We start from the raw sequence: 103,961 nt of genomic DNA, 5'->3' as shown, positions 1-103,961 counted from the left end.
TCACCTCTTACCATTCCGAACAGAGAAGTTAAGCCCATTTGCGCCGATGGTACTGCATTTGTGGGAGAGTAGGTCGTCGCCTTTTTTGAAACCCTTATCATATATTTTTATGATAAGGGTTTTTTTTGTTTATAAGAGGATATTTATAATCCTTTTTTTATCTTCATCTGTTAGAGGTATGTATTAGTTTATGGAGTTAAATAAAGAAATAGAATTAGCTTGGGATTTTGTGAATAACACTGATCGTAATGTGTTTTTGACAGGAAAAGCAGGAACAGGTAAGACAACTTTTCTCCATAAATTGAAAATGAATTCCTTAAAGCGAATGGTAGTAGTTGCTCCTACAGGAGTTGCTGCTATTAATGCGAAAGGTGTTACAATACATTCTTTTTTTCAATTGCCTTTTGGTCCTATTCTTCCAAATGACAACCTACAATCATCTTCTGGTTTTTCTAGAAAATTCAGTAAAACAAAGATAAATATTATAAAATCTATAGACTTATTAGTCATTGATGAGATTAGCATGGTTAGAGCCGATTTGTTAGACGGAATAGATAAAACTCTAAGACGTTTTAGAAATAAAAATCTTGTTTTTGGAGGCTTACAGTTATTAATGATAGGTGATTTACAACAGCTATCCCCAGTTATTAAAAATAATGAATGGCAATTATTAAATCCGTTTTATAAAAATGCATTTTTTTTTAGCAGTCTTGCTTATCAAAAGTGCCAAGCTGTTACAGTTGAATTAAAACATATTTATAGACAAGATAACCCTAAGTTTATCAGTATTCTCAATGAAATAAGGACCAATACTTTATCTCAATCTTCAGCTGACGAATTGAATAAAAGATATCAACCTGATTTTGCACCTCTTGATAATGAAGGCTACATTTATTTAACAACTCATAATAGTAAAGCAGAACAAGTAAACAGTTCCGAACTTGAAAAATTAACAAGTAGCATACAAACTTATTCAGCTGTAATTGAAGGTAAGTTTCCCGAATTTTCATATCCAAATAAAGAAGAACTTGCTCTAAAAGTCGGTGCTCAAGTGATGTTTATAAAAAATGATAGCTCAATAGAAAAGAGATATTTCAACGGTAAAATAGGTAAGGTTATTTTTTTAGATGATGACGAAGTTATTGTGAAATGTCCTGACGACGATTTTAATATTATTGTGACTCCAGAAATATGGGAACACATAAATTATAATATCAATGCTGAAACAAAAGAAATTACTGAAAACAAAATAGGTTCGTATACACAAATGCCTCTTCGGTTGGCTTGGTCTATAACAATTCATAAGAGTCAAGGCTTAACTTTTGAAAAAGCTGTTATTGATGCGCAAGGTGCCTTTGCTCACGGTCAAACTTATGTCGCTTTAAGTAGATGTAAAAATTTGGATGGTTTAGTCCTTAAAAGCAAAATTGATTCTAGTCAGATTATTAGCGATTCAAATGTCAATAATTTTAATAAAGAAGCTGAAGAAAATCAGCCTGACGAATCTGTTTTACTAGAATCTAAGGTTACATTTCAATTGAATTTAATCTCAGAAGTCTTTGATTTCTTCACATTCTTAAATCCTATAAACCGTATTTTAGATATTTTTTACAAGAATAGAGGGAGTATTGAAGGACTTGTAGAAGTACCTTTAATTTCGATTAAAAATACTATTACAGGTTTACTTAAAATAGCTAATGGTTTTAATACTCAGCTTAAAGAACTTTCAAGTAATCAACTATTGCCTGAACAAAATCATTTATTGCAAAAACGTTTTAAAAAAGCTATAGCATATTTTACTGATATTACTAAGACAAATATTCAAGAGCCATATAAAACATTAAGTTTTACCACAGACAACAATGCTATAGAAAAAGATATTGTGAAGCAACTAGATGTGTTAGATGAATTACTAGCGACTAAACAACTGTATTTTGACGGTTTAGCAGAAAGTTTTAATCCGACGAAATTCTTAGAACTAAGAAGTAAATCTGTTTTTCTAGTAAAAGATAAGCCTAAAAAGGCTAGAAAATCTGTTATTGACGGAACAACAAATGTTGAACTTTTTGAATTGCTTCGTGAGTTGCGTAATACTATTGCTTTGCGTGAAGACCTTATTCATTATCAAATTTTTACTCAAAAAGCATTATATGCTATGTGTGAACTACTTCCTATAAGTAAAGCCGAATTAAAGCAAATACACGGAATGGGTAAAACAAGAATTGAAAAGTATGGCTCCGAAATTTTAGAAACCATTCGAGGCTATTGTGAAGACAATGATATAGAAACTTCATTAAACGATGACATTTTTAAGACTCAAAAACCTAAGCGTAAAAAAGGAGATACAAAAAAAGTATCTTTAGCACTATTTCAATCTGGAAAATCTATTGAAGATATTGCTAGTGAACGTGAACTTAATATGAATACCATTGTTGGACATTTAGCAAGTTTTATAACATCTGGAGAAGTGAAAATTACCGATTTAATTTCTGAAGATCACTATAATGAATTGAAAGAACTCATTCCAAAGTGTACTTTTGATAACTTATCTGATTTAAAACATCAACTTGATGAAAAATATAGCTATAGTGATATCCGTTTGGTACTTAATTCAATGACGTAATAAGTCAGCAAACCTTGATGTATGACATGAAAGCTTACTGACTTTTAATTACTTTTAATTATTTTTTGACAATTAATCGTTTAGTAATTTCATCAGATTCTGAAAAGATATTTACAAGGTAAACCCCGTCAGCTAAATTAGAAACATCTAAAGAATTTTCAGATGATAACTTTATGCCTATTTTTTTTCCTGATATATCATAAACATCTACAGAAGTAATTAGGATACCATCATTTGGTTTAATTGTTACTATTTGGCTTGCTGGATTTGGATAGAGTAATACGTCCATCTTAATCAAATATTCAGCAACATCTAAGCTTAGATTAGTTGTGTAGCTATTGGTTGCAAATCCATCTCCGCTTCCTCCCTGATAAAGTAATAGCATAACTCCGGAAAGAAAATTATCATTACTGAGTCGACTCGCAAATCCGTCACCGCTTCCTCCTCTGAAAATAATATCAATGACCCCATTAAGTAATTGTCCAAAAGCAAAATCTTTGTCGGCACCATCACCAGAACTTCCAGTATATATCATAGTTAAGTCAGATCCGTTAAGTATAGTTTGATACTTGTTTTGAGAATGGCCATCACCAGAATTCCCAAAATACAAACGACTTAAATCACTACCGGAAATCGTATAAACAGTACTCATTTTTGAAAAGCCATCACCAGAACTACCGTTGTATATTTCAAAGGTATTCTGAGATAGTAATACTTGATTTTTAGCTGCATCATGTCCATCTCCCGAGCTACCTTGATACAGTACTGAAAATGATGCAATGTTTCCATTTAATCGACTTCCATTAAGTACAGATTGATCGCTTCCATCATCAGATCCACCAAAATACTGAGCATTTAAAGTGTTAACCGTTAGGAATGTAAATAATATGTATAGTTTATAACTCATAGTGGGTGGTTTTAATCTGATGAACGCACACCACGAAACCCTAATCTAGTGTTCCCATTAACTATTATATTAGCTGCATCTGTTCGGTCTGATACAAGAATAAATGGCGCTGTATTTGCGTGTGACCCGCCACGATACCCAATTCCTGTAGCACCATCAGGCCAGTTTGGTACATTTGCTTCACCAGCAACCGATAGTATACCATCACCATGATCACCCTGAAAAATTCTACCTTCTGGTATACCAACAGTGATTACACGTTCATATAAATTTCCGCTAAGTTCCATAATCCCATAATAGCTTCCTCCAGTCTCTTCACGATTTTTTGTAATAGCACTGGCAGCAAGAATACCAACTCTCTTAGGTCCAGAAGGGGTACCATTTGTAATAGAAAAAATAATGTTACCAACACCTTCTTCTGGATTAGTAACCTGTTCATTTGGCTCACCTAAATTAATGTACGTGTAAGCGGTTGAAGGCAAATTAGCATTTCCCCAAGCTAACTCATTTGGTTTCGGAGCAATAGGGCCACGACATGACTTTTCATATTCCAGTTCTGTCATATGTCGTAATCCAGCCCAATCTAGATAATTGCTTGTCATTTCAGCTGATACATAATTAAGTGCTACATCTGGAAGTGTTGTTGTCGCATTACTTGCACCTTCAGTCCATGAAATTGCATTACGTGCAAACTCATCATCAGTGTTTTTACCTGTAACACCAGTCACATCATTTGCTTCCCTTTGAGCTTCAGTTAAGGTGTTAAAAAAGTCAACCCATTGTGCTTGACTTACCTCATACTTCATAATATAATAGGCACTAAAGCCTTTAGGAAATGCTGAAGGAATTGGTCCCATTTGATCACCGACATCAATTTCTGAAAACCCTTCGGTATTATCATAATAAAGGTTTCCTGCTGTAGGAGATACGTTTATTGTATTCTCAGAGGTAACCTCATAAGGAATATTAGTGCTGCCTGAGAAGAAATCGCCATTTTCATCACCATTTGTGCCTCCTAAAAAATAAGATCCTTCTGGTACATATACCATTTCAATAGCAAATACCTGAATATCAATAATGTCATTTGGATCTATGGAGCCATAGTCCCATCTCAAACGCATGTTTTGTAAATTGATATCTCCACTTCCATCACTATCTCTGTAAACGAAAGCACCAATACCATCTGCAGAGACGTCAATAGTACTGCCAGTTGCTGCTTGGAAATTAGAAGAATTTATTTGCGCATGTGCCCAATCACCACTGTTTACTCGATATTTGATAAATACCCATGCTGCATCCCAATTAGATGGTCCTGCACTTAATCGCCAGGAATTTTCCCAGCTTAAATCAAATTCTACCTGAACCCAGTCAGGTTCATTTAAGTTCTCTAACGAAATATTACTTACTGTAATATTATTTGCATTCATAACTAAGCAAAGTAAAGTTGCCAATAGCGTAATTTTTGTTTTCATGTTTATGGTTTTTAAATAATTTTCATCAAATGTATTTATAGATTGTGGGGCTTGATATCTAACATGTAACAAAGTATGAAACATATGTTTCAAAGCAATTACAATGAACTAAATTATTGATATACAATAATTTAATTGAGTACAAGTTAGTTGTATTTGAGTTTTATTTTATAAGAATATGTATGAATGGTAAGGAATTTGTCATTTTTAGTAAGTATAAGAGAAGAAATGGTAAAAAAAAGACCCAACTAAAGTTGAGTCTTGTGTAATGTGTTGAATTTTAATATTTTAATCTGTTATAATCATTTAAAATAAAAACGTTTTTAATTTCTTAATACGCCTCTGGAAATTACAATTTTTTGAATTTCAGAAGTCCCTTCATAAATCTGAGTAATTTTAGCATCACGCATTAAGCGTTCCACATGATACTCTTTTACAAATCCGTTTCCACCATGAATTTGAACAGCTTCAACAGTATGCGTCATTGCAACTTGGCTGGCATATAATTTTGCCATAGCACTAGACATGTCATAATTGTTTCCTTGATCTTTATCCCATGCAGCTTTCATGACCAACATACGAGCAGCTTCAATTTCAGTATGCATATCTGCCAATTTGAATGCAATTGCCTGGTGATTTGATATTTCAGTACCAAAAGCTTTACGTTCTTTAGAATATTTTAAAGCTAATTCATAGGCTCCTGAGGCAATTCCTAAAGCTTGAGCAGCAATACCAATTCGACCTCCTGATAATGTTTTCATGGCAAACTTAAAACCAAATCCGTCTTCACCAATTCTATTTTCCTTAGGAACCTTAACATCATTAAACTGTAAGGTGTGAGTGTCACTTCCTCTAATTCCTAATTTATCTTCTTTAGGACCAATATCAAATCCTTCCATGCCTTTTTCAACAATAAAAGCATTAATACCTCGATGTCCTTTTTCCTTATCAGTTTGAGCAATTACCAAATAAACTTCAGCCCTACCACCATTAGTTATCCAATTTTTTGTTCCATTGATGACATAATGATCGCCTTTGTCAATTGCAGTTGTAGCTTGAGATGTAGCATCACTACCAGCTTCAGGTTCACTCAAACAAAAAGCGCCTATTGCTTTTCCTGTAGCTAATCTGGTTAAGTATTTTTGTTTTTGATCTTCGCTACCATAAGCTTCGAGTCCATAACAAACTAATGAGTTGTTTACTGAAACCATTACAGAAGCAGAAGCGTCAATTTTTGATAGCTCTTCCATAATCAATACATAGGATATTGCATCCATACCACTTCCACCGTATTTAGGATCGACCATAATACCCATAAAGCCTAAGTCTCCCATTTTGCGAACTATCTCGTCAGGGAACGTTTGAGCATTATCACGTTCTATTACGCCAGGCAGTAATTCTGTTTGAGCAAAATCGCGAGCCGCATCGCGAATCATAATATGTTCTTCAGTTAAGCTAAAATCCATTGTATATTTAAATTATTGAATTGATAAAAAATGATGTCAAAGATAACTTTTTAATAGCATATTTTCAATGAGTATTGTTATTTTTACTGAATATGATAAAATCTAGCTATAATATTGTCGGTGTAATGTCAGGAACATCTTTAGATGGTATTGATTTAGCACATATTAGTTTTGATTTTGATAGTAAATGGACGTTTAAAATTCATAGCGCTGAAACCATTCCTTATACTGACTTATGGCAACAAACCTTGTCAAATCTTGTCAGTTTAGATAAAAAAGCTATCACAAAAATTGATGACGATTATACTACATATTTAGCACAAACTATTCATAGTTTCATTCTAAAACATCAGCTTAAAAATTTGGATGCCATTTGCTCTCATGGGCATACAGCTTTGCATCAACCTGAAGAACATCTCACATATCAAATAGGAAATCAACCTAAGCTTGCTAAACTAACCAACACTAAAATTGTTTGCGACTTTAGGACTCAAGATGTGTTATTAGGTGGACAAGGAGCTCCTTTAGTGCCTATTGGTGATCAGTTATTGTTTTCAGAATATGACTATTGTATCAATCTTGGTGGATTTGCTAATGTGTCTTCCGAAAAAAACAATCAAAGGATTGCTTATGATATTTGTCCGGTTAATATTATAATGAATCATTATACAAGGCAATTAGGTTTTGATTATGATGAAGGTGGGCAGATAGCAAAATCAGGACGTCTAAACAACGACTTGCTAACCGTTTTGAATGCTATAGACTTTTATGCGGCATCACCTCCAAAATCTTTAGGTGTCGAATGGGTTGAAAAACAAATTTCACCATTGCTGGAAACTTCAAAATTATCAGTAAAAGACATATTAAGAACTTGTGTTGAACATATTGCTATTCAGATTACTAATAATATTAAGTCGAATTCAAAAGTACTGTTTACAGGAGGTGGAACTTACAATACATTTTTGTTAGAGCGTATAAAAGCTCATAAAAACTTCGAATTGATAGTGCCTTCCAAATCCATCATTGAATTTAAGGAAGCTTTAATTTTTGGCTTACTAGGTGTACTCAAATTACGAGGAGAAATCAATTGTCTGTCGAGTGTAACTGGTGCCAGAAATGACCATTCTTCGGGAGAAATATATTATCCTTAAAATTATTGAAAAATTAATATACAGCGATTTTTAGTTTTTTATATTTGTTAAATAAACTAATAAACTTTTTACCAAATGAATCAACTTTAGCTGCTCTTCAATAGTATTATGAGATTTTAAATAAGTTATAAAAGATTCAATATATATAAATGAAAGAGTTACTACAAACATACGAAGACAAGGAGCCAGAAATCATCTTTAATTGGAAAGACCCTGAAACAGAGGCTGAAGGGTGGACTGTCATCAATTCACTTCGTGGAGGAGCTGCGGGAGGCGGAACAAGGATGAGAAAAGGTCTTGATATGAACGAGGTATTATCACTTGCTAAAACAATGGAAGTGAAGTTTACCGTATCGGGTCCAGCCATTGGTGGCGCCAAGTCCGGAATTAATTTTGACCCTAAAGACCCAAGAAAAAAAGGGGTTTTAGAGCGTTGGTACAACGCAGTTTCCCCTTTGCTAAAAAGTTATTATGGTACTGGTGGAGATCTTAATGTCGATGAGATTCACGAAGTTATCCCAATTACTGAAGAGAGCGGTGTGTGGCATCCTCAAGAGGGTGTCTTTGAAGGTCATTTTAAACCCACTCAAGCTGATAAAATTAACCGTATCGGACAACTTAGACATGGTGTTATAAAAGTGATTGAAAATCCAAAATATTCACCAAGCGTTAATAGAAAGTATACCGTAGCAGATATGATTACTGGTTTTGGAGTTGCCGAAGCTGCTAAACATTTTTATGATGTTCATGGAGATTCAATAATTGGAAAACGAGCTATAGTGCAAGGTTTTGGAAACGTTGGTGCTGCTGCTGCATTTTATTTAGCTCAAATGGGAGCAAAAGTTGTTGGTATCATCGATATTGTTGGTGGTTTAATAAAAGAAGACGGATTTTCGTTTGAAGAGATTACAGATCTCTATTTGAACAAATCAGGAAATACTTTAGTGAGTGATCATCTCATTCCATTTTCTGAAATGAATGAAAAAATATGGTCGTTAGAAACCGAAATTTTTGCACCATGTGCAGCTTCAAGACTTATTACTCAAAATCAAATTGATCAAATGATTGATACTGGTTTGGAGGTTATTTCTTGCGGAGCTAATGTGCCATTTGCTGATAAGGAAATTTTCTTTGGAAGTATTATGGAACATACCGATAATAAAGTCAGCTTAATTCCAGATTTTATCTCTAATTGTGGTATGGCCAGAGTTTTTGCCTACTTTATGGAGCGTAAAGTGCAAATGACAGATGAAGCTATTTTTAATGATACTTCTGAAATTATAAGAAAGGCAATTAAAAAAGTTTACGAAAAAAATAACACAAAAACGGGCATAAGTGCTACTGCATTTGAAATTGCCTTAACCCAATTAATATAACCCTAATTACTATGGAAAGTATAATTATAATAGTATTTGTTTTAGGCTACTTAGCCATCACTGTAGAGCACAGTATAAAAATTGATAAGCTCATTCCGGCTTTAGTTATGATGGCTATCAGTTGGGCATTAATTTCTTTGGGTATTGACTCATTTCCCCAGTGGTTTGATTCTTCAAGTCACGGATTAGTTGAAGGCTTTGAAAGTCTAGGTCATGAGAGCAAAATGCATTGGATGGAAGAAACGCTGTTGCACCATTTAGGTAAGACTGCCGAAATTCTAGTGTTTCTGTTAGGCGCAATGACTATAGTCGAAATTATTGATTATTTCGATGGTTTCTCTACGATTAAAAGTTTTATTAAAACGAAAAGTAAAAAGAAAATTCTTTGGATTTTTGGGTTTTTAGCGTTTTTCCTTTCTGCAATTATAGATAACCTAACAGCAACAATCGTATTAATCTCAATTTTACAAAAATTAGTGTCAGATAGAAGTGTACGTATCTGGTATGCAGGATTAATTATTATAGCTGCCAATGCTGGAGGAGCCTGGTCACCAATTGGTGATGTTACTACAACCATGTTATGGATTGGTAAAAAAGTAACTACAGGACACTTATTTGTTTATTTGTTTTTACCATCACTTATCTGTATGCTTATCCCTTTCCTTATAGCATCATTTATGAAGCCTTTCCAGGGAAATTTAGAGCAAAATATTGATGATGTTGAAAAGCCTAAAAGCAGATTTAGTTCTACAATGCTTTACTTAGGTTTAGGAGGAATAGTTTCGGTTCCAATTTTTAAAACTGTGACGCATTTACCACCATATGTAGGTATGATGCTCGCATTGGGAGTTGTTGCTATTTTTGCTGAAATTTATAGTAATTCTAAGTTTAGTATTTCTAGTCATGATTCTGCTGAAAGTGATGCACATGCACATCATAGTCCTGTTCACCACTCTTTATCTAAAATTGAGTTACCAAGTATTCTATTTTTCCTCGGAATTTTAATGGCTGTTGCAGCATTAGAGTCTCTGGGAATATTATTTGGCTTTGCAGGAACCTTACAAGACACGATGCCTATGTTAGGAACCGAGTTACACCATGAAGGTGTGTCAGATCTAGTTGTATTATTACTAGGCGTTGGCTCTGCTGTGATTGATAATGTACCTTTGGTAGCTGCGAGTTTAGGAATGTTTTCTGAACCAATAGATAATGAACTTTGGCATTTTATTGCTTACTCTGCTGGAACAGGTGGTAGTATGTTAATTATTGGTTCTGCTGCAGGAGTAGTTGCAATGGGAATGGAAAAAATAGACTTTTTCTGGTATCTTAAAAAAATCTCATGGCTGGCTTTAATTGGTTTCCTTGCTGGAGCTGTAGCATTCATGTTTACCAGAACTATATTCTAATATATACTTTAGTAAGAAAACATTCGTTATTACAATAGTTAAATTTAATTTCAATACCTATAATATGATATTACAAAGTGATATTCAAGATGGAGCTGAGTTGGTAACAGATGCAGATTCCACCGAAAAAACACTATCCATTATAGAACTTATAAGTAGTGGTGGTACTGCAGGTCAAATTATCATAGCAATGCTGTTTGTACTGTTAATTGTTGCTATTTATATATATTTTGAGCGCCTTTTTGCAATTAAAGCAGCATCTCAAATAGATTCTAATTTTATGAACCAAATTAAGGATCATGTGAGTAATGGTAAAATCGATTCAGCACAGATGCTTTGTGCTCAGGTGAACTCTCCAGTATCACGGTTAATTAATAAAGGAATCACCCGAATAGGCAAACCTTTAGAAGATATCAATACTGCAATTGAAAATGCTGGTCGTTTAGAAATTTACAGCCTCGAAAAAAATGTAAGTGTATTAGCTACAATTTCAGGAGTTGCGCCTATGATTGGGTTTCTAGGAACTGTAATCGGAATGATTTTATCAATTTTTGAAATTGCTAATTCTGGCGGACAAATAGATATTAAACAATTATCTGATGGTTTATATACAGCGATGACAACAACTGTTGCCGGACTTATTGTTGGTATTGTAGCCTACATGGCTTACAATCATTTAGTGGTGAAAACAGATAAGGTTGTCTACCAAATGGAAGCTAATTCATTAGAATTTTTAGATCACTTAAACGAGCCTATTTAATGAATTTAAGAGGAAGAAATAAAGTAACACCAGAATTCAATATGTCTTCTATGACAGATATTGTATTCTTGTTATTAATCTTTTTTATGCTTGCTTCTACTTTAGTGACCACTAATGCCATAGACATTTTATTGCCTAAAGCTAGTGGTAAAACTGAAAACAAAAAATCTGTGGCTGTAAGTATAAAGAAAGATCTGACCTATTATATTGATCAAAAACGCGTTGGCGAAAGTGTTTTGGAAACTGAATTAATTTCAGCTTTATCAAATCAGGATCAACCAACAGTTGTTTTACGTGCTGAAAAATCTGTACCTGTTGAACATGTTGTAAAAGTGATGGATATCGCCAATAGAAACAAATTTAAGGTCATTTTAGCGGTTAAGCCTAACAATTAGATAACCCTTTCTTTTTTTTTGGAACAACTTTTGCCTTAATTGATATATGAAATACCTAGAAACCAAACACGAACGAAATTCAGCTAAGATAACCGCACTCATTGTGGCTATCTTATTACTGTTATTGTTTGTGGTTGGACCTCCATATATTGATCCTCCTGAAGAATATGGCGTTGCTATAAATTTTGGAGATTCCCCTGTTGGATCTGGTACAGTTCAACCTACTGAGCCTATAAAATCACGGCCTAATGAAGAGGTTGTCAATGAAAATACTCAAGCTGATGAAGCTCAACCTGAAGAAACATCAGAGCCTAGTAGCCCATCTGAAAATGTTCTAACAAATGAATCAGCCGAAGCATTAGCGATTAAAAAGGCAAAAGAAGCAGAAGCTAAAGCAAAGGCTGAAGCAGAACGGTTAGAAAAAATCAAAAAAGCCGAAGCAGAGCGTAAAGCTAAAGAAGAACAGGATAAAAAAGACAAGCTTAAAGCACTTATTGATGGTGTGAAAAATTCTGAAGGACCTGTTAAAGAAGGCGAAGGTCCAGGTGATGGTCCTGGAGATAGTGGTGATTTAGATGGAAGCCCATATGCACCTTATAAAGGAACACCTGGTTCAGGAAATGGAGGCGTCGGTTACGGTTTAAATGGTAGAGGTAAGCCTAGTTTTACAATGCAAGATGGTTGTGAAAATGAATACGGTTTAATTGTTGTCGATATTGTTGTCGATCGCAGTGGTCGCGTAATAGAAGCGACACCAGGTGTAAGAGGAAGTAATAATGCAACTTCTTGTCTTAAAACCCAAGCCAAAAAAATAGCCTTGTCTTACAAATGGCCAGCCGATTCGAAAGCGCCAGCAAGACAATATGGTAAAGTAAGTGTGAACTTTACACCCACTAATTAATGAATTATATTGATACCGTAAACTGGATGTTTAAGCAGTTACCGATGTATCAAAATCAAGGTAAGGTTGCTTTTAAAAAAGACCTTTCAAATACGATTCTTTTAGCTCAACACTTAAACAATCCTCAACTCAAATTTAAAAGTGTTCATGTCGCAGGTACTAATGGCAAAGGTTCTACGAGTCATATGCTGGCTTCAGTTCTTCAAGAAGCAGGATATAAGGTTGGATTGTATACATCGCCACATTTAAAAGATTTTAGAGAACGTATAAAAATCAATGGTAAGCTTGTGAGCAAACAGTTCGTTATGGGATTCATAAAGCGAAATAAACCATTTTTCAACACCCATAAATTGTCTTTTTTTGAAATGACAGTTGGTATGGCTTTCGATTATTTTGCAAAGCAAAATGTTGATATAGCTGTTATTGAAGTTGGTCTTGGAGGTCGTTTGGATTCAACAAATATTATTACACCCGAAGTTGCAGTAATTACCAACATTGGTTTTGATCATGTTCAATTTTTAGGAAATACTTATGAAGCTATAGCTAAGGAAAAAGCAGGAATTATTAAACCGAAAATTCCTGTCGTTATAGGCGAAACACAAAAAGAAACAACGGATACATTTACTACTGTAGCACAGGTGAATTTGTCAGAAATTTATTTTGCAGATCAGCTTGTAAAAACATCATACAAAACCGATCTCAAGGGAAGTTATCAAAAACACAATACCAAAACAGCTGTTCAGGCATTGAAAATTCTTAGTGCTAAAACCTATCCTGTTTCCGAAGCTCACATTATAGAAGGATTACAAAATGTCGTGAAAAACACAGATCTCAAAGGACGTTGGCAACTATTGCAAGAGCATCCAAAAGTGGTTTGTGATACGGCTCATAATAAAGAAGGGTTGACGTATATTGTTGAGCAATTAAAAAATGAGTCCTTTCAAAAACTCCATATGGTTTTTGGCGTTGTTAATGACAAAGATGTCGATGCTATTATGACCTTATTACCTAAAGAAGCAACGTATTACTTTTGTAAACCTAATGTGCCTAGAGGGCTCGATGCTACGGTATTACAAACTCATTTTATCTCTAATGGATTTCAGGGAGAAGTATATTCATCGGTCAATAATGCTTTAGCCAATGCAAAAGCAAATGCATCAATTGACGATTTAATTTATGTTGGTGGCAGCACTTTTGTTGTAGCTGAAATCGTATAGCTTATAAATATTTGTATATTTAATCTTCAATTTAATTTTATATAATGACAGAGATAATTAATCAGGTGTTTGCATTGGATTTAAAAATGAAAAAGGATAATAACGATAGTTTGAATCGCTATGTAGATCGCATTTATCACGAGTTTGAAGCTATGGGTTTTCAAATTGTCAACCCGATTGGTCAGGCCTATCGCAATGAAATGACAGATGTGGAAGCAAATATTATTGGTGATTTAAGCAGGAAATCGAAAATTACCAAGGTCCTAAAGCCAGTCATTTATCAAGTTGAAAATAATGAAACCAGACTCCTTCAAAAAGGAATTGTAATTGTAGAATAGCCTCAGATGAAAACCATAAACTTTGCTATAGATTTAGGAACGACTAATAGTCTTATTGCTAAATATGACGACGGAACTATTAAAATTTATAATAATCCGATTGGACTGAAACAAACCCTGCCTTCTTGTATCGCTTTTCGCGGAAATAGAACGGTTATCGGAGATAAAGCACTTGACTATTTGGAGAAAGATGCTGAAAATATCTGCATGTTATTCAAGCGTAAAATGGGAACTCAGGACACCTATTATGTGCCGTCAATTGATAAAGAAATGTCACCTATTGAGCTGTCTTCATTAATTCTAAAAGAACTTAAAAACTTTGTCAATGATGAAGAAGTCTTAAACTCAGTCGTAATTACAATTCCTGCTTCTTTTGATACCATACAATCAAATGCAACTAAAAAAGCTGGTTATATGGCTGGTTTTAAAGAGGTTGTTTTGCTACAGGAACCTATTGCTGCATGTTTGGCATTTGCCAATACGTCCAATACCGAAGTCAACGAAAAGCAAAATTGGATTGTTTATGATTTTGGAGGAGGAACTTTTGATGTAGCACTAGTCGAAGTCAATGATAGAGAATTAAAAGTTACTGATAATTTAGGTGATAATTATTTGGGTGGAGCTGACTTTGACAATCTTATTGTAGAAAAATTAATTGTTCCGTTTATAGAAGAAAAGTTATCACTTACCAATCTTTGGAAAGACCTAAAATCTAAGACTACTAACTTTAATGGTCTCTATTTTGAACTCCTTAAAATTGCCGAAGAAGCAAAAAAGGAATTATCACATTATGAGGACACAGAAGTCGAATTGGATATCGATATCAATACTGAAAATTTTTATGAATCCTTTACCATAAAACGCGAAGCATTTGAAGAATTAATTCGTCCTAAAGTAGAGCAGACAATTACTTTTATTCAAGATGTTATAAAAAACAATCAGTTACTTAAAACTCAAATTGAGCGTGTAATTTTGATTGGAGGAAGCACCTATGTGCCATTAATAAAAAAACGTATTTCTGAAGCTATAGGTGTTGAGGTCAATTCGAGTATTGATCCAACTTCGGCAGTGGCTCTTGGAGCAGCTTATTATGCAGGTTCAAAACCGGCTACTGTTTCAGATGATGAAATTACTAAGGAGAAAGTTGTAGAGGATTCTGTCGATTTTAAATTGTTCTACGAACAAAATACCAGAGATTTAGAAGAACTCATTACAGCAAAAGTCAACTCTAAAGAGGTTGGTAGTTATAGGATAATGAGACGAGATGGTGGTTATGATTCTGGAGTGAAAATTCTGGATGATGGTAGTTTTTCAGAATTTGTGCCTTTACTTGAAGGTCGTTTAAACCAGTTTAAAATTCAGTTATTAAACTCAGAGTTAGATGTTTTAAAAACTATTGAAACCGTAGCAATAAATCAAGGAAGTTACAATGTTCAGGGGCAACCTTTACCAAATGACATTTGTATGGAAATTGATGATTTAGATGCTTCAACTACACGATTGGAAAAAGTGTTCGCTAAAGGAAGTATTTTACCATTAAAAAAGAAGATTTATAAAACGGCTTCTAAAACAATTTTGCAACAATCGCAATCTAATCTGATTATTAATATTATCGAAGGAAATTCGAGAGGCTTACCGAGTTCTGGATTAAGTATTGGTTATATCGAAATATTTGGAAAAGACCTTGAAGAAGATTTAATCAAAGGTACAGATATTGAAATCGAGCTCGAAGTCACTGAATCTAGAGATTTAAAGATTAACGTCTTTTTACAAGCTTGTGATCAGGAATTTAAAAATGTATTTAGTGAATCTGAACGCGCTATAAGTGTCAATAAGATAAATATGGAAATCAATACGGTTTTGGGTGATGTTGAAGCCTTAATCCGAGAGCATAATTCTGAAGAAAATTTTGAGTATTCTCAGCAATTGGAAACCATAAGAGTAGGATTAATTGAAACACAAATAGCTGCATCTTTAATAACCGATGATGATGTCTCTGATGCTAAATTTCAGCTGGATGATAAAAAGCGAAAACTCATACAAGATTTTGATGACTTAACGAGAAACAAAGTTATTGCTAAAGAAATTGAAGAGTATAACGAATCGAAGGAGAGTTTAGAATACCAATTGAGCTATGAAAAGAATGAGCACTTTAGAGATAAATACTCCCGAATTATTAAAAATGAGCGTGAAGTTATTAACTCAGGAAACAAATATCTAATTCGTGCAAAGATTAAAGAACTAGACGAATTGTACTATGCTATAATCAAGTCTAGCGATGAAAACTTCATTTCTTATTTTCTCAATCTTAAGTTTTGTACCGATTTTTCTAATCAGCGTAGAGCCGATAAGCTGTTCAAGGAAGGAGAGAAAGCACTAGATAAACAAGATTACAAATCATTACGACACATTGTTTATGGTTTAACAGCCTTGTTACCAGACCATGAAAAAGAAAAACAGAAAAACTTTAAAGATGATAGTAGAACAGGACTAAGCTAACGTCTGTATTTTCTATTGTAATAATCGGTGTATAATTTGTTAATGCTTAATGGTTTTAGGTTGAGGTTTTTTGCTTTAATCTGTTCAACTCTGGTGGTATCAATCAAAATCTTATTTGATGAACTACTGTTTATTTTAGAGATTTTGTCTTTAAACGGGTATATGGAAATTTCAGAGTTGGGTATGTCATTTTCCTTGTTTACAACGAGCATATTTGATAGGTCAGTATCTTCAATAAAATGAGAGAATTTTGTAGAAACAAAATGGCGGCCTGTATAAAACACAAGTGAATCCTGATCAGAGATTTTAGCGAATGTTGATTGATTTTTAGGAATATATAAGGACTGATCAATTCCGTTTGTTAACCTAAATACAATAAGATCCTCTTTAGTTCGATTCGTTATTTTAACCAAAGAATTGTCGATGTCTTCAGTTTTGTGAGGAATAACTGTAAATGTTTTAGGATAAGGGTTAGAAAAGGGGTCTAGATGCTTAATGTAACCATCTTTATCTACATTTTTACGTTCAACTTTCCGTTTCAAGGTATAGATGAACTTTGTGTGATCGGCAAGTTTAAACCTATCATAATTAGGTTCTGTTTCAGTACTTTCAGTCGATTCTATGACAGTTTCTTCTACATTTAAAATATCATCAACTGAATGCAATGTTCTTAAGCTATCAAGTTTTCTTTGAAAGGCGTCATTATAAATTGGTTGAGAACTATAATTACTACCGTTGATGTAATCGTAATTACTTTTCTTAGAGTCTTTACTTACCCAGAAAATAATTCTGATAACTATCATTATAATCACAAAAGCACTCCAGCCTCCAAATCCCGAGCCTGTCTTTCTACTTGAGCGGGATGGATACGTATATTCTCTGGCAATATTTGCATTGGATTTTAAAGTTTCAGCAAGAAAGAAATTAGAAGTTTCTAAAACCGAGAATGCCACCATGGCTTTTGCAGCAAATCGAAATTGCTGATTGTCTACATTTCTGCGTTTAGAATTATAAATGTCAATCACTTCTGAGTTAAGTTCTTGTATCTCTTGATTGAAATTGTCGGGATATTGATTTAAACAATTGATAAAAACTTTATTCGTAATAAACGCTACAGGATGTTCTTTATCATTTAATCGTTTCTCTCTCAAGTATACTGCTGCATAATTGAGACGTGCTTTTAAAAAATTAATGACGAGTTGATTGTTTTCTTCTGAAAAAAGATAGTTATGGTCGAGTACTTTTAGTAATAGGACGTATTTTCCTTTGTTTAAAGTATCCGAAAGAAATACTTTTAAATTGTCTTTTAAGAAAGGAGCTAAGAAGTATTTTAAATCTTCTTCATTTGTGATTAAAGATGTATCGACTTCAATTTCTGCCTGTTTAATGGCCTTATGATTTCCGGATATCAACTGTTTAAGCCAGTCGTGTTTTTCAATAAAAACATAAGACTGTCTGGTGGTATCATCTTTTAACTTTTCAATTAGGTGTGCGACTTCTCCCAAATTATTAGCATCACCAAGCATAGCTTTAGCTTTGAGTTGTTTTTGGAGCTTTATAATGCCGTTAGAATCAATGTTAGAAAGTGATTCTATATCTAAGCCTAATTGGTCAATAAATGAGATGTATTTCAATGCGCGATTTTATAAAACTTAAAAATATCAAAATAAATTAGAACGCTAAAATTGAGCTTGTTTTTTTGAAGTTTTCTGAGATGTAAAATTTATTTTATTTTTTTTCAAAAAAGCTTTTGGTAATTAAAAATCTAGACTATATTTGCAGTCCAATATTTAGGGCGCGTAGCTCAGTTGGTTCAGAGCACTTGGTTTACACCCAAGGGGTCAGGGGTTCGAATCCCTTCGCGCCCACTAAAGTTCACAGAAATGTGGACTTTTTTGGTTTTTATGAGTAAGGGTCATTAACTCAGTTGGTTTAGAGTGTTACCTTGACAGGGTAGAAGTCACTGGTTCGAATCCAGTATGACCCACATCAAGCACTATCCTGATTTGTTTTGCAAGTCAGGGTTTTTATTTTCAATAAACCGAGTTGCAAACTCAAGGTTTTTTGAAAATAAAAATACAGAAGATGCGATAGCATCCAGGATTGTATTTGCAGGAGTTGATTTAACTGGATCAACGGAGTTAATCTGAAGAGGAATATCAATATATTGCCTACAGCAATTCCATAATACGCTCCAATGCCATACCTCTTGATCCTTTTATCAATATCATTTGGTCTTTAAACGAAAAGGTATCGAATTTACTTTTTAAATCTTCAAAGGACTTGAAGTAAGAGATTCTATCATGCTTAGTGGTGGTATTAAAATTTTCACCTACCAAAATAACCTGTTCAATTTGTAATTCATTTGCAAAATTAGCTATGGCTTGATGCTCAGATTTAGCTTCATTACCCAACTCGAACATGTCACCCAAAATAGCCACTTTGTTAGTATTGTTTAATTGTTCAAAATTTGATAGCGCAGCATGCATACTCGTCGGATTGGCATTATAGGCGTCTAAAATTATGTGATGCCCATTTTTTTTAACAATTTGAGAACGATTATTATTTGGGATATAGCTTTCAATAGCTTCTATAATGGCTTTAGTAGAGACATTAAAATGTTCTCCAATAGCTATTGCAACAGAAACATTATTGTAATTGTAAGTACCTGTAAGGTGTGTTGTTATGATTTCATTTTTGTATGCTATTGAAATATATGGCTGAGCTTTTAAAAGCTGGGTCTGTGACCCAAATACTACAGTATTTTTATAATTACCAACTTGCTTAACTTGAAGAGCATCATTTTCATTAATGAAAATAGTTTTATGATGAGCTTTTAAAAAGTCATACATTTCAGACTTTCCTTTGATGACACCTTCTATACTTCCAAAACCTTCCAGATGCGCTTTTCCAAAATTGGTAATTAAACCAAAATCGGGTAAGGCAATATGAGTCAAAAATTCAATTTCTTTTTGATGATTAGCTCCCATTTCAACAATGCCAATTTCAGTAGCCTTTGTCATACTTAAAAGTGTTAATGGTACACCAATATGGTTGTTTAAATTGCCAATTGTGGCTGTTGTTATATAAGATTTTGACAAAACAGCGTTAATAAGCTCTTTCGTTGTGGTTTTTCCATTACTACCTGTGAGAGCAATAATTGGAATATTTAAAGATTTACGATGTATAGTGGCTAGGGCTTGTAATGTTTTTAGAACATCATCAACCAAAATATATTGTTCACTTTTTTGATATTGTTTTTCATCTATTATAACAAATGAAGCGCCTTTGTCTAAAGCAGCTTCAGCAAAAGTATTGCCATTAAAGTTATCTCCTTTTAAGGCAAAGAACATGCAGTTTTTAGTGATTTTTCTAGTGTCAGTGCACACAGCACTACAAGTTAAAAAGGTATTGTAGATGATTTCTATTGTCATAAAATAAATGTAATAAAAAAGTCCTAATCAAACGACTAGGACTTTAAAATATAAGTATAAACTATATTAGTTTCTTTTCTTGCTTCCTTGTGATTTAGAACCAACTCTAGACATTGCACATCTGAATCCGATATAATCGGTAGCCATATCTTGTGGGAAGTATCTACGTTGAGCTGGATCAATCCAGTAGGCTCTATCTCTCCATGAACCACCTTTGTAAACTCTAACTTCATCGTTAATCAATGAGGTTCTGTCATTAGATGTGTCATACTCTTTTAATAAAGCACCTGTAGAATCTCTCTCTACATTATGTTTTGGAGAGTTATACATTTTACGAGTGTTGTTGTCATCCATAAGTGATTCATCTTCATCAAAACTATCAGCATATTGGCGCGACGATCTTACGTCACCATCTCTAAAGTTTCTGTTATCACTCTTATCGAAATTCGTTCTCAAGTAGGTTTCATTTTCATCTACACCAACTTGTAAAATTTCACCAGGTAAATTTCTTGCAACAATTTGTCCGTTACTTAATGTATCATATACAATTTCATCAGGCGTTACAATTTTTACAGTACCATCTTCGTTAATGGCATTTTTTGTATAAACGTTTCCTCTGTAGTAGTTGAAATCATTAAATTCATCATCAACAATAGGTCTGTAAACATCGGCAACCCATTCAGCTACATTTCCTGCCATATCATATAAACCGTAATCGTTAGGCTCATAAGACATCACTTGAGCAGTAATATCAGCACCATCGTCAGACCATCCAGCGATTCCACCGTAATCACCTTTACCTTGCTTAAAGTTGGCTAACTGATCACCTCTGGTTTTACGTTTTCCTGAACGAGTATATTGTCCATCCCATGGATATTTTTTACGACCTCTATATACATTAAAACTTCTTAATTCACTTAAACCTAAAGCAGCATATTCCCACTCAGCTTCCGTTGGAAGTCTGTAATCTGGAGAAATGATACCAGATTCTCTTCTAGCGTATTTATTAATGGTATCTCCAGCAGCTGTAACCTGAACTCTACGTCTTGATTTTTCAGGATTTATGATAGAATCATTACCGCCATAAGTTTGAGTTGGAGCATTGATATATGTGTCTACGTTAAAGTTACTTTCGGCACTAGAGCTATATTGAGAGTCTCTGGCAAGATATCCAGCTTCTTGTAAATCCATTTCAGCAACTCTATCTGTTCTCCAGTTCGCAAACTCAACTGCTTGAATCCAGCTAACACCAACAACAGGGTATTCTCCATAACCTGGATGACGTAAATAGTTTTCTGTCATCATTTCAGCATAACCTAAACGGTTTCTCCATACTAATGTATCAGGAAGAGCACCTTCATAAATTAATCTATAATTTTCTTCTTCTGGCGGATAAGTTCTTTTAATCCAATCCAGATATTCAGTGTACATTTTATTGGTAACTTCACTTTCATCCATGTAAAATGATTGAATGTGCTGTTGGTTAGGTGAATTATTCCAATCATGCATCACATCATCCTGAACTTTTCCCATCGTAAAAGTACCACCTTCTATGAATACTAAACCTGGGCCTGTTTCTTGTTCTTGGAATTTGTCATTGTATTGAAAACCACCATTTTTATCATTGATTTTCCATCCTGTAGCTCTAGATGTATTTTTATCTGTAGAATTTCTACTACAACTAACAATTGTTAAAGACACTACTAGGGCTAATAGAATCCTTAGATTTAAGACGTTTTTCATATCCATACTTTTTAAGTAAGCTAGTTTAATTTTAGAGACGCAATATAGTAATTAAAGGTAAACTAACAACATTTTTTGCTAAAATCATGCAAAAAAAGTTGCATTTCATCCTCTTTTTTGTACACAATAACGGATTTTTAATCAGTTTATCGATGTATTTTGTCTTTAATAACGATTGAATAAATCAATTATTGTTGTAATTTTGAATAAAAAATTGTGACTCTATAATATCATGAGTATATAGACGTTAATTTACTATGAAAAAACATTTACTATTTTCTTTACTATTAATTTCATTTTTTAGCTTTTCGCAACAAAAACAATTTAATATTGTTTGGGAAGGCATTAAAGTTTTAGAAACTGAAACGTCTAAAATTGAAATCCCTAGTTTTAGTACAAAGCATTTTAGTTTTTTGAGAAGTCAGGGACTTAAGTTTTATGCAGAATGGGAAGAATCTTCATATCTTAATGAAAATTCTATTCAGTTAAGTCAGGTTGCATATCAAAATATAAGTGTTTCCGATTTAAAGGATCTACCACTATCAACCATACCTAACACACCTAAAGTAACTCTTAGAAATGCCATTGATAGAGATAAAATAAATGCCTATTTAGAAATCACACCAATAATCAACGATAGAGGTATTTATAAAAAGATAACTGCATTTACGATTGATTATCAATATGGAGGCGCACTCAACAGAACATCACTTAATAATAATGAAATTACTAATTCAGTTTTAAACACTGGTAACTGGTATAAGTTTTATGTAGATAAGTCTGGGGTTTTTAGATTAAGTAAAAGTTTTTTAAATGCTTTGGGTGTTAATACCAATGTTGACCCAAGAACAATTAAAGTATTCGGTAATGGAGGAGCTATGCTGCCTTTAGCTAACAGTGAATTTTATCCTTCTGATTTAACTGAAAATGCCATTCGATTTGTTGGAGAAGAAGATGGCGTGTTTGATGATCAAGATTATATCTTGTTTTATGCAGAAGGACCAAAAGAATATAATAGTGAAAGTGATACTAATATTAACTTATTTACTGATAAATCCTACTATTTTATAAATACTGATGGTGGTTTTGGGAAACGAGTTACCACTCTAAATCAACCTGAAGGAGACATATCTATTGAAGTCAATACCTTTCAGGATTATCAGTTTCATGAAGTTGATGAAAATAATTTGGCAAAAATCGGGAGACGATGGCTGGGTGAACGTTTTGATATTGAAAACGAAAGAAATTATACATTTAGCTTTCCTAATTTAGTTTCCGAAGTACCTGCAAAAATTAGAGTTCTTGCTGGAGCAGTAAGCGAAAGTCCTTCAACTAATATGCAAGTGGTTTTAAATGGGACTTTAGTTAATACTATGGGCTTTACTGGAATAAATGACCCAATATTAGCCTCTGGAAACTCTTATCAGGATGATGTAAATTTATCTTCACCTGAAGTGTCAGTTAATTTAATCTATAATAATAATGGAAACCCTTCGTCTTCGGCTTACTTAGATTTTATATCCATTGAAGCGACTCGAAGTTTGATTTTTGAAGGTACTCAATTCAAGTTTAAAAATAATGATGTTGCTCTAAATCCGGGTGTTGCTCAGTATACTATTGGAAATACGTCTAATGTTCAAGAAATTTGGGATATTTCTGATAAGTATAATGTTAAAACTATAGTGAATTCAGATCAAAGCGCTAGTATGCAATTTCTTGATGTTGCTGGTGAAAGTAAGACATACATCACAGTGTCAAGTTTAGATTATTTTGACCCGTCAAGAGATGCTAATACTACTGTTGCCAATCAAAATATAAAAGGTACAATTTTTCTCAATAGTCAGGGAGAATTTCAGGATGTAGATTATATCATCGTTGCACGTAATTCTTACACTTCTCAAGCTGAAAGGTTAGCTCAAATTAATAGGGATAAATATAACCTAAATGTAAAAGTTGTAACTCTTAATGAGATTTATAATGAATTTAGTTCGGGGAATCAAGATATTGCAGCTATCCGAAACATGGTAAGGTATGTTTATAATAATGCAAGTAGTCCATCACGCAGACTCAAGTATGTATGTCTTTTTGGGGATGCATCTTACGATTATAAAGACCGAGTTTCTAACAATACCAATATCGTCCCTATATGGAACTCTAAAGAGAGCTTTAGTTTAACATCGTCTTTTATTTCCGATGATTTCTACGGCATGATGGATGACAACGAAGGTTTGATGAATGCAGGTGATCGCTTAGATATAGCTGTAGGGCGAATTCTGGCTGATACACCTCAAAGAGCAGTAGAATTGGTAGATAAAATTGAAGGCTATTATGCTGAGGAAGCATTTGGTAGCTGGAGAAATAATATCATTGCTATTTCCGATGATGTTAATGAGTCATGGGAAGAGATTTTACAAGGAACAACTGATGAAATTTCTAATGAAATCTCCACTGAAAAACCATTTATAAATGCCGTTAAGATTCATTCCGATGCTTTTCAACAAGAATCCAGTGCCAGTGGCGAACGATATCCACAAGTCAATAAAGCTATTAAAGATGCCATAGAAGTTGGAGCTTTGGTTGTCAATTATTTTGGACATGGTGGAGAGGACGGATTGGCAGCAGAGCGTGTATTTACCAAGTTTGATGCTCAGGAAATTCGAAATGTCTGTAAGTTTAATCTATTTATTACCATAACTTGTGAGTACACCAAGTTTGATAATCCACAACGTCAAACCGCAGGTGAATTTACCTATTGGAATAAAGATGGAGGTTCTATTGCTTTAATCACTACTACAAGACAAATCTTTGTAACTGCAGGAATCTCATATAATGTGGTTTTAGAGCAGTTTCTCTTTAGTTACGGCTCAAACGAGTATCCTAGTGTTGCTGAAGCATTGAGATTAACCAAAAATGACCCGGCGATTTCTGGAAACCCACAACGCTCCCTCGTATTTTATATTGGAGATCCAGCAATGAAGCTGGCATTTCCAAGACCTGAAATTAGATTAACAGCCGTAAATGATGTGCCAATTGGTGAACAAACTGAAGTTCTTAAAGCATTAGATCGGGTTAAAATGTCTGGTGAAGTTTATGACACTGCAGGGAATTTCTTGTCAAACTATAATGGTATTTTAACTGCTACAGTTTTTGATAAAGAGATTGACAGACAAACTTTAGGAAATGATGGTACTACGGGTAGTAATGGTCTGATTATACTTGATTTTAAAACACTTGGCGAAACCATGTTTAAAGGCCAAGCTACAGTAACCAATGGGAAATTTGATTTCGAATTTGTGGTACCTAGAGATATCGGAATCCCAGTCGGACCAGGGAAAGTGAGTTTTTATGCGAAACAAGATAATATACTAGACGATAAATCTGGATTTAATTTTGATATTCAAGTTGGAGGTATAAACGAAAATGCTGAAGAAGATAATGTCGGACCAGTGATTAGTCTTTTTATGAATGACGAAAATTTTGTTTCAGGAGGTATAACCAACGAGCAGCCAACATTGCTTGCTAAACTTCAAGATGAAAATGGCATCAACACTGCAAGTGGTATCGGTCACGATATTGTAGCCATATTAGATGGTGATGAAACGAATCCTTTTGTTCTTAATGACTACTACGAAGCAAATGTAGACGATTACCAAAGTGGAAAACTGAGTTACCTTTTTAGAGATTTAGAAACAGGATTACACACTCTAACACTTAAAGCTTGGGACGTATATAATAATTCTTCAACAGCTGAAATAGAATTTTTGGTGAGAGATAAAGACGAAGAACTGGTTATTGATAATGTTCTAAACTACCCAAATCCTTTCATTGATTATACCGAATTTTGGTTCAATCACAATAGTTCTGATGTTTTAGACGTTTCAGTACAGATCTTTACAGTGTCTGGAAAATTAGTCAGAACTTTAAATGGTCAAACTTCTGGAGGAAGTAAAGTGACGAGTTCACTTTCAAAAGATATCGTTTGGGATGGTAGAGATGATTTTGGTGATAAAATCGGTAAAGGTGTCTATATTTACAAACTAAAAGTCCGATCTAGTCGTTTAAATAAACAAGTCGAAAAAATTGAAAAACTTGTGATACTCTAATAAAGATTTATATTTGCTTAATCTATATGGTGTAGTAATACATTGATATAAACATGAATTTACATATGAAAAGATACATTTTAGCCCTTATTGCACTCAGCCTATTTAATTTTTCGAATGCTCAAGAGACCGTGACATTTCCTAATCAATCTACTGTAATTACTACAGGTGTGCCATTTATGCTTATTGCTCCAGATGCACGTTCTGCAGGTATGGGAGATATGGGAGTTGCGACTTCAGTTGATGCTTATTCACAACAATGGAATGCAGCCAAATATACGTTCTCTGAAGCAAAATCTGGTATTGCCGTAAGTTATACACCTTATTTAAGTAAATTAGTTAATGATATTTCTATCGCATATTTAACATACTTCAATAGAATTGATGAAAGAAGTTCTTTCGGATTTAGCTTCAAATATTTTGGTTTAGGTGAAATTGAAATTCGCCCAGATGAATTTTCAGAGCCATTAATTGAAAAGCCAAATGAATTTACTGTTGATGCGTCTTACTCATTGCGTTTAGCAGACCAATTTGCAATGTCTGTAGCCTTAAGATATTTACGTTCAGATTTAAGAATTCAAGCTGTCGATGCTAATGCAAGCGCAGCAGGTTCTTTTGGAGTCGATATTTCTGGTTTTTATCAAAGTGAGGAGGAAGCTTATAATAGTTTTAATGGAAGAACGCGTTTTGGATTTGCTATTCAAAACTTAGGTCCAAAAATTAAGTATGATGATGGCGGAAGAGAGAATTTCTTACCAACCAACTTAAGACTTGGAGGTGGTTTTGATTTTATATTTGATGAGTATAACAAATTAGCCGTAACCGCAGAGGTTACTAAACTATTAGTGCCAACACCACCTTTATTTGGATTTGTTGATACCAATGGTGATGGAGAACAAACTTCAGACGATCCTGCAACCGCAGATGTTGATGAGAGCGAACCAACAATCATTACGAGCGGTCAATCCAATGATGTAAGTTTCTTATCAGGCGTATTTCAATCTTTTGGAGATGCACCAGGAGGGTTTAGTGAAGAGTTAAAAGAATTTACTTGGGCTTTAGGTGCCGAGTATCTTTATCAGGAATCATTTGCATTTAGAGCAGGTTATTTTAATGAAAGTGATGAAAAAGGAGCAAGAAAATTTTTCGCTCTAGGAGCAGGATTTAAATACACAACAATTAATATCGACTTATCGTATCTGTTTTCAGCATCAAAAGTTCAAAGTCCGTTAGAGAATACTTTACGCTTCTCTCTGACGTTTAATTTTGGAGATGGAGAATATGACGAATATTAGTCGTTCACATAATTCAAACTTAAAACTATTGTTTCTCTAAGCAATAGTTTTTTTGTCTAAAACAGTTTCTAATGAAGGAAGTTAAAATAGAATCTAAGTTAAGCGTTTTTGATGATTTCAACGAATTACCTCCAGATGTTGCTAAACTAATGGAGAACGCCATAGAAGCACGACGCAACGCTTATGCGCCATATTCAAAGTTTTTAGTCGGCGCTGCAATTTTATTAGATAATGGTGAAGTTGTGACGGGTAATAATCAGGAAAATGCATCGTATCCATCTGGATTATGTGCCGAGCGTACAGCCATCTATTATGCAGGCGCTAAATTTCCAAATGCTAAAATTTTAAAAATGGCTTTAACAGCTGGTTCGCAAATACAAACAACTAAGACGCCAATTCCGCCATGTGGTGCTTGCAGACAAGCTATCGCAGAGTATGAGTTTAAGCAGGATGATCCAATTGAAATCTACTTCATGGGAGAAACAGGTAAGGTCGTAAAATCTGATTCTTTAGCCAATTTATTACCTCTGGGCTTCGATAAAAGTTTTCTATAACGATTTCGTAACAAATTTTACGTTTATCGGTTTTTTCATTACTAACTAAAGTGTTACTTTTGTTATTCGTTTAAATAATTAACGTCACTAATGCAAAAAATCACAAAAGAAGTTTACCTAAAATGGTATGAGGACATGTTGTTCTGGAGAAAGTTTGAAGACAAGCTTGCTGCAGTTTATATTCAACAAAAAGTAAGAGGATTTCTTCATTTATATAACGGTCAAGAAGCGGTGTTGGCAGGAGCGCTACACGCTATGGATTTGACAAAAGACAAAATGATTACTGCGTACAGAAACCACGTTCAACCCATTGGAATGGGAGTAGATCCTAAGCGTGTTATGGCAGAATTATATGGAAAAGCCACAGGAACCTCTCAAGGTCTTGGAGGTTCGATGCATATTTTTTCAAAAGAACATCGTTTTTATGGTGGTCATGGTATTGTTGGTGGTCAAATTCCATTAGGTGCAGGAATTGCTTTTGGAGATAAATATCATGGAAGTGATGCCGTAACACTTTGTTGTTTTGGTGATGGTGCCGCTCGTCAAGGGTCGCTTCATGAAACTTTTAACTTAGCCATGCTATGGAAATTACCTGTGGTATTTGTATGTGAAAATAACGGATATGCCATGGGAACTTCAGTAGAACGTACTGCCAACCATACTGATATCTGGAAATTAGGTCTCGGTTATGAAATGCCTTCTGGGCCAGTTGATGGGATGAACCCAATTAAAGTGGCTGAAGCATTTGATGAGGCAATTGCACGTGCTAGGCGAGGTGACGGACCAACATTTTTAGAATTAAAAACTTACCGTTACAGAGGACATTCAATGTCTGATGCGCAACACTATAGAACTAAAGATGAGGTTGAAGAATACAAAAAAATAGACCCAATAACTCAGGTTAAAGAGGTTATTTTAGATAAGAAATATGCTACTGAAGATGAAATCGCAGTTATAGATAAGCGTGTTAAAGCATTGGTATCTGAATGTGAGAAGTTTGCAGAAGAATCACCATATCCAGATAAGAATGTCATGTATGACGCTGTTTATGAGCAAGAAGATTATCCATTTATACAACACAAAATATAAGCTATGGCTGAAGTAATTAACATGCCTCGTTTGAGCGATACTATGGAAGAAGGTACTGTCGCTGCCTGGTTAAAAAAGGTAGGCGATAAGGTTGAAGAAGGTGATATTTTAGCTGAAATCGAAACCGATAAGGCCACGATGGAGTTTGAATCTTTTAACGAAGGAACCTTGCTTCATATAGGAATACAGGAAGGTGAAACAGCAAAAGTTGACACACTTTTAGCTATTATCGGTGATGAAGGTGAGGATATTTCAGACTTGTTAAATGGAGGAGCGTCTGAATCTGAAACTGAAGATGCTAAGCCAGAAGCCTCAGAAACTAAGGCTGAAGAGCAAGCAACAGACAGCAGTGATGATTCTGCATCTCAATCTTCAGGTGACCAGGAATTACCAGAAGGTGTTATTGTCGTAACGATGCCACGCCTTAGTGATACTATGGAAGAAGGTACTGTGGCGTCATGGTTAAAACAAGTTGGAGATGAAGTAGAAGAAGGTGATATTTTAGCTGAAATAGAAACTGATAAGGCGACGATGGAATTTGAATCATTTCAATCAGGAACCTTATTACATATAGGATTAAATGAAGGTGAATCTGCAAAAGTAGATGCGTTACTAGCGATTATTGGTCCTGCAGGAACAGATGTTTCTGATGTGGCTAAAAACTTTAAAATTGAAGGTGCTTCTTCTTCGGCTAAAACTGAAGCCCCTAAACAAGCAGAACAAAAAACGGAAGCTCCTAAGCAAGAAGTTAAAAAAGAAACTTCGGTTAAAACAACCACAACAACTAATACGACTAGTAACGGACGAGTTTTTGTGTCACCTGTAGCTAAGAAAATGGCAGAAGAGAAAGGTATAAATCTATCTCAGGTTAACGGTTCTGGTGAAAATGGAAGAATCGTCAAACGTGATATTGAAAACTTTACTCCTGCAAGTCAAGCTGCTTCAGTAGGTAAATTTGTGCCAACTGGTCAGGAAGATTTTGATGAGGTTGCAAATTCTAACATGCGTAAAGCGATTGCGAAGAATTTAGCCAAATCTAAATTTTCAGCGCCACACTACTACTTAAATGTAGAGTTTGATATGGAAAACGCGATGGCTTTTAGAGCACAATACAACTCGCTTCCAGACACAAAAATCTCATACAACGACATGATTGTCAAGGCGTGTGCTTTAGCTTTAAAAGCACATCCTCAAGTAAATTCACAGTGGTTTGATGATAAAATGAGACTAAATAACCACGTACATATTGGTGTAGCTGTAGCTGTGCCTGATGGTTTGGTTGTTCCTGTTGTGCGTTTTGCAAATGAACAAAGCTTAACACAAATTGGTGCTGCAGTTAAAGAATATGCTGGAAAAGCCAGAAATAAAAAACTATCCTTAGATGAAATGGAAGGCAGTACTTTTACAATTTCCAACTTAGGAATGTTTGGTATAGAAAGTTTTACATCTATTATCAATCAGCCAAATTCGGCTATTTTATCTGTAGGTGCTATTATATCTAAACCTGTGGTTAAAAACGGACAAGTGGTTCCTGGACATACCATGAAGTTAACAATGGCTTGTGACCATAGAACAGTAGATGGTGCAACTGGTGCTCAATTCCTTCAAACTCTTAAAGGTTATATTGAAAACCCTGTAACAATGTTAGTTTAATTACATGCCACATCTTAGACACTATTTTGGTATTGTTTTACTTCTTATGTTGACCATCTCATGTTCAAGTGATGATGATGCGAATACAGATGAAGGAGAAAACCAAAATGCGAAACTCATTTTTGGTTGGTTTGCAGATGATAATTGTAATGGTGATTGTGCTACAATTTATAAAATTGACAGCAGCAGTGTTTATCGAGATATAGATTCTAATTCTCCTGAGGGAGATGTGTTTCTAGGCAACTTTCAGGAAATACCTAATATCAACTATCAAGATTTCGTTGTATTGTTGGACGAATTGCCTTCGGAAATATTTAATGAACCCAACGGTTATTTAGATTGTGTCGATTGTACTGATGCTCTAGGAGGTATTTATTTGGAATATCAGGACGATGAAGTCAGTCATACTTGGCGTATTAGAAATGCTCAGTATCCCGAATATTTTGCAAACTACAGAAGCTTACTTTTAGAGAAGTTAGCGACACTGAATAGTTTATAAAAGCCAAATCAAAAAGATATTTAAGCCTGTTTCAATTTTATTGCAACAGGTTTTTTTTATCTTTAAACTCAAATAAAAAAAACATGAAACAGATATTCTCTTTTATTGCCTTATTGCTTATTGTAAGTTGTAAATCTGAACCCAAATTAGAAACCATCACAATAACGAGTGATGAAGTTAAAACCGCTGTGACGTATTTAGCGTCTGATGAGTTAAACGGAAGACGAGCAGGAAGTGAAGGTATTGAAAAAGCGGCCAGTTATATAGAAAGTGAGTTTAAATCTTATGGTGTAAAACCGTATTATGAAACCTATAGAGATCATTTTAAAATTGATAGTTTAGATGCTTTTAATGTGATTGGATTTATTGAAGGAACAGATGCAAAGCTAAAGGATGAGGTTATCATTTTAGGAGCTCATTATGATCATATAGGAAAAGGTAAAACAGTAGATGGTGATTCTTTAGCAAATGGCGCTAATGATAATGCAGCTGGTACAGTAGGAGTAATGGCTATGGCCAGGTATTTTGCTAAGAGAAAAAATAATAAGCGTAGTATCATGTTTGCTTTGTTTTCAGCAGAAGAAATGGGATTGTTAGGGTCTAAGCATTTAGCTAAACGTTTAAAATCGGAAAACCTTAATCTATACACAATGCTAAACTTTGAAATGATAGGTGTGCCTTTTAAAGATCGTGATTATGAGGCTTTTGTAACAGGATATGATCTGTCAAATATGGCAGATAAAATCAATGAATATGTGGGGAGTAATCTTATTGGGGCTTCAGATGTTGCAAAAAAATACCAGTTATTTAAGCGCTCAGATAACTATCCGTTTTATGAAGAGTTTGGTTTGCCATGTCAGACAATTTCCTCTTGCGATTTGTCGAACTTTGATTATTACCATCATGTTGATGATGAAATAAGCCAACTGGATTTTGATTTTATGGCGAGTTTGATTAATAAAACAATTCCTGCAATTGAGGAAATGAGCAATACCGAAACTAAAGACATTAAAATGTATGCCACCGAAGCACAGTAAGAATATAATTATTACTGGTACCAGTCGTGGTATTGGTTTTGAACTTGTTCATTTATTTGCCAGTCAAGGTCATAATGTGTTAGCTTTATCTAGAAATGCCCAGCCAGTTAATAACCTTCACTTTAATAATATCTCGTCTTTTGCATTCGATTTATGTGAAGAAGATGATTATAAAAAAGTAACTCAGTTTATTGATAATGAGTTTAAGCATGTTGATATTTTAATCAATAATGCCGGAATGTTAATCAATAAACCGTTTTCTGAAACAACCTTTAAAGACTTTACAAAAGTTTATGAAACGAATGTGTTTGGTGTTTCTGAACTAACGCGAATCGTGTTGCCATATATGAAGAGCAATGGTCATGTTGTAACGATTAGTTCAATGGGAGGGATTCAAGGCAGTATGAAATTTCCAGGATTGGCAGCTTACAGCTCAAGTAAAGGCGCTGTGATTACATTAACAGAATTATTGGCTGAAGAATACAAAGCAACAGGTCCGCAATTTAATGTGTTGGCATTAGGAGCTGTGCAAACTGAAATGCTTAAAGAAGCCTTTCCTGAGTATCAAGCACCAACAACAGCTAAAGCAATGGCTGCTTATATTCAGGATTTTGCACTTAATGGCAATACATATTACAACGGAAAGGTGCTTCAGGTGTCAAATTCGACGCCGTAAGTTTAAAGGTAAATTGTTCTAGAACTCATCTTTATACACATTAAAATTAATGCCAACCCCATAATTATTGAGGTTTGTTTTTAATAAACTCGATTCTATACCATTTCCTTTTTTAAATTGTACCCAATCATTACCGCTAATAAATACACGCTTAATAAAGGTGTTGTGAGTTTCTATTTCATCAGTAAACGGAAGTAAAGGCCTGAAGTTAGTTGGTATTTTAACGGTTCCATTTCTGCCTTTAATTTCTTTGTATTTTTTGTTAGGTAATAGCTTTCCGTTTTGATTAGTATAGCCTAACACTTGAATCGACACAAAAAAGCCATCGTCTGGAATAAATAAATCGTGCTCAGAAACATCAAGTTCAAATTCATCACCATTTTGTTCTGTGACTCTAAATACTATATTAGTATAAGTCATAGGATCGCCTGGAGAGCCATCATCATTTTTATAAAATTTGACTTTAAAAAGCGTTGAAAACTTTCGTTTATCAGCATTAGCACGCTTTCGTTTTTTCCAATCTCTAGACTCTAAAGTAATAGGAAATACAACAGACGTCAATTTCTTAAGCTTCTCATTTCCGTTGGGAAAAAAAACAGCAATTTCACTCTCTATAGTTGGTAACCAACATTTGTAATAATCATCATCCAGATAAGGTTTAATAGATTCTTTTTTAAATTTTCTGTCTATTCTGGCAGTGATTAAAATTTCATCTAACTTATTCGCTTCAGTTTGCATTTCTATACGCTTCGGAAGCTCTATCGTAGATATTGCTAAATCTTTATAACCTAAAGCTGTAATATATAGTGAATCAACATCTGGATACAGCTTTTTTGTAAATATAAACATGCCATCATCATCGGCAAATAAACCTTGTCCGTCACCAAATGATATGGTGGCATAAGACACTGGATATTGGGTGTCTTTATCTAATATTTTGGTTTGAGCAGGTAAAAAACCAACAAAAAAGATGCTAAAGAAGATTACTATGTATAAATAATGTTTCATTTTAGGGCTGTAATTATAGCTTTAAATATACACATTAACTGGTTGTAAATAAAAAAACCACTGTTGATTAACAGTGGTTTTATGATTAGTTGGTTGGGAGTTATTTATTCTTTATCTAAATTTTTAGTCATATTAAATCCAATAAAGAGCCCAACACCAGCCATGAAAAATATGGTTGCTGGATATACTGCGTCTTCATCTAAAGTGGTGTAATTGTCTAAAATAGAAGCGATAAATGTGCCTATTCCTATACCCATTAATAACAGAGCGAGGTTAAGGATAATGACCTTCCAAATAGGAGCTGTATGCGATTTGCCTCTCATAAATATACTGGCATCTGCACCTTTTTCGATAAGTGCTAATCGTTCTTTATTTCTAGTTGAAAGGTATAGATATACCATTCCGAAGATGGCTAGAAAAAAACTTAATGGTATTAATAATTCTTCCATAATGTTTCGTTTTTAATTGATTAATTTTAAGTGTTCAGAGCTTATGACGATACGTTTTGAATTATGGTTACAAGTTTTATTGATTTTTTTCTATTCTGTTTATTTTCTTGTTGATATTTTAAATAAACACGATTTACCTGTAACCATTGTATGAGTTGTGTCGTCTTAATATAAAATGACCACCAACAACGATCAAATACTCATCAATCAAATCATCGATGGCAATACGAATGCCTTTTCGATATTGGTTGATATGTATAAGGATTTGGTGTTTACGTTAGCTTTGAGAATGTTGAAAAACAGAGAAGAAGCAGAAGAGGTTGCTCAGGATACGTTTGTTAAAACCTATAAATCACTCGATAAATTTAAAGGTGATTCTAAATTTTCGACATGGATTTATAGAGTAACATATAACACGTGTTTAGACCGAATAAAAAAAAATAAAAAGTTTTTGAATGATGTAGAAATTAATGAATATACTGCACATCAAATTAAATCTATTGATAATGCTCTTGATCACATAGAGGCTCAAGAAAAAAAAGAAGCGATACAACGTTGTATTGAAAAGTTACCAAGTGAAGATAGTTTTTTGTTGACGTTGTATTATTTTGACGACTTATCTTTAGATGAAATTTCAAAGATTGTTGGTATTACTGCTAATTCAATAAAAGTAAAACTTTTTAGATGTCGAAAAAAACTGGCCAGTATATTAAAGGCGCAGTTAGAACCAGAAGTAATAGAATATTATGAACGAGAATGCAGATAAATATTTAGACGGTTTGTCACGAAAAGTGATTGGAAAACCTTCAGTTGAGAGTCCTTCGTTTGATTTTACACAACGTGTAATGTCAAAAATCGAAAGTCTTAATACTTCAGTTACTACCTATAGACCATTAATTTCAAAGCCGGTTTGGGCAGTAATCTTGCTAGGTGTAATTGCAGTTTTTGGATATGTTATTTTCGGAAAATTGACATTAAATTATGAATGGATTCAAGATTTAAGTTTAGACAAAGTGTCATTTAACCCTTTGTCAGACTTCAGTTTGTCTCAAACCATGACTTATGCAATATTATTATTTGCTGTAATGCTGTGTGTTCAAGTTCCGCTGTTAAAGCGTTATTTTGATAAACGCCTTGATGCCTAATTCTTGAAATACCAAAATGGAATCTTTCTGATGTGTTGTTGTATGGTATCTCCTTTTTTGATGCGTTTTCGCATCACTTTTAAAAGGTGTTTGCCTTCCTGTAGATTGCTGATTTTAATATAGGTTTCGAAACCAAGATGTTTTTGTTTGCTTTCGGATAAGACAAATTCAGAATCAAAATCTAAAGAGTCAATTCTAACCGAATACATTTCATTTACAGTTTTAATGTAATCTTTTCTAATCTGATTAATATGTTTCCAATTGGTATCATTGACGATGATATCGCTTCTCAATCCTCTTTTTTCTTTTTCAGGCTTTAAGTCTGGGTTGTAATTAAATACATTATTTTCAAGATTATCAGTAAAGAGGATAAACACATTTACATAAGGCTCCGAAATTACTTTAGAAGAAATGGCAACACCATCAATAAAACTGTTGTTTTCTTCAATCAAATCAAGATAGTTTTCGCTGCTGGCAATCTGTTCTGATGAATAATCTGGCCCATCAAAATAGTTTGAAAATTTGTAATTAAATGAAGTTAAAATTAAAATAAGGAGATAGACCGGAAGTAATATGAAACTTAGACGTTTTCCGAACTTATTATCTAAGAAATTATAAATTAAGGGTCTGTATAAAAACGATAGTGTGATAAAGCTAAACACCCAATAAATTGGAAAATAGATTTTAGAGGTCCATTTTTTCTTTTTAAGCCACCCTTGAGTAATAAAATCTATAAATGTAAATATCATTCCGAAAACGATAAACAGAATTAAAATAACACCCAGAATGGTCCTTAAAGTCTCTGGTATATTGTCGTTGTCAAGAATTTGAGTGGCAATAAGAGCGATAGATAGAATGGTAAATGTTAGTGCTAATACATAAAAGATTAGTAAAAACGATACCGCAAATATGATGCTGCAATAATTCTCTAAAGTGGCAACGTATTTATCAAAAGATCCTACTTTCTTTTTAAGGTATTTAGTGAACTTTTCACTGTAATTTAAGGAGTCATAATCAATATCTCCCGATACATAACGAAGTCCTAAGGCACCTATCCAAAGTCCTCTGAGTACGACATGAAGTAATAAATTAAAAATTAAAATCGAACATGAGATTAAAGCTATAATAAGTATGATAGCCCAAACTAATTGTTGCTTATCCTTTGCAGTTTGGGCAGCTTCAGAAATCGGTCCGAAAGCAGTAAACAAACCAAAGATGGCAAAACCAGATATGATTAATTCTAATTGCCAGCTTTCTTCTTGGAGTCGTTGTAATAACTTTTTAAATGCTGGATTGTTATAATCGGAACTCATTTGGTTGGGTTTTAAGTTTAAAGATAATTAGTTTTATGGAAACTCAAAACACTAATAATCAGTACCAACGCTTTTTTTTCTTTTTTGAACCTTCCCCTTTACGACCTTTTTTATACTTGCTACCTTTTTTCTTATGAACTATAGGTTTAGCTTTTGGGTCTAATGGATAAGGATGATTATGATCAATAGGGATTTGAACATTAATCAACTGCTGAATATTTTTTATATACGTTTTTTCGTCGGCAGAACAAAAAGAATATGAGTGACCAAATTCTCCAGCACGACCTGTTCTACCAATACGATGCACATAGGTTTCGGGAATATTTGGTAAATCAAAATTTATCACTGCATCTAGCTCGTTAATGTCGATACCACGTGCAGCAACATCTGTTGCAATAAGAATGTTTACTTTTCCACGTTTGAAATCGGCCAACGCATTCTGACGTTCATTTTGCGTACGGTCACCATGTATACGTTCGACTTTATAACCGTTTTTGGATAAGGTTTGTTCAAGTTTATCGACACCAAATTTTGTACGTCTAAAAATGAGAATACTGCCTTTTATGGTATTCCGCAGTAAGTGTAAACAGAGTTCAATTTTATTTCGTTTTGGTACGTAATACAATATCTGACTCACATTTTTAGCTGCAGACGATGTTGGAGTAACTTCAATACGTTCAGGGTCTTTTAATATAGAATTGGCCAGTTGTTCAACCTTGAAAGGCATTGTTGCTGAAAACAAGAGTGTTTGTTTGGTTTCTGGACATAAACGTTCAATTTTTTTAACATCATCAATAAACCCCATGTCTAGCATTAAATCGGCTTCATCTAAAACAAAAGTTTCTACATAATCTAAATTGACAGCATCTTGTTTGTGAAGGTCTAATAAACGGCCAGGCGTGGCGACCAAAATATCGACCCCTTTGTTAAGGATGTCTTTTTGAGGCTCAATAGAGGTGCCTCCATAAATAACCGCAGTTCTTAAGTTGGTATAAGTAGCGTATGTTGTAAAGTTTTTTGAAATCTGAATGGCTAATTCTCGTGTCGGACTTACAATTAGTGCTCTGACTTTTTTTCCTTTTTTTGGTGCATCTTGCTTGTCAAATAAGAGTTGTAAAATAGGTAATGCAAAAGCAGCAGTTTTACCAGTTCCGGTTTGAGCTGAGGTGATACTGTCTTTACCTTCAAGCACTACAGGAATGGTTTTCTCTTGAACTAATGTTGGATTATCGTAACCTGCTTCTGCAATAGCGCGTAAAATAGGTCTGTTAAGTTTTAAGTCTTTAAATGACATGCATTATGTTTTAAGGCAAAGGTAGGCTATTTTACTGACACATTTTTTCTGAAATACCTAATTCGTTTGCCAGTTTTCGACGTCTAAGTGTTACTCTTTCTGGGTTGTTTCTTAGGAATTTAACGGGAAGTTCATATCCAACAGGAATCTGCTCATAAGTCGTTTTTTGCTCAAAAAAGCATTCGCTTTCATAAGACTTGTTTTTATAGTTAAATTCAAATTCAATCACATAGAGATATTCTTCATGCTGTATAGCTTTTCCACCTTCAAAAGAAGATGAGGTATGCGAATAATCATCAATACGTTTATGAACAACTCTTGCTGTGGTGTAGCTGCCATATTTTTTTGTGAGTTCTTGCTCGTAATAATGCATGTAACTCGATGGCATTGTGTATATTAAAAAGAAGCCACTAAAACTTATAAATGTTATTCCGAAGCCCGTTAAAAAGTTGTTTTCAGCTATAAAATAGCCAATGTATGCAAGAACAAGTCCTAGTATGATAAAAATTAGACCAATAAGTAATGGTCCAGCATTTTTCTTTAGTGATACTCTGGTGAAATGGATCTTATCTCTTAAAGGTATATTCATTGAATTTTTCCAGTAATAAAAGCAGTAGTTATCCAGTCGCCGTCTGCTATATGATGAATAACTTTTGAAATGATATAGATTGAACTAAACGTCTTTCCAAAGCCTTCAAGCTGGAGCGTGTCATTAACGTTGGTGTTTGCGAATCCGACAAAAGAGACAAAACCTTCAATCTGATTAGAATTATCTTCGTGGATTAGTAATTCATAATTCATTACATCCTTTCCAAAGGAGAGCTTAAGAACAGGAGCTTTATTCCAATCTTGTTCAATTGGTTTTTTTAGGACATTGGTTGATGTACGTGTGTTGCAAATGACATTAAGATGTAAGTTTCCTGTGGTGTCACCAGAAATAAAACGACTTGTAATAAGACCTTTAAATACACGCGTTACTTTGCTATCATAGCCTAACTTAATTTCAATTAGGTTATCAAGTTTAAAGGTTTTAGAATCTGTTACCTCAAATTTATCATGGTTTTGATGGCCATCATTTACTGTAATGAAAGCTTTATGCTGAGCGTTTGTGTTTTGCTCAATTTCAATTGCAGAAATTTCAATGGTATTTTGTATTTCTACGCCATTTGAAATAATGTAGAAAGATACTATTGAAGACTCCGTTAAAGGTGATACTGCCATGGTTAAGTATTTAAGTAAGATTTTAGTTTGTCCCTTTTTTGCTTGGGTAGAGCAGTATTGTTTTCAATTAATCTAATGTGGTCTTTGTTTTTATTTTCAGTAAATAATAACTGAAAAAAATCCCATATAGAAATACTATTCGCTGCTTTTTTATGAAGTATAAATTGATCACCGTTTTTAACAGTTCCTTCTTCTAAAACACGAACATAAGTTCCTGGATATCCATGTTCTATAAACTGTTTTAAAACATCTGGAGATTTAAACTTAGCTGCAAACTTAAAGCATGGTTCTCTTGGTTGAGTGATTTGTATTAAAGCATTTCCAATGTTATAGATATCGCCGATAATGAGTTTTTTTTCATTTAAACCTTCAACAGTAAGATTTTCACCTAGCATGCCGTAAGTCCATTCTAACTCAGGATATAGGTTTTTCCAATACGGATAATGGTCTGCTGAAAACAAATAACAAGCTTTAAACTCACCACCATGAACTTTTCTATCAGAAATTTCATCACCTTTTACCTCTTCTTTTCCAAGATGTATTGCTTCAGTAACAGGCATTTTAAAAATTCCAGTTGTTACATTTTTACCATTCCAGGAGAAGGTTGTTGGTTTTCCGATGTTGGTAGAAATGATTCGCATGTTATAAAATTACAAAAACCATCTCAATAGCTTCAGAAACTTTTATAGCTTTTTAAATGAAGATTATTATCTCAGCCATTTTTTCATTTTTGGAAATGTTTCAGTGTCACAAAACTCCATCCATACTAAGAGCGGTAATCCCATATAAACCTCACTTGTAAATTGTTCTATAAACCAGTTGGAAGCATCCTTATATCCATTTGGATGAAATACGACATCTGGATTTAGGTTTAAATGATGAAGCGCAGCATAGGACCAGAGTATGGCAGCGATTTCATCTCCCATACAAGGCCAACTCTTTTCCATTTCGGAAGTGCCAATTTTTGATCTTTCCTGTGCTACTGTTACTGCAATATGACCAGCTTCATGTAATAAATCTCCAGGGTATTTCAACTTTGATTTGTCGATTAAAATGGCCTGTCCTTTTAAGTGAAGTCCAGGTAAAAAGGTGTCGTCATTTAAACGTGTTGGAATAACATCAATTTGAATACTTTTGATAAAGTTGACAATACGGTTTAGGATGGCTTCATCGTAAGTCGTTTGCATCATGCTTTAGAGTAAATAAATGGATGTTTAAGAAGTAGCTTCAACAATATCTAGCAGATAATTTCCATCCTCATCATTAGGATCAACAGCAAATTGAATGGACCTCGCACTCCAGCTATCCCAATCGCTTGTGTCGATTGGCCAACCACCAACTTGATGCATGTTTTTGTCAAAAACCATGAATAGCGGGTAATTAAAGTCTTGTGATTTTGCTCCAACTGCTACTCCTCCAAAAACGGTAACGCCATCCGAAAATTTTGCACAGGAAGCCACAATATAATTGTCTTCATTGATGCCTTGCGGAAGGGTTTTTGGTGGATTTTGCATAATGTCATTCCATTCTTCCATGCCGTTTTTTGGAATGGTCATCGTTGCTTTAAATTTTGGTGCACTCATAATATGAAAGTTTATTGATTTATAGCTTTAGTTGTAGTTTCAAATTTAGTGGTTTGCTGCTCTGTATTTATAGGTGGTTTTACCTAATTTTTAAATCAAAATAAGATGTAGATTGCTATTGTCTTAGTACAATTCAGTAAAATCAAATACTTGTAAAATTATGATTATCAATTATTTGTAATTTATTTTTCAATCTCCCACAAGTTTTGAAAAGTTTTAGCAACTAAATAGTTAAGGAGGTTATTATAGCATCTCAAAAGCACTAAAACGAATTAATATATGATTGAATTTTACACTTTTCAACTTTTTGTGGCGTACGAGTAAAAAGCGAAAAGGCATGTGCTTTAAAATAAAGTTGCATGAGTTTATGTCTAACTTAAAATTCGATATTATGAAAAACCCAACTTTAAAATGGATGTTATTAGCTGTATTAGTCTTTTCTCTTTTAGAATCCTGCGCAAACGATGATGATATAAATCTAATTACTGATACCGAACAGGTGTTAGAAACATCAGATTCTACGACTCAACTTATAATCGACTGGAATGATTTATGGCTTGAAATTGATAGATATGCCTTTGGAATGCGGCCAACGTCTACTTCTAGAGCTTTAGCGTATATTCATTTGGCTGCCTATGAAACTGCTGTAGATGATATGGCAAGTTTTACATCTAATAATGGACGATTACAAGGATTTAATATAGATGAAAATCAGCGACCAGATGAGATGGATATGAGAATTGCATTAAATAGATGCTATACCAGAGTGATGGACCATTTTATGTACAATGTATCGAATGGTCTTGAAGCTTCTATTGGTGAACTTGAAGATGAAAAAGAGGATGAATTATCTGAAGGATTATCCGATCAATTGGTTCAAAACTCTCGTCAATGGGGAAATTACGTAGCACAGCGTGTCATAGCTTATAGTCAAACCGATACTGAAGCTGAACAGCAAATATTAGATCCACAACCTTTATCTTATGAGCCTCCGGTTGGAGATGGGTTTTGGACCTATAGTGCTCCTGAAGAACGTGCCTGGTTTCCATACTGGGAATCTGTGAGGACTTTTGCGATTTCTTCTTCGGAAACGTCCAGCATTCCTCCTCCTATAAATTATAGTGAAACAGTAAATAGTGCTTACTATAATCAAATGAATGAAGTTTATGTTGCTAATGATACAGCTAAAGAAGACGATAATGAAGAGTTATGGATTGCTGAGTTTTGGTCAGATGATGTAGAAGGTTTAATGTTAAGTCCACCTGGTCGCCAGTTTTCAATAGCAGGGCAATTAGTAAATCAGTTTGATTTAGATTATGAATCGACTTTGACCTTATTTCTAAAGTTAGGATTTTCACTTAACGATGCAGCAGTATCAAGCTGGGCTGATAAGTATGAGTATATGGTTATGCGACCTAATGTATATATCAACGAATTTATTGATCCAGATTTTCAAACTAATTTATACCGCTTGGTGTTTTGGCCAAATCCGTCATTTCCGGGATATCCATCTGGACATTCAACATTTGCTTCTGCAGCAGCAGGAATCTTTATAGATACTTTTGGTGATAGTGTTGATTTTACTGATAGGACACATGAAGGGCGAACAGAATTTAGAGGTGCTCCGCGACAGTTTAGCTCGTTTAGTGATATGGCTGAAGAAAATGCTTTTTCTAGAATTCCGTTAGGTGTCCATATTCGAATGGATTGTACCGAAGGTTATCGCTTAGGTTACGAGGTTGCTGATGCTGTTAATGGGTTAAATCTCGCTTCAAATTAAAATTTGTTAACCCAAAACCACTTCACTATACTTTTAAAGTAGGGTGGAGTGGTTATTTTTCGTCGTAAGGACAAGTTTGAAAATAGTCTTGAAGGTTGAATTTTCGATCTTCAAAAGTTTCGTTTAGTATTTTAAAATTCTGAACGCGATCAATTCTAAAAGCGCGATAATCGTTACGCAGATAGCACCAAGCGATTAAAATCCATTTATGTTGTGTTGAGTAAAAGGCGTAAGGTTCTATTTTTCTGAATGTTACCTGTTCGTCATTAGCTTTTTTGTAGCTTATTTCTACATAGTTGAAATTGGTAATAGCTATTTGAATTTCCGACAGGGCATTACTGGAAATATTCTCATAATTAGAATTAAAAACAAAAATTTTGCTGCTTAGCAATTCGCTTTTTTCCTGTACAGAAGTTCTAAACACCGATTTAATTTTTGTCATTGCCTCTTTAAAATCGGTCGCAAATGATGCATCATTAGTTTGGTTAACAAGGTGCTGTGCCGTAATTAAGGCATTGGCTTGCTTTTCGGTAAACTGAACAGGAGCAACAGTGTAACCTTCCATCAATGAGTAACCTTTACCTTCAATTGTTGTTACAGGTATTCCTGCGTCTTCTAATTTTCTGATGTCTCTATAAATGGTTCGTACACTTACATCAAATTTTCGGGATAGTTCACCAGCTGTTAGTAAGCGTTTAGAACGCAATAGGGTTAGTATGGATATGAGTCTGGAAAGTTGAGACATGATAGCAAAGATAGTGAACCGCACTGCAATTCACTATCTCTAATGTGTATTACATTATTGAATGTAAAGCAACAAGATTACCTTCGGTGTCTATAAACTGAGCAATAAAACCAAATGTCCCAATGTCGGTTTTAGGCATCATAATTTTTCCGCCATTAACTTCAACTTTTTCTAAAGCATCATTTAAGTTATCACCACCATTTAAATAAATCGTAGCACCATCGGTTGTTGGATTTTGACCTTCCCCTTCAATTATAGCACCTCCCACACAATTATTATCTTCATCATACTCAAATATGCCATATTTAATGTTTTGCTCTGGCATTGGATGATCTGTAATTTTAGAGCCCATAACTGTACTGTAAAATTGTTTGGCTCTGTTGTAATCTTTTACTGGAATTTCAAACCAGTTTACTGCATTTCTCATTTTTAATTGATTTAATTGTTAAACGTAATGCAAAGATATTTGAGCTTGTGACAGATTATGTCAAGGGTGTTTACACATTTTTTCGATGTGTCAAAATTTAAAAAGGTTAGTGAATTTGGCGCTTCAAAAATCTAATCTATGAGGTTTTCAATTTTAAGCCCTAATTTGTTTAGTAAAGGGAAATCTTTAAAGTCTTCCAGCAGAAATTGTTTCATGCTTAAATATTCGGCAGACTTAGATAATTTTGCGTTGAAGCGATCTTTTTGGAATTTAAATCTTTCTTTTTCTTCAGTGGTGTCTTCGCCAGCTTGTTTTTTTCTTGTGAATGCATCAATACTATCAAGTACAGCCATAAATATAGATTTAAAATCTAAGGCAGCTTCTTTACGAGCAATAACCAATTCTGTTCGGTTTAAACCGTAGATAGGAATTGAAGCCACAGCTTTTTTACTGGGTTTTCCATTAGATTTGATAAGTGCTTTTACAATGCCTAAATCTTCGTCATTTTTTACAGGATAACTAAAATGTTTCATGGGATCATCAACACAAGGATCCATTATGAGTAATAGTCTTTTTTCAGTTTTAACATCTTTATCATGGCTTCGAATACGTCTGGGTTCTTGAGAAAGCGGAAATCTGTTTTTTTTCCCTAAAGGGTTTACACCAGGAACATTGGGTTGATCTAAGTTATTTTTACGATTGCAAAACACACATGACCAGAGAAGGTTGTTCCAATCTGCTGCAAGCCAGTAGTAGCCAGGAACAAGAAGCTTTTCATCTACGTTATCCTTAAACGGGTTGAAGGCTGCTTTTGGTCTGAAATGCTCAATATCTGCTGTGCTTGTTGACAAGAAGCGGCTATCGCAATACGCACATTTTTTATTGAATAATGTTTTTAGAAACTCCTTTAATTCTGAGTCTTTATACACTTTGAAAGTAGGCGCTTTCTTTTTTGTTAGCTTTTCATCATTTGCGAAATGAGCCGGATTGCCATAATATGCAATAGCTTGTAAAGTTTCTTTTTCTGCTTTAGTGAATTTTTCATTTGCGTCTTTCAACCTTGGAATAAAAGACGAAAAATGAATAGAGTTGGTATCGATTAATGCCAGGACTTCATCTCGAAAAGCTTTGGTTAGCTTTTGGTTTTTAAGATTATAAATGGCTATATCTGGCTGTTTTGTGCGTTTTATTTTTATCATCTTTTACTATGTATCAGTTAATAAAATAGTACTATAGGTCTGAGTTCCATAGTTCTTGAGCAGCAGATATAGTCTCTTTACTCAATTTATCCAGGTCAGATAGATTGGTGTCGTTTTTATAGTCTTTGTATTTCTCTTTTATAACGTTATAAACCTGAGTATCTAATACAGTTTCTCCGAGGAGTAAATCTGGATTAAGTTCATTGCGCAGTGTTATCATTTCTTGCTCTTCTTCTTCGGTACGTTTATTCATAGCACGCAAATCGTAATAGCGATTAAATTCGGCTTCTAGTTCAGGATCCATTGTTGAACTTAAACCAAAAACTGATGTCAAAATTTGACTAATACGCAGTTCTTTTGGGTTTGGTAAATCGGTAATGACTTCAACATTATTTTCTGCATCTCTTCTCATGAGAATAACTTCATTTTTGTCTAATCCACGCAAACAAAGCGGTTGGTGACTCGATACGATAAATTGCATGTTTGGTAAGGCTGTTCTTAAGCTTGATACAATTCGCATTTTCCATCGCGGATGCAAATGAGCTCCAATTTCATCAACTAAAACAATACCTCTTGCTTCATCTGGGTTTTTCCAGCGGTCCATTACGAGTTGTAAAATATCAGCAGTTAAAGCGATTACAGATTGATATCCATCACTGAGTTCCTGAAACGATTCAACACTATTATTGACAATAATTTTAATAACGCCGCCTCTTCTGGTAATTTTTTCATCGTCTTTCATATTGAGCAGGTCTTTTAAAACAATAGCTGCACGTCTAAACAAAATGCTATCAAGACCAAGTAGCCAGTTTTCAGCATCTACTAAAGGAACAAAAGGATTAAATAAATTATCTAACCTACTAAACTGACTATTGATATGTTTTGCTTCGTGTTTAGAGCCACGAGGAAGTAACCTGGTAGCGCCATAAGCTAGTAGGTAAGTTGGAGATTGCCATGCGCTTGTGTTAATTTTATTTGGTTGTAAAGGAAGTTTAAGCTCAACGCTTTCACCATCTGTATTAGTGAATTTAACCAGATTTTTGGTGAATTCTAATACGCGAGGCTGCGTTTTACTTGTCATCCAGACTTTAATAATGCCTTTTTTGGTTTTATAACGAATAAACTTAGCCGGATTTAAGAATCCTTCATTAACCATATTTTGAAAATAGGCACCATCGCATAAATTCATGCATAATGATTTAAGTACTGTACTCTTACCAGTGCCATTTTCACCTAATAGCATCAGCCAAGATGCCATCGCACCTTCAGATGCTGTAAAATCAAAGCACTGTTTTTTAAATGTTTTAATATTTGTGAGTTCTATTTTTTCTACAAAATGCTCGAGTAACAAATAGTTCATATTCTGTTCTACATTGGCATTCACAGAAAGACTCTCTACATTTTTAGAAAAATCTTCGTAGATGTGTTTGGTTTCTTGTTTGAATTGATTTGTAACAAACAGAGTTGACTCTAAACTTTTTGCATCAACAATTTTAAAGTTGAATTCTTCTAAGGCAGCTTTGATGTATTGCCGTTTTAGTCCGGCAAATTCTTGATGTTCTTTAGTCTGTTCATTTAAATAATCAAGCACTCTTTGTTGACTGGCTTTGTTGTCTCGTTTTGATTTTGTTAATCGAAATAAGCGATTGATATGATTATTTATTTGGACAATAGTTTTCTTCCTGGCTTCAACCAGTTCGGGTCTGTTAAGTCCTAAAACCATTATTGATGTCTGCCCTTGCTTTGTGCGAGAAGACACTTTACCATCGTCGGTATAAGTGAGGTGATTTTCTGGTTCGTCAACACAAGGATTTAAAATTAGTGGAGTTTCTTTAGATATAGGGTTTTTTGGAGAAAAGGCTCTTTTAGATTCATCGAGAAGAGGAAACCGATTTGCTTTTCCTCTTTTTCCGCTTTTAGAATAATAGCTTCTATTGCATACATTACAAGCTACTAATAAATTATCCCAGTCGTGAGCAAGCCACCAATATCCAGGATGATCCTGAGACTCTAGTACAGAACTTTTAGGACGATAATGTTCTAAATCTAAATGGTTATTATTTTGAATTTTAGTTTCACAGTAGGCACATTTTCCATGAAATAAATCGATTAGTGAGTTTTTTATGGTTCGGCTTGAGGTGATGGCTTTAAAGCGAAACCGTCTTTGCCCTCGAGTTTGCTCGGCACTTTTAAAAAACTGTTCTGCCTCGAGCATCTCTTTTTCTAATCTCGAATTTTTATTTGGATTTAAATCAGAAGGTTTTTCGATGCGATTACGGTCAATATGTATCATTGTAACAGCTAATTATGTACACAAGTGATTATAAAATCAGTTGTATAAAATGATTAAGGCTTCAATAAGCTTTAAATAAGATGGTATGTTACGAATATCGCCTATTTTTTATGGTAAGTCAATACGTAGTCCTACGTATATTTATAAAAAAAAAGCGCAAGTTTTAGACTTGCGCTTTGTTAGCTATTAATCATTAGGGATTTTTTTATAGGTCATACTTATGTCAAGTTCCTAATGCTGCAAATGTATATGGTTTAATCGTTAAAAAAATTGATGTATGTTAATAAATTTATTGGCTTGACAAATCTTTTCTAATTCTGCTTAAACTTTCTGTTGTAATGCCAAGATAAGACGCAATGTGATAGTTTTTTACACTACGTTCTATATTAGGGTATTTTTGAATGAAGTTCATATATTGCTCAGTAGCTGTTTGTGATAAATTTGATAAAATACGCTTTTGAAATGCAGCAAATGCACGTTCTAGTTTTCTTCTGAAAAAGGATTCAATTTGAGGTATTTGAGCATATAAGTACTCTTTATCTTTTTTTGATAATCGGTATAGAATTGCGTCACTAAGTACTTCAATATTCATTATAGACTTTGACGAAGAAAAAAAGGCAGTATAATCACTAATCCACCAATCATTGACTCCAAATTGTACTGTGTGCTCTTTTCCGTGTGTGTCAATGTGATAAGACCTTAAACAGCCATCATAAATATAATATTGATTATTAACGATGTCACCAGCTTTTAAAAGTACCGTTCCTTTTTTATAGGTGGCTTTATGAAAAACGGATTCTATAAGTTCAATTTCTTTTTTAGAAAATTTAAGATCTTTAAAAATCACACTGATTTTTGAATTATCGCTTCGCATTAGAGTTTGATTGCTTCTATTAAAGTAGTAAATAGACTTCAATAAAACAGATAATGGTCGGTATTCTCTTTATAAATTAGTTAATCTGCTATTATTAGCAAGAAAAATCTTTTTAGCGACAAATTGATGAGTTGTTTTTAGAGACTTTAATGTGATAAATGACATTCGTTATGTATTATAACCAAGTATATTTTTTAGGATTAGGTATTATTACTTATTTGAAAAAGAGGTGATTACGCTCTTAAAATTTTTAGAAATGTTTCAGAAATTTGAATTGTATTATTTGATAATTAGTTCATCTGATATTGGTGAAAACCGAAAAACCAATATAAATAGAGTAGGTAGCATAAAACTAATATTATGGGATTTTATATGAAACAACCTGTTGATGCAGGAAAAACAACAGCAACATATTTATGGACTGGTTTGCGAACACCGGGCATATTTATTATTGAAGTAGAAGGTGACGCTCCTAATTTTTCTTATGGGTTTAACCTCACAAGAGATCCACATTTTGTGGGTGGACTTAAAATAGACGCAATGGGATGGACGGGTCCGCGAGGAGAAGGGACTACTCCATATAAAGTAAAAGGTTCATTTCCAGGGCAATTTACTCCTAAAATCGTTGTCTCTGGATCTAATGGTGATTTTGTGATCGATGTTAAGGAAGTACCGTCAGACAAAGTAGACGATTATGTTAAATCGAAAGTTGGTTAATAGCAGTTGGAGTATTTTGCAAGAAAAAAGCCAAAACATATGTTTTGGCTTTTTTTAGTATATATGCTACGATTATTTAATCATATCATAGCTTCGCTTGATAAAGTTTGTAAGTTCTTCACCCTTAAGTAAGCCTTGAGACAAACGTGCCAGGTCTAGACTTTGATTTATTAAACGCTCTTGCTTTTTCTTCGTTTTTGTGTTTAGAATTTCACCAACCAATTCAGAGTTTGTGTTGACGATAAGATTGTACATTTCAGGCATATGTCCCATGCCAAACATTCCGCCTCCGCCGCCAGTCTGTTGCATCTCTTTCATACGACGCATAAATTCTGGTTGCGTAATAATAAAAGGAGAAGCATCACTGTCCATAGCTTCAAGTTGTACCATGAATTTCTCAGAAGGAATAGTTTCCTTTAACAAGGTGTCTAACGTTGTTTTTTCTTCTTCGGAAAGTTTAGAAATCGTCGTGTCGTCTTTTTTAATTAAGTTATCGATATGATCACCATCTACACGAGCAAAAGAGATATTTTCTTTAGTCGTTTCTAATTTCTGAATGAGGTGCGAAACAATTGGAGAATCAAGCAACAGAACTTCATATCCTTTAGATTTTGCAGTTTCAATATAAGCGTGTTGCGCATCTTTATCTGAAGCATATAAAATGACTAGCTTGTCATCTTTGTCTGTTTGTTTTGCTTTAATTTTATTGAATAATTCTTCATAAGTGTAAAATTCACCATCTACTGTTGGGTATAAAGCAAACGCATCAGCTTTTTCAAAGAATTTTTCTTCAGAAAGCATACCATACTCAATCACGATTTTAATATCGTCCCATTTCTTCTCAAAGTCTTCACGATTAGAATTGAATAACGATTTCAATTTATCAGCTACTTTACGTGTAATGTATGATGAAATTTTCTTTACTGCACCATCGGCTTGCAAATAGCTACGAGATACATTTAGAGGAATGTCTGGTGAATCAATAACACCTCTTAACATGGTTAAGAATTCTGGGACAATACCTTCGACATTGTCTGTTACGAATACTTGATTTTGATACAGTTGAATTTTATCCTTTTGAATGTTTAAATCATTTGTCATCTTAGGGAAATATAAAATTCCAGTAAGATTAAATGGATAGTCTACATTTAAATGAATATTGAAAAGAGGCTCCTCAAACTGCATTGGATACAGTTCTCTGTAGAAGTTTTTATAGTCATCATCCTCTAATTCGGTTGGCTGTTTTGTCCAGGCCGGATTAGGATTATTTATGATGTTGTCAACTGTAATCTGCTTATGAGGCTCGGTCGTTTCTTTTCCATCTTTATCCGTTGTCGTTTCAGGCGTAAAGTTTGGGTCGTTGATCTCTTTAGTTCCAAATTTAATTGGAACAGGCATAAACTTGTTGTACTTGAGAAGTAGTTCTCTGATTCTTGCTTCTTCTAAAAACTCAGTAGAATCTTCAGCGATATGAAGAATAATTTCTGTTCCTCTATCAGTTTTATCTGATGATTCTAATGTAAATTCTGGAGAACCATCACAAGTCCAATGTGCCGCAGGTGCATCTGTATGTGATTTTGTAATGATTTCTACCTTTTCAGCAACCATAAATGCTGAGTAGAATCCTAAACCGAAATGACCAATGATACCTGAATCTTTTGCTGAATCTTTGTATTTGTCTAAAAACTCTTCAGCTCCTGAAAACGCTACTTGATTGATGTACTTTTCTACTTCTTCAGCAGTCATTCCTAATCCTTGATCGATAATGTGAAGTTTTTTGCCTTCTTTATCGATTTTAACTTCAATTATCGGATTTCCGTACTCACTTTTAGATTCACCAATACTTGTTAAGTGTTTAAGTTTTAGTGTAGCATCTGTTGCATTACTAATTAACTCACGTAAAAAGATTTCGTGATCGCTGTACAAGAATTTTTTAATGAGCGGAAAAATATTTTCTACCGATACATTAATATTTCCTTTTGTCATGTTATAATTTATTTGTCATTCCCGCAGAGGCAGGAATCATGTTAATGATTATTTTATGTATTCAACATAACTAGACAAAAAAAGTACCAAGACCTATAAGGTGACAAACTGACATTTATTTGGATGTTATGCATGCATAACGATTAGGTTTCAGTTTAAAAAAAACTTAGGCGTAAATACTTAAATTGCACCACTTATATAATAATAAACGACTATGTACAATTCCAAAATAATAGGTTTAGGGCATTATGTTCCTGATAATGTAGTGACAAATGATGATTTGTCTAAAATGATGGATACAAATGACGAATGGATACAAGAACGCACCGGAATTAAAGAGCGACGCTGGGTTGTTAAAGGTACTGGCGATACTACTGCTACAATGGGAGTGAAAGCTGCTAAAATAGCAATTGAACGTGCAGGTATAGATAAAGATGATATAGATTTTATCATCTTCGCGACTTTGAGTCCGGATATGTATTTTCCTGGTCCTGGAGTTCAGGTTCAGCACGCTTTAGATATTAAAACGGTTGGTGCATTGGATGTTCGAAATCAATGCTCTGGGTTTGTGTATGCCATTTCTGTTGCTGATAATTTTATTAAAACAGGAATGTATAAAAATGTCTTAGTTATTGGAAGTGAATTGCATTCTCATGGATTAGATAAAACTACACGAGGACGAGGCGTATCTGTAATATTTGGTGATGGAGCAGGAGCTGCAGTGTTAACCAGAGAAGAAGATACTAGTAAAGGAATTTTGTCAACGCACCTGCATTCACAAGGTGAACATGCTGAAGAATTGGTATTAATCGCTCCTGGAATGGGAAAACGTTGGGTGAATGATATTCTGGCAGAAAACGATCCTAATGATGAAAGCTATTTTCCTTATATGAATGGTCAGTTTGTGTTTAAAAATGCTGTGGTTCGTTTTAGTGAAGTCATTATGGAAGGGTTGATGAAAAATAATCTACAGGTTGATGATATCGATATGCTCATTCCGCATCAAGCTAATTTGCGTATAGCTCAGTTTATTCAGCGTAAGTTTAAATTAGAAGATGATCAGGTATTTAATAACATTCAAAAATATGGTAATACGACTGCTGCGTCGATTCCTATTGCTTTAACCGAAGCCTGGGAAGAAGGTAAAATTAAAGAAGGTGATACTGTTGTACTGGCTGCTTTTGGTAGTGGATTTACTTGGGGAAGTGTGATTATGAAGTGGTAAATCGTTCTTAGTATTTATTAATAGAAACAAAAAATCCCAAAGTATATACTTTGGGATTTTTCTGCTATTAACCAATTTTACTAAAAACACTAAAACTATAAAAGAGTGATTTTTTTAAATTGATTAGCTTTAAAAAACTTATCACAATCATAAGACGCTTAAAAGTCTGTTTTATTTCATCTCTTAACATTTTTAACTATCAATTAACAGATGAGTTAATCTTATAAAAAAATCCGAAGCTAAAAGACTTCGGATTTTTTCTTACTATTAATCTAGTAATACTAACTTTTAAAACTAATTCAAATATATAGTCGTAAAAATAAGTGTAGTCTTACATTTCAGATAAGATTTTTAAAACAAAAACCCAAAACTAAACGTTTTGGGTTTTCTTATTTAATAACCAAACATTAACACTAACCATCAACTATTATATGTAGGCTATTAAATATATTATATGAATCCTCCGCTTCCAGATTTTTCATTGTTATCACGTTGTTTACGTTGTAGCGCTCTATATTTTCCACCACCGAAACGGTATGAAAATCCGATGTTCCATGTATTACTTTCCCAGTTAAATTCGCCAACTTGCGGATAAGGTCTGTCACCTTCAAACTCAAATTTCATCGTGTTAAAAATATCACTGTAGTTAAAGCTGAAAGAACCTCTACCATCTTCAAGAAATGTATAGCGTAAACCAGTATTAACTAAAAACATTGGTTTTCTGGTAAATTGCAATCCTTTTTCTTCACCTCGATACATTGAGAATAAAGATAGATTTAGCTTTTTAGTCACTTTAAAATTATTAAACAATCTAAAGTTGTATACAATATTATCTACAGATATTGTTGAACGCATTATGTCATCAGCTGTTGCAACATCGGTTGGAGCCGTTAAAATTTCTGCAATACCTTTTTGCTGTCTTGCAAATAAATCGAAACTACCATTTAAACTCCACCATGTCGTCGGTCTGTAGTTACTGCTTATTTCAATACCATAGGCTGTGGTGTTTTCAAAATTATCGTATGTGAGGATATTTTTATTAATATCTAATCGGTCAATAAAAACAGCTCTGTTAATTTCGTCTTCTACTAATCTGAAAAATACTCCACCAGTAATGCTTCCTTTTTCTAATTTTCTCGTGTAATTTAGTTCTGCGGAATTTGTAAACTGCGGTTGCAAGTTGGTGTTTCCAAAGGAAGATACTAAAGGAGTACTCCATTCTCTGATAGGATTTACCTGTTGTAATCCAGGTCGATCTACACGACGACTAAAACTCATTTGATAAGAATTCTTTTCACTCGGACTATACGTAAAGAATGCCGAAGGATAGACTTGAATGTAATCATTTTCAAAAGGAATGGTTTCAGAACTTGTTTCTAACTGACGTATGGCTGAAGCTTCTTCTTTAACGCTTTCGGCTCTGGCACCAAATTGATAACTCCACTTTTCAAATGTTTTTCCGTAAGTAACGTATACCGAATAAATATCTCTTTTGTATGTGAAATCTGTTTGTGGTGTTGGAATAAATTCATCACCATTATTTGGGATGTCATCCTGGTTTTCATTTACTGATAAACCCGTTGATTTGTAGTCTATATTAGTCTCGAATAATCTGGCTTCGGCACCAACTTCAAGTTTTGCTTTTTCAGATAACGGATTGGTGTAATCTAAATTTACAACAGTTTGGTCTCTGTCTGTATCAACAAAATCGGAGTAGTTTGGAGGAAATGGAATATTTTCAAATCTGAAGTTCGCAACTTCATCCTGTCCGAAAACACTATAGTCAACTTCTAAGTCCAGCTTTTCGCCTTCTTTTTTAAACTTGTGATTAAAAACACCGTTATACTGAGATACGTTGTTTTGAATATCGTTATTGAAGGTTTGTGATTGAAACGGCTCGTCAATGTATTGAATGCCAGTTATACCTTCACCTAAACCATCATATATGTTTTGATTGGTGAAGAATGAAATCGTATTATTATCATTCATATAAAAGTCTAATCCTAGCTTATATAGATGTGATTTGTTGTTATTTCCAAAGTCAAATAATTGAACAGAGCCATCGTCAATACGATTGATAAATCCGTAATTAGCGCTATTACCAATGTTGTTTCCGTAGTTTCCGTAGAAATTGAACTTTCCGTTACGATAATTCATATCTATTGAACTGTTAAAACGTGCATTAATTTCTTTGGTAAGTCCTAAGTTGATATTTCCATTAAAACCAATCGTGGTATTTTTATGTAAAATAATATTGATGATACCACTCATACCTTCAGGATTATATTTTGCCGAAGGATTTGTGATGAGTTCAATTTGCTTGATAGATGTTGAAGGTATTTGTCTTAATAATTGAGCAATTGGCACATTAGAAAGCTTCCCATCTACCATGACACGTACATTTTCATTACCACGTAAGCTAATGTTTCCTGTTTGTTGATCGACATTTACTGACGGAAGGTTATTCATAATATCACTTGCCGTTGGTCCAGATGTTGTCAAATCTTTACCTACATTAATTACTTTTCTGTCTACTTTTTGTTGAATAGTTGTGATTTCGGCAACTACTGTAACTTCATCTAAACTTGCTATGTCTTCCTCAAGTCGTATATCTCCTAAGTCAATTTTGTAGCTCTCTTCACCTAAATTAATTGGTTTAGAAATAGTCTTATATCCAATATATTGAATTGAGACAATGATTTGTCCTTCTGGGATTTTGTTGATTTCAAATGTACCATCATCATTAGTTATTCCTCCAGTAATGGTTTTATTAGAAGTATCTGTGATAACTACGTTTACATACGGTAAGGGTTCATTGAGCTTAGCATCGATCACACGACCTGATACTGATCCATCTCTAAAGTCTGATTTTGATGGCTGTGCAACGACTATTATAGTAAATAGAAAAATGCACAATTGTGTAATTGTTTTCATTGATTTTTTGATTGATTAGTTTATTTAAAACAAATTGATTGTTATAGCATAGACGACCACTTTCAAGTAGTGTTACTTTTTTTAACACTACTTAACATGTTTTTAACATAAATAGCCTGTATTGGCACATGAACCTTATCTTTACATAAAAAAGAATATGAGTAAAAAGACACTAGTATTTGGAGCATCGCTTAAACCAGAACGTTATTCTAATATGGCTATAAAAGAATTAGTAAGACATCAACATGAAGTGGTTGCTTTTGGTTTGAGAAGTGGAGATGTGTCAGGTGTAACTATCGATACGAATTTAATGCCTTATAAAAATATAGATACTGTAACTTTGTATCTGAATAAAGAACGACAAAAATCGTTTTATGATTATATTGTGTCTTTAAAGCCAAAACGTGTGATTTTTAATCCAGGAACTGAAAACTCTGAATTTCAAAATATACTTCAGCAAAACAAAATCTACTTTGAGGAGTCTTGTACACTGGTTTTATTATCAACTAACCAATATGAGTAGTTTGCTTTTTTGAAATTAAAAACAACCCAAACATTGTAACTAAACCATTTATAGGTAATACTTCCCAGTGAAATTGGTATTGGCCAATTATACTTTCAGGAAGTGATGTAATACCATAGGTTATTAGGATGGCAGATAGACCTACAATCCAGGCATAATCATCTTTGATGGCTCTTTTTGTTAAAACTCCAAATGCGAATAGACCTAATAGTGGTCCGTAAGTAAAAGTTGCGAACTTAAACAAATTGCTTACAACACTGCCATCTAAACTATTAAAAACAATAACAACTATTATAAGTAGTAAAGAAACTCCTATATGGACTTTTTTACGCAATGGTTTTTGTTGAGATACTTCTTTTTTCTCAATATTTAAAAAGTCGACAGAAAACGATGTTGTCAATGATGTTAGAGCAGAATCGGCACTCGAATATGCAGCAGCAATCAATCCAATGATAAAGGTAACTGCTAAGCCTGTTCCTAAACCTTGGTTCATTGCTATTTCTGGGAATAAAAGATCGTTTCTGGTTTTACCATCAACAACAGGAATAGACACATTAAATTGTTCAGCATAAATAAAGAGTAGAGCTCCTAAACTTAAAAATATAAAGTTGACAATTACCAATAAAACAGACATTGAAAACATATTCTTTTGAGCATCTTCTTTGTTTTTACACGTTAAATTTTTCTGCATCATATCTTGGTCCAAGCCCGTCATCGCAATTGTTATAAAGATGCCTCCTATAAAATATTTCCAGAAATAGGTCTTAGAATTAACATCATCAAAAAACAATAGTTGACTTTTGGATTTGAAAATGTCTTTATCGAAAATCTCAGTTACTGACCATTCTAGTTTATTAGCAATTAAAAATATGGCAACACCAACACATGTTAACATCGCTAGCGTTTGTAAAGTATCGGTCCATACAATAGTTTTTATGCCTCCTTTATTGGTATAAAGCCAAATGAGCAAAATTGAAATAACCACAGTAATCCAAAAGGGAACACCTAATTGTTTAAAAACAATGTATTGCATAGCTAGTGCAACTAAATAAAGTCTGAATGATGCACCTGTAACCCGAGACAGTAAAAAGAAAAAAGCTCCTGTTTTATAGCTTACCTTTCCAAAACGGTGTTCTAAGTATTGGTATATTGAAGTGACATTTAACTTATAATACAAAGGGAGTAATACAAAAAGCACTATTAAATACCCGACAAAAAAACCAAATACACCTTGCATGTAAGCAAACTGTTGACCGTCTACCAAACCTGGTACAGAAATAAAAGTAACTCCTGATAAGGAGGCGCCAATCATACCAAAAGCAACGACATACCAAGGGGATTGTTTTTTAGCTTTGAAGAAAACTTCATTAGAGTCTTCTTTTCCTGTTACATAAGAGATTAAGATAAGGATACCAAAATAAGCTAATATGAGTGAAATAATGGCAGTTGTCGACATAATACGTGTTTTAACACAATTTAATTTGAAAAAGATTATTTTCGTTAAAAAATTGAAAACAATATTAAGTAATTTATAATTAAAAATTGTGTTTTTATACACAGTTGATGTATAAGTTATTATTACTAACCCTAATGAATTAAAATGAAAAATTACTATCTATTACTCACATTTCTTATGTCTGTTTGTGCTGCTTTGGCTCAAGATTACAGACAAATGATTGCCCAAGGGACTTACACAGTTGCCGAAATTCAAGCTGTCGCTGAAGCGCATTTTGCTCAGGTAGGAACAGAACGTGGAAAAGGTTATAAACCATACAAGCGATGGGAATATCAGGCACTACGTAATGTAGATGAAAACGGAATGCTTAGATCACCAGAGTTTTATTATAATGCTCTTGAAGAGTGGAACGATTATGTAAATGAAAACTTTCCACTAGCAAGAACTACAGTTGGAGCATGGGAAGACATGGGACCTACATCATGGAATGCAACTAGTGGTTGGAATCCTGGAGTTGGTCGAATTACTTCAATTGCAGTTGAAGAAGCTAACCCAATGCATATTGTTGTTGGAGGAGAGTCTGGAGGCGTGTGGAGATCTACTGATGGTGGTTTAACCTGGACTGTTTTAACCGATGACCTTTCAAATTTATATGTGTACGCATTAACAATAGATCCGGTTATTAATACAACTTACTTTTGGGGATCTACAAGTGGTATCATTTTTAAATCTACCGATAGTGGATCAACTTGGAATGTATTAGCCGATGTTGGATCAGGAGCGGTAAATAAAATTCTCATAGATCCTAACAATACCAATAATATGTATTGTTCTGTTCAAGGTGGTGGTATTTTTAAATCTACCGATGCTGGAGTTACATGGGATAGAATTTTACCATCAGTATTTAATGGGTATGATGTGGAGTTTAAACCAGATGGTCTTTATAGTACCATATACGCATCTGGAAATGAGGTGTATATGTCTACAGATTCTGGAGCTAACTTTACAACACTTTCTGGTTTCTCTGGTGGCCCAAAAATGATTGGTGTGTCTCCTCAGGATGCATCTGTAGTTTATGTTTTAGAGGCTTCAAATGGTTCGTTTGGTAATTTATATAAATCTTTAGATTCGGGAGCAACGTTTACAACAATAGATCACGCAGGAAAGAACTATTTTGGATATAGTTCTAATCCTGAAGATCCTAATGATGCAGGTGTAGGTCAAGCTCCAAGAGATATGGATATAGCTATCAGCCCAACAGATATTAATGATGTGCATATCGCAGGTGTGAATACTTGGAGATCAACTGATGGCGGACTTACATTTTCAATCACATCGCAATGGACTCCAGGAAATGCAAATGCACAAAATATTGGGTACTGCCACGCAGATGTTGATTTAATGATGTTTGTTAATGATGAATTGTATGTAGGAACCGATGGCGGTATTTTTGTAGCAGAAACTCCAACAGTGGTCTCTTCTGGATATTATAAAGACTTAACAAGTGGTTTAGGAATAAGACAATTCTACAAAATAGGAATTAGCCAAACCAATCCAGTCATTGTAACTGGAGGATCACAGGATAACGGAAGCTCTATTATGGGAAGTGATGGAAGCTGGACAGACTGGCTTGGTGCTGATGGTATGGAAGGTTTTATTGATAATAATAATACTAGTACAGTATACGGAACATCTCAATTTGGTACCTTGTATAAATCTTTTAATGGTGGTGCATCTCAGGCATTCATAGCTACACCAGGCTCTGGAAATTGGATTACGCCTTTTGAACAAGATCCTTTAAACGCAAATACAATCTATGTAGGATATAGCCGTGTTCATAAATCTACTAATGGTGGAAGTTCTTGGGCAACGGTTTCACAAAATTTTGGCGGACCTTTAAATCACTTGAAAGTGGCTCAAACTAATGGTAACATTCAATATGCAGCAAGAGGATCTAGTTTATATAAAAATAATTTAGTGGGTATTGTTACAGACTGGAATCAATTATCAGGTTTCTTTGGTTCTATAAACTCTATTGCCATACATCCATCAGATCCTAATAAAGTCGCTATTGCAACAACAGGAAACGAAAAAGTATATGTTTCTACTAATGGAGGTACTAGCTGGACATCTTATAAATTAAATCTTCCTAATTTTAATGCTCAGGCATTAGTGTGGCACGATAACGGTGAAGATGGTCTGTATCTCGGAATGAACTATGGTGTGTACTATATAGATAATACCTATTCAGAATGGCAACCGTTTAGTAACAATTTACCAAACGTAGAAATTTCCGAATTAGAAATTAATACAGCAGAAAATAAAATATATGCTGCAACATATGGTCGTGGTTTGTGGCGTTCTAATATCTTTGATGCTAGCTTAAGTGTGAGTGATTTAGAACTCAATACGATTGCAATGTATCCTAACCCAGCAACTAAAGAAATTACTCTAGAATGGGATAGAGGGAATCAGGTTTCCATTAGAATATATGATGCTTTAGGAAAACTGATGTATTTTTCTAAAAACGAAAGTTTAGCAGAACCAAAACGTATAGATATTTCAAATTATACTTCTGGGTTATATTTTGTTAAAATCAATAATATCAACGGCGTTGTCACTAAAAAATTAACAGTTAAATAACTATCCAATAATCAAGCGAAAGGCCACTATTGCGTTTGTAATAGTGGTTTTTTTATGTAATACTTCTTGAAATGGCTCACAAATTGTAAATTCGCACTTATGGAATTTTCTTCAAAATTATTAGAAAATGCGGTAAATGAAATGTCTCAATTACCTGGTGTTGGTAAGCGAACAGCATTACGTCTAGTATTGCATTTATTGCGTCAACCTACAACGCAAACACTTGATTTTGCTAATGCATTAAGTACAATGCGTACAGAAATTAAATTCTGTAAAAGTTGCCATAATATTAGTGATACTGATACGTGTGAGATTTGTGCAAATCCTAATCGAATTGAAGATGTGGTATGTGTTGTTGAAGATATTAGAGATGTAATGGCGATTGAAAATACAAGTTCATTTAAAGGCCTTTACCACGTTTTAGGAGGAAAGATATCACCAATGGATGGTATTGGTCCCAACGAATTAAACATTCAGTCTCTAGTTGAAAAAGTAAAGCAAGGTGTCGTAAAAGAACTCATTTTTGCTCTGGGATCAACTATGGAAGGCGATACAACTAACTTCTATATTTATAAACAAATTCAAGATTACGATGTAAAAACGTCTACCATAGCAAGAGGAATTTCTGTAGGTAACGAATTAGAATATACCGATGAGGTAACTCTTGGCCGAAGTATTATCAACAGGATTCCGTTCGAAGCCTCATTAAAATCTTAATAGCCTTTATTTGCAACTTTCTGTCGTCATATTAAATTACAACGTTTGTCATTTTCTGGAACTCTGTTTGAGAAGTGTAGAAGCGGCTTTGGTTCATTTGGATGCCGAAATAATTGTAGTTGATAATTTGTCACAAGACGATAGCTGTATTATGGTCAAACGCCAGTTTCCAAAAGTTAAACTTATCGAGAATTCTGAAAACTATGGGTTTTCCAAAGGAAATAATATCGGTGTGGCTCAGGCTAAAGGCAATTATATTTGCATTTTAAATCCTGATACAGTTGTTGCTGAAGATACATTTGAAAGGCTTTTAAAATTTTCCGAAGCGAAAAAAAATAGTGGTATTGTTGGTTGTCGCTTAATTGACGGTCAAGGTCGATTTCTCCCCGAAAGTAAACGGCATATTCCTAAACCCTTAGTCGCTGTCAAAAAAATGCTTGGTATATCCAAACCATACTATGTGTCTCATCTTGATGACAAGTCAATTGGACAAGTCTCTGTACTCGTTGGTGCTTTTATGTTGCTCCCAAAAGCAGTGTATGATCAAGTAAACGGATTTGATGAAGACTATTTTATGTATGGCGAAGATATTGATCTGTCTTATAAAGTGACCCAGGCTGGTTATACCAACTTGTATAATGGTGAGATAACTGCCATTCATTACAAAGGTGAAAGTACTTTAAAAGATAAAACATACGCCAAACGATTTTATGGTGCGATGCAGATATTTTACAATAAGCATTTTAAATCCAACATCATTTTTGATATATTAGTTTGGTTAGGGATTAAGATTATGCCATTGATTAAAGGCGATACAAAAAATAAAAAGCAGCGCATTGACGCTTATAAGCTAGTGTCTTCAGAAATGATCATGCCTTTAAAAAAGGTTTTAGCACAAGATATAACACTGCAATCTCATTTTAATAGTTACGAAAATAACACCGAATATATTTTAGATAATAATCAGTTTAGTTTTAAGTCCATCATCCAAATCTTATCTGATAGACCTAAAAATTGTTCTGCAACATTTAAAATTCTACCAAAAAACTCTAACTTTATCCTCGGAAGTAATGACTCTAAAAGTAGAGGAGAGGTGATTACTTTCAAAAACAATTAATTGAAATAATCTCAGTGATTGTACTGATTTTTCATTAATTTTGCAACCGAATAACAATTTATAGACCCTAGATTAAAGATATGGCAAAATTTGAGCTAAAGCTTCCAAAAATGGGAGAGAGTGTTGCTGAAGCAACGATAACATCTTGGTTAAAAGAAGTTGGTGATACTATTGAAGCTGATGAAGCTGTTTTTGAAATAGCTACAGATAAAGTAGATAGTGAAGTGCCTAGTGAAGTGGATGGTGTTTTGGTAGAAAAACTATTTGAAGTTGATGATGTTGTTCAGGTCGGACAAACTATAGCCGTAATTGAAATTGATGGTGATGATGATGGTGAAACATCTAGTTCTGAACCTATAGCTCAGGATACAGTTTCAGAACCTGTAGCTGTTGCCGAAGTTGAAAAAACTGTTGTGGCAGCTCAAGATACAGTAGCTCCTATTGTAAGTTCAGGGGATCGCTTTTATTCTCCTTTAGTTAGAAATATAGCCAAACAAGAAGGGATTTCACAATCTGAATTAGATACGATTTCAGGTTCTGGTAAGGACGGTCGCGTCACTAAACATGATATTCTTTCTTATGTTGAACATAGAGGGACACAACCAACTCCTGCTAAAGTAGCAACACCAGAAGCACCAAAAGTAACTCCAGCACAACCCGTTGTTGCTGATAAAAAACAAGAGTCAGCTCCTGTAATCGCTAGTGGTGATGATGAGATTATAGAAATGACCAGGATGGGTAAACTTATTGCGCATCATATGGTAGAATCTGTGCAAACATCAGCTCATGTACAGAGTTTTATTGAAGCCGATGTGACTAAAATATGGAATTGGAGAAAGAAAGTTAAAGACGAGTTCTTTAAGCGTGAAGGTGAAAATTTAACCTTTACACCTATATTTATGGAAGCCGTAGCTAAAGCCTTACGTGATTTTCCAATGATGAATATATCACTTCAAGGTGATACTATTGTTAAGAAAAAACATGTCAATTTAGGAATGGCCGCTGCCTTACCTGATGGTAATTTAATTGTTCCTGTTATTAAAGATGCCGATCAGCTTAACCTGGTAGGTATGACTAAAAAAGTTAATGACTTAGCAACACGCGCTCGAGATAACAAATTAAAGCCTGATGATATTCAGGGCGGAACTTATACGGTAACTAATGTTGGTACCTTCGGAAGTATTATGGGGACACCAATTATCAACCAGCCACAAGTTGGGATTTTAGCACTTGGTGCCATTAGAAAAGTACCTGCTGTTGTAGAAACTCCTGAAGGTGATTTCATCGGTATTCGCTACCGAATGTTCTTATCGCACTCTTATGACCATAGAGTGGTTAATGGTGCTTTAGGCGGACAATTTGTAAAGGCCGTAAAAGACTATCTAGAAGCCTGGGATTCTAACAGGGAGATTTAAATAACATTCCTAATTCAGGAATCAAATCATAAAAAAAGCACAATCATTTGATTGTGCTTTTTTAAGTTCAAGGGCGCTTGTAGTACATCTATTATTCTAATGTAGCGCAATAAAAACCTTTTGTGTTTAAATGCTTGACAATATCATTTTCATGTAATTGTTTTCTGGCTTCTATTCTTAACACCTTATCAATATCTTCCAAATCAACACTCCAGTTTTTTATGTATGGGTTAGAATTCAATAATGTACCAATAGTTTTTACATCAGTATCGCTATTGATATTTGTTTTAAAAACATGAATTTGAATGTTTTGTTTCTGTTTTATGTAGTATTGGCTAATCATTGGTGTCGTTATTACTGGTTAATCGATTTACATAATCATCATAGGCTTTATTGCCTTCCTCTTTCCAAAAATCATCATAGTGCTTCCATTTTGAAAATTCTCCTTTAGACTCCTTTGTGCAGCTGGATTTTTTTGAAGAAGATTTGTCCTTACCTCCAAAACCGCCACAACCTCCTAAGAGTATTTTAGCTAATATAAAAACGCCAACAGCCTGCCAGTACGTTAATGTTGTTAGTCCAAAAATCATTGGCATCAACCAATTCCATAACCACATAATAACAAAGCCAAACAGTATAGCTAAGCCAGTAATAAATATGATTCCGAAGATGATCATTCCGGCAATTTCTCCTGGAGATTTGCCTCTCATTTTGTGTTTAAAATAATTTGACATAATTTTTTATTTATTAATAATTTCTTGTTTTGATTTTAACGTTTTATATAATAGTGAAATGGCTCTATGACGACGAGACATTAATGTCCCAATCGGAACACCTGTTTCTTTTTCTATTTCTTTATACGTGTAGCCTTCAAAGTCAATAGCGATAATGATATGTTTATAGTTTGGCTTCAGATTGATAATGGCATTTTTTAATTCTTGCTTCATTTGTTCAGGATATATATCTGATGCTGTATCATAAATCAAGTGTGTAAGCTCTGTCAGCTTTGCTTCATTTTGTGTGTCATAACTCACATGAGGCTTTTTTGAAGACCTCATAACGTCTATTATTTTGTTTCGAATTGCACGATATACGAAGCCTGCAACGTTGTTAATTGGTGAATATCTGTCAGCACTAGTAAACAGTTTTAAAGCCACATCCTGAATAATGTCTTCTGCATCCTTATTGACACTCGCTTTTAAATTGGAGCTTACATAAGATTTAAGAGAAGAGTATTCTTCGTTAAAAAATGTGTTTAATTTTTTATTATTTTCTGATTGGTTCATTGTGCTTTAATACAGCTCTCAACTATAAAGACGTAATAATTTATTTCTATTGCATTTTTATTCAATTACATGACGAATTAGTTTTAAATAAGTTTCAAGGACGAAAGTTTATTTTTGGCTTCGACCTCTATAATTCATTAATCTAATTACCTTTGTGAAAAATTAAAACGCATGCAACTCAATCTTACAAAGCCCATCTGTTTTTTCGATTTAGAAACTACAGGAATTAATATTACTAGTGATAGAATTGTTGAAATTTCCATCTTAAAAGTACATCCTAACGGAAAAGAGGAAACCTACACTCAGCGTGTCAATCCAACAATTCCTATTCCACCTCAAGTGACATTGGTTCATGGGATTTCTGATGCTGATGTTGCCGACAAACCTACCTTTAAAGAGATTTCGAAAGACGTATATCATATGATTAAGGATTCAGATTTGGGTGGTTTTAATTCCAATCGCTTTGATATCCCGTTGCTTGCAGAAGAAATGCTACGTGCTGAGGTTGATTTTGATATGAAAAACACACAATCTATTGATGTGCAAACTATTTTTCATAAAATGGAACAACGTACCTTAAGTGCGGCGTATAAGTTTTACTGCGGAAAAAATCTAGATGATGCGCATAGTGCCGAAGCGGATACCTTAGCGACCTATGAAGTTTTAAAAGCACAATTAGACAAATATGAAGAATTGGAAAATGATACGAAGTTTTTAGCCGAATTTAGTTCACGTAAGAAATTTGCCGACTTCGCAGGATTTATTGCTTATAATAAAGAAGGTGACGAATGTTTCTCATTCGGAAAACATAAAGGAAAACTTGTCACCGAAGTTTTAGAAAAAGAACCTGGTTATTTTGGTTGGTTACTCAATGCCGATTTTCCTTTGTACACTAAAAAGGTGCTAACTGCCATCAAATTGAGAGCTTTTAATAATAAATTATTCTAAACTTCAATCTAACTAACTAATACATCTAGACAATGAAACTCATTTGTATAGGTCGCAATTATACCGAACACATCAAAGAACTCGATAATGAAAAACCTTCAGATCCTGTCGTGTTCTTAAAACCTGACACGTCTATATTATTAAAAAAGCAACCGTTTTTTATTCCAGATTTCTCTGATGACGTCCATTATGAAGTAGAAGTGTTAGTCAAAATAAATAAAGTCGGTAAGCATATCGCCAAAAAATTTGCCCACAAATATTACGATCAAATTGGTTTAGGTATCGATTTTACAGCACGTGATTTGCAATCCAAACTCAAAGCAAAAGGTTTGCCTTGGGAAAAAGCAAAAGCCTTTGATGGAGCTGCTGTGATTGGAGACTGGTTGCCTAAAAGTGATTTTGAAAATGTGGATGACATCCATTTTAGTTTGCATAAAAATGATACCGTCGTTCAAAGCGGAAATACACGTTTGATGCTATGGAAAATTGATGAACTCATAGAATATGTCTCAAAATATTTTACTTTAAAGATTGGAGATATTATCTTTACGGGAACTCCGTCAGGAGTTGGCAAAGTTATTGCTAATGATAAATTAAAAGGATATATAGAAGACAAACAATTGTTTTCAATTACAGTAAAATAATGGAACAACATTACAAATTATCAAGAGTTCGTGAATTGGCAGATAATGATATGGATTTTATCCAAACATTAGCTGAAGCTTTTTTAGAAGAAGTACCAGTAGATGCTGAACGACTCAAAAAAGCAGTAGCTGAAGAGGATTACTACAATACCTATCAAGCGGCTCATAAAATGAAACCAACAGTCGATTTGTTCGAATTAGGAGTTCTTCAAGACCTTATAGTTGTTCAAGATTGGGGTAAATTTGAAAAAGTAGGTGAAGACTGCTCTAACGAATTAGAAATCGTACTCACTGCCGTTGAAAAAGCTTCAGCAGAACTCAAAGAAGACTTTAACATCTAATGCAAGCAGAAATTATTACTATTGGTGATGAGATTCTTATCGGACAAATAGTAGATACAAATTCAGCTTTTATAGCAAAGCAACTTAATAAGATAGGTGTTTCGGTGTATCAAATCACTTCGGTACAAGACGAAAAAAAACATATCTTAAAAGCCTTATACGAAGCCGAAACAAATGCTGATATTGTCATTCTCACAGGAGGTCTCGGACCCACTAAAGATGATATTACCAAAACAACAATTGCCAAATATTTTAATGACACCTTAATTGAAGATGTTACTGTTCGAAAAAATATTGAGCATCTCTGGGAAGTCTACATTAAAAAACCAATCACTCAGGTGAATCTGGATCAGGCTTTGGTACCTTCAAAAGCTGAGGTATTGATGAATAAATATGGTAGTGCTCCTGGAATGTGGATTGAAAAAAATAAGACTGTTTTTATTGTGCTACCAGGTGTGCCTTACGAAATGAAAGCGCTGATTGATGATGAGGTGATACCGAAACTAAGACGTCAATTTCAGTTTCCATACATTTTACATAAAACGTTTTTAACCTATGGCTTAGGAGAAAGTACTCTCGCTAGCCGTATTGAAACTTTTGAAGATGAATTGCCAGACTTTATTAAACTGGCATATTTGCCAAGTTTAGGTCGCGTACGTTTAAGATTATCTGCAAAAGCAAATGATAAAGCGATGGTTGAAGCTGAAATGGATAAACAAACGCAATTATTACTTCCATTAATTCATGATATTTTTGTTGGTTATGAAGAGGATTTGTCTATTGAAGCTGTCATTGGAAAACAATTAACCCAACTCGGAAAAACAATAGCCACTGCCGAAAGTTGTACAGGAGGATTAATAGCCGAACGTTTTACAGCAAATGCAGGTGCTTCAAAATATTTTAAAGGAAGCATCGTCAGTTATACTAAAGAAACAAAAATTAATGTACTTAAGGTTTCCGAAGATCTAATCAATACCCATTCTGTCGTCAGTGCCGAAGTTGCAGAAGCGATGGCACATAATGCTCGAACGTTACTAAACACCGATTATGCTATCGCAACCACAGGAAATGCTGGTCCAACTAAAGATGATACGGCAGAAGATTTAGGAATAGTATATATTGCCATAGCTACTAAAAGTAGTGTCTATTCTGAGAAATTTAGCCTTGGAAATCATCGTGTGAAAGTGATAAATAAAGCGGCAAATAAAGCCTTCGAAATGCTACAAAAAGAAATTTTAAAAAAGTAGCACTTTTAGTTTGCCTGTAATACAAAGTTTTCTTAAATTTGCACCCTGTTTAAAAATATCTATGGAAGATATTGGAGGATAGGCAGTATAACATCATATAAAGTTAGAAAGAAATGTCAAGAGTTTGTGAACTTACTGGAAAGAAAGCGATGGTTGGGAACAACGTATCTCACGCGATGAATAAAACGAAGCGTAAATTTAACGCTAACTTAATCAAAAAGCGTTTCTATATTCCTGAAGAAGATAAGTGGGTAACTTTAAAAGTATCAACTTCAGCATTAAAAACGATCAATAAGGTTGGTATTTCTGCTGCAATTAAAGAAGCTAAATCCAAAGGATTTTTAAAATAATAGCATAACGCGTTAAAGGCACGTACAATGGCAAAAAAAGGAAATAGAATACAGGTGATATTAGAATGTACAGAGCACAAAGAGTCTGGACAACCAGGAACGTCTCGTTACATTACTACAAAAAACAAAAAGAATACGCCAGATAGAATGGAGATTAAGAAATTTAATCCAATCTTAAAGCGTATGACTGTTCACAAAGAGATTAAATAATAATTAGAGTTTTTAGTAATAAACTCAAGTAATACTTATATAGAGTCATGGCAAAGAAATCAGTAGCATCATTACAAACAGGATCTAAAAGACTTACAAAAGCAATCAAAATGGTAAAATCACCTAAAACTGGCGCTTACATGTTCGTTGAGTCAGTAATGGCACCAGAGTTTGTCAATGATTTTTTAAACAAAAAATAAATTAAACATATTTCGTTTAATAACAGACTGCTTTCAGATTTGAAAGCAGTTTTTTTATGGCTATATTTGAACGGTTTTCTGACAAAATAGCAGTTGTGAATTTCGGCTCGACATTTGACAAGAACTTATAAATATGTATGACGAATGAGTTTTTTTAAAAAAATATTTTCTTCGGAAAAAAAAGAAACCCTAGACAAAGGGTTAGAGAAATCGAAAACTTCGTTTTTCTCAAAATTAAACAAAGCTGTTGCTGGAAAATCTAAAGTCGATGACGATGTTTTAGATAATCTGGAAGAGATTTTAGTAAGTAGTGATGTTGGTGTTAATACGACTTTAAAAGTGATTGAGCGTATTGAAGAACGTGTTGCTAAGGATAAATACCTGGGAACTTCAGAGTTAAACAAAATCTTACGTGAAGAAATTGCTGGCCTATTATCGGAGACCAATTCTGGTGAAGAGACCGATTATGTGATTCCCGAACTGCCAAAACAAGATAATGGCACCAAAACGCCTTACGTGCTTATGGTCGTTGGAGTGAATGGCGTTGGTAAAACGACAACTATTGGTAAACTAGCCTATCAGTTTAAAAAGAAAGGTTTAAAAGTCGTTCTTGGTGCTGCAGATACCTTTAGGGCAGCAGCCATAGATCAACTTCAGGTTTGGGCTGATCGTGTAGATGTTCCAATGATTCGCCAAGAAATGGGATCTGATCCTGCTAGTGTTGCCTTTGATGCCTTACAGTCTGGTGTAAATCAAGACGCCGATGTGATTATAATTGATACTGCCGGACGATTACACAACAAAGTTAACTTAATGAATGAGCTGACTAAAGTAAAACGTGTGATGCAAAAAGTAGTAGGTGATGCTCCTCATGATGTATTACTTGTATTAGACGGTTCTACAGGTCAAAATGCTTTTGAACAAGCAAAGCAATTTACTGCCGCTACAGAAGTTACATCTTTAGCAGTTACAAAACTTGACGGAACTGCCAAAGGTGGTGTTGTGATTGGCATTAGTGACCAATTTAAAATACCAGTTAAATATATTGGTGTTGGTGAAGGAATTGAAGATTTACAAGTATTTAACAAGTATGAGTTTGTTGACTCCTTTTTTAAATAATTAATTTTAATTATTTTTAAAGAAAATCGAAATATAATATATGAAAAATTTAGTTGCTATAGTCTTAATAGCCTTGATGTTAAGTTCAAACTTTGTTGTTGCTCAGGCTGTTGTTGGAGACCCAAATCAGTATGAAGCTTCATGGCGTTTGAAACAAGTTATCAGAGATAAATTGAATGTACAGGAACGCTCAAATCCTATAGAATTTTCAGATATAAAGGGATCACCTTATCTCAATGAATCATTTAAAGATGGTCAGTATTTTTTAAATGGGAAATCTCAAGGACATTTTTACATAAGATATAATGTTTATAATGATCAAATTGAGATTTTAACAGATGTTAGTCCTGAGAATTTTAATAGTAAAACACCTAAATATGATGCTTTTTTAAAGTCTAACAATAGCAAAATTATTTTAGACGGTAAAACAATTAAGTCGTATTACTATAATGATGATAATGGGAACACAACTAACAGCTACTTCATTGAGGTCAATACAACAGATAAGTATACTTTGTTGGTTAGAAAGCGATGTGTATTAACTCCAGCCGAAAAAGCAGCAACACCAAATCAGGCTGATAGAGCTGCTAGATTTACCATCTATGACGATTATTATATGCTTGATAAGAATGAGCAATATCCTCGTAAAATAGAGCCTAAACAACGAAAATTGCTTAAGACATTTCCAGCTAAAGCTGATGCTTTAAAAGATTACATAAAGAAAGAACGTATCAATTTAAAAGAAGAAGATGATTTAATTAAGTTGACTAATTATATGAGTACGATTTAAGAAGAAATCTCAATACTAGTTTATATAAACGCGCATCAAAACAACTAATTTTGATGCGTTTTTATTTTCACTACGTATTCATTCGTTTTTTCCTTATTTTTATTAAAAAACACAAACCATGCGATATTTATTTATAATCAGCTTTATTTTTTTAGCCTATAGCTGTAAGCCTTCCGAAGAAAAAGGGAAAGATATGTCTAAAGAAAGTGATGCTACTACAGTGTCTCAACATCAAAAAGATAAAAATGATATCAGTGCGATTTCTACTAAGGACTTTAGAGAATTTAAAGTTTTAGATTCTAAATACATCAATACGAATGAGCTTTGGGATGCCATCAATGCCGATTTAAATGATTTTTCAGAACAGCAATACCAAGCGTTGAAACCTCTTATTTTAGAGCAAGACATTCCAACGCTTCAGAAGCATATGGTTAGTGGTAAGTTAAGCTATGAGAACTTAACAAAGTTTTATTTGTATCGCATCCAGAAATTTGATCGAGGCAATCCACTGTCATTAAATTCGGTCATAAGTATCAACCCTAATGTTATAGCAGAAGCCAGGCAAAAAGATATGGAGCTTTTAAATAAAAAACTAAAGCATCCCATTTTTGGAATGCCAATTTTATTAAAAGATAATATCAATACGGCACATATGCCAACAACAGCTGGAGCTGTGGCTTTGCAAAATAATACCACTAAAGATGCCTTTATTGTAAGACAGCTGAAAGCCAAAGGCGCATTGATATTAGGAAAAGCAAATTTGAGTGAGTGGGCTTATTTCTTTTGTGGAGATTGTCCGAGCGGATATAGTGCTATAGGTGGTCAAACGTTAAACCCTTACGGGAGAAGAGTTATTGATACAGGTGGTTCTAGTTCGGGTAGTGGAGTTGCTACTGCAGCTAATTTTTGTGTGGCTGCAATAGGAAGTGAAACAGCAGGTTCTATCTTATCGCCTGCAAGTCAAAATTCTGTCGTTGGTTTAAAACCTACAGTTGGGTTATTAAGTCGTAGTGGCATTGTACCTATTTCTTCCACCCTTGACACAGCTGGACCTATTACCAAAAATGTGACCGATAATTCTATTGTTCTGGATGCGCTTTTCGGAGAAGATAAAGCAGACCCGAAAGCAATTTATAATTTATGGGAAAGTCCGTTTTATTATAGGTCTCTTGAAGATGTATCACTAAAAGGAAAACGTTTTGGAGCATTTAAAAAGCTTATGGAAGATGAACTCTACGCTCAGGCTGTTGAAGTTTTGAAGCAAGAAGGCGCAGAGGTTATTGAAGTTGAAGCTTTGGATGTTAAACTTCCTGAATTTATTAGGTTGCTCAATCTGGATATGAAAAAGGATTTAGCAGCTTACTTAGCTGACTACGGAAATTCTAAACTTGGTTATGCATCTATTGAAGATATAATGGCTTTCAACCAAACAGATAGTTTAAATGTGATGCCTTACGGACAAAAACTATTTCATGGTATATCTGAAGATGCAAGCACAGATAACGAATTTGAAGCACTTAAAACAGTTTTGAAAACAAACGGACAGCGCTTTTTTGATGAGCCAATGACTGCTCATAATTTGGATGGGATACTTTCTGTTAATAATTATCATGCAGGTTTTGCTGCAGTTGCCGAATATCCTGCCTTAACAGTTCCAATGGGTTATACCGAAGAAGGTGTACCAAAAGGTCTGACATTTATAAGCTCACGTTTGAGAGAAAAACAACTTCTAGAATGGGCTTATGTTTACGAACAAGCTTCTAAAATGCGAAAAGCACCTGAATCTTATAATTAATTGGTTAAAGCTGATATTTTTTCCCAAAGCTCATTGTCAAAATTAGACAGTGCAAAATTTGAATCGTCAGCAGCTTCGCCCATTCTTATCACGACCAGTTTTTTACTAGGTACCACATAAATTTTTTGATCATTTTTCCCTAGTGCAGCAAACATGTCGGCTGGCGCATTAGGTGTGAGTTCACCTTGAAATTCAAACTGACTTTGTGGCAAGTGATAGCTTGATTTTCCATTGAGCCACCATAAATATCCATAAGCTAAATTGATGTCTTGAGATGTGTTGGTCGCTGCAGTTATATAACTTTCTGAGACAATTTGCTGGTCTTCCCATTTTCCGTTGGCGTAAATTAAGAGTCCGAAACGTGCCATACTTCGTGTATTACTCCAATATACATTTAAATCATTTAAAGGTATCCACGAACCGCTCATCCCAATTTTAGATTTCAATTTGGTGTCAAAATAAGCATCCCATGTATTGTTGGTAGATTGAGCTACTATATCTTGTAGTTTTACATACACATTATGATAAGCCCAGCGCGTTCCTGCATCTGCAATATATTGTAAATTATCTGACGACACACCATCACCAGTAGTATCATCTAAACCCGATGTCATTGATAATAAATGCTTAGAGGTAATTAAATTCTCCTGATTTAATGTTGCACTAGTCCAACCAGTTCCTAAATAATCAGATACCTTAGCATTAATATCTAAATAACCTTCATCTTGAGCGATACCAGTAATTGTTGCTGTTAAGGCTTTTCCGGCGCTGGCCCAATACCAAGGCGTGGTGTCGTTGTGACCATTCATATAGGTTTCAATAACAATTTTTCCATGGTGAAGCACGATAAAGCTTTTAGTGTTTTTTTCCTCTAGGAAATCTAAAAGCGGTTGTAATTCTGATGTGTTCCATTCTAAATCTGCGATAGATTCAGTTTCCCATAAGACTGTAGTATCTAATGACGGAAAGTAAATAGTCTCAGGTTGTTGCTCTTGTTCCTCTTCTTCTTGCTGTTCTTCAGGAGTTTGTGTGTCATCTGATGAACATGTAAAAAAGAACATACAGCACACAAAAAAACTGATAAAGTAGATTGGTTTCATCTTAATGGTTTCGGTTTTAGACTATGTCTCATTGAAAAGGTTTAATCACTTCAACACAAATATATCAATAATCATTGTGTATCTTTGCGCACTGAAATTTGAGTATGAGAACTAAATCACTTAAGAAAAATAGAATCAATGTCGTCACACTAGGCTGTAGCAAAAATGTGTACGATAGCGAAGTGTTAATGGGACAATTAAAAGCCAGCGGAAAGGACGTTGTTCATGAAGAGGAAGGGAATGTCGTTGTCATTAATACTTGTGGTTTTATCAATAATGCAAAGGAAGAAAGCGTTAATACGATTTTAGAATTTATGCAGAAAAAGGAAGCAGGTGAAGTTGATAAAGTTTTTGTGACAGGCTGCTTAAGTGAGCGTTATAAACCAGATTTACAAAAGGAGATTCCTAATGTCGACCAATATTTTGGAACGACCGAATTACCTCAATTACTAAAAGCTTTAGGCGCCGATTATAAGCATGAGTTGATTGGAGAACGTTTAACTACGACACCGAAAAATTATGCGTATTTGAAGATTGCTGAAGGTTGTGATCGCCCTTGTAGTTTTTGTGCAATTCCGTTGATGCGTGGTAAACACAAAAGTACACCTATTGAAGAGATTGTTGTCGAGGCTGAAAAATTAGCCGCTAATGGTGTTAAAGAATTGATTTTGATTGCTCAGGATTTAACTTACTACGGATTAGATTTATACAAAAAACGTAATCTTGCCGAATTACTTGAACATTTAGTTAAAGTGGATGGGATAGAGTGGATTCGTTTGCATTATGCTTTTCCAACAGGTTTTCCGATGGATGTATTAGATGTGATGAACCGAGAGCCAAAAGTGTGTAATTATATAGATATTCCGTTGCAGCATATTTCAGATTCGATTTTAAAAAGCATGCGCCGCGGAACAACAAAGGAAAAGACGACAAAGCTTCTTAAGGAATTTAGAGCGAAAGTTCCTGAAATGACTATTAGAACTACACTTATCGTAGGTTATCCTGGAGAAACCCAAGAAGATTTTGAAACCTTAAGAGACTGGGTTAAAGAAATGCGTTTTGAACGTTTGGGCTGTTTTACCTATTCGCACGAAGAAAATACTCACGCTTACAATTTGGAAGATGATGTGCCTGAAGAAGTGAAAATTGACAGAGCCAACCAGATTATGGAAATTCAGTCACAGATTTCCTGGGAATTGAATCAGGCTAAAATCGGACAAGAATTTAAAGTGGTTATCGATCGTAAAGAAGGAAATTATTTTGTTGGTCGTACCGAATATGATTCGCCAGACGTCGATAATGAAGTCTTAATTGATGCATCAGAGACCTATTTAAAAACAGGAGAATTTACTACAGTCAAAGTCATAGAAGCTGAAGATTTTGATTTGTACGCTAAAGTCATATAATGCATCAAGGCTTTGTTTTAAGCAGTCTTGATGGTTGAGTCTTGTCTATCAGTTCTTGTTAATATACACAGTTTGTACCATTACTTTTTTAGAAACTTTAGTAAGGGCTTAATAAAGCGTTCGAACCTCTCGATATGAGGTAAATGCCCAACGTTTTCTATTTCGACTAGTTCCGAATTGGGTATTTCTTTTTGTGTTTTCTTACCTAATTCACTATATAATCCCATGGTCTGTTTTACTTCTTCAGAAACCAGTGGTTTTCCTAGAGCAGTTCGGTCTCTGGTACCAATAATAAGTAATGTTGGAGTGGTAATATTCTTAAACTCATAGAGAACTGGCTGAGTAAAAATCATATCATAAGTTAAGGCATTATTCCAGGCAATCGTTTTATAATCCGAATTTAGGGTCCAGCCTGCAAGTAAATTCACCCATTCATCATATTCAGATTTCCATGTATTGTCATAATAATTTGTTAGTTGATACTTTTTTATGCCTTTGTAATTTTTTTTAAGCTCATTAGAATACCACCACTCGACAGGTTTGTAAGGGACTTTTAATTTCCAGTCTTCAAGTCCGATTGGGTTTTCTAAAATTAGCTTTTCAGTCACTTCAGGATACATTAAGGTAAATCTGGTTGCTAACATACCACCCATAGAATGTCCCAAAACAGCTGTTTTTTCTACTTCTAAAGTGTCTAAAAGTGTTTTGGTATTTAGTGCTAATTGTTGAAATGTATAATGAAAATGTTGAGGTTTAGACGATTTTCCAAAACCAATTTGGTCAGGTACTATGACGCGAAACCCTTCATTTGTCAAAGCTTTAATGGTGGTTTTCCAATAGGCGCCATTGAAATTTTTTCCGTGAAAAAGAATTATGTTTTTACCGTTATGGTGCTCTGGCTTAACATCCATGTAAGCCATGTTTAAATCTTGACCTTGAATGTTTAAATTGAGTGTAGCAACAGGATAAGGATATTCATAATTTGATAATTCTAGGTCTAACCATAGGGAGTGTTTGTCTTGAGCAAATACTCCGCTTACAGTTAGGGTAATTAATGCAATTTGAATAATCTTTTTCATATGTTGTTTTTATGTATGACCGTTGTTTCTGGTTTTATTTAGAAATTACTTGTTAAACGTTTCTTTCGATAATTGATTATTAAAATTAATATCAGACCAAGTGACTTGAATCCATGGGTCATTGGTAACCTCGGCATCCCAATTCGATTTTTTATATCGACGTTTTGTAGGAATCAGAATGCCATCTACGGTTTCATAGTCTAATGTCATTAAATATGGCGTCTCCATAACACCGAAATCGGCTACTGTAAATAAAAACTGGTCCACTAAATGGGTATCTTTATTGATGTAGAGCTGATAAATATCCTTAGGTGTACCATCTTTAGATTCGAATGAAACTTTTACTATATCGTAAACTTTAGAGTTTATAGTTTTTTCACCTAAATACTCATAATTTAATCCTGGATCTAGTAGTTTTTGCATCATGGCAAACCAATAAAAATTAGTTGGTCTGTTAAACTTAACACGCTTTAAATAGGTGTCATCATTTAAGACCGTTCCATTGTGTTTAAGCCAGTAGTTTTTACCATCATAACCTTGCTCGATAAGACCTTCAAGATTTGGAAGTGTTCTCTCATGTTGCTTGTAAGCACCATAAGATAACTCACCGTTAAAAATGTATTTTTCGGTAGATACATCCATCTTGCCATCTGGTGTTTTATATGTGTAGGTATATACGACATCTTTTTTGTCTAAAAGCGTTTGGTAATTTCCTGTTTTTTGAGTGATTCCAAAAACGAGTTCATGCCCTTTATTATCAAATTTTTGTACGGTTTCATTTTTCTCCTCAATCGTTTCTTTAGGCGAAGTAGATTTACCATTGTTACATGATAATATTAAACAACTTAAGATTGGGATTAACATTTTAATTTTCATAGGATAATTTTATTGGTTTAAAGATGTGATTTTTAGTTTTTAATAATTGAACAACATCTAAGAGTTAAGCCCTTAGTTGTTTAAGATAAAATGAAAGCCCAGAAATGTATTGATTTAAAATAAGATCATCATCATAAAGCTTTCGAATACCTCTAACACCTTCAAAAGCACTAATTAGATATATTGCAACTGCCTTACTCGAAATATCTTTCTTTATGGTGTTTTCGGTTTTTCCTCTTTCAATAAGTTCAATCAAAGCTGTAGTCCATTTGTCAATAATAGCCTTTAAGGCTACTTGATAAGCGACTTCTGTATCTGCGATTTCGTTGATAAGGTTATTCATTGGGCAGCCATGTTGTTTTTCTTCTAAGGAAAAGGATTTTAAACGCGTTGAAAATATATCTTCCAATAATTTTAAGGCGTCTCCCTTTTGATGTAGTGGTGTGATCATACCGTCAACAACACGCTTTTGCAAATTTGAACTTATCACAGCAAGTCCTAATTCTTTTTTGCTATTATAATGATGATAAAAAGCGCCTTTAGTGAGGTTAGTTGCATTCATGATTTTATCAACACTCGTAGCTTTAAATCCATGTTTATAAAACAAATTGAAGGACTCGTTGAGAATCAATTGTCTGGTGAGTTCAGATTTTTGCTCTTGTTTCATGTGCAAATGTAATAAAAAATACTAGTCGGTATGTTTTTGAGTCTGCTATTAACATGAGTTTAACTTGCGAAGTGAATTTTGATTTAGTTTGCGTGGTTATAGGCTTCTTTCATCCAGCCAATTAACTCTGCATCGATGTCATTTTCCGAAGTAAGTTGTACACGATGTGTGCACATGGTTCCAAAAGGTCCAGAATTACCTAAACGTTCTGTGGTTGGTACGCCTGGTAATTTTAATCCGAGATCAATTCGGGTTTTAGTCGCAGGTTTGATAAGCACAAATTGTCGTTTTCTAATCACGCTAACACTAGTTTTTTTAGGTGTTATAGTGATGTCATTTCCGAAGGGTTTGATGGTAGTAATAAGTGCTTTATAAATAGGGCGTAGGCTTTCTTTCCCTTTGTATTGATTGCTTACCAAGTCATCTTCAGAAGGAGTTTCCTCTTTAGATAATAAAATAATAGTATTAGCATACCCATGTGTGACGCCATGTTCTTTTTTTAGAAAGTTAAGACCTTCAGAGTGTTTCGTAAAAGCCTTAGCTTTTAAAATGGTTTTCCATTCATCTAAAGATTTACCAGTTTTTTCTGGCATGTTGTTAATCATCGTTTGTAGTGCAGCATCCATAATTGTTGTATTGGAATTTTAAAGATAAAACAAGTTTTTTAAATTTTAAATACAACAAAAAAAAGAGCAAGCATAATACTTACTCTTTTTGAACAAACTAACGTGATTTTGGCTAATCCCATTGTTTTAATGTTGTACTTAAACCTTGATATAAATAGGAGCGATTGGTACTATCGTTTGTTAAATCTTCAGCATCACCAGATTCATAAAAGTAAGAGGTTCCATTAAAATTTTTATAACCAATAGAATTAGATTCATAAATACCTAAATATGCTGTAGTTGAGGTTTGTGCATTATTGCCTTTAAGTACGAAGTAATTGAATCCTGCATTGTGCTCTGGGAGATTGGAGCCGATGGTTTCAAAATTATTTTGATATGAGGTTTCGGAAACCTTTACATTGGTATCTACGATATTGTTCTGATTACAATAATACCTAAATGCAAATAAATAGCTGCCTTCTGGAATTGTTGGTGCATTGTTGTTAGAAACAGTAAAGTTAGCTCCTCCAGTATTTATTCCTGATGTACTTTGGAAAGTATTATCTGATTGTCCACTTTTAGACACATTAGATAAATAATTGGCGAGATCATTGTACTCACTTTGTGTTATCAATATCCATTCACCGTTTGAAGCATTGATATAAGCGGTTCTCGAATTACCCAAAAATGACGAAATATCATCAGTGTTGTTAATTGAAATAATAATGACTTTGTTTTCAATTTCTGTTCCATTACTCACATCGATGGTCACGGTAATTACAGGGTTGGTTTCAAAGTCATAAACCTGCCAAGCTAATACGCGTAATTCTCCCGAGCTTCCGTTGATGTCAACAGCTTGCGAAATTGATTGAGAGGTGATATTAAATGTTAAATTTCCAGATAAATTTGATGTAATCGTAGTAATTAATTCACCAGTGCTAGGATATTCATCGATAGAAACCTCTATATTGTTATTAGTAGGTGAACCATCTGAAGAGTCATCTTCACTACTGCACGATACAGTAATGAATATCACGGATAATAGGATGAGACTAATTTTAAATGGGTTTGTGTTTAAGACATTCATAATACTATTGTTTTGTGGTTTGTTAAGAGTTTTCGTAGCGTCTTGCAACTGGTTAGTCTGCAGCCATAACCAGAGCAAGGCACCACAAAACTGGTTGTCAAATTAATGACAGTACAAACATAGAAGGTGTGTATTTTGAATTGAAATTTTAATAGTGGACAACTCGTGGACACTCCAATAATTTTTATTGGACAATAAGTGGACTAAATTACTTAATCAATTGATTTATAGTTCTATAACTAACTCTTGTAAAGAGTCTTCTGTAGACAGGTTGAGCTTTTTACGTAGACGATATCGTGCTTTTTTAACGCCTTCAGTAGAGATGTTCAGGATATTGGCGATTTCCTTTGACGATAAATTCATCTTTAAAAGCGACATGAGTCTCAAATCGTTAGCCGAGACCTCTGGATACGCTCTCATCACTTTAGAATTAAAGTCTTTATGTACATCTTCAAAGTAGGTTCTAAACTGTTCCCAGTTTTGATCGTTATTGATATCTAAATTAATAGTGTTGATGACTTTTTGATAGTTTTTAGAATTATCAGAATTAGATTTTAAATCTTTAAGCTGTGATTTTAAATCCAGTAATATTTCATTTTTATGTGCGAGATGCAAGGCGTGAGTCGTGAGTTCTTTTTCTTTGAATTCTAACGATGCATCTAATGTTTCCCGTTCTACTTTATTGCGTTTCATTTTTTGACGAAGACCATATATTAAAGCTCCTCCAAACATTACTAAAAGTAAACTTCCAATGCCTAATAAGCGTTGACGATTTTTAGAAATGACTTCTTGTTGTCTTAAGACTTCAATTTCAGTTTTTTGAAGCGCAAGTTCTTTCTCTTTCTTTTCAGTTTCATATATCGTGATGAGCTCTTCAATATTACGTTCATTATTGACTTCCGAAAGGCTGTCTTTTAATTTGATAAACTGCTCTTGATCCAAATAAGCTTGTTTGAATTGACCTCTGTTAAAGTTGAGTTTAGATTTGTACAAATAGAACTCTTGTGATTCTCTGGGTGCATTGATGGTATCTGCGATTAATAACCCTTCGTTATAGTATGCTTCTGCTTGATCATATGATTTCATATTATCGTAGATTTGGCCTAACACCAATAAGGTAGAATAAATGGCGTTAATATTTTGTTCTTCTCTAAACGATTTTAATGTCTGTTCTATAATGGATTTAGCTTGCTCATAATTACCAGTTTCATTCAGTACAATTCCTAAATTAATTTGCGATATATTATAATTATTGGTCATGCCTTTTTCCTTAGATATTTTTCCTGCTTTTTCTGCAAATTGCTTAGCATTATCAAAAGACTTCAATGCGATATAAGAATTTGCGATTCTATTTAAGGTCATAGCTCCAAATTCAAAATCTTCCTCAGCTTCATAGACACTTAGGGCATTTTTGTAATTTGTTATGGCATCATCGTAATTGGCTCTATGGTATTCTATTTCTCCAATATCTTTTAAGAGATCGGCTTTTCTTAAAGCTTGCCCAGAGATAGTATCCATAATTTTTTGAGCAGCTATAGAGTTTTGGTAGGCTAAAGTGTAGTTGCCTTTATTTCGATAAATACTGCTTTTATTTTGCAATGAAATACTAACATTTAGCCAATCATGTAATTCTCGACTTATATCCATTGATTTGTTTGTAAGTTCAAGTGCTTTGTCATACTCACCTTTTAGTCGTTTAGCATCGCTCATGCCTCCATAAATAAAACCTTCTAGTTCTCTGTTATTAGCTTTTACAGCAAACTTTTGAGCTTTGTCATAATGATACAGAGCCGAATCTAAATTGACCCTTTTCATAAGAGATCCCATTCTGTAACTCGCTGTAGCAATGCCTAAATCGTCATTGAGAGACTCCGACAATTGTAAGGCTTCAATGGCGTAGTCTTTAGCTTTGTTCATGTCTTTAAAACGAATACTCGTATATAATTGCTCTAAGGTTTTTAATTTTTCTAAACCTTCTTGGGATTTTAAAATTTGCAATAAACTATCATGGTCTTTAGTTTGAGCTTTTAATGCTGAAACAACCAATAATAATAGTAATAGGCACCAGTTTTGAAGTTTCATAATTCTAATTTTTAAATGGATGTTACAGTTCGATGACTAATTCTTGTAATGAATCTTCTGTTGACAGGTTGAGTTTTTTACGTAGACGATATCGTGCTTTTTTAACACCTTCAGCAGAAATGTTTAAAATATTGGCAATTTCCTTAGAGGATAAATTCATCTTTAAAAGTGACATTAATCTTAAGTCGTTTGCCGAAACTTCAGGATAATTTTTCATAACCTTGGCATTAAAGTCTTTATGTACATCTTCAAAGTAGGCTCTAAACTGTTCCCAGTTTTGATCGTTATTGATGTCTAAATTAATAGTGTTTATGACTTTTTGATAGCTTTTAGAATTATCAGAATTAGATTTTAAATCTTTAAGCTGTGATTTTAAATCCAGTAAGACTTCATTTTTATGAGCGAGATGCAAGGCGTGAGTCGTAAGTTCTTTTTCCTTAAATTCTAGAGCAACATCTAGCTTTTCCCGTTCTACTTTATTGCGTTTCATTTTTTGACGAAGACCATATATTAAAGCTCCTCCGAACATTACTAACAGTAAACTTCCAATGCCTAATAAGCGTTGACGATTTTTAGAAATGACTTCTTGTTGTCTTAAGACTTCAATTTCTGCGTCTTGCAAGGCTAACTCTTTTTCTTTCTTCTCAGTCTCATAAACAATCTTTAACTCTTCCATCTGTTTGGATTTTTTAGAGTCATAAAATTCTTTGTTTCTTTCTTGATATCCTTTGTATGCTGTTAAAGCTGCGTTGTGATTATTCATTCCTTCATAGCTTTTTGAAAGATTAAGTTGTGTATTCATTTCAATTTCAACCAGATTCATATCTCTGGCAGCATCTAGTGCTATGGTCCCATAACGGATGGCATTGTTATAGTCTTTGCGCTTTAAATATATTGTTGCCTTATCTTTGTAGTCACTACAAATGCTGTATTTATCATCAATTTTTATATTTATTTCTAATGACTTATCATTGTATTTCATGGCTTTTTCTGTGTCTCCTTTTGTAAGATATAGCTTACTTTTTACGCCATAGCAATTCCCCAAACGACTATAATCTTCTAGAGCTTTTGAAAGCTCAATCCCTTCATCAACGAGTGCAACTGCTTTTTCTAAGGTATTGGTTGTGTTGTATAATTCAGACTTCAATATGAGCATGCTTATATATTGCCTTTTGTAATTATTTGCTTTGAAAAACTGTGCTGTTTTGTCATAATAATCAATTGCATTAATCGTATCGTTCATTGATTGGTAAATAGATGCTAGTGTCAAATAGGTTTGGTGAAGTTCTAACTGATTGTCATATTTCTCGGCTATTCTTGCACTTTTAATACCATAATCTAAGCCTAAATTATAATAGCCTCTTTGTAAGTTTACCACAGACTTAGAAATATAAGCATCTCCAATTCCTACAGTATCTTTTCCTAATGCAAAATTCTTTTCTGCTAAATCATAGTAGTAATAGGCGCTATCTAAACTTTCCAATAAATTATGATCTTGACCAATGTTACGCTGTATGCTTGCCACTTTGGAATAGGCCTTTTGTGCAGAATAATAACCTAATGCTTTTCTGAAATAGACACTAGACGAGTCAAATTCACTTTTATAGGAGTGTGTTACTGCTTTTCGCTCATAGCCATAGTAAGTAATAGAGTCTGTTTTACTGGATTTACCTAAATCAATTATTGATTTTGCTACGCTCATAGATTTATCTATATCAGCATTAATTACAATATTCCATAATCTAGCCAAAGTATCGTAACGCTCTTTGGTGTCTATTTCACCTTTTAAAACGGTTTCTAGACTATCCACGTTTTGCATGTTCTGAGCTCTTAAACTAAAAGAAAATGAAAATAGAAAGAGTAGAATTAAAAAAATACTAATGTCCACCTTTAAGTAGACATTCTTCCGAAATTTTAAAAATGGGACAATTTTGAGGTTCAATTTTGATTCCATGTTTTGCGGTGGTTAGATTATCTAAGATAATAACATTTATTGTTATTTAATAAGTTATTGATAATCAGTTTATTGAATATTGTAATTTGTGTTTTATTTACGTGTTATAAATATCTTTAAATTTTCAAATGACTTGTTTTTTTGATGGTGGACAAAGGGTGGACATGGACATTTTCTCTTTTTTTTAGCATTTCCCTGTCCTACCTTCGATAAAATTAAACGAGTTAATTATGTCACATCAAAACTGGATTATTACAAGTTTAATGCTCATCTTTTCATTAGGATCTGCACAAACTTTAAAACGCGAATCGTTAGGGATTCAAGGATCAACTCATATGGTATATGCTAACGCCAAAAGTTATTATATACAAGAGAGTATAGGACAACAAAGTGTTATTCGTACTTACAATGCTAATAACCATAGCTTACGTCAAGGGTTTTTACAGCCTTTAGATGCTTCATTAATTTCTGAAAACTTAGATAATAAGCTTTTGGGGTTTTTCTACCCCAATCCATTTACAGATCATGTTAACGTTCAATTTCAGGAACCCATTTTTGATGTGGTTACAGTGACCATGCACGATATTTTAGGGCGATTGGTTTACGATAAGGTTTTTAATCCCATGCAAACTTTAGTAATCAACTTTGGGGATTTGAGTTCTGGAAGTTACATTTTTAGGTTGCAAATGCGGACAGAAATTTTGGTTGCTAAACTCGTAAGACGATAACCTATGAAACGTATTGTCTTTTTTATATGTATGGCATTAGCGTGTAATAGTTATAGTCAGCAATTGTATTTAGAATTAGGTAAAACCAGTTCAGCGTTTGATTATAAAAACTCTCAAGGAAATGAGTTAGAAAACCTGCAATCCAAATCGAATACCTATTTAAAAATAGGATACAGAGATGTCATAAATAATGATGACACTTTCTTTGTCTCATTAGGAGCAATTTATTCAGGATATGGCGCTATAGGAAGTGACAGAACATTAGACAATTTTTTTGAATGGGATGTCACGTATTTAGGTGTAGAGGCTGGATTGGATTATAGGTTGTTTAGAGTTCGTGATTTTTCTTTTTTTCTGAAAGGTTCTGTATCTGCAGAATTTTTAATACAAGGCAATCAAACGATAAATAACCAGGTGTTTAACCTTGTTGGTGAAGAGGAATTCAATAATAATATTTTTTTTTTAAGAGGAGGATTGATGATGACGTATCCTATAACAAGAAATACATCAATAACAGCAAATTATACGATAGGAAAAACAGCATTGCTAGATAAAGGGAATGCTACAGATAAGGAAACATTAAAATTATCGGCACATCAATTTGGGTTTGGGATTATTATTAATCTACCCAATTGTAATTGCCCATTTTAAAACCAAAACCAATGAATAAGATTACATTTTTAATTGCATTTTTTATGCTTAATGTCATCGCATTTGCGCAAACAGATGGCATAAACTATCAAGCAGTGATTATCGATAATAATCCGCAAGAAATCCCAGGAGTTGATATTCCAGATAATAATTTACCAAATAAGCCTTTAGAAGTTCGATTTACGATCGAAGATGGAGCTGGTACACTAGTGTATCAAGAAACACATCTAACAGAAACCGATCTGTTTGGAATGATTAATCTTATGATTGGTCAAGGCGAAATTACTGGTCAGAGCCCTTCAGTATTTGATCAGATTTATTGGGATAATCCTAAGCAACTCAAAGTTGAAATTGATTTATTTGATGGCAACGGACTAGTTCTGTTCAGTAATCAAAATTTGACTTATATACCCTATGTTAAACATCGCGAAATCATTGCAACATCTACCTTAGATGTCGATGGTGAAACCAACCTAAACAATAGCTTGTCGGTCAATAATCAAAGTCCGACAAGCTTATCAGGAACCTTGACCGTAGATGGAGAAACCAATATTGAAAGTGATTTCTTTGTCAATAATCAAAGTACAACCACATTGTCTGGTGATTTGTATGTGTTTGGAACGGCCTTTTTTACAGATGGTGTTTTTGATAATTTAACGGTCAACCAACATTCGAGTTTAAATACCTTAACTGCCGATGGTGTAACCAACATCAATAATGCATTTAATGTCAATAATGCTAATCTAGCGAATTTAACAGGTAACCTTAATGTTGATGGAAGAACCGATTTAAATGATGATTTAGAGGTCGATGGTTTAACCGTGTTGAATGATAATTTAAATGTTGAAAATGGAGCACCAACACATTTAACAGGAACCCTTCAGGTTGATGATAGTAGTTCTCTTTTAGGACCAGTTTTGATTAGAGCAGAAATGCCATTAGAAACAGATTTTACTTACGATTCTTATCCTTTAAAAGTCGAAGGTAGTAAGAATGGCATTGCTATAAAAGTTACAGAAGTAAGTCCAGGTCGAAGCCATAATTTTGTGTCTTTTTGGGATGATAACGGAACTGTAGTTGGTCGTATTGAAGGTTTTCAAACCTTATCAGGAGTAAGTAGAGATATTATTTTGTCTATTATTGATGAGCCAGACGAAGATGAAGCCGAAGAAATTGAAGACGATGATAATGCTCCGCCTCCAGGAGTGCCAGGAGTTTTATTGCAATATTTTAATAATGACTATACGCTTGGATTATTATTTGAAACCATAGATTTTGTTGAAGCACTAATTAACTTTGGAATTAATCTTACTGCGTGTATTCTTGGTATTGGTCTTGCAGGCGATTGTGATGATGTGGTATGGGCAACAGTTCAATCATTTACACAAGGGATTCAACTATCAGCATATATCGCTTATAATGAGATTAATAAAGGTGCAGCTTTTGAATCTGGTGGTGCCGATTATGCCGAGTGGTTAAAAAAGTATGATGTGAATGAAGTGTTAACTTTTGGAGATGTCGTAGGTGTAAAAGGAGGAGAGGTGTCTAAGTCGTTTGCTAATGCTGAACAATTTATGGTGGTATCTCAAAACCCAATGGTAATCGGTGCAATGCCAAGTCAAGAAGATGAGCGTAACTATAAAGAGATTGCCTTTTTAGGTCAAATTCCTGTTAAGGTGATTGGGAAAGTGAGTAAAGGCGATTATATTTTACCATCAGGAAATAACGATGGTTTAGCTATGGCAGTAAGTCCAAATGATATGAAAGCATTGGATTATAAAAGAATTGTTGGTGTAGCTTGGGAAGCTTCAACTGGTGATGCGCTGTTTTCTTACATCAATACTGCTGTCGGTATCAATTCGAATGATATGTCTAATGTTATTAATGATATGCAACAAGTCATGAACCAAATGCAAAATGCGTTGGCTGATGTCAATCCAAATTATAAGCCTGTGTTGTTTGAAACAGGAAAAGATAAGGTTGATGCACCAAAAATCAATCAATCCCAATCTCCAACCTTACAAGCTATGGTGTCATCTCAGAGCGATGCTAATAAAAATGGAATTGAACTGATTAAATCGTTATTTGAAAATTCTAAAAATGACATCATGAAATTGGAGAATTTTCCATACTTAGAAGATGTACTTAATAACCCAACTAAAGACAACGTTGAAGCATTTAATAATCATTATACTAAAGTATTGAAAAAGCTAAAAGCTATTACCTCTGAGCGGAAATAACCCATTTAATTAGTTTGAAAAAAAGCGAAGAAGACTATTGTGTCTACTTCGCTTTTTTATTTGCTTTATAGCTCATGTAAGTTGTTATTTACAAAGAAAATAGAGTTCACTAAAAAGAGTTTTCCGTTTTCCCAGAAGCTTCTAAACATGATGTTGTCAACCATATAAATTAAACTTCCGCTTCCTAAACGTTGCTCGCCAAAAATAAGGGAGTTATCTAATTTTTTTAAGGCATCACGTCCAGCATAGCCAGATACATTTTTAGGATTGTCGCCCAAATAAGCAACGTTGTAACCATTGTCTAACAAGCTGTAAGAAGAACTTCCGAGTTTGAGTGTAAAATAGTTGTCACTATAACCAAAAGCCATTGGGTGTGTATTATCGACATCGCTTTTAAAGATGGCTCCAGTAATTAAATTTTTGGTGTAATCACGTTCTCTATCAGCATATTTAATACGTCTGTTATCTTCTTTATCCTGAGTTGATTCTTCAGGTGTATTTCGTTTTAATCCAAAACCTTCCTTATCAGCAAAACTATTTAAAGCACCATCAATGGCGATTAATTTGCCACCTGCACTAACCCAGTTTTTAAGTTTTTCACTGATAGCATCGTTAAGAAAACTACCATAATACCCATTAGGCATAATTAAAACATTGTATTTTGATAAGTTGGTATTGCTTAGATTATTGGTGTTGATAGAGGTTACAGGATATCCTAATTGTTGTTCAAAAAAGTGCCATAACTCACCATAACTATACGATGACGTATAGTCGCCAGAGAGTAAGGCTATTTTTGGAGGATTGACTAATTTGATGTCAGGTGATCCGAAATCAGGTCCAGATGTTGAAAACCCAGAAGAAACAGCATTAAGAGTTCTTTGATGTGAAAAAGCAATATCGACTAATTTATCATCAAAGTCTTCAACCATTTTGTTGTCACCTCTTGTAATAATAAGCGAACCTCTTTCATAAGTTTTACCTTGAGTGGTAAATGGCTTTTCAGTAAATCTAACTTTAAATCCTCCTTTTAATACATCAGCTAAAAACTGAGCATCCTTCATGCTGTTCCAGGATACCACATAACCGGCTGCACCAGAATTAGAAATAGATCTCGGAATGCTTTTAAGTTTATTTGTATTAGTAGGTATTAAAGTTTTTGAAGCTATAGCATCTAATCCGTAGGCATAAGGTATGCTCCAGGCCGTAATATCATAGGTGAGAGAGTCACTCAACTTAGCATTTGGCTCAAATAATACTTTTACCATTTTTCCTTTCGGTTGATTAGTGCTAACAACTAAGTCATTTGAAGAAGCATTAAGTTGTCCGTCTTTAGACGTAGCATAATTATAGCCGCTCACTTTTCCGCCTTGAGCGTAACCATAAGAAATCTCATGTTTATCTAATAAAGTCATTAAACTATTGATTTTATCAGTATCTCCTTTTAATACATAACTTTTGTATTTTAAACCCGAGTTGTTAAAGAATTTTGCGAATTCGGTATTGAGTTTTTCAGCATTTTTAGAAGAAATTTCAACAGTTGATAAGCCTGTTGTGGTATGATGAGTTAAGCGATCAACTAGAGTTAAAACGTCTCCTTCGTCATTGAGAATTCCTAATCCAGCGCGACCATGTCCAGCTTGCTCGTAGGTCATTCCAATAGCTCCCATATAAGTTGGATACGTGTCTCCGTAGCTTGGATATAATAAGTCAAAGCGCTCTCTTGTAAAATAGAGCCAGCCTTCTTTGTCAAAGTAAGTCGCATGATTTTTGCCAATTTGAGTTTGAAAATCACGTTGCCAATCACTAATAATTTCATGAAAAGGTTCGGCAGCAGGAGCAAAATAATATGGTTCGTTAATACCTTGTTCATGAAAATCAACATGAATATGCGGTAACCATTTGTTGTATGCTTTTAGTCGTGATGACGATTCAACTTGAGTTGCCCAGGCCCAATCTCTATTTAAATCAAATAAATAATGATTAGGTCGCCCTCCAGGCCAAGGCTCGTTATGTTCACTAGCTTGCTGGTCGATGTCGTAAGGTACGCTCGCTGTTTCGTTATACCAGTTAACATATCTGTCACGACCATCAGGATTGATACAAGGATCAATAATAACAACTGTATTTTTTAACCATGCTTGTTTTTCAGTAAGCAATTTATAAATCGTACGCATCGAAGCTTCGGTACTTGAGGCTTCATTTCCATGAACATTGTAGCTTAACCAAACAATTGCAATAGTGTTAGCAGTAGGTTTTCCGTTTAAAACACCTGCATTTTTTAGATTGTTTTCTCTAATGGTTTCGAGGTTTTTTAAGTTCTCTTCTGAAGACACATAAGCCAACATTAGAGGTCGTCTTTCATTGGTTTCTCCATAGGATTCTAACTTCACTTGTTGCGACTTTGCTTCGGCAACATGTTTAAAGTAATCTATGACCTGATGGTGTCTTGAGAATTTAGTTCCCAAATCATAACCCAAAAACTGCGATGGTGATTGAAGGTTTTGCGCAACTGATGAAAGTGAAATCAATAATGCGATAACAATAGCGAATGATTTATACATATTAGCTGAAAAATATTAGAGTTGAACAGTAAAGATAGGAAGTGCTATTGAATTAACTAAAATTTAGGACTTAAAAAAAGTTAAGAGCATTATCTTTATACCTGAATTGAATTGTAACTATGCCAACAGACTGTATTCCGTTTAGAGAAACCAATTATTTTTCTTCATTAATTTGTGACTATTTAGATGAAAATAATGCGTTAAAGCCGTTTTATAATCACTTTCCAAAACTTGAAAATTTTGAATCTCAAATTAGTGAAAAACAAAACGCTTTCACTTCGGAAACGAGAACTGTTCTTGTGCAGTCTCTTAAAAAGCAATATGAATCGGTTGCTATTTCTAATGCTACGCAAAAACATATTGACCTATTAGCTGAAGACAATACGTTTACAATTACAACAGGGCATCAACTCAATTTATTTACAGGGCCGCTTTATTTTTTCTATAAGATTATTTCAACGATAAATCTATGCAAACAATTAAAAGCAGCATATCCAAAACAAAATTTTGTACCAGTATATTGGATGGCTACTGAAGATCATGATTTTGATGAAATCAATTATTTTAATTTTAGAGGAGCGAAAATTCAATGGGATAGAGCTGCTTCTGGAGCAGTGGGCGAATTGCAACTCGATGGATTAGAACATGTATATGAAGTTTTTTCGAGTCAGTTGAATTCGACAACTAATGCCGAAGAATTAAAGTCCTTATTCCGAAGTGCATACTTGGAACATCAAAATTTGACTGAAGCTATGCGCTATTTGGTGAATACTTTATTTAAGGATTATGGTTTAGTAATTGTTGATGGAAATGATAAAGAATTAAAACGTGTGTTTATTCCTTTTATGAAGGATGAACTGATCGATCAAACCTCATTTGAAAAGGTCTCACAATCTAATGAACAATTGAATGCTCTAGATGGGAATTATAAAATTCAGGTCAACCCGAGAGCTATTAATTTGTTTTATATCACCGAAAATATCAGAGAGCGTATAGTCGAAATTGATGGGGTCTATAGTGTTTTAAATACAGAGATGACATGGACCAAAGATGAATTGCTCAGGCATCTTAACGAAGCACCCGAAAATTTCTCACCCAATGTGATTATGCGACCTTTATTTCAAGAAGTGATTCTTCCTAACCTCTGTTATATTGGTGGAGGAGGAGAACTGGCGTATTGGTTACAATTGAAATCAAATTTTGAAACGCAAAAGGTGGTGTTTCCAATGTTATTGCTTCGTAATTCGGTATTACTGATTACGGATAAGCAAAAAGAAAAACTAGAAAATTTAGGGGTTGCAGTTAAAGACTTATTTTTAAATCAGGAAGATTTAAAGACTAAAGTGACGCAGCAAATTTCGGACATCAAAATAGATTTTTCAAAACAGAAAGCACATCTTAAAACACAATTTGAAGACCTATATCAGCTTGCAGCGCAAACCGATAACTCTTTTAAAGGTGCTGTTGCAGCGCAAGAACGAAAACAAATTAAAGGCTTAGAACATCTTGAAAAGCGTTTGCTAAAAGCTCAAAAAAGAAAATTAAGCGATTATTTAGAACGTGTTATTTTACTTCAGGATGTATTGTTTCCTGGGCAAAGTTTACAAGAACGCAACATGAATTTTTCTGAGTTTTACTTAGAATATGGAAACTCTATTATTCCGAAGTTAATAGAAGAACTAGAGCCCTTAAAGGGAGAATTTTGTATTGTGACGTTATAAAAAGAAAGCAAATCTTTCGATTTGCTTTTCTTCAAATTTAAAACGTTTAATTTTTAATAAACTTTAAAGTATCATAACTATTTATCTTTAAGAAATAAATGCCTTTTTCAAGATAACTTACAGAAATTTGTGACCGTTGTGTGATAATTCCTGAGCCTACTTCTTTTCCTAACAGGTTGTAAATTTTATATATTTCCGAAGTATTTAAATTTGGAATAGAGAGGTTGGACAGCACAGGATTTGGAAATATGAAAAGGCTATCAAGATTTTCTATTTCACTCGAATGCAATAAGTTTTCGGTAATGTTTACGTTAAAAAATAAGTCTCTTTCTTGATAAGATATGTTTGATACATAAGCATTGCCTCCGCTATAAGTGTCTTGCAGATATACAGCGATAACCAAGTTGCCAACTCCAGTATGAAATGTGTATGTCGAATTTGCATCTACCTCAAAGTCGTTTGTAAGATTAATTCTAAGTAATCCACCTGGCCAATTTTCAATTGACGGAAGGCTTTGCGAATAGACAGGCGTACCAGAAATTGTGTTTCCTGCATAAAAATCTAAATTTCCAGCCGGTATATTTCCAGAACTTAAACTAATTTCAATATAGTTGAGAGTTCCACTACATAGAGGCGTAAAACTTTGGCCAACCATTAAATTGTTGGTTGGGTTTGCAATGCCATTGGGTGAAGGAGACATAGGCGTATTACTAATGTTACAGTCAGGATTTATTCCTAGTAGCGTGATATCATCTAAAAACCAATTATCCTCAAATTCATCGATATGTACAAAAGCAATATATATTTGTTGACCATCATAAGTAGAAAGATCAATGACAAATTCTTCGTAAGTTGAGTCGTTAAAATCGTTATAGCTAGCTACAGTGGTAAAACTAGAATGATCTGTTTGAGAACTCGTAGATACCCTTACATCGTATTGAGATGCATAGAAAGTACCGTAGGTTTCTTTTGAGAAAAAACGTAATTCTGATTCTGTAACGCTCGATAGGTCTATTAAAGGTGTGACCAGCCAATCTTCAGCAACACCAATAGCATTATCTGAAAAACGACTAAAGGCTGCCGAATTTCCAGTATGACTCTGAGTCGTTGGTATCCAATCATTTGCAGGTCCAATATCATCTATACCTCTATAGCTTATCCAGCCTTGGGGTGGAAAAGTGTCAGTTTCAAAATCTTCATTCAGAATAGTGTTTTGTGCTTGTAAACCTAGACCTAATAGAAGGAAAAGGATATATGTAGAAATAGTCTTCATAATGTTTTGTGGTTTAGAAAAGGAAGTGTGATTTAGATACACACTTCCTTTTTAGTGGTATTAATTACAATTAGTTGGTACGTCTTGTACATTGCTTTCAGATTCAATAATCTTGTCTAATGTTAGTGTGTTTTTGAGTGTAATCAACACAGAAGTATCTTCAACATCAGTAATCACACCATTGAAATTACTTATGTAAAACATGGTTCTTATTTGATCGCCTGATAAGGGTAACCCTGAATCGGTATCTATACCTTCTACGCGCATGACTTGTACAAAATTGACGCGTGTTTCAGGATAAAACTGATAGACATCATAAACGAGTGAAGCGCTTCCTGAAGGCACAGTAACAGTTCGTTCAGTAAACAAAGTCTGTGCTTCTGAGTCATTAGTTTCTACCCATTCACTTGTGGTTTCTGTTGACGACCATTGGTGGCTGTAACTTGTTTCAAACCCAGCATTTACAGTAGTTCCAATTTCAAAAAGCGTCGCAGAAAATTCCACATCCAAACTCATGGATACTGAAAACGTATTAGACGAACTCAATGAAATAGTTTCTTCCTGACCGATGGTTCTAGTGCGTGTTTCAGTAATATTAGCACCAACAGTTTGACTTAAGGTGCCATTACCACAATTTGTTAATGTACTGTTGAAACTGAATGCAGTTTGAGCTGGTGGTAAAATAGGATCTAAAAAAGAAGTGCCAATATTACTAACAGTCCATTCGATATTTGTTGAAACGATTCGCCAAATGCGATCCTCAGATGTGGTTATAATTGGGTTGCCTGAAATGTTGATAATCGTATCTTGAACTGTTAATCCATAGCCATCAGCTTGTTTTATTGCCAGACCTTCGTGAGTTCTTATGATGTAACTACCGTCGTTCTGTCTGTCAAATGTAAACTTGAAATTATTATAGTCTGTTGACGCCTGAATTTGTGACAATGATGTTCGATTACTCAAATTGGGTGCTGTGTTAATTACAGTTCCAAATTGAGTAATGGCTGATAATTGCACATACTTTAAAGATTCGACATGTCTTATGGCAAAAGTGTTAAACTCTCCAGGTATTGGAATAAACGTGAATGCTCTGTCGGGTTCGTTACCATTAAATTCTGAAGGGTTTGCTGTAATTACATTATCATAGTCACTACCAGTTAGATGCCTCCAAGCGTAGTTATCTGGACTGCCATCAGCATTCATACGTTGAATGTAGTAGGAGGTTCCTGGTCTGAAATCTAACGTTTGATTAGCTTCAGTTTCAACCAAAGTTGCCGTATTTGCAGAACGCGCATTAGGATTGGATTGAAATGATGCCATAAATGCTTGCTCTTGATGGATTACATTGCCTGTTTCATCCTTATAAACTGGTGTTATTGGCACTCCATTTGCCAATTCAGTTCTTGCTGATTCACTTAATCCTTCTAAAGGAATCTTAAGCTGGCCCATAAATGAGTCTTGGTTTAGAGGAATTGTTTGAGAGAAATTACTTTGACTTCCTCCAATTTCAATAGTAACTTGAGTTGGTTTATACCCTTTTCTAGCAATTGGCCGAGCATCTAAAACTAGACCTATTTCACCTTCAAAAGCTACAAAATCCTCTTCTGTAATTGCTCCTGGAGATTCAATAAGCTCTCCTGCTGGTCGCTGTTGCGTTTCGTCTTTACTACAATTAAATAAAAAGACACTTAGTAAGCTTATTAATAGAAGCTTCTGAAATTTTAAAACATCATTCATAATACACTAATTTTTTGTGGTTTAGTAAATCGTTTTGTGTGACTTGCCCAAAGTTGTCTGCAGTCTTTTTGAACAAGTACACCACAAAAACGGTATTGTCAAACTAATGACAAGACAAACATATACGTCAGAATATCAGTATCAAAAAAAGGCTTGGGTACAAAAGGGGTACATAGAAAAACGCCTGTATTTACAGGCGTTTGAGAGGTTGTGTTGGGTGCTATTTCATTTAAATTGCAATGACAATTGCTTCTAATGATTGATTAGAATCAATTCCCATTTTTCTACGAAGACGTTGTCTTGCTTTTTTTATACCATCACTAGAAATATTTAAAATATTCGCAATTTCTTTAGAAGATAAATTCATTTTTAAAAGCGCCATTAAACGTAAATCATTTTTGGTAATATTAGGAAATTGTTCCTGGGCTTTGGCATTAAAATCTTTATGAACTTGTTCAAAATATTGCGAAAAATTTTCCCAGTTATTATCGTCTTGTAAGTCAAAATTAATAGTTTGTATGAGCATTTGGTAACCAGGGTCGGCATCGGCATCGGCTTTTAAAACTTTAGCTTTTTGTTTTAAATCGTTTAAAACTTCGTTCTTTTTGGCTAAATGCAGTGCATGTGTGGTTAACTCTTTAGTTTTGTATTCTAAATCTTTATCTAAGTTTTCTCTTAAGATTTTATTTTTCTTCATTTTTTGTTTTATCGCATAAAACAATAACCCAAATATGATAAGTAACCCAATTATAATAATAGTTAACGCATTATTTCGAAGTTTACTTGTCGCTTCTTTTTGTTGTAAAATTTCTAAATCTTTTTTCTGTAATAAAATTTCTTTTTCTTTCTTTTCGGTTTCATAAATTATCTTTTGTTCTATAGATAAAGAAGTCCTCATTTGAGAAGTTAAAGTGTCTTTAGCATCGCTACTTTCTTTATACAATGCTAAGGCCCGCTTATAATCACCTTGCTTTTCTAAAGCCAGCGATTTGAATTTTTTAGAAAAGCTTAAGTTGACTAAAGCTCCTTTTTTTTCTGCTAGTTCAACGCAGTTTTCAAAATGTGTGAGTGCCTTTTGATATTGTTTGTTCCCTAATTCAATTTGACCACGAATTAAATTATAATTATAATCTACACTATAGGCATTTACAGGATTCATCATAGATTTGGCTAAATTCACATAATGTTCGGCTTTTTCAAGATCATCACGATCAACTTCGAGTAATCCTAATATGATTAAGGTTTGTAATTCACTCGTCTTTAAATTAGTCGTTTTAGAAAGGTCTAAAGCTTCAAGAAGACTTTTTTCTGCATTGTCAAATTGCTTCAGTTTAATTAGAGAAGTTCCTTTGATTCTTAAAAGCTCTGCTTTAATTCTGAAATTATTTGAGGCGTCGGCAATGGCAATACCTTCATCAAAATTTGTAATAGATTCTTTAAAGTCGAATAACTCTTGATAAATTTTGCCAATTTTGAAATACTCCTGTGGAATTCTTAAAGAATCATTTTGAGCTTCTCTAAGGTTAATAGTATTTTTAGTGAGCTCTATGGCGATATTTCTATGGCCTTTATGTAAGGCTATATCAGCTTTGCCAGAGAGAACAATGGCTATTAACGCGGTATCCTTATGTGATAACGCAATTGGCTCAATTTCATCATATATAGATTGTATGCGATCATAATCACTAGTGAGTACTTTAACTAAATTTGCCAAGTTAGATTTTAAGGTTGCTCCTTTTATGCTATCACCGTTCTTTAAGAATTGATTTGCAGACTTTTCAACAAATACCATCGCAGAGTCATATTTGTTTTGCGTAAACATATACTCGGCTTTGACATTATTTAGATTGGCTAATTGTTTTAAGTTAGTTGACTTTTTGTAGAGGTGTTCTGCTGCAGAAATATTTGTTTTCGTTTCCTCAGAATCTTTATACATTAAAAGCTGGGCAATCTTTAAATGATTTAAAGCTTTAATGCTGTCAGCTGTTGTGGTTTTAATAACCTGAGTAAGGCTATCAATTTTCTGTTGCTCTTGGGCACTTAATAGCATTGATGAAACCAAAGCTAAAATATTGAGTAGTGTTGAAAATTTCATAGGATTGAATTCTAATCACCTAAATATAATATTATTATATGTCAGTTGTATTTTTAGAGTAAGACAAAAGGGGTACATCTTCCAGAGTGCTTATTTTAATTGATGTTTTCAATTGTTAAAAAAAAAGCCAAAAAAATCACAAACTGAAAATCGCCAATCTAAAATCAATTATTACTTTTGCACATGCAACACAACAAAGTCCTAATTTTAGATTTCGGTTCGCAATACACACAGCTTATTGCGCGTCGCGTTAGAGAGTTAAATATCTACTGCGAAATTCATCCTTTTAATAAAATTCCTGTTGATTCTGAAAGCTTCAAAGCGGTTATCTTATCTGGTAGTCCAAACTCGGTGAGAGGTGAAGATGTACTGCATCCAGATTTATCACAAATCCGAGGAAAAAAACCAATGTTGGCCGTCTGTTATGGCGCTCAATATTTGGCGCATTTTTCTGGAGGAGAAGTTGCCGAATCCAATACACGAGAATACGGAAGAGCCAATTTAAGTTTTGTCAAGCAAGACGAAGACTTTTTCACAGGAATCTCTAAAGGAAGCCAGGTTTGGATGAGCCACAGTGATACCATCAAACAATTGCCAACCAATGGTGTTTTATTGGCAAGCACTCATGATGTTGAACATGCCGCTTTTAGAATTGAAGGCGAAACAACCTACGCTATTCAATTTCATCCAGAAGTCTATCATTCGACCGATGGGAAACAACTACTGGAGAATTTCTTAATCCATATTGCTCAGGTTGAGCAAGATTGGACACCAGATTCATTTGTTGAAGAAACCGTTTCAGATCTTAAAGCACAATTAGGAAACGATAAAGTCGTTTTAGGTTTGTCGGGAGGTGTTGATTCTTCTGTTGCAGCCATATTATTACACAAAGCGATTGGTAAAAACTTGTATTGTATTTTTGTTAATAATGGTTTGCTTCGGAAAAACGAATACGAAAGTGTTCTCAAGCAATATGAGGGCATGGGACTTAATGTAAAAGGTGTAGATGCTTCGGCACGCTTTTTGGATGCCTTAGAAGGTGTTAGCGATCCTGAAAAGAAACGAAAAGCTATAGGTCGCGTGTTTATTGAAGTTTTTGATGATGAAGCTCATCTCATTGAAGATGTGAAATGGTTGGCTCAAGGGACTATTTATCCTGATGTCATCGAAAGTGTTTCGGCGACAGGTGGTCCGAGTGCAACGATTAAAAGCCATCATAATGTTGGAGGTTTGCCTGATTTTATGAAATTGAAAATCGTAGAGCCATTAAAAGCTTTATTTAAAGATGAGGTTCGTCGTGTAGGCGCTTCAATGGGAATGGACGCATCAATTTTAGGACGACACCCTTTTCCGGGACCAGGATTAGCCATTAGAATTTTAGGTGATCTAACTCGGGAAAAAGTACGTATATTACAAGAGGTAGATGCGGTTTTTATCGATAACCTGAAATCTTGGAATTTGTACGATAGCGTGTGGCAGGCTGGAGCAATTTTATTGCCAGTTAATAGCGTTGGTGTTATGGGTGATGAGCGTACTTATGAAAAATGTGTGGCGTTAAGAGCTGTTGAAAGTACCGATGGAATGACTGCCGATTGGGTGAATCTTCCGTATGAATTTTTGCAGAAGACCTCCAACGAGATCATCAACAAGGTGAAAGGTGTGAATAGAGTTGTATATGACATTAGCTCTAAGCCGCCAGCAACAATTGAGTGGGAGTAAGTTTATCGCCTTCAATGAATTGATAATAAACATAAAATTTCCAAAGTCAAGGAAATTTAGAATATAAAATGGTTTAAATGAAAAACTACATCTTAATACTAGTTGTAGTGCTGTGCAGCTGGTCTGTATTTGCACAAGAGTATAAAACTCATAAGGTTAAAGAAGGTGAAACTATTGAAAGTATTGCTAAGCAATATTTGGTAACTCCTTTTGATATTTATGCATTAAATCCTGATGCTAAGAAGTCTATCGATTCTAATACGGTTTTGATTATTCCTAATTCTAAGGTCAAAAATGAACCCATTCCTGAAACAACGAAAGAGCTTATTGGATACAGAAAACATAAAGTTAAGCGCAAGGAAACTCTCTATAGTATTTCTAAAAAATATAATGTAGAGATAGAAGATATCAAAAAGCATAATACGTCCTTATATGCTGAAAACCTTCGGAAAGGCGATCGTATCCAAATCCCAAAGTTTAAAACCATAGTGAGTAAGGTGTCTTTAAATAATACGGTTAAAAAGTATAAAGTATTACCTAAAGAAGGCAAATGGCGAGTCGCTTATAAATTTGGAATTACTGTTCCTGAACTAGAAGCTTTAAATCCCAATTTAAGTGAGGTTTTACAACCAGGTCAAGAAGTAAATGTGCCTAACATTAGCAATAATGAGGAAAAAACAGTTGAAGAAGAATTTAACTATTATACCGTTCTCAAAAGTGAAGGTTATATGGCACTTAACCGAAAATTAGGAGTTACTCAAGAGCAATTAGAGGCTTTAAATCCTGAATTAAAAGAAGGTGGGCTCAAATTGGGTATGGTACTAAAAGTGCCTTCAGATGTTAAAACAATTACTACTATTGAAGATCTTGAGAACACTAATTTATCTAATAAAATCATTAACCTAAGTCAAAAGAAAATAGCTTTAATGTTACCTTACCGAACACATCGAATTGATGTAGATTCTGTTGGTGAAGCAAAAAAGGCTATTAAAAAAGACGGGTTGTTGTCGGTATCATTAGACTTTCATGCTGGAGCTTTAATAGCGATAGATTCTGCAAAGCGTTTGGGAATTTCAACGTATTTAAAAGTATTTGATACAAGGAACCAGCCTTCTGAAATTTCTAAAATTTTAAACGATAATGATTTTTCAGAATATGATGCAGTTATTGGGCCTTTATTGCCAAATAATTTAGATCGTGTCGCTTCAGAATTGAAAAAAGATAATATTCCGGTGATATCACCTTTAACAATGCCTACAAACTTATATAGTAATGTATTTCAAACGATACCTTCTGACGAGCTATTAGAAAAAACTATTGTCAGTTTTGTAAAGTCAGACTCATTGCCAAAACATATGGTGATTATTGCAGATTCTAAACATAAAGCTGTTAGTAATCGACTGATGACCGAATTTCCTTCAGCTAAACAACTGTTTTCAAGAAAAAACAAAAAAGGTGAGGAGGCTTATTTTATTTATCAAACCGATTTAGAAAATGTATTTAAGCCTGGTAAGAATATCGTATTTCTAGAAACCGATAATGAAGGCTTTGCTTCTAATGTCATTAGTGTAATCAACGGAATGGCTATCAAAGATGTTGAAATTATTTTAATGACCACTAATAAAAATAAAGCCTTTGAAGGTCGGGAAATCTCTAATTATCACCTGTCAAATTTAAAATTTCACTATCCGTCACCTAATAAAACGACAGATATTTCTACAGCTAATAACCCGTTCGTTAGAGCATATCGTAGAACTTATAACGTGAGTCCAAACAAATATGCAGTTCGCGGATTTGATGTAACTCTCGATTTGTTATTACGATTGGCTGGTGGTGACGATTTATATGAAGTGTCATCTAGTGACATAGAAACAGAGTATGTAGAAAATAAGTTTCGCTATTCTAAAAAGTTGTTTGGAGGCTATTACAACGAAGCCGTTTATGTGGTTAAATATGATAACTTAACGATAGTAGAAGCAAAATGATAACTTCAAAAGTGACCTATTTGGGTGATTTAAGAACCGAAAGTGTTCATGTAAAATCTAATAATTCCTTCTTAACCGATGCACCATTAGACAATAATGGTAAAGGAGAAGCGTTTTCACCTACAGATACTATTGCTACAGGATTAGCAAGTTGTATGATAACCGTAATGGGAATTAAAGCCAGAGATCTGGATGTGGATATGACTGGAACTACAGCGCATGTCACTAAAACTATGGCGAGTAACCCAAGACGAATTTCAAAAATTGAAGTGGTTTTAGATTTTCCGTTTGAAGCAAGTCAGAAAACGAAAACCATTTTAGAGCGTATAGCTAATACCTGTCCTGTACATTATAGTTTACATCCAGATATTGAAAAAGATATTACGTTTAACTGGAAATAATACTTAAATGTTAACTCGCTTTTTAATTGTTTTTTTAATAGCCATAAATACCACTCCCAGTAATGAGGTGACTATTCAATGGAATGAAAGTAAAAAACTCACTTGGTCTGACTTTAAAGGCCCTGTTGAGAGAGGCTCAGATGCTGTTGCCGTTACTGCTTCAGGAATTACATTTTCATTTTCTGTACAACAATCCAACGATACATTTGTGAGTTTTGAAGCTCATGCTGATGCTCATTTTTATCCTGAAAAATCATGGTATCTTAAAGATAAAGGCGATGATCATATTTTAGCTCATGAACAATTACATTTTGATATTACCGAATTGCATGTGCGCAAATTGCGGTACGAAATCTCAAAGCTTAGGATTTCTCAAAATATCAAAACTGAATTGCGACATGCACATGAACAAGCAAATATACAGCTTGCTAAAATGCAAAATGCTTACGACACTCAAAGTGAAAACTCAATGAATAAAGAGCAACAAGCTATATGGTCTGCATTTGTAAAAGCAGAGCTTCTAAAGTATAAAGCATACCGTTCTCAATAGATGTTGCAACCTGACAGTACATTTCTCATCAAACTTGCTCATACAAAGATGCCTTATGGTAAATATGAAGGTCGATACCTTATCGATTTGCCAGAGTACTATATTGTTTGGTATCATAACAAAGGTTTTCCTAAAGGTAAGTTAGGAGATATGCTAACTCAGGTTTATGAATTAAAAATGAATGGTTTGGAGTATTTGATTCGTGATATCAAAGAGCGCTATCCGCGTTAGAATTTTACAATTAAAATTTTGAATTGGTTTGTCTTAGAGATTTATCTCTTAAAACGCTACTCCTAATGCGGCAAATTTGATGAGAAGTAGGTGTTTTCTTAAGTTGTATAATAAACCCAAAAACAATGCCTCAATAACTATTTAAATTTTGTAAATTTGCCTGCGTTTAACAGCGCAACATGACAACGACTACTAAATACATATTTGTAACTGGAGGCGTTACCTCTTCCCTCGGAAAAGGTATCATCGCGGCATCTCTGGCCAAACTCCTTCAAGCACAAGGTTACAGAACAACAATTCAAAAATTAGACCCTTATATTAATGTTGATCCCGGAACTTTAAATCCATATGAACATGGCGAATGCTATGTTACCGATGATGGAGCAGAAACCGATTTAGATTTAGGCCATTATGAGCGCTTTTTAAATGTGCCGACAAGCCAGTCAAACAACGTTACTACTGGACGTATTTACCAAAGCGTTATTGAAAAGGAGCGTCGTGGTGAGTTTTTGGGAAAAACAGTTCAGGTGATTCCTCATATTACAGATGAAATCAAACATCGTGTTCAAATCTTAGGAAAATCTGGAGATTATGATATTGTCATTACCGAAATAGGTGGAACTGTTGGAGATATAGAATCGTTACCATATGTAGAAGCCGTTCGTCAATTAAAATGGGAGCTGGGAGAAAATAATGCGATTGTTATTCACCTTACGTTAATTCCTTTCTTGTCTGCTGCAGGAGAATTAAAAACAAAACCTACACAACACAGTGTTAAAACATTGATGGAAAGTGGTGTGATGGCCGATATTCTAGTGTGTCGTACAGAACACGAATTACCTCAGGATTTAAGAGATAAGCTGGCTAAATTTTGTAACGTGCGTCCAGAAGCTGTAATACAATCTATTGATGCGTCTACGATTTATGATGTGCCTAACCTGATGTTAGATGAAGGTTTAGATAGAGTCGTTTTGAGTAAACTGGCACTGCAAAGTACTAAACCAGATTTAACCCAATGGAATCAGTTTTTGTCACGTCATAAAAACCCAATGGGTCAGGTGACTATCGGACTTATCGGAAAGTATGTAGAGCTACAGGATTCATATAAATCTATACTTGAAGCTTTTATTCACGCTGGAGCTGAGAACGAAGTTAAGGTCGTAATTGAATCTATACATTCAGAATATCTAACAGAAAAAAATGCAGCTAAAAAGTTAAAGCATCTGCATGGTGTTTTGGTGGCTCCAGGATTTGGAGAGCGTGGTATCGAAGGAAAAATTGAAGCTGTTAAATATGTACGTGAGCACAATGTTCCTTTTTTAGGGATTTGTTTGGGTATGCAAATGGCAGTTATTGAATACTCAAGAAATGTACTCGGATTAAAAGATGCTAATTCTACCGAAATGGATGAGGCAACTTCAAATCCGGTTATTGATTTAATGGAATCGCAAAAAGATATCGTGAATAAAGGAGGTACGATGCGTTTAGGAGCTTGGGATTGTGAATTACTTGATGGTAGTATTGCAAAACAAGTATATCAAACCAACAGTATCAAAGAACGTCACAGACATCGTTACGAGTTCAATAATGATTTTAAAACGCAAATTGAAGATGCTGGAATGAAAGCTACAGGTTTAAATCCTGAAACAGGTTTAGTAGAAATTATTGAAATTCCAGAACACAATTGGTTTGTTGGTGTGCAATATCACCCAGAATATAAAAGTACGGTGTCTAATCCGCATCCGCTTTTTGTCGCTTTTGTAAAAGCAGCATTAAATTTCAAAAAAAATAGCAATAGTGTCAGTATGGCACAAAACTAATATTGGATAGCTTTTTGATGAAGTGAGTTATCCTCTCCTAACCAATCGGAGAAACTAAATTATACAGATGGAAGAAAAAAAATTCGATTTAAATTCGATTATAGGATTCGTTCTTATCTTCGGAATACTACTCTTCATGATGTGGCAAAATCAACCGTCACCTGAAGAAATTGCAGAGCAAGAAAAGCAAGCTCAGATAGAGGCTGATAAAAAAGCGAAAGCAGATAAAACAGCTAAAGCTAACGATACCAAAGTAACTACAGCAGAAGACTATGCTTTGGGAAATGCTAATGACTCACTAAAAATAGAAGCTTTAAAAAGCAAACTAGGTGCTTTTGCTTATGCGTCTACATTACCTTCAGCTAGTGATTCATATACAGCTGTAAATACGGATGTTTTAGACTTAAAATTCAGTAATAAAGGTGGTTTCGTTTCAGAAGTGATACTGAAAAAATTTGTTGATTACGATTCTGTTCCTATTGCTTTAATTCAGGATGGAAACGAATACTTTAACATTACTTTTCCAACGTCTGATAATAGAATTCTAAACACTAAAGATTTATATTTTCAGCCATCGGTTACCAAAAACGGGTCTAATACTGTGGTTTCTATGAAACTTAAAGTTTCAGAATCTAAGTTTTTAGAATATCGTTATGAGCTTAAACCTGATGAATATATGATTGATTTTTCAATTCGTTCTGAAGGCTTAAACTCTATAGTAAATAGCTCTCAAGAGATTAACCTCGATTGGATGCTAAAAACCTATCGCCATGACCAAAGTATTACTTACGAAAATCGTTATACGCGATTGACGTACATGCACGATGGTGAAAAAATTGATAAACTCGCTCAAATGAGTGATGATGAAGAACTTATTGAAGATGCACGTTGGTTATCCTATAGACAACACTTTTTTAGCTCTATTTTAGTTGCTGAAACACCCTTTAAAAAAGCGACGATTACCTCTACGGATTTAGTAGAAGACGAAGATGTTGATACCATCTTTACAAAATCATTTGCATCAAAACTACCATTGGCATTTTCTAATGGTGAAGCAGATAATAATTTTCAACTTTATTTTGGTCCAACCGATAGTAAAGTTCTTAAACAATATGATTACGATCTTGAAGAAAGTATCCCGTTTGGCTGGGGAATTTTTGGCTGGATAAACAAGCACTTATTTATCCCGTTATTTAGCTTCTTAAGTGGCTTTTTACCTTATGGTATTGCAATTATTGTGATGACAATTTTAATTAAATTATTAATGTCATTCGTACAATACAAGCAGTTTCTGTCACAAGCTAAGATGAGAGTTTTAAAACCTGAGTTAGATGCCATAAGAGAAAAGTATAAAGACAATAAAATGAAAGCGCAGCAAGAAACAATGGCGCTTCAAAATAAAGCTGGAGCTAGTCCTTTGGCTGGATGTTTACCTGGTCTAATTCAATTGCCGGTATTCTATGCTCTATTCATGTTTTTTCCAACGGCTTTTGCCTTACGTCAGAAGAGTTTCCTTTGGGCCGATGATTTATCGTCTTTTGATTCTATTTATGATTTTCCTCCAGGTGTAAGTATTCCTCTCTATGGAGATCATGTGAGTTTATTTCCTATTTTGGCGGCTATTGCAATTTTCTTCTATATGAAAATGACAACGGGTCAGCAAATGGCATCTCAGCCTACTCAAGAAGGTATGCCTGATATGGGAAAGATGATGAAATATATGATTTATTTCTCTCCAATATTGATGCTTGTGTTCTTTAATCAATACGCGTCCGGATTAAGTTTGTACTATTTTATTTCTAACT

88 protein-coding genes, 2 tRNA genes and 1 rRNA gene (1 of these 91 cut by a window edge) are annotated in these 103,961 nt (G+C 34.2%); 53 read left to right on the top strand and 38 right to left on the bottom strand.

Annotation, left to right across the window (positions count from 1 at the left end; genetic code table 11):
* Both rrf and H7350_RS12345 read left to right on the top strand, forming a co-directional pair.
* Positions 1–85: ribosomal RNA gene (gene rrf, locus H7350_RS12350) — 5S ribosomal RNA — on the top strand; the annotation flags it as partial.
* A gap of 105 nt (positions 86–190) precedes the next feature.
* Positions 191–2,623, top strand: a complete 2,433-nt coding sequence (locus H7350_RS12345) for a helix-turn-helix domain-containing protein (protein ID WP_204346233.1) — start codon at positions 191–193, stop codon at positions 2,621–2,623.
* 58 nt (positions 2,624–2,681) lie between these two features.
* Here H7350_RS12345 and H7350_RS12340 read toward each other — a convergent pair whose 3' ends face one another.
* From H7350_RS12340 to H7350_RS12330, 3 genes are all read right to left on the bottom strand, one after another.
* Complete coding sequence (locus H7350_RS12340; RefSeq protein ID WP_204346232.1) at positions 2,682–3,530, bottom strand: T9SS type A sorting domain-containing protein; 849 nt, start codon at positions 3,528–3,530, stop codon at positions 2,682–2,684.
* Between the two features lie 11 nt (positions 3,531–3,541).
* The gene (locus H7350_RS12335; RefSeq protein WP_204346231.1) at positions 3,542–5,002 is read right to left on the bottom strand and encodes an SUMF1/EgtB/PvdO family nonheme iron enzyme; all 1,461 of its coding nucleotides are present in this window, start codon (positions 5,000–5,002) and stop codon (positions 3,542–3,544) included.
* Positions 5,003–5,325: 323 nt separating this feature from the next.
* On the bottom strand, positions 5,326–6,468 hold the full coding sequence (locus tag H7350_RS12330; protein ID WP_204346230.1) for an acyl-CoA dehydrogenase: 1,143 nt from the start codon (positions 6,466–6,468) through the stop codon (positions 5,326–5,328).
* Positions 6,469–6,560: 92 nt separating this feature from the next.
* Between H7350_RS12330 and H7350_RS12325 the strand changes: the two genes are divergently transcribed.
* The 9 genes from H7350_RS12325 to H7350_RS12285 all read left to right on the top strand — a co-directional run bounded on the left by H7350_RS12325 (position 6,561) and on the right by H7350_RS12285 (position 16,511).
* Positions 6,561–7,619 carry an anhydro-N-acetylmuramic acid kinase gene (locus H7350_RS12325; RefSeq protein WP_204346229.1) on the top strand — a complete coding sequence of 353 codons (1,059 nt, stop codon included), beginning with the start codon at positions 6,561–6,563 and terminating at the stop codon, positions 7,617–7,619.
* Positions 7,620–7,768: 149 nt separating this feature from the next.
* The gene (locus H7350_RS12320) at positions 7,769–8,995 is read left to right on the top strand and encodes a Glu/Leu/Phe/Val dehydrogenase dimerization domain-containing protein (protein WP_204346228.1); all 1,227 of its coding nucleotides are present in this window, start codon (positions 7,769–7,771) and stop codon (positions 8,993–8,995) included.
* 11 nt (positions 8,996–9,006) lie between these two features.
* On the top strand, positions 9,007–10,401 hold the full coding sequence (gene nhaD, locus H7350_RS12315; RefSeq protein ID WP_204346227.1) for a sodium:proton antiporter NhaD: 1,395 nt from the start codon (positions 9,007–9,009) through the stop codon (positions 10,399–10,401).
* A gap of 64 nt (positions 10,402–10,465) precedes the next feature.
* Positions 10,466–11,161 (top strand): MotA/TolQ/ExbB proton channel family protein, encoded by a 696-nt coding sequence (locus tag H7350_RS12310; protein ID WP_204346226.1) that lies wholly within the window; start codon positions 10,466–10,468, stop codon positions 11,159–11,161.
* Positions 11,161–11,556: an ExbD/TolR family protein gene (locus tag H7350_RS12305; RefSeq protein WP_204346225.1), complete on the top strand. Its 396-nt coding sequence runs from the start codon at positions 11,161–11,163 to the stop codon at positions 11,554–11,556. Before H7350_RS12310 ends, H7350_RS12305 begins: the two co-directional genes overlap by 1 nt.
* Positions 11,557–11,602: 46 nt before the next feature.
* The gene (locus tag H7350_RS12300; RefSeq protein ID WP_204346224.1) at positions 11,603–12,457 is read left to right on the top strand and encodes an energy transducer TonB; all 855 of its coding nucleotides are present in this window, start codon (positions 11,603–11,605) and stop codon (positions 12,455–12,457) included.
* Positions 12,457–13,674, top strand: coding sequence for a bifunctional folylpolyglutamate synthase/dihydrofolate synthase (locus H7350_RS12295; protein WP_204346223.1), 1,218 nt, complete (start codon positions 12,457–12,459; stop codon positions 13,672–13,674). Before H7350_RS12300 ends, H7350_RS12295 begins: the two co-directional genes overlap by 1 nt.
* Before the next feature lie 44 nt (positions 13,675–13,718).
* On the top strand, positions 13,719–14,012 hold the full coding sequence (locus H7350_RS12290) for a hypothetical protein (RefSeq protein ID WP_204346222.1): 294 nt from the start codon (positions 13,719–13,721) through the stop codon (positions 14,010–14,012).
* Positions 14,013–14,018: 6 nt separating this feature from the next.
* The gene (locus tag H7350_RS12285) at positions 14,019–16,511 is read left to right on the top strand and encodes an Hsp70 family protein (RefSeq protein ID WP_204346221.1); all 2,493 of its coding nucleotides are present in this window, start codon (positions 14,019–14,021) and stop codon (positions 16,509–16,511) included.
* Here H7350_RS12285 and H7350_RS12280 read toward each other — a convergent pair.
* Positions 16,508–18,145 (bottom strand): hypothetical protein, encoded by a 1,638-nt coding sequence (locus H7350_RS12280; RefSeq protein ID WP_204346220.1) that lies wholly within the window; start codon positions 18,143–18,145, stop codon positions 16,508–16,510. The two genes, H7350_RS12285 and H7350_RS12280, sit on opposite strands and share 4 nt — an antisense overlap.
* Positions 18,146–18,304: 159 nt before the next feature.
* Here H7350_RS12280 and H7350_RS12275 point away from each other — a divergent pair.
* Positions 18,305–18,379 (top strand) — tRNA-Val (locus tag H7350_RS12275).
* 44 nt (positions 18,380–18,423) lie between these two features.
* Positions 18,424–18,498, top strand: a tRNA-Val gene (locus H7350_RS12270).
* Between the two features lie 184 nt (positions 18,499–18,682).
* Here H7350_RS12270 and H7350_RS12265 read toward each other — a convergent pair.
* Both H7350_RS12265 and gldJ read right to left on the bottom strand, forming a co-directional pair.
* Entirely contained in the window at positions 18,683–19,945 is a 1,263-nt protein-coding gene (locus H7350_RS12265; RefSeq protein WP_204346219.1) for a UDP-N-acetylmuramoyl-tripeptide--D-alanyl-D-alanine ligase, read from the bottom strand.
* A 66-nt stretch (positions 19,946–20,011) separates the two neighbouring features.
* Positions 20,012–21,694: a gliding motility lipoprotein GldJ gene (gene gldJ / locus H7350_RS12260; protein WP_204346218.1), complete on the bottom strand. Its 1,683-nt coding sequence runs from the start codon at positions 21,692–21,694 to the stop codon at positions 20,012–20,014.
* Between the two features lie 251 nt (positions 21,695–21,945).
* Here gldJ and porU point away from each other — a divergent pair, with 251 nt between their 5' ends.
* The 8 genes from porU (at position 21,946) to H7350_RS12220 (ending at position 32,594) form a co-directional block, all read left to right on the top strand.
* Positions 21,946–25,791 carry a type IX secretion system sortase PorU gene (gene porU / locus H7350_RS12255; RefSeq protein WP_204346217.1) on the top strand — a complete coding sequence of 1,282 codons (3,846 nt, stop codon included), beginning with the start codon at positions 21,946–21,948 and terminating at the stop codon, positions 25,789–25,791.
* Positions 25,792–25,856: 65 nt separating this feature from the next.
* The gene (porV, locus tag H7350_RS12250; RefSeq protein ID WP_204346216.1) at positions 25,857–27,086 is read left to right on the top strand and encodes a type IX secretion system outer membrane channel protein PorV; all 1,230 of its coding nucleotides are present in this window, start codon (positions 25,857–25,859) and stop codon (positions 27,084–27,086) included.
* A 71-nt stretch (positions 27,087–27,157) separates the two neighbouring features.
* Positions 27,158–27,640 carry a cytidine deaminase gene (gene cdd, locus H7350_RS12245; RefSeq protein ID WP_204346215.1) on the top strand — a complete coding sequence of 161 codons (483 nt, stop codon included), beginning with the start codon at positions 27,158–27,160 and terminating at the stop codon, positions 27,638–27,640.
* Between the two features lie 90 nt (positions 27,641–27,730).
* A complete protein-coding gene (gene pdhA / locus H7350_RS12240) occupies positions 27,731–28,729 on the top strand; it encodes a pyruvate dehydrogenase (acetyl-transferring) E1 component subunit alpha (RefSeq protein WP_204346214.1) in 999 nt (332 codons plus the stop codon).
* Between the two features lie 3 nt (positions 28,730–28,732).
* Positions 28,733–30,382, top strand: coding sequence for a pyruvate dehydrogenase complex dihydrolipoamide acetyltransferase (locus H7350_RS12235; protein ID WP_204346213.1), 1,650 nt, complete (start codon positions 28,733–28,735; stop codon positions 30,380–30,382).
* Positions 30,383–30,386: 4 nt separating this feature from the next.
* Positions 30,387–30,881: a hypothetical protein gene (locus H7350_RS12230; RefSeq protein WP_204346212.1), complete on the top strand. Its 495-nt coding sequence runs from the start codon at positions 30,387–30,389 to the stop codon at positions 30,879–30,881.
* Positions 30,882–30,964: 83 nt separating this feature from the next.
* Entirely contained in the window at positions 30,965–31,918 is a 954-nt protein-coding gene (locus tag H7350_RS12225) for a M28 family metallopeptidase (RefSeq protein WP_204346211.1), read from the top strand.
* The gene (locus H7350_RS12220; protein ID WP_204346210.1) at positions 31,899–32,594 is read left to right on the top strand and encodes an SDR family NAD(P)-dependent oxidoreductase; all 696 of its coding nucleotides are present in this window, start codon (positions 31,899–31,901) and stop codon (positions 32,592–32,594) included. The genes H7350_RS12225 and H7350_RS12220 overlap by 20 nt, the downstream gene beginning before the upstream one ends.
* 18 nt (positions 32,595–32,612) lie before the next feature.
* Here the strand turns inward: H7350_RS12220 and H7350_RS12215 are convergent, their stop codons facing one another.
* Both H7350_RS12215 and H7350_RS12210 read right to left on the bottom strand, forming a co-directional pair.
* Complete coding sequence (locus H7350_RS12215) at positions 32,613–33,602, bottom strand: hypothetical protein (RefSeq protein ID WP_204346209.1); 990 nt, start codon at positions 33,600–33,602, stop codon at positions 32,613–32,615.
* Positions 33,603–33,706: 104 nt separating this feature from the next.
* Positions 33,707–34,054, bottom strand: coding sequence for a DUF6249 domain-containing protein (locus H7350_RS12210; RefSeq protein WP_420825369.1), 348 nt, complete (start codon positions 34,052–34,054; stop codon positions 33,707–33,709).
* 172 nt (positions 34,055–34,226) lie between these two features.
* Here H7350_RS12210 and H7350_RS12205 point away from each other — a divergent pair, with 172 nt between their 5' ends.
* Both H7350_RS12205 and H7350_RS12200 read left to right on the top strand, forming a co-directional pair.
* Positions 34,227–34,817: an RNA polymerase sigma factor gene (locus H7350_RS12205; RefSeq protein WP_204346207.1), complete on the top strand. Its 591-nt coding sequence runs from the start codon at positions 34,227–34,229 to the stop codon at positions 34,815–34,817.
* Positions 34,798–35,196 (top strand): hypothetical protein, encoded by a 399-nt coding sequence (locus H7350_RS12200; protein WP_204346206.1) that lies wholly within the window; start codon positions 34,798–34,800, stop codon positions 35,194–35,196. The genes H7350_RS12205 and H7350_RS12200 overlap by 20 nt, the downstream gene beginning before the upstream one ends.
* Here the strand turns inward: H7350_RS12200 and H7350_RS12195 are convergent.
* From H7350_RS12195 to H7350_RS12165, 7 genes are all read right to left on the bottom strand, one after another.
* A complete protein-coding gene (locus H7350_RS12195; protein ID WP_204346205.1) occupies positions 35,193–36,509 on the bottom strand; it encodes a hypothetical protein in 1,317 nt (438 codons plus the stop codon). The genes H7350_RS12200 and H7350_RS12195 overlap by 4 nt on opposite strands.
* A gap of 58 nt (positions 36,510–36,567) precedes the next feature.
* Positions 36,568–37,803 (bottom strand): DEAD/DEAH box helicase, encoded by a 1,236-nt coding sequence (locus tag H7350_RS12190; RefSeq protein WP_204346204.1) that lies wholly within the window; start codon positions 37,801–37,803, stop codon positions 36,568–36,570.
* Positions 37,804–37,834: 31 nt separating this feature from the next.
* Entirely contained in the window at positions 37,835–38,392 is a 558-nt protein-coding gene (locus H7350_RS12185) for a hypothetical protein (protein WP_204346203.1), read from the bottom strand.
* Positions 38,389–39,024: a hypothetical protein gene (locus H7350_RS12180; RefSeq protein WP_204346202.1), complete on the bottom strand. Its 636-nt coding sequence runs from the start codon at positions 39,022–39,024 to the stop codon at positions 38,389–38,391. The genes H7350_RS12185 and H7350_RS12180 overlap by 4 nt, the downstream gene beginning before the upstream one ends.
* Before the next feature lie 2 nt (positions 39,025–39,026).
* Entirely contained in the window at positions 39,027–39,665 is a 639-nt protein-coding gene (locus H7350_RS12175) for an MOSC domain-containing protein (protein WP_204346201.1), read from the bottom strand.
* Between the two features lie 66 nt (positions 39,666–39,731).
* Positions 39,732–40,214, bottom strand: coding sequence for a hypothetical protein (locus tag H7350_RS12170; protein WP_235989341.1), 483 nt, complete (start codon positions 40,212–40,214; stop codon positions 39,732–39,734).
* Positions 40,215–40,238: 24 nt separating this feature from the next.
* A complete protein-coding gene (locus tag H7350_RS12165) occupies positions 40,239–40,607 on the bottom strand; it encodes a hypothetical protein (RefSeq protein WP_204346200.1) in 369 nt (122 codons plus the stop codon).
* A gap of 391 nt (positions 40,608–40,998) precedes the next feature.
* On the opposite strand from H7350_RS12165, the gene H7350_RS12160 reads away from it, so the two are divergent.
* Positions 40,999–42,387, top strand: a complete 1,389-nt coding sequence (locus H7350_RS12160; protein ID WP_204346199.1) for a vanadium-dependent haloperoxidase — start codon at positions 40,999–41,001, stop codon at positions 42,385–42,387.
* 52 nt (positions 42,388–42,439) lie between these two features.
* On the opposite strand, the gene H7350_RS12155 is transcribed toward H7350_RS12160, so the two are convergent.
* The 5 genes from H7350_RS12155 to H7350_RS12135 form a co-directional block, all read right to left on the bottom strand.
* Positions 42,440–43,132 carry a helix-turn-helix transcriptional regulator gene (locus tag H7350_RS12155; protein WP_204346198.1) on the bottom strand — a complete coding sequence of 231 codons (693 nt, stop codon included), beginning with the start codon at positions 43,130–43,132 and terminating at the stop codon, positions 42,440–42,442.
* A gap of 49 nt (positions 43,133–43,181) precedes the next feature.
* A complete protein-coding gene (locus H7350_RS12150) occupies positions 43,182–43,559 on the bottom strand; it encodes a VOC family protein (RefSeq protein WP_204346197.1) in 378 nt (125 codons plus the stop codon).
* 131 nt (positions 43,560–43,690) lie between these two features.
* A complete protein-coding gene (locus H7350_RS12145) occupies positions 43,691–44,758 on the bottom strand; it encodes an HNH endonuclease family protein (RefSeq protein WP_204346196.1) in 1,068 nt (355 codons plus the stop codon).
* A gap of 31 nt (positions 44,759–44,789) precedes the next feature.
* Entirely contained in the window at positions 44,790–47,051 is a 2,262-nt protein-coding gene (locus H7350_RS12140) for an AAA family ATPase (RefSeq protein WP_204346195.1), read from the bottom strand.
* Between the two features lie 289 nt (positions 47,052–47,340).
* Positions 47,341–47,925 (bottom strand): Crp/Fnr family transcriptional regulator, encoded by a 585-nt coding sequence (locus tag H7350_RS12135; protein WP_204346194.1) that lies wholly within the window; start codon positions 47,923–47,925, stop codon positions 47,341–47,343.
* 360 nt (positions 47,926–48,285) lie between these two features.
* On the opposite strand from H7350_RS12135, the gene H7350_RS12130 reads away from it, so the two are divergent.
* On the top strand, positions 48,286–48,642 hold the full coding sequence (locus H7350_RS12130) for a hypothetical protein (RefSeq protein WP_204346193.1): 357 nt from the start codon (positions 48,286–48,288) through the stop codon (positions 48,640–48,642).
* A gap of 72 nt (positions 48,643–48,714) precedes the next feature.
* Here H7350_RS12130 and htpG read toward each other — a convergent pair whose 3' ends face one another.
* A complete protein-coding gene (htpG, locus tag H7350_RS12125; RefSeq protein ID WP_204346192.1) occupies positions 48,715–50,628 on the bottom strand; it encodes a molecular chaperone HtpG in 1,914 nt (637 codons plus the stop codon).
* Positions 50,629–50,842: 214 nt separating this feature from the next.
* On the opposite strand from htpG, the gene H7350_RS12120 reads away from it, so the two are divergent.
* A complete protein-coding gene (locus H7350_RS12120; protein WP_204346191.1) occupies positions 50,843–51,853 on the top strand; it encodes a 3-oxoacyl-ACP synthase III family protein in 1,011 nt (336 codons plus the stop codon).
* A 450-nt stretch (positions 51,854–52,303) separates the two neighbouring features.
* Here H7350_RS12120 and H7350_RS12115 read toward each other — a convergent pair whose 3' ends face one another.
* Positions 52,304–54,787, bottom strand: a complete 2,484-nt coding sequence (locus H7350_RS12115; RefSeq protein ID WP_204346190.1) for a TonB-dependent receptor — start codon at positions 54,785–54,787, stop codon at positions 52,304–52,306.
* Positions 54,788–54,944: 157 nt separating this feature from the next.
* On the opposite strand from H7350_RS12115, the gene H7350_RS12110 reads away from it, so the two are divergent.
* Entirely contained in the window at positions 54,945–55,310 is a 366-nt protein-coding gene (locus H7350_RS12110; RefSeq protein ID WP_204346189.1) for a CoA-binding protein, read from the top strand.
* Here the strand turns inward: H7350_RS12110 and H7350_RS12105 are convergent.
* The gene (locus H7350_RS12105) at positions 55,294–56,766 is read right to left on the bottom strand and encodes a sodium:solute symporter (RefSeq protein ID WP_204346188.1); all 1,473 of its coding nucleotides are present in this window, start codon (positions 56,764–56,766) and stop codon (positions 55,294–55,296) included. The genes H7350_RS12110 and H7350_RS12105 overlap by 17 nt on opposite strands.
* A 144-nt stretch (positions 56,767–56,910) precedes the next feature.
* Between H7350_RS12105 and H7350_RS12100 the strand changes: the two genes are divergently transcribed.
* The 4 genes from H7350_RS12100 to H7350_RS12085 all read left to right on the top strand — a co-directional run bounded on the left by H7350_RS12100 (position 56,911) and on the right by H7350_RS12085 (position 62,658).
* Entirely contained in the window at positions 56,911–59,409 is a 2,499-nt protein-coding gene (locus H7350_RS12100) for a T9SS type A sorting domain-containing protein (protein ID WP_204346187.1), read from the top strand.
* Between the two features lie 99 nt (positions 59,410–59,508).
* Positions 59,509–60,126: a recombination mediator RecR gene (gene recR / locus H7350_RS12095; RefSeq protein ID WP_204346186.1), complete on the top strand. Its 618-nt coding sequence runs from the start codon at positions 59,509–59,511 to the stop codon at positions 60,124–60,126.
* 10 nt (positions 60,127–60,136) lie between these two features.
* Positions 60,137–61,243 carry a glycosyltransferase family 2 protein gene (locus H7350_RS12090; RefSeq protein WP_204346185.1) on the top strand — a complete coding sequence of 369 codons (1,107 nt, stop codon included), beginning with the start codon at positions 60,137–60,139 and terminating at the stop codon, positions 61,241–61,243.
* Positions 61,244–61,323: 80 nt separating this feature from the next.
* Positions 61,324–62,658 (top strand): dihydrolipoamide acetyltransferase family protein, encoded by a 1,335-nt coding sequence (locus tag H7350_RS12085; RefSeq protein ID WP_204346184.1) that lies wholly within the window; start codon positions 61,324–61,326, stop codon positions 62,656–62,658.
* 91 nt (positions 62,659–62,749) lie between these two features.
* On the opposite strand, the gene H7350_RS12080 is transcribed toward H7350_RS12085, so the two are convergent.
* The 3 genes from H7350_RS12080 to H7350_RS12070 are packed head-to-tail and all read right to left on the bottom strand — an operon-like array spanning position 62,750 to position 63,944.
* The gene (locus tag H7350_RS12080) at positions 62,750–63,001 is read right to left on the bottom strand and encodes a hypothetical protein (protein WP_204346183.1); all 252 of its coding nucleotides are present in this window, start codon (positions 62,999–63,001) and stop codon (positions 62,750–62,752) included.
* Positions 62,994–63,392 carry a hypothetical protein gene (locus H7350_RS12075; protein WP_204346182.1) on the bottom strand — a complete coding sequence of 133 codons (399 nt, stop codon included), beginning with the start codon at positions 63,390–63,392 and terminating at the stop codon, positions 62,994–62,996. Before H7350_RS12075 ends, H7350_RS12080 begins: the two co-directional genes overlap by 8 nt.
* Before the next feature lie 6 nt (positions 63,393–63,398).
* Positions 63,399–63,944: an RNA polymerase sigma factor gene (locus H7350_RS12070; protein ID WP_204346181.1), complete on the bottom strand. Its 546-nt coding sequence runs from the start codon at positions 63,942–63,944 to the stop codon at positions 63,399–63,401.
* A gap of 171 nt (positions 63,945–64,115) precedes the next feature.
* Here H7350_RS12070 and H7350_RS12065 point away from each other — a divergent pair, with 171 nt between their 5' ends.
* The 10 genes from H7350_RS12065 (at position 64,116) to H7350_RS12020 (ending at position 71,588) form a co-directional block, all read left to right on the top strand.
* Positions 64,116–64,892: a 3'-5' exonuclease gene (locus tag H7350_RS12065; protein ID WP_204346180.1), complete on the top strand. Its 777-nt coding sequence runs from the start codon at positions 64,116–64,118 to the stop codon at positions 64,890–64,892.
* Between the two features lie 32 nt (positions 64,893–64,924).
* On the top strand, positions 64,925–65,536 hold the full coding sequence (locus H7350_RS12060; RefSeq protein WP_204346179.1) for a fumarylacetoacetate hydrolase family protein: 612 nt from the start codon (positions 64,925–64,927) through the stop codon (positions 65,534–65,536).
* A complete protein-coding gene (locus tag H7350_RS12055; RefSeq protein ID WP_204346178.1) occupies positions 65,536–65,877 on the top strand; it encodes an Hpt domain-containing protein in 342 nt (113 codons plus the stop codon). Before H7350_RS12060 ends, H7350_RS12055 begins: the two co-directional genes overlap by 1 nt.
* A complete protein-coding gene (locus H7350_RS12050; RefSeq protein WP_204346177.1) occupies positions 65,877–67,124 on the top strand; it encodes a competence/damage-inducible protein A in 1,248 nt (415 codons plus the stop codon). Before H7350_RS12055 ends, H7350_RS12050 begins: the two co-directional genes overlap by 1 nt.
* Positions 67,125–67,237: 113 nt before the next feature.
* Positions 67,238–67,474: a 50S ribosomal protein L28 gene (gene rpmB / locus H7350_RS12045; protein ID WP_204346176.1), complete on the top strand. Its 237-nt coding sequence runs from the start codon at positions 67,238–67,240 to the stop codon at positions 67,472–67,474.
* A 27-nt stretch (positions 67,475–67,501) separates the two neighbouring features.
* Positions 67,502–67,684: a 50S ribosomal protein L33 gene (gene rpmG / locus H7350_RS12040; RefSeq protein ID WP_007648529.1), complete on the top strand. Its 183-nt coding sequence runs from the start codon at positions 67,502–67,504 to the stop codon at positions 67,682–67,684.
* A 47-nt stretch (positions 67,685–67,731) separates the two neighbouring features.
* A complete protein-coding gene (locus H7350_RS12035) occupies positions 67,732–67,884 on the top strand; it encodes a DUF4295 domain-containing protein (protein WP_008271041.1) in 153 nt (50 codons plus the stop codon).
* Between the two features lie 144 nt (positions 67,885–68,028).
* Positions 68,029–69,003, top strand: a complete 975-nt coding sequence (gene ftsY, locus H7350_RS12030) for a signal recognition particle-docking protein FtsY (protein WP_204346175.1) — start codon at positions 68,029–68,031, stop codon at positions 69,001–69,003.
* 40 nt (positions 69,004–69,043) lie between these two features.
* The gene (locus H7350_RS12025; protein ID WP_204346174.1) at positions 69,044–69,793 is read left to right on the top strand and encodes a hypothetical protein; all 750 of its coding nucleotides are present in this window, start codon (positions 69,044–69,046) and stop codon (positions 69,791–69,793) included.
* Between the two features lie 118 nt (positions 69,794–69,911).
* Entirely contained in the window at positions 69,912–71,588 is a 1,677-nt protein-coding gene (locus H7350_RS12020; RefSeq protein WP_204346173.1) for an amidase family protein, read from the top strand.
* Here H7350_RS12020 and H7350_RS12015 read toward each other — a convergent pair.
* Positions 71,585–72,688, bottom strand: coding sequence for a serine hydrolase domain-containing protein (locus H7350_RS12015; RefSeq protein ID WP_204346172.1), 1,104 nt, complete (start codon positions 72,686–72,688; stop codon positions 71,585–71,587). The two genes, H7350_RS12020 and H7350_RS12015, sit on opposite strands and share 4 nt — an antisense overlap.
* A 104-nt stretch (positions 72,689–72,792) precedes the next feature.
* Here H7350_RS12015 and rimO point away from each other — a divergent pair, with 104 nt between their 5' ends.
* Positions 72,793–74,094, top strand: coding sequence for a 30S ribosomal protein S12 methylthiotransferase RimO (rimO, locus tag H7350_RS12010; protein ID WP_204346171.1), 1,302 nt, complete (start codon positions 72,793–72,795; stop codon positions 74,092–74,094).
* An 80-nt stretch (positions 74,095–74,174) separates the two neighbouring features.
* Here the strand turns inward: rimO and H7350_RS12005 are convergent, their stop codons facing one another.
* From H7350_RS12005 to H7350_RS11975, 7 genes are all read right to left on the bottom strand, one after another.
* Positions 74,175–75,173, bottom strand: coding sequence for an alpha/beta fold hydrolase (locus H7350_RS12005; protein WP_204346170.1), 999 nt, complete (start codon positions 75,171–75,173; stop codon positions 74,175–74,177).
* A gap of 45 nt (positions 75,174–75,218) precedes the next feature.
* Positions 75,219–76,049 carry a DUF6503 family protein gene (locus H7350_RS12000; protein ID WP_204346169.1) on the bottom strand — a complete coding sequence of 277 codons (831 nt, stop codon included), beginning with the start codon at positions 76,047–76,049 and terminating at the stop codon, positions 75,219–75,221.
* Positions 76,050–76,113: 64 nt separating this feature from the next.
* Positions 76,114–76,716, bottom strand: coding sequence for a TetR/AcrR family transcriptional regulator (locus H7350_RS11995; RefSeq protein ID WP_204346168.1), 603 nt, complete (start codon positions 76,714–76,716; stop codon positions 76,114–76,116).
* A gap of 83 nt (positions 76,717–76,799) precedes the next feature.
* Positions 76,800–77,342: a DUF4287 domain-containing protein gene (locus H7350_RS11990; RefSeq protein WP_204346167.1), complete on the bottom strand. Its 543-nt coding sequence runs from the start codon at positions 77,340–77,342 to the stop codon at positions 76,800–76,802.
* A 112-nt stretch (positions 77,343–77,454) separates the two neighbouring features.
* Entirely contained in the window at positions 77,455–78,408 is a 954-nt protein-coding gene (locus H7350_RS11985) for a cadherin repeat domain-containing protein (protein ID WP_204346166.1), read from the bottom strand.
* A gap of 225 nt (positions 78,409–78,633) precedes the next feature.
* Positions 78,634–80,490: a tetratricopeptide repeat protein gene (locus tag H7350_RS11980; protein WP_204346165.1), complete on the bottom strand. Its 1,857-nt coding sequence runs from the start codon at positions 80,488–80,490 to the stop codon at positions 78,634–78,636.
* 22 nt (positions 80,491–80,512) lie between these two features.
* The gene (locus H7350_RS11975) at positions 80,513–82,309 is read right to left on the bottom strand and encodes a tetratricopeptide repeat protein (RefSeq protein WP_204346164.1); all 1,797 of its coding nucleotides are present in this window, start codon (positions 82,307–82,309) and stop codon (positions 80,513–80,515) included.
* Between the two features lie 365 nt (positions 82,310–82,674).
* Between H7350_RS11975 and H7350_RS11970 the strand changes: the two genes are divergently transcribed.
* Genes H7350_RS11970 through H7350_RS11960 form a run of 3 tightly spaced genes read left to right on the top strand, consistent with a single transcriptional unit; the run spans position 82,675 to position 86,063 of the window.
* On the top strand, positions 82,675–83,172 hold the full coding sequence (locus tag H7350_RS11970; RefSeq protein WP_204346163.1) for a T9SS type A sorting domain-containing protein: 498 nt from the start codon (positions 82,675–82,677) through the stop codon (positions 83,170–83,172).
* 3 nt (positions 83,173–83,175) lie between these two features.
* On the top strand, positions 83,176–83,823 hold the full coding sequence (locus tag H7350_RS11965; protein WP_204346162.1) for a hypothetical protein: 648 nt from the start codon (positions 83,176–83,178) through the stop codon (positions 83,821–83,823).
* An 11-nt stretch (positions 83,824–83,834) separates the two neighbouring features.
* Positions 83,835–86,063 carry a hypothetical protein gene (locus H7350_RS11960; RefSeq protein WP_204346161.1) on the top strand — a complete coding sequence of 743 codons (2,229 nt, stop codon included), beginning with the start codon at positions 83,835–83,837 and terminating at the stop codon, positions 86,061–86,063.
* A gap of 65 nt (positions 86,064–86,128) precedes the next feature.
* Here the strand turns inward: H7350_RS11960 and H7350_RS11955 are convergent, their stop codons facing one another.
* The gene (locus tag H7350_RS11955) at positions 86,129–88,624 is read right to left on the bottom strand and encodes a M14 metallopeptidase family protein (RefSeq protein ID WP_204346160.1); all 2,496 of its coding nucleotides are present in this window, start codon (positions 88,622–88,624) and stop codon (positions 86,129–86,131) included.
* 119 nt (positions 88,625–88,743) lie between these two features.
* Between H7350_RS11955 and bshC the strand changes: the two genes are divergently transcribed.
* Positions 88,744–90,345, top strand: coding sequence for a bacillithiol biosynthesis cysteine-adding enzyme BshC (gene bshC / locus H7350_RS11950; RefSeq protein WP_204346159.1), 1,602 nt, complete (start codon positions 88,744–88,746; stop codon positions 90,343–90,345).
* 46 nt (positions 90,346–90,391) lie between these two features.
* Here bshC and H7350_RS11945 read toward each other — a convergent pair whose 3' ends face one another.
* From H7350_RS11945 to H7350_RS11935, 3 genes are all read right to left on the bottom strand, one after another.
* A complete protein-coding gene (locus tag H7350_RS11945; RefSeq protein ID WP_204346158.1) occupies positions 90,392–91,618 on the bottom strand; it encodes a T9SS-dependent choice-of-anchor J family protein in 1,227 nt (408 codons plus the stop codon).
* Between the two features lie 60 nt (positions 91,619–91,678).
* Positions 91,679–93,355, bottom strand: coding sequence for a hypothetical protein (locus H7350_RS11940; RefSeq protein ID WP_204346157.1), 1,677 nt, complete (start codon positions 93,353–93,355; stop codon positions 91,679–91,681).
* Between the two features lie 229 nt (positions 93,356–93,584).
* Entirely contained in the window at positions 93,585–95,450 is a 1,866-nt protein-coding gene (locus H7350_RS11935) for a tetratricopeptide repeat protein (protein WP_204346156.1), read from the bottom strand.
* A 183-nt stretch (positions 95,451–95,633) separates the two neighbouring features.
* On the opposite strand from H7350_RS11935, the gene guaA reads away from it, so the two are divergent.
* From guaA to yidC, 7 genes are all read left to right on the top strand, one after another.
* Entirely contained in the window at positions 95,634–97,169 is a 1,536-nt protein-coding gene (gene guaA / locus H7350_RS11930) for a glutamine-hydrolyzing GMP synthase (protein ID WP_204346155.1), read from the top strand.
* Between the two features lie 77 nt (positions 97,170–97,246).
* Positions 97,247–99,154, top strand: coding sequence for a LysM peptidoglycan-binding domain-containing protein (locus H7350_RS11925; RefSeq protein ID WP_204346154.1), 1,908 nt, complete (start codon positions 97,247–97,249; stop codon positions 99,152–99,154).
* Positions 99,151–99,555, top strand: a complete 405-nt coding sequence (locus tag H7350_RS11920) for an OsmC family protein (protein WP_204346153.1) — start codon at positions 99,151–99,153, stop codon at positions 99,553–99,555. The genes H7350_RS11925 and H7350_RS11920 overlap by 4 nt, the downstream gene beginning before the upstream one ends.
* Positions 99,556–99,562: 7 nt before the next feature.
* Entirely contained in the window at positions 99,563–100,105 is a 543-nt protein-coding gene (locus tag H7350_RS11915; protein WP_204346152.1) for a DUF922 domain-containing protein, read from the top strand.
* Entirely contained in the window at positions 100,106–100,336 is a 231-nt protein-coding gene (locus H7350_RS11910) for a DUF3820 family protein (RefSeq protein WP_204346151.1), read from the top strand.
* 179 nt (positions 100,337–100,515) lie between these two features.
* Complete coding sequence (locus H7350_RS11905; protein ID WP_204346150.1) at positions 100,516–102,156, top strand: CTP synthase; 1,641 nt, start codon at positions 100,516–100,518, stop codon at positions 102,154–102,156.
* Between the two features lie 67 nt (positions 102,157–102,223).
* Positions 102,224–103,961, top strand: partial view of a membrane protein insertase YidC gene (gene yidC, locus H7350_RS11900; RefSeq protein ID WP_204346149.1) — the 5' portion only. The gene runs 182 nt beyond the window's last position; only the first 1,738 of its 1,920 coding nucleotides appear in the window; its start codon is at positions 102,224–102,226; its stop codon lies beyond the right edge, outside the window.

The sequence above is a fragment of the Psychroserpens algicola genome, assembly GCF_014526325.1.
GTDB lineage: Bacteria > Bacteroidota > Bacteroidia > Flavobacteriales > Flavobacteriaceae > Psychroserpens > Psychroserpens algicola.
The sequence above is the reverse complement of the archived record's forward strand: the minus strand, read 5'-3'. Positions and strand labels throughout refer to the sequence as shown.

Coding starts and splice junctions, on each gene's coding strand:
- H7350_RS12345 (WP_204346233.1), top strand. CDS start 191: ATGGAGTTAAATAAAGAAATAGAATTAGCTTGGGATTTTGTGAATAAC.
- H7350_RS12340 (WP_204346232.1), bottom strand. CDS start 3,530: ATGAGTTATAAACTATACATATTATTTACATTCCTAACGGTTAACACT.
- H7350_RS12335 (WP_204346231.1), bottom strand. CDS start 5,002: ATGAAAACAAAAATTACGCTATTGGCAACTTTACTTTGCTTAGTTATG.
- H7350_RS12330 (WP_204346230.1), bottom strand. CDS start 6,468: ATGGATTTTAGCTTAACTGAAGAACATATTATGATTCGCGATGCGGCT.
- H7350_RS12325 (WP_204346229.1), top strand. CDS start 6,561: ATGATAAAATCTAGCTATAATATTGTCGGTGTAATGTCAGGAACATCT.
- H7350_RS12320 (WP_204346228.1), top strand. CDS start 7,769: ATGAAAGAGTTACTACAAACATACGAAGACAAGGAGCCAGAAATCATC.
- nhaD (WP_204346227.1), top strand. CDS start 9,007: ATGGAAAGTATAATTATAATAGTATTTGTTTTAGGCTACTTAGCCATC.
- H7350_RS12310 (WP_204346226.1), top strand. CDS start 10,466: ATGATATTACAAAGTGATATTCAAGATGGAGCTGAGTTGGTAACAGAT.
- H7350_RS12305 (WP_204346225.1), top strand. CDS start 11,161: ATGAATTTAAGAGGAAGAAATAAAGTAACACCAGAATTCAATATGTCT.
- H7350_RS12300 (WP_204346224.1), top strand. CDS start 11,603: ATGAAATACCTAGAAACCAAACACGAACGAAATTCAGCTAAGATAACC.
- H7350_RS12295 (WP_204346223.1), top strand. CDS start 12,457: ATGAATTATATTGATACCGTAAACTGGATGTTTAAGCAGTTACCGATG.
- H7350_RS12290 (WP_204346222.1), top strand. CDS start 13,719: ATGACAGAGATAATTAATCAGGTGTTTGCATTGGATTTAAAAATGAAA.
- H7350_RS12285 (WP_204346221.1), top strand. CDS start 14,019: ATGAAAACCATAAACTTTGCTATAGATTTAGGAACGACTAATAGTCTT.
- H7350_RS12265 (WP_204346219.1), bottom strand. CDS start 19,945: ATGACAATAGAAATCATCTACAATACCTTTTTAACTTGTAGTGCTGTG.
- gldJ (WP_204346218.1), bottom strand. CDS start 21,694: ATGGATATGAAAAACGTCTTAAATCTAAGGATTCTATTAGCCCTAGTA.
- porU (WP_204346217.1), top strand. CDS start 21,946: ATGAAAAAACATTTACTATTTTCTTTACTATTAATTTCATTTTTTAGC.
- porV (WP_204346216.1), top strand. CDS start 25,857: ATGAAAAGATACATTTTAGCCCTTATTGCACTCAGCCTATTTAATTTT.
- cdd (WP_204346215.1), top strand. CDS start 27,158: ATGAAGGAAGTTAAAATAGAATCTAAGTTAAGCGTTTTTGATGATTTC.
- pdhA (WP_204346214.1), top strand. CDS start 27,731: ATGCAAAAAATCACAAAAGAAGTTTACCTAAAATGGTATGAGGACATG.
- H7350_RS12235 (WP_204346213.1), top strand. CDS start 28,733: ATGGCTGAAGTAATTAACATGCCTCGTTTGAGCGATACTATGGAAGAA.
- H7350_RS12230 (WP_204346212.1), top strand. CDS start 30,387: ATGCCACATCTTAGACACTATTTTGGTATTGTTTTACTTCTTATGTTG.
- H7350_RS12225 (WP_204346211.1), top strand. CDS start 30,965: ATGAAACAGATATTCTCTTTTATTGCCTTATTGCTTATTGTAAGTTGT.
- H7350_RS12220 (WP_204346210.1), top strand. CDS start 31,899: ATGCCACCGAAGCACAGTAAGAATATAATTATTACTGGTACCAGTCGT.
- H7350_RS12215 (WP_204346209.1), bottom strand. CDS start 33,602: ATGAAACATTATTTATACATAGTAATCTTCTTTAGCATCTTTTTTGTT.
- H7350_RS12205 (WP_204346207.1), top strand. CDS start 34,227: ATGACCACCAACAACGATCAAATACTCATCAATCAAATCATCGATGGC.
- H7350_RS12200 (WP_204346206.1), top strand. CDS start 34,798: ATGAACGAGAATGCAGATAAATATTTAGACGGTTTGTCACGAAAAGTG.
- H7350_RS12195 (WP_204346205.1), bottom strand. CDS start 36,509: ATGAGTTCCGATTATAACAATCCAGCATTTAAAAAGTTATTACAACGA.
- H7350_RS12190 (WP_204346204.1), bottom strand. CDS start 37,803: ATGTCATTTAAAGACTTAAAACTTAACAGACCTATTTTACGCGCTATT.
- H7350_RS12185 (WP_204346203.1), bottom strand. CDS start 38,392: ATGAATATACCTTTAAGAGATAAGATCCATTTCACCAGAGTATCACTA.
- H7350_RS12180 (WP_204346202.1), bottom strand. CDS start 39,024: ATGGCAGTATCACCTTTAACGGAGTCTTCAATAGTATCTTTCTACATT.
- H7350_RS12175 (WP_204346201.1), bottom strand. CDS start 39,665: ATGCGAATCATTTCTACCAACATCGGAAAACCAACAACCTTCTCCTGG.
- H7350_RS12170 (WP_235989341.1), bottom strand. CDS start 40,214: ATGATGCAAACGACTTACGATGAAGCCATCCTAAACCGTATTGTCAAC.
- H7350_RS12165 (WP_204346200.1), bottom strand. CDS start 40,607: ATGAGTGCACCAAAATTTAAAGCAACGATGACCATTCCAAAAAACGGC.
- H7350_RS12160 (WP_204346199.1), top strand. CDS start 40,999: ATGAAAAACCCAACTTTAAAATGGATGTTATTAGCTGTATTAGTCTTT.
- H7350_RS12155 (WP_204346198.1), bottom strand. CDS start 43,132: ATGTCTCAACTTTCCAGACTCATATCCATACTAACCCTATTGCGTTCT.
- H7350_RS12150 (WP_204346197.1), bottom strand. CDS start 43,559: ATGAGAAATGCAGTAAACTGGTTTGAAATTCCAGTAAAAGATTACAAC.
- H7350_RS12145 (WP_204346196.1), bottom strand. CDS start 44,758: ATGATAAAAATAAAACGCACAAAACAGCCAGATATAGCCATTTATAAT.
- H7350_RS12140 (WP_204346195.1), bottom strand. CDS start 47,051: ATGATACATATTGACCGTAATCGCATCGAAAAACCTTCTGATTTAAAT.
- H7350_RS12135 (WP_204346194.1), bottom strand. CDS start 47,925: ATGCGAAGCGATAATTCAAAAATCAGTGTGATTTTTAAAGATCTTAAA.
- H7350_RS12130 (WP_204346193.1), top strand. CDS start 48,286: ATGGGATTTTATATGAAACAACCTGTTGATGCAGGAAAAACAACAGCA.
- htpG (WP_204346192.1), bottom strand. CDS start 50,628: ATGACAAAAGGAAATATTAATGTATCGGTAGAAAATATTTTTCCGCTC.
- H7350_RS12120 (WP_204346191.1), top strand. CDS start 50,843: ATGTACAATTCCAAAATAATAGGTTTAGGGCATTATGTTCCTGATAAT.
- H7350_RS12115 (WP_204346190.1), bottom strand. CDS start 54,787: ATGAAAACAATTACACAATTGTGCATTTTTCTATTTACTATAATAGTC.
- H7350_RS12110 (WP_204346189.1), top strand. CDS start 54,945: ATGAGTAAAAAGACACTAGTATTTGGAGCATCGCTTAAACCAGAACGT.
- H7350_RS12105 (WP_204346188.1), bottom strand. CDS start 56,766: ATGTCGACAACTGCCATTATTTCACTCATATTAGCTTATTTTGGTATC.
- H7350_RS12100 (WP_204346187.1), top strand. CDS start 56,911: ATGAAAAATTACTATCTATTACTCACATTTCTTATGTCTGTTTGTGCT.
- recR (WP_204346186.1), top strand. CDS start 59,509: ATGGAATTTTCTTCAAAATTATTAGAAAATGCGGTAAATGAAATGTCT.
- H7350_RS12085 (WP_204346184.1), top strand. CDS start 61,324: ATGGCAAAATTTGAGCTAAAGCTTCCAAAAATGGGAGAGAGTGTTGCT.
- H7350_RS12080 (WP_204346183.1), bottom strand. CDS start 63,001: ATGATTAGCCAATACTACATAAAACAGAAACAAAACATTCAAATTCAT.
- H7350_RS12075 (WP_204346182.1), bottom strand. CDS start 63,392: ATGTCAAATTATTTTAAACACAAAATGAGAGGCAAATCTCCAGGAGAA.
- H7350_RS12070 (WP_204346181.1), bottom strand. CDS start 63,944: ATGAACCAATCAGAAAATAATAAAAAATTAAACACATTTTTTAACGAA.
- H7350_RS12065 (WP_204346180.1), top strand. CDS start 64,116: ATGCAACTCAATCTTACAAAGCCCATCTGTTTTTTCGATTTAGAAACT.
- H7350_RS12060 (WP_204346179.1), top strand. CDS start 64,925: ATGAAACTCATTTGTATAGGTCGCAATTATACCGAACACATCAAAGAA.
- H7350_RS12055 (WP_204346178.1), top strand. CDS start 65,536: ATGGAACAACATTACAAATTATCAAGAGTTCGTGAATTGGCAGATAAT.
- H7350_RS12050 (WP_204346177.1), top strand. CDS start 65,877: ATGCAAGCAGAAATTATTACTATTGGTGATGAGATTCTTATCGGACAA.
- rpmB (WP_204346176.1), top strand. CDS start 67,238: ATGTCAAGAGTTTGTGAACTTACTGGAAAGAAAGCGATGGTTGGGAAC.
- rpmG (WP_007648529.1), top strand. CDS start 67,502: ATGGCAAAAAAAGGAAATAGAATACAGGTGATATTAGAATGTACAGAG.
- H7350_RS12035 (WP_008271041.1), top strand. CDS start 67,732: ATGGCAAAGAAATCAGTAGCATCATTACAAACAGGATCTAAAAGACTT.
- ftsY (WP_204346175.1), top strand. CDS start 68,029: ATGAGTTTTTTTAAAAAAATATTTTCTTCGGAAAAAAAAGAAACCCTA.
- H7350_RS12025 (WP_204346174.1), top strand. CDS start 69,044: ATGAAAAATTTAGTTGCTATAGTCTTAATAGCCTTGATGTTAAGTTCA.
- H7350_RS12020 (WP_204346173.1), top strand. CDS start 69,912: ATGCGATATTTATTTATAATCAGCTTTATTTTTTTAGCCTATAGCTGT.
- H7350_RS12015 (WP_204346172.1), bottom strand. CDS start 72,688: ATGAAACCAATCTACTTTATCAGTTTTTTTGTGTGCTGTATGTTCTTT.
- rimO (WP_204346171.1), top strand. CDS start 72,793: ATGAGAACTAAATCACTTAAGAAAAATAGAATCAATGTCGTCACACTA.
- H7350_RS12005 (WP_204346170.1), bottom strand. CDS start 75,173: ATGAAAAAGATTATTCAAATTGCATTAATTACCCTAACTGTAAGCGGA.
- H7350_RS12000 (WP_204346169.1), bottom strand. CDS start 76,049: ATGAAAATTAAAATGTTAATCCCAATCTTAAGTTGTTTAATATTATCA.
- H7350_RS11995 (WP_204346168.1), bottom strand. CDS start 76,716: ATGAAACAAGAGCAAAAATCTGAACTCACCAGACAATTGATTCTCAAC.
- H7350_RS11990 (WP_204346167.1), bottom strand. CDS start 77,342: ATGGATGCTGCACTACAAACGATGATTAACAACATGCCAGAAAAAACT.
- H7350_RS11985 (WP_204346166.1), bottom strand. CDS start 78,408: ATGAATGTCTTAAACACAAACCCATTTAAAATTAGTCTCATCCTATTA.
- H7350_RS11980 (WP_204346165.1), bottom strand. CDS start 80,490: ATGAAACTTCAAAACTGGTGCCTATTACTATTATTATTGGTTGTTTCA.
- H7350_RS11975 (WP_204346164.1), bottom strand. CDS start 82,309: ATGCAAAACGTGGATAGTCTAGAAACCGTTTTAAAAGGTGAAATAGAC.
- H7350_RS11970 (WP_204346163.1), top strand. CDS start 82,675: ATGTCACATCAAAACTGGATTATTACAAGTTTAATGCTCATCTTTTCA.
- H7350_RS11965 (WP_204346162.1), top strand. CDS start 83,176: ATGAAACGTATTGTCTTTTTTATATGTATGGCATTAGCGTGTAATAGT.
- H7350_RS11960 (WP_204346161.1), top strand. CDS start 83,835: ATGAATAAGATTACATTTTTAATTGCATTTTTTATGCTTAATGTCATC.
- H7350_RS11955 (WP_204346160.1), bottom strand. CDS start 88,624: ATGTATAAATCATTCGCTATTGTTATCGCATTATTGATTTCACTTTCA.
- bshC (WP_204346159.1), top strand. CDS start 88,744: ATGCCAACAGACTGTATTCCGTTTAGAGAAACCAATTATTTTTCTTCA.
- H7350_RS11945 (WP_204346158.1), bottom strand. CDS start 91,618: ATGAAGACTATTTCTACATATATCCTTTTCCTTCTATTAGGTCTAGGT.
- H7350_RS11940 (WP_204346157.1), bottom strand. CDS start 93,355: ATGAATGATGTTTTAAAATTTCAGAAGCTTCTATTAATAAGCTTACTA.
- H7350_RS11935 (WP_204346156.1), bottom strand. CDS start 95,450: ATGAAATTTTCAACACTACTCAATATTTTAGCTTTGGTTTCATCAATG.
- guaA (WP_204346155.1), top strand. CDS start 95,634: ATGCAACACAACAAAGTCCTAATTTTAGATTTCGGTTCGCAATACACA.
- H7350_RS11925 (WP_204346154.1), top strand. CDS start 97,247: ATGAAAAACTACATCTTAATACTAGTTGTAGTGCTGTGCAGCTGGTCT.
- H7350_RS11920 (WP_204346153.1), top strand. CDS start 99,151: ATGATAACTTCAAAAGTGACCTATTTGGGTGATTTAAGAACCGAAAGT.
- H7350_RS11915 (WP_204346152.1), top strand. CDS start 99,563: ATGTTAACTCGCTTTTTAATTGTTTTTTTAATAGCCATAAATACCACT.
- H7350_RS11910 (WP_204346151.1), top strand. CDS start 100,106: ATGTTGCAACCTGACAGTACATTTCTCATCAAACTTGCTCATACAAAG.
- H7350_RS11905 (WP_204346150.1), top strand. CDS start 100,516: ATGACAACGACTACTAAATACATATTTGTAACTGGAGGCGTTACCTCT.